Raw genomic sequence first — 100836 nt, 5'->3', positions numbered from 1 at the left:
TATCCCAGAGTTAAGGGCAGGTTACTCACGTGTTACTCACCCGTTCGCCACTAATCCAGGAGCAAGCTCCCCTCATCGTTCGACTTGCATGTGTTAAGCACGCCGCCAGCGTTCATCCTGAGCCAGGATCAAACTCTCCGTTGAAGTAAACAAAAACGAACACAACATGGCACCACGGGAAAACGCGGCCACCACACTGCAAAATTTGAAACCAGCTGTAAAAACCAGACCACCCACAGGGGCGGACAGCCCGGTCAATTCAACCAATCACTAAAACAATTGGTATCAACAAACTTGGCACACTATTGAGTTCTCAAACAACAGACACACCCGGCACCACCACAACCACTTCACAGGCCATGAATCGCTCCGGAGCAACTTCACAAACTTACCGGCTAGCTCATCACTTGTCAAACCGGCGTCCGCGACTCTCTTTAGCCAGGGGCTTGAGTGTCGGTTTTTCCGTCTGACTCCGTGGAGCAGCGCGGAAATAAACTCTACCACCACTTTTTCCAGAAGGCCAACCGGGCATCGAACCCTCCCCGGCACCGCGCCAACAGGGCGTGAAAAAGCCCGGAATCACGCGGATTCCGGGCCTTCCCACGAGCAAGGGCTAACTTGCGGCAGAAGCGCCGGGCTTGAAGTAGGCGGCGCCCAGCGGTGGCAACGTGACGCTGAGTGTTGCCGGCTGTCCGTCCTGCCCCTTGTCCGTAGCCTTCAGCTCACCGGAGTTGAGGACACCGGATCCGCCGTAGGTTGTTGCGTCTGTATTCAGCACTTCCGTCCAGGCCCCGGCTTCAGGTACACCAAGGGTGTAGCCAACGTGGGGTGCTCCCGAGAAGTTGATGGCGCAGACCAGCGGGTTGTTCTCCTTGTCCCAGCGGATGAAGGAGAGGACGTTCCGGTCGGCGTCTCCTCCGTTGATCCACTGGAAGCCGCCCGGCTCGTTATCGCGGGTATAGAGCGCAGGGGTGGATGCGTACAGCTCGTTGAGGTCCTTGGTCAGCAGCTGCAGTCCCTTGTGTGCCGGGATGTCGGCGAGCCACCAGTCCAGCCCGTGCTGTTCTGACCACTCCGCTTCCTGGCCGAATTCCGTGCCCATGAAGATGAGCTGCTTGCCCGGGTGCGCCCACTGGTATGCAAAGAATGCACGCAGGTTGGCAAGCTGCTGCCAACGGTCGCCCGGCATCTTGCGCAACATGGAGCCCTTGCCGTGAACTACCTCGTCGTGGCTGATCGGCAGCAGGAAGTTTTCCGTGAAGGCGTAAACCAACGAGAAGGTGACTGTTCCGTGGTGCCACTTGCGGTTGATCGGCTCCTCGGAGGCGTACTTGAGGGAGTCGTGCATCCAGCCCATGTTCCACTTCAGGCCGAACCCCAGCCCGCCGTGGCTGGTCGGCGCGGTAACACCGGGGAACGCCGTGGACTCCTCGGCGATCATGACAGCTCCGGGGTGGGTCTTGTACACCGTGGCGTTGACTTCCTGCAGGAAGGAGATTGCCTCCAGGTTTTCCCGGCCGCCGAAGCGGTTGGGCTGCCACTGCCCTTCTTCCCTGGAGTAGTCCAGGTACAGCATGGAAGCCACAGCGTCCACGCGCAGGCCGTCGATGTGGAACTCGTCCAGCCAGTACAGGGCGTTGGCTACCAGGAAGTTCCGGACTTCCGTGCGTCCGAAGTCGAAGATCAGTGTGCCCCAGTCCGGGTGCTCGCCCAGGTTGGGATCCGCGTGCTCGTACAGGGGCTCGCCGTCGAACTGGGCAAGCGCCCAGGCGTCCTTGGGGAAGTGGGCAGGAACCCAGTCCAGCAGCACGCCGATGCCCGCCTGGTGCAGGGTGTCCACCAGGTAGCGGAACTCATCGGGGTGGCCGAAGCGTGAAGTAGGCGCAAAGTAGGAGGTGACCTGGTAGCCCCACGACCCGCCGAACGGGTGCTCGGCCACGGGCATGAACTCCACATGGGTGAACCCGAGCCACTTGACGTACTCAACCAGTTCCTTGGCCAGTTCCCGGTACCCAAGGCCCAGGCGCCAGGAACCGAGGTGAACCTCGTAGACGCTCATTGCCGAATTGTGCGGGTCCCGCTGGGCGCGGGCCTCCATCCACTCCTGGTCCTTGAAGGCGTAGGAAGGCTCCACCACCCTCGACGCAGTCAACGGCGGCACTTCGGTTCCGAAGGCCAGGGGGTCGGCCTTTTCCACCCAGTGGCCGGCCTTGGTCCGGATTTCGAACTTGTAGCACGCCCCTGCTACAACACCAGGGACGAAGATTTCCCACACTCCCGAGGAGCCCAGCGAGCGAAGGGAGTTTTCCCGGCCGTCCCAGGCGTTGAAATCGCCCTTGACCCGGACAGCCTGCGCGTTGGGCGCCCAGACTGCGAAGGAGACACCGTCCACATCGCCCATCGCGGACTTGTAATGCTGGACGTGGGCGCCCAGGACTTCCCACAGTTTCTCGTGGCGGCCCTCACCGATGAGGTGCAGGTCCACTTCGCCCACGGTGGGCAGGTAGCGGTAGGGATCGTCCACGGTGACCGGATCCGCGCCCGGGTATGTGACGGAGAGCCTGTAGTCGGGAACGTGTCCCTGCTGCAGCGGCTCGAGGACGGCAACCCACACGCCGTGTGCCTCATGCTCCATCGGGACCTCGCCTGCCGGCGTGAGGACGGAGATTCCTTCCGCGAGGTGCTTCACCGTACGGATAGTGACGTGGCCGTAATCGTCAAGGTGCGCGCCCAACACCGAGTGGGGGGCGTGGTGTTCACCGTTGGCGATCCTGCCAAGGGTGCCTTCGTCGACCTTCAGCGGCACCCCCGGCCGGTCAGTTTGTGCTGAGCCTGTCATTTCGTTACCTTCCGATGCTGCCCCGGCGTTTCCGCCGGCGCCATTGCTGCCCAGGAGCCGCCTGGAGGCGTTCACGGGGATCGCCAGCCAGTCGGGCCTGTTACGCATTTCATAAACTACTTCGTACAGTGCCTTGTCCAGCCACAATGCCACAAAGAGCGGCGACTCCCTGTCCACCGTTCCGGGAGTGACCCCCGCGTACCCGGCCAGGAAGGCCTCCGCGCAGTCGTCAACCCAGCCTGCCGGCACCTGCGCGCCCTCCTGTTCGCGCTGGGCCGCGCCGGCCGCGTAGTCGAAGGACCGCAGCATGCCGACGACGTCCCGCAGGGGAACATCCGGGACGTTCCGCTCGGCGACGGGCCGCAGCGGTTCACCCTCGAAATCGAGGATGGCCCACCGAGCAGGGCTTCCCGCCTGCCCGGGAACCTGGAGTATCTGGCCCAGGTGGAGGTCCCCATGGATACGCTGCAGCGCGCCGGCGGGCGCATGGTCAAGGCGGTCCAGGAGCGCGTTCAACGCGTCGTCGTAAGGTCCGACGGCGGCACCGGCTTCTGCCCACGCCTGGCGGACCCGCTGGGCTACTGCGGGCGCAATGACCTGTCCGGGTTGCGGCTCGGCGGAATGCCCCAGAGCCTGGGCCAGACGCTGGTGCACAGTGGCCGTGGCTGCACCCAGGGCATGCGCTTCTGCCGTGAAGTCGGTGCCCGAGCGGGCGGCATCAACAGCAAGGCGCCATGCATCGCGGCCGCCGGCCAGGAACTCGTGCGCTACCGCCAGCTCGCCCTGGACATAACGGGGCGCCCTGGCCGTTGTGGACGCGGGCATTCCCTGGCCGAGCCACTCGCCGCGCACCCAGCCAAGGGTGGCTGGAACTTCGGAAGTGCCTGCAGCCGTGAGGGCGGCACCCACCTCAACCTCTGGATTCGTACCCTCCGAAAGCACGCGGAAGAATTTCACGATCGCCGCGGAGTCGCCGTCGTCCACAATGACTGAACTGTTGGACTGCTCACCGGACAGCACTTTCACAACTCCGCGGGCAGTAGGGAGCCGGAGCTCCCCGGGGGCGCGGAAGCCTGCCGCAGTGCCGTTGGGTGCCTTTCCCTCCTGCCGGATGAGTTCCAGCCAGCTGCCCACGAAGTCGGGGTCGTGGACGGCGTCGTAGACCCAGGTCCTGGACGGGTCCATCCCGGCGGCCTGGCCAACCAGCGCCCGCTCCATCCCGGCTGCCGGCGCGTGCCGGAAGCTCAAGGGAACCTGGACAACGGCGGTCCGGGTGCCGCCGTCGGGCGTTTGTGTGGTGACGCGAAGGAGGAACACTGCCAGCCCGGCGTGGCCGGACGGATCTTCCAGCCCGAGGCTGCCGGCCTGGGACATCTCGAAGTCGGGCGTCTTGACCGGGAACCAGCGCTGCCGTGGCAGCCATTCCTGGAGCAGGGCGGTAAGGGCGGGGGTAAGTATGGGCTGGTTCATATCAGTTCTCGATCGACAGAATCGGCATCGCCTGCGTGTACGGAGACGATGGGTTGGAAGCTGCTGAACGGATCCGCAGCCAGAAGAAGTCGTGGCTGCCGAGCGTCAGGGTGAGGGTTCCGTCCTCGCTGATGCCGGGGAACGGCTGGCCGCCGAAGACGTCGCGCAACCCGCGCCCGGCGAACTGCGGGACCCGCAACTGGGCCGCCACCGGATGCTGGGAGAGGTTGAACGCGCACAGGATGGCCTCCCCGTCGACGCCGGCCGAATTGTCCTTGGGCAGCTCGCGGAGATAGGCCAGCACGGCGTCATGGTCCGCCTCAACGTGTTTGAAGGCGCCCAGGCCGAACGCCGGGTGGTTCTTGCGGACACTAAGGATCTGCCTTGTCCAGCGCAGCTGTGACCCTGAATGGGCGGCCTCTGCTTCCACGTTGGCCATGGCGTAGTTGTACACCAGGGACTGGATGGGAGGCAGGTAGAGCTTGCCCGGATCCGCGTTGGAGAAGCCGGCGTTCCGGTCCGGGTTCCACTGCATGGGCGTGCGGACGGCGTCGCGGTCTTCAAGCCAGATGTTGTCCCCCATCCCGATCTCGTCCCCGTAATAGAGGAACGGACTGCCCGGCAGCGAAAGCAGGAGCGCGTTGATCAGTTCGATTTCGGCGCGGGAGTTGTCCAGAAGGGGCGCGAGCCTCCGCCGGATTCCGATGTTGGCCCGCATGCGCGGGTCCGGGGCGTACCAGCCCAGCATTGCGGCGCGTTCATCGGCCGTGACCATTTCCAGCGTGAGCTCGTCATGGTTCCGCAGGAAGGTGCCCCACTGTGCCCCGTCCGGGATTTCCGGGGTGTCGTGCATGGTTTCGATAATGGGGGCGGCCTTCTGGTCCCGCAGCGCGTAGTACAGGCGCGGCATGATCGGGAAGTGGAAGGCCATGTGGCATTCTGGCTCTTCCTCCGTCCCGAAGTACTCCACCACTTCGTTCGGCGGCTGGTTGGCCTCGGCAATGATGACCCGGCCGGGGTAGCTTTCGTCCACCATGGTGCGGAGCTTGCGGAGGAACTCGTGCGTGGCCGGAAGGTTCTCGCAGTTGGTCCCTTCCTCCTCAAACAGGTAGGGGATGGCGTCGGCACGGAATCCATCGATGCCCTGGTCGAGCCAGAACCGGACAACATCGAACAGCGCCTCGATGACCTTGGGGTTCTCGAAGTTCAGGTCCGGCTGGTGGCTGAAGAACCGGTGCCAGAAGAACTGGCGGCGGATGGGGTCGAAGGTCCAGTTGGATTCCTCGGTGTCCACGAAGATGATGCGCGCGTCCTGGTACTTCTCGTCGGTATCGCTCCAGACGTAGAAGTCGCCGTAGGGGCCGTCCGGGTCCTTCCGCGACTCCTGGAACCAGGGGTGCTGGTCCGAGGTGTGGTTGAGGGGCAGGTCGATGATCACCCGCACGCCCCTCGCATGGGCCTCCGCCACCAGGCGCTTGAAGTCGCTGATGGTGCCGAACTCGTCCAGGACCGAGTTGTAGTCCGAGATGTCGTAGCCGCCGTCGCGCAGAGGCGACTGGAAGAACGGCGGCAGCCACAGGCAGTCCACACCCAGCCACTGGAGGTAGTCAAGCCTGTCGATGAGTCCGGAGAAGTCGCCTGAACCGTCGCCGTTCGCATCCGCGAAGGCCCTCACAAGTACCTCGTAGAACACCGCCTTCCGGTACCACAGCGGATCATGCTGCAGGCCCGGCGCATTTAACTCAAACGTGCTCTTTGGGGTGAAATGCTGGCCGGAACCCTGCGGGTTGAAATTCACTGATGCATTCTCCTCACGCGAAGGATATGTGCGGGCTCGACATGCGAGTCAAGGCGGACGTAGTTGTACTCGCCCCATTCCCAGCTCTCCCCGGAAACGAGGTCATCCACGTGGAAGCCTCCATTGTGGGTCAGGTCCTGGAGGTCGAGTTCCAGCGCGGGCAGGTCAAGCGAGACGGTGCTTTCCCTTGTTCCATGCGGATCAACGTTCACCACGATGATGAGGGTGTCCTTGGACCCGTCCGGAAGGGTCTTGTGCTTGGAGTAGACCACCGTGGCGTCGTCAGTGCTGTGGTGGACCGTCAGGTTCTGCAGGTCCTGCAGCGCCGGGTGGGCATGCCTGATCTCATTCAGCCTGGTGATGTACGGGGCAAGGGTCCGGCCGGAGTGCGCCGCGGCGTCCCAGTCACGTGCCTTGTACTCGAACTTTTCGTTGTCGATGTACTCTTCCGCGCCGGGCCGGGCCACATGCTCGTACAGTTCGTAGCCAGCGTAGACGCCCCACAACGGGCTGGCCGTTGCCGCCAGCGCGGCCCTGATCTTGAACGCCGCAGGCCCGCCGAACTGCAGGTATTCCGTGAGGATGTCCGGGGTGTTGACGAAGAAGTTGGGGCGGAAGAACGCAGGCGACTCGTGGCTTACTTCCGTAAAGTACGCCTCAATTTCCTTCTTGGTGTTGCGCCAGGTGAAGTAGGTGTAGGACTGCTGGAACCCTGCGCGGCCAAGGGCGTGCATCATGGCCGGCCGCGTAAAGGCCTCGGCCAGGAAAACCACCCCGGGAACCTCTTTGTTGACCTGTGCAATTAGCCATTCCCAGAACCAGACGGGCTTGGTATGCGGGTTATCCACCCGGAAAATCTTTACGCCGTGGCTTACCCACAACAGCACAATCCGCAGAATTTCGTTTGAGAGGCCCTCAGGATCATTGTCGAAATTCAGCGGATAAATGTCCTGGTACTTCTTCGGGGGATTTTCCGCGTAGGCGATAGAGCCGTCCACTCGGGTGGTGAACCACTCGGGGTGGGACTGCACCCAGGGGTGGTCCGGGGCGGCCTGGAGCGCAAGGTCCAGGGCCACCTCCAGGCCCAGCCCGTTGGCCCGCGCCACGAAGGCATCAAAGTCTTCGAACGTGCCAAGGTCGGGGTGGATGGCGTCGTGGCCGCCCTCCGCTGCCCCGATGGCCCAAGGTGAGCCGGGATCGTTCGGGCCTGCGATCAGCGTGTTGTTGGGACCCTTGCGGTGCTGCACGCCGATCGGATGGATGGGCGGCATGTAGATGACATCGAAGCCCATGGCTGCCACAGCATCAAGACGCTCGGCAGCGGTGCGGAAATTGCCTGAAGTCCAGGCTCCCGTGGTGTGGTCCTTGACGGCACCCTCGGAGCGGGGAAAGAACTCGTACCAGGCACCGCGCCCGGCGAGGTCACGCTCAACCAGCAGGGGGAACCGCCGGGAGACGGTCACCAGTTCACGGACGGGCTGGTGCGCGACAACGCCGGTGACCGCGTGGCTGAATCCGGCACCGAGGCGCTCCTCCGTGCTGAGGGAAGGGTCCGCCAGCTTGTCGGCGGCCTCGCGGAGGACGCCCCTGTCCCACTCGCTGCGGGTGTCGTCCCCGGCAGCTTCATGGAGCAACGCGGCACCCTCGGCAAGCATGAGCTCCACATCGATCCCGGCGTCCACCTTCACCTCGGCATTGTGGTGCCAGGTACCGTAGCGGTCGTGCCAGGCTTCAATCGCGAAGGACCAGTCACCGGCGTCCGACGGCGTGAGCACGCCTTCCCAGCGGTCCGTCCCCATCCCGCGTTCCCCGCGCGGCGGTGCGAGCCTGACCCGCTGGCGTTCGTTGCCTTCGGGGTCAAAGAGCACTGCGCTGACGCCCAGCTGGTCGTGTCCCTCGCGGAAGGCGGTGGCTCCCACCACGATTCCTTCGCCCGGCAGGGCTTTGGCAGGGAACTTGCCATCCTCCACGACCGGCTGCACGGCGGTGATCGGAAATCGTCCGAACCGCAGCCCGTCAGTGATGGGGCCTTTCGACATTTCCATTGATGCGGCACTGGTTCCTGATGTAGTCGTCACAAGCTCGACGTTAGCGAGAAATGACCGGGAATGCTAAGCCTGCGCACTAAATTCGGCGCGTCAGCCGTCATTTCCTTGGTGCCAACTGTCATTTACCCAAAAGAAACCCGAAGCTGGTTCCAGCCGCGCAGGTTGTCGGTTAGTGTGACGCAGGTGAAGGCAATCCGCAGATTTACCGTCCGTACAGTCCTCCCCGAACCGATCCGCCCGCTGGCCCGACTGGCAAGCAACCTGCGCTGGTCCTGGCACCGCCCCACGCGGGAACTTTTCGAGGGATTGAACCCCCGCCTCTGGAAAGAAAGCGGCCAGGATCCGGTGGGCTTCCTGGGGATGGTAAGCCGCGAGGAGTTCCAGCAGCTCGCTGCGGACCGCTCTGTGGTGGAGCGGGTACGGGCAGCTGAGCAGGACCTGGACCGCTATCTTGAGGAGCCGCGCTGGTACCAGGGCCTGGGCCCTGATGCGCCTGCGTCGATCGCCTACTTCTCCCCGGAGTTTGGCATCACCGAGGTGCTGCCGCAGTACTCCGGCGGGCTGGGGATTTTGGCCGGCGACCACCTCAAGGCAGCCTCGGACCTGGGTGTGCCGCTGATCGGTGTGGGCCTGCTGTACCAGGCGGGCTACTTCAAGCAGTCACTGTCCCGGGACGCGTGGCAACAGGAGACCTACCCGGTCCTGGACCCGGACGGCCTGCCGCTCACACTGCTGCGCGAGCCTTCCGCGGACGGCATCGGCCGTCCCCTGCAGATCGCACTCCCCCTGCCCAACGGCAGGCGCCTGCTGGCACACATCTGGCGCGCCGACGTCGGACGCGTTCCCCTGCTGCTCCTGGACTCCAACGTGCCAGGCAACGACGACGCCGCCCGCAGCATCACCGACCGCCTTTACGGCGGCGGCGGAGACCACCGGCTGCAGCAGGAACTGTTGCTCGGCATGGGCGGGGTCAAGGCGCTGCGCGCCTTCCAGCAGCTCACCGGCACTGCCGCTCCGGAGGTGTTCCACACCAATGAGGGGCACGCCGGCTTCCTGGGCATCGAACGCATCCAGGAACTCATGGCCGGGGAGCAGTCGCTGACGTTTGACGAAGCCCTTGCCGCCGGGCGGGCTTCCACCGTGTTCACCACGCACACGCCGGTTCCCGCAGGCATTGACAGGTTCGAGATCGCCCAGATCCACCACTTCTTCCAGGCCGGCCTGGCACCGGACGTGCCGGTGGACCGCATCCTGGAACTGGGGCGTGAGAACTATGCTGACGGCAACCCCTCAGTCTTCAACATGGCCGTCATGGGCCTTCGCCTGGCCCAGCGCGCCAACGGCGTGGCCAAGCTGCACGGGGAGGTCTCCCGCGGCATGTTCTCCGCGCTGTGGCCGGGCTTCGACCACTCCGAGGTGCCCATCACGTCGGTGACGAACGGGGTGCACGTGCCCACCTGGGTGGACAGCCGCATCTCCAAGCTGGCCCGGGACCAGTTCGGCAGCGAGGCCGAAGCCAACGGCCGCTGGGACCTCGCCTACAACGTCAGCGATGCGGACGTATGGGCGCTCCGGCGTGAGATGCGGTCAGCGCTGGTTGACGATGTCCGCCTCCGCCTCCGCGCTGCCTGGAAGAAACGCGGCGCGGCAGATGCCGAGCTGGGCTGGACGGACAAGGTCCTGGACCCGGACATCCTGACCATCGGCTTTGCCCGGCGCGTGCCCACCTACAAACGCCTCACCCTGATGCTGCGCGAGCCGGAACGGCTCAAGGCGCTCCTGCTGCACAAGGAACATCCCATCCAGCTGGTCATCGCGGGCAAGTCCCACCCCGCCGACGACGCCGGAAAGAAGATGATCCAGGACCTGGTCCGTTTCACGGACGACCCTGCTGTCCGGCACAGGATCGCCTTCCTGCCCAACTACGACATCGCCATGGCCCGCACACTGTTCCCCGGCTGTGACGTCTGGCTGAACAACCCGCTGCGGCCCCTGGAAGCATGCGGCACCTCCGGCATGAAGGCGGCGCTCAACGGCTCGCTGAACCTGTCCGTCCTGGACGGCTGGTGGGACGAGATGTACGACGGCGAGAACGGCTGGGCGATTCCCACCGCCAACAACGGCGCGTCCCCGGAGGAACGGGACGACATCGAGGCCGCCGCGCTGTACGAGCTGTTGGAAACGCAGGTTGCCCCGCGCTTCTACGGGAGCACGGTGTCCGCGGGTGCTGGTGCTGCGGGGCCCTCGACATCGGAGGCAGAGAAGGTGCCGACGCACTGGGTGTCCATGATCAAGCACACCCTCTCGCACCTTGGACCGGCAGTTTCCGCGGAACGCATGCTGCGCGACTACGTGAACATCCTCTACCGCCCGGCCGCGGAGGCGGGGCGGAGCGCCTCCCACAACTCCTACTCGCAGGCCCGCACCCTGGCGGCCTGGACGGCGAAGGTACGTTTGGCCTGGCCGCTGGTGCACGTGGAGCACGTGGACTCTGTTGGTGTGTCCGAGGATCCCCAGATCGGGGACATCCTCCAGGTCAACGCCTATGTGGCCCTGCACAACCTCACCCCGGAGGACGTCTCCGTCGAAGTGGCCTACGGCCGGGCCGAAGAGAGCGACAGCCTGACGGACATCACGGTCATGGAGCTGAAGATGCAGGAAGACCTGGGCAGCGGGCGCCACCTGTTCAGCGGTTCCTTGGTGATCGACCGCTCGGGACCGTTCGGCTACACCGTCCGGGTCCTGCCGCGGCACGACGCCCTCGCCTCCAAAGCCGAACTGGGACTGATCGTCAACGCCTAGACAACAGCAAGCGCCTACGCCCAGTGCCTGACCACCCGGGGAGGACCTCATGACCGAACGCACGGTGGCCGACCTCATCGTGGAGCGCCTCAGCACGTGGGGAGTCAACCGGGTCTTCGGCTACAGCGGGGACGGGATCAACGGCTTCATGGGTGCCCTGCGAAGGGCCGAAGGACGCGTTGAGTTCGTGCAGGCGAGGCACGAGGAAACCGCTGCCTTCATGGCAGTGGGCCACGCCAAGTACACCGGCGGGGTGGGGGTGGTCACCTCCACCCAGGGGCCTGGTGCCGTGCACCTGCTGAACGGGCTCTACGACGCCAAGCTCGACGGCGTTCCGGTGGTGGCGATCGTCGGGCAGCAGAGCCGCACGGTGCTGGGCTCGGCCTACATGCAGGAAATCGATCTCATGTCCCTGTTCAAGGATGTGGCGGCCCAGTTTGTCCAGCAGGTCAACGTTCCGGAACAGCTGCCGATGGTCCTGGACCGGGCGTTCCGCACCGCCAAGGCGACCTCCTCGCCGTGCGTGGTCATTGTTCCGCATGACATCCAGTCCGCCCCGGCGCCGGAACTGGACCAGGAGCACGGCATTGTGGTCACCGCACCGTCGTGGAGCACGTCTGCCAAGACTCCCCGGGACAAGGACCTGGAGGCGGCGGCAGCACTGCTGAACTCCTCGCAGCGCGTTGCGCTGCTGGTGGGCCAGGGAGCCCGGCATGCTTCCAGGGAGGTGGTGGCAATCGCGGAAATGCTGGGCGCCGGAATTGCCACCAGCCTGCTGGGCAAGCCCTATGTGGACGAGACCCTTGCCTTCGCCGCGGGCACCATGGGACACCTGGGGACCACCGCCAGCGCGTACCTGCTCGGCAACTGCGATGCGCTGCTCATTGTTGGCTCCAACGATCCATGGACTGAGTTCTATCCGCCGCCCGGGGCAGCGCGCGCCGTCCAGGTCGACATTGACGAGCGGAAAATCGGCAACCGGTACCCGGTTGAGGTTGGCCTGGCGGGTGATGCGGCGCTGGCGCTCCAGGCCCTGATGCCGCGGCTGCGCCCGCGTCCTCGCGGGCAGTGGCAAACGGACGTGGAGCAGGAAGTTGCCCGCTGGCGGGCCTTGGCTGAGGAACGGGCGGCCGTGCCGGCCGTACCGGTGAATCCTGAACGGGTGGTCCGCGAGCTGACCGGACGGCTGCCCGGTGACGCCTTGTTGAGTATCGACGTCGGCAGTTGCGTTTACTGGTATGCCCGGCAGTTGGTGCTCCCGCCGGGTGTCCCGGCCCACCTGTCCGGGACGCTGGCCAGCATGGGGTGCTCCCTCCCCTACGGTATTGCGGCAAAACTCGCCCACCCGGACCGTCCGGTCGTGGCACTGGCCGGCGACGGCGCCATGCAGATGGCGGGCATCGCCGAACTTGTAACGGTGGCCCACCGGTGGCGGCAGTGGACGGATCCCCGGTTTGTGGTCTGTGTGTTCAACAACCGGGAGCTCACGGAGGTGACGTGGGAGCAGCGGGAGTCGGAGGGCGAACCACGGTTTGCCGCAAGCCAGGAACTTCCTGACTTCCCGTTCGCCGGCTACGCCGACCTGCTGGGCCTCACAGGCATCCGGGTAGAGGATCCGGAGTTGATCGGGGACGCCTGGGAACGTGCCTTCGCGTCGGACCGCCCCGTGGTGATTGAAGTACTCACGGACCCCGAGGTCCCCCTCCTGCCGCCGTTCCCTGCCGGCAGGGAGAAGGCGGCGAACATGCGCAAAGGCCTGGCAGCAGAGGACGACGGCGGCCGGGCAGCGGACCTGCTGGGCACCTACGTCTCGCATGAGGAGCGCGGCGAGTAGTGCCGGGCGGGCTGGCTAGAGCAGGACGGCGGTAACAGCCAGGTCTTTGCCGGCGTAGCGTTCAGCGTCCTGGAGGATTTCGCACATGATTCCGAAGGACCTGTCGCTGCGGAAGGGAGCGGCCACCAGCCACAGCACGGTAACGGGAGGATTGCCGTTGTCCGTGATGCTGTCCGCAAAGTCGTGCAGTGAATCGTTCAGGGCGTCGAGGTTCACCCCGTAGTGTTCCGGGAAGTCCAGGACCTCGCCGAATGCTTCCAGAACCGCTTTCCTGCTGTCCGCAGCGGGGACCACCAGGCTGCGGCGGCCGGCGTCGGACACCTGTTCCTGCAGTTCCTCCAGGGTCCAGGTGTCTCCGGAGTAGATCTTCATGGTTTTGCTCAGCTGCCTTCCGCGATGAACTTAAAGGACTCGTAGTGGTCGTCGGTGTAGTACTTGTCGCCCCCGGCCCCGGACACGATGCGGCGTGCGCCCCTGTCCGACTCTCCAGGCGTTGGCACGGTGTACTCGCGGTAGTAGCCCCTGTCCTGCCGCGGCAGGATGCGTTCGAAGTTGCCGAACGTCTGGTCGTCCTGGCTGTAGCGGTACGGTCCTCCGGCACGGATCAGGTTGAGAACCCTGCGGCCCTCGGCCGGAAGCGCAGATTCCCGAACCTCCGGCAGCCCGGAAGGATTCTCAGGCGCGGCCGTGGGCGGGGGCGGGGTTGGTGGCACCGCCTGTCCGGAAGCTGCACCCGGCGCAGGCACGGAGCTGGAGGTGGCCTCCGGCGTCGCGCCTTCCGTCAGCTGGCCCAGGAAACCGTTGCCGCCGAAAGCAAGGAGGGCCAGTACCACTAGGCCGGCCAGCAGCAAGGGCAGGATGGAGCGGTTGCGCATTCTTGTGGTCCCCGGGGCCTAGGTGCGGTAAATACTGATGGAATGGGCTTCGACGAGGTCCTTCTCCCCTGACGCCACCCGGCCGCCCTGGCGCAGCTCGTGGAGCGGCGAGGTGGTCAGGCGGAGCTCGAACATCTGCGGGTGGGTGCCTTTTGCGGTGACCCGGGGCAAGGTGATCTGGACGTCAGTGTTACTGCCGTTCACCACCATCAGGCCGGCGAGGGCGCCGTTGTCGGATCCGAGCAGGAGCTGCACCACGCGGTGATGGGGATCGTTCCAGCGTTCCATGGACATGGGATGGCCGTCCTGGTCGAACCAGTGGAGGTACGACTGCTCGTCCCGGACCGGGAAGTCGTGGGGCTGCGCAGCCAGGAACTCCTTGCGCAGGCGGATGTACCGCTTGGTGCTGCGGAGCATTTCGTGGGATTCCGGAGTGCGGGTCCAGTCCAGCCAGGCGATGGGGTTGTCCTGGCAGTACGCGTTGTTGTTACCCTGCTGGGTCCGCGCCAGCTCATCGCCGGCGGTGATCATGGGCACGCCCAGGGAGATGAGCAGCGATGCCATGAGGTTGCGGCGGGACTGGGCCCTCCTGGCCAGGATGACGCCGTCCTCCGTGGGGCCTTCGACACCATGGTTGTAGCTGCGGTTGTCTCCGTGCCCGTCCCTGTTCTCCTCGCCGTTGTCCTCATTGTGCTTGCGGTCGAACGAGACGAGGTCATTGAGCGTGAAGCCGTCGTGGGAAGTGATGAAGTTGACCGATGCCAGGCGGGAACGGCCGGAGGCCTGGAACAAGGCAGCGGAACCGGACAGTCCGTCCGCGAGCTTGGCCAGGGACCCGCCGTGGCCCCCGGTTTCCAGGGCAGCCCGGTCAGCCAGCCAGAATGACCGCAGCGCGTCACGGAAGTGGTCGTTCCAGTCAACCCAGCCGCCCGGGAACCGCCCGGTCTGCCACCCGCCGTAACCCACGTCCCAGGGCTCGGCAATCAGTTTGACGTCCGAAAGGACAGGGTCCGCGGCGATGGCAACGAGGAACGGGTGCCGGGGGTCGAAGTCGTTGGCAGCGTTCCGGCACAGCGTCACGGCGAGGTCGAAACGGAAGCCGTCGATGTGGAACTCGTCCACCCAGTAGCGAAGGGAGTCCAGCACCATCTGGACCACGCGTGGTTCACCAAAGTTCAGGCTGTTTCCGCAGCCTGTGGTGTCCACGTACTTTCCGTGTCCGTCCGTCCGGTAGTACGCCTGCTCCCCCAACCCGCGGAAACTGATCGTCTGGCCGTCGGGGCCACCCTCGGCGGTGTGGTTATAGACGACGTCGAGGATCACCTCCAGCCCGGCGGCGTGGAGGAGTTTGACCATTCCCTTGAACTCGTCCTGGACGGCCTGGGGGCCGGCCTCCTGGGCTGCACGGGTGGCGTAGCCGGGATGCAGGGCAAAGAAAGCCGCCGTGTTGTAGCCCCAGTAGTTGGTCAGTCCCAGGTCCTGCAGGTGGGGTTCATCCAGGTGGAAGTGCACGGGCAGCAGCTGCACCGACGTGATGCCCAGGCTGGTGAGGTGTTCGATGATGGCAGGGTGGGCCATGCCAGCGTAGGTGCCCCGGAGTTCCTCCGGAACATCGGGGTGGAGCATGCTCTGTCCGCGGACGTGCGCTTCGTAGATGATCGTGTTGCGCCACGGCAACCGGAGGCGTTCGTCAGTTCCCCAGTCAAAGTCCCCCGCCATGCGCACGCTGGTCAGGAAGCCATCGCGCTGGTCCACGGCCCTGCCGTACGGATCAAGCAGCAGCGGCTGGCCGCCGTCGTCATCAACGTCCGCGGTGGGCACGGCGAAGGGCAGGGACTGCTCGCTGGACGCCGTACGGAACCCATAGCGGGATCCGTACGGCAGGTCCTCAACGATCCCGTGGTGGACGCCATGGGTGACGTTGGGCAGCGACTGGAGCTTCCACTCCCCGCCAGGTGCGATGTATGCGATTTCCAGGCTGGAGACACCCGGCGCGTAGCAGGCCACGTTGGCACGCCCGCCTGCCCGGTGGCGTGAGCCTCCCGAATCGGCGCGCGGAACACTCACACCGAGCGGAACGGCCGTGGAGGCGTCCATGGTGGAAGCAGTGTCGAAGAGCGGCATGACCATCACCTAAATATTAGCCGCCAGCGGCACGTGTCCTGCCCGGACGACTTGGCTGCGCCGGGTACTGCTCAGGGAAGGGACTTTGCAGCGGGAAGTGCCCGCCCGCTCCTACTTGGCTGCCCGCTGCCGGGAGACTTCGTAGAGCGAGATGCCCACGGCCATGGAAGCGTTCAGTGATTCCATGGCGGAATCAATGGGAATGGACACGATCTGGTCGCAGTTCTCGCGGACCAGCCTGCTGAGGCCCTTGCCTTCCGAGCCCACCACGATGCACACGGGTTCGGTGGCAAGCGTCAGGTCAGGAAGGGAAACGTCGCCGTCGCCGTCCAGGCCCAGGACGAAAATCCCCATGTTCTTGAACTGCTTCAGGGCGTTGTTGAGGTTCGATGCCCGTGCCACGGGTACGCGGACGGCGGCGCCGGCACTGGTCTTCCACGCCGAGGCGGTCACACCCACGGAGCGGCGCTCGGGAACGATGACGCCATGGCCGCTAAAGGCGGAAACCGAGCGGATGATGGCGCCGAGGTTGCGGGGATCGGTAATGCCGTCCAGTGCCACGAAGAGCGGCGCATTGGAGATGTGCCCCTTCTTCCACTTGTCGACCGTGTCTTCAGCCAGTTCGTAGGCATCCTGGTAGTCATAAGGCGGAATCTGCAGCACCAGGCCCTGGTGCACGGCGTCATCGGTCATTCGGTCCAGTTCAGGCTTGCCTGTTTCCAGCAGCGGGATGCCGCGCTCGGCGGCCAGCTTCAGCGATTCCTTGACGCGGTCGTCCATTTCGATGCGGATGGCGACGTGCAGTGCCTTGGCCGGGATACCGGCGCGCAGGGCTTCCACTACCGAGTTGCGGCCGGTGACGACTTCCTCGGTGGCGCGGCCCTTGGGGCCGGACCGGGCTGCCCCGGCGCTGCGGGCGCCCGGGTTGCGCTTGGCTGCGGACCGCTCGGAGAGCTGCTTGGCCTTGTGCGCTTTGTGGTAAGGGCGGTCCTCCGCCTTGGGCGTGGGGCCCTTGCCTTCCAGGGCCTTGCGGCCGTGGCCACCGGTCCCGATGGTTGGGCCCTTCTTCGCTTTAACCGATCGGCGACCATTGTTGGCCATTGTGTTCCACCCTTGATTGTGTTGACTGAGTCTGCCTACCAGTCTACTGAACCAGGAAAAATCGCCCGCTCCGGGGCCAAGTGCCTGCGGGCGGTGACCCGGTCAGTCCCGCTTCAGGCTCCAGGTGGGACCGTCAGGTCCGTCTTCCACCACCACGCCGGCGGCGACCAGGGTGTCCCGGATGGCGTCCGAGGCGGTCCAGTCCTTGGTGGCCCGGGCATCGGCGCGGGCGGCGAGCTGGGCTTCCACCAACACTGACAACGCCGCTGATTCCCGGGTGTCCGCGACGGAACCGGAAGCGACGTCGTTCAGGCCCAGGACGCGCAGCATGTCGTGGACATAGTGCAGGGCCTGCCGCGCCTCCTCCAGCTTCCCTTCAGTCAAAGCAGTGTTGCCGGACCGGACCGTTTCGTGGAGCACGGCCAGGGCCTGCGGCACGTTAAGGTCATCGTCCATGGCACGTTCGAATGGTTCCGGCACGGTGCCGTAGGTGGCGAAGCTGTACTCGCCGCCAGAGGACAGGGCCCGCACCGCACGGCTGATGAACCCATCAATGCGTTCGACGGCGGCAGCGGCCTCCTGCAGGGAAGTGGGACGGTAGTCCAGGACGGAGCGGTAGTGCGCCTGCCCAAGGTAGTAGCGGACCACCCGCGGCGATGCGAGCTCGAGCATCTCGGCCGGGCTGATGGTGTTGCCGATGGACTTCGACATCTTTTCGCCCTGGTAGGTCACCATGCCGTTGTGCATCCAGAAGCTGGCGAACGGGTGGCCTGCGGCCTGGGACTGGGCCATCTCGTTCTCGTGGTGCGGGAAGCGAAGGTCAAGGCCGCCGCCGTGGATATCGAACTCGGTGCCAAGGTATTTCGTGACCATTGCCGAGCATTCCAGGTGCCAGCCCGGCCGGCCTGCGCCCCACGGGGAGGCCCAGCTCGCCGTCGTCGGTTCTCCCTCTTTGGAGCCCTTCCACAAGGCGAAGTCTCGGGGGTCCTTTTTCCTGTTGCTGAATTGGGCCTCAACGTCCGGGGCCGCCTGCATGTCATCGATGTTCTGCCGGGTCAGTGCGCCGTACTTGCTCCAGGAACGCACATCGAAGTACACGTCTCCGGAACCATCCAGTGCGGGATAGGCGTGGCCGCGGTCGATCAGCTGGCTGATGAGGGCGTGCATCTCGGGGATGTGGCCGGTGGCGCGCGGCTCGTAGGTGGGCCGGGAGACACCCAGGGTGTCGTAGGCCTTGAGGAATTCCTGTTCGTAACGGTAGGCCAGTGCCCACCACTCTTCCTCGCGGACCGCGTCCGGTCCGGAGTCGAAGCCGGCTTCGAAGGATTCTGCGGACTTGGCCAGGATCTTGTCGTCGATGTCCGTGACATTCCGGACCACCGTGACCCGGAAACCGCGGTAGGCCAGCCAGCGGGTGAGCTGGTCGAAGGCGATGGCTGAGCGGATATGGCCCACGTGGGGCATGCCCTGCACCGTGGCCCCGCAGTAGTAGAGGCTGGCCTTGCCCTCGACGAGGGGCACGAAGTTCCGGACTTCGGCGGAGGCAGTGTCATAGAAGCGCAGGGTCACTGCTCCAGATTAGCTGATGGGGAGGTGCGGCCTTGGATACACCAAAGCGGTGGCCACCGCGGAGATGCCTTCTCCCCGGCCGGTGAATCCAAGGTGGTCGCTGGTGGTGGCCGTGACACTCACCGGCGCGTCGGCGGCGTCGCTCAGGACCTGCTGCGATTCCTCCCGGCGCGGCCCGAACTTGGGCCGGTTGGCGACGAACTGGACGGCAATGTTGCCGATCTCGAACCCGGCAGCGCGGACAATCCGCGCAGCCTCGGCCAGCAGCGTGGTTCCCGCGGCGCCGGCGAACTCGGGCCGGTCCGTTCCGAAGTGCGTGCCCAGGTCCCCCAGCCCGGCGGCGGAGAACAGCGCATCCGCAGCCGCATGGGCCACTGGATCACCGTCGGAGTGCCCGGCGAGGCCGCGCTCCCCCGGCCACAGCAGTCCGCCAAGCCACAGCGGGCAGGGCTGGTCTTCGGGGGCATAGGCGTGTACGTCCAGGCCGATGCCGGTGCGGGGGATGATCATTTCCGCAGGTTCCATTTCTAGCCTTCCACCCAGCGCGCACCGAGCGGGCCCTCCAGGAGCCCTTCGGCGAGAATGAGGTCCAGCGGAGTGGTGATTTTCAGGGACTGGGTGGACCCCCTGACCACGTGTACGGGGATTCCGAGCATTTCCACGAGCATTGCGTCGTCGGTGACCGCTGCTGACTCGTTCTGGTCCAGGCCCCGCGCCGCCTCGTGGGCTTTCAGCAGCGTGTCGAGGTGGAACCCCTGGGGAGTCTGCACCGCACGGAGTTCCTCGCGGGGCGCTGTTCCGGTCACCACCTCCGGCGCCAGGTGGGCGTCCTTCCCCGTGGTGGCCGCGACCGTCTTGACGGTGTCCACCACCGCCACGGCAGGAATAACCGCAGCCGCCCCTGCGGCGAGTGCGTCAGTAACGCGGTGGAAGACCGACTCCGGCGTGAGGGCACGGGCGGCGTCGTGCACCAGCACTGCTTCTATGCCGTCCATCAGGGCCGCCAGGCCGGCACGGACGGACTCTGCCCGGGTGGCGCCGCCGTCCACGATGGAAAGGAGGGGACCGCCGTCGGCCAGTTCCTGCCGGAAGTCCTCGCACAGCCGGCGGAGCGTGTCCTCTCCGGGGGGCAGCGCGATGCACACCTGGCTGCCGGTTCCGGAGGCCACAATGCCGCGGAGGGCATGCATCAGGATAGGTTCGCCGCCCAGCGGCACCGCGGCTTTCGGGATGCCGTAGCCCAGCCTCTGCCCTGAACCTGCTGCCACCAGGATCACTGCGGTGACCGGGCGGGTGGGTGTTTCGCTCATGCGGACTAGCCTACGTCCCTGCAGGCCGCCGGCGCCTGAACACCTGGGGTTGAATCTTCAGGGGCAGGATTTTGGGCAAAAAGAAGCCCCGGTGCCACATAGGTGACACCGGGGTTCAATTCTTAGGAAGCCAGGACCTCGTCGAGAACGCTTGCAGCCTTCTCCTCGTCGGTCTTCTCAGCCAGCGCCAGTTCTGAAATCAGAATCTGCCGGGCCTTGGCCAGCATTCGCTTCTCGCCTGCGGAAAGGCCCCGGTCGTGATCGCGGCGCCACAGGTCGCGAACGACCTCTGCAACCTTGATGACGTCACCGGAAGCAAGCTTCTCCAGATTTGCCTTGTACCTACGTGACCAGTTGGTGGGTTCTTCCGTGAACTCGGCACGAAGCACATCGAATACGTGCTCCAGGCCTTCCTTGCCCACTACGTCCCGAACCCCAACAAGGTCAACGTTCTCTGCTGGAACTTCAATGGTCAGATCACCCTGGGCCACCTTGAGCTTGAGATACATTTTCTCTTCGCCCTTGATGGTGCGCATCTTGATTTCTTCAATCTTCGCAGCACCGTGGTGAGGGTAAACTACTGTCTCGCCGACCTCAAATACCATGTGGACATTTCCCCTTTCCCGCTGACCAGTTTATCACGATTCAGGCATATGACCGGCCGGGAAGAGAGCCGGGAACCGCAGAAATACGCGGAAAATAGGCCTAATCGGACCCCTCCACCCCCTTGACGAACACGGATAATAGTGCATGCAAGGGGCCTGAAGGAAGGGTGATGTGACACCGCCGAATCCGCGTTTGGCCTGCTTTGCGGATAGGCTATGCGTGATTAATGTTTCAAGACTCTTGAGGAGTACGCGACGTGCGTTTCACTGCGATGACCCGGGCCCAGCGCGGCAAACTGGCACTGACGGCAGCCGCCCTTGGCGTGGGCCTGCTGGCGTCGGGCTGCGGGTACACCAATTCCCAGCAGACCACCGCCCGGTACCAGGCGTCGGACGGCATCATCGCCGACCTCGGCCCGCTCCAGCTCCGGAACATCCTGATCGTCTCCGCGGGCGAGGACCAGCCGGGCCGCCTGATCGGCGCCGTGTACAACTCCTCTTCCCAGGACGTGACCCTCACGGTCAACGGTGCGGAAGGGTCGCAGACCGAAATTCCGGTCAAGGCCAACGACTACACCCTGCTTAATGAGAGTTCCGACGAAGCGATCCTCAGCACCACTGGCGGAATCCCGGGCTCGCTCGTCGACGTCGAGATCAGCGAAGACGGCACCAACGTCAGCAACACGGTGAAGGTTCCCGTGCTGGACACCACGCTGCCCGAGTACAAGGAATACCTGCCGGCCGGGAGCACTCCTGCACCCACCTCCGCCAGCCCGTCGCCGTCGGAATCCGAAGAAGCCGCCGGGGGCGACGACCACTAGGCAGCCGCGCTGGCCGCAAGCAGCCAAGCACACAAAAGGAGGGGCCTCGCGGCCCCTCCTTTTGTGTGCCTTTCGTAAATTGTCCCCTGTCCTGCGGCACGTCCGCCGGCTGCCAGGGCTGGCGCCTTACGGCTCGAACTTGTAGCCCAGCCCCCGCACGGTGACCAGGAACCGCGGGGCTGAAGGATCCGGCTCGATCTTGCCGCGCAACCGCTTCACGTGGACGTCCAGGGTCTTGGTGTCTCCCACGTAGTCGGAACCCCACACACGGTCGATCAGCTGGCCGCGGGTGAGCACCCGGCCTGAATTGCGCAGCAGCATTTCGAGGAGCTCGAACTCCTTCAGCGGCAGCAGCACCTGTTCTCCGCCCACGCTGACCACATGGCGTTCAATGTCCATCCGCACCGGCCCCGCCTGCACGGTGGAGGAGACGAGTTCCTCCGGTTCGCCCTGGCGCCGGAGTACTGCCCTGACCCGTGCCACGAGCTCGCGGGAGGAATAGGGCTTGGTGACATAGTCGTCGGCTCCAAGTTCCAGGCCCACCACTTTGTCGATTTCGGCGTCTTTGGCCGTCAGCATGATCACCGGAACGCTGGACCGCTGGCGGAGCTGGCGGCACACTTCCGTGCCGGAGAGTCCGGGAAGCTGCAGATCCAGCAGCACCAGGTCCGCGCCGTTCCGGTCGAATTCGGTGATGGCGTCCAGGCCGTTGTCCACGACCTCCACCTCAAAGCCTTCCTTGCCCAGCAAATAGGACAGGGGATCGCTGAACGACTCCTCATCCTCGACAATCAAGATCCTGCTCAAGCTGTTGCTCCTCGTTCTGTTGCACCGGCGGCGCCGGGTCCTTGGGTGACAGGTGGCTCTTCCGGGCTCTTCCGGGGGGTTGCGGCCGGGGCGGCGGGGGCGGCGGGGGCGGCAACGGGGCCGGGATCCTGTTGTTCCCCGCCGTCCTGGCCTTCCATTTCGGGAAGCCGGAGGGTGAATGTGGATCCCTGCCCTGGCTGGGACCACAGTGTCACCTCGCCGCCGTGGTTGGAGGCCACATGCTTGACGATGCTCAGGCCCAGGCCGGTGCCGCCGGTATGGCGTGACCGTGCCGAGTCCACCCGGTAGAACCGTTCAAAGACGCGTTCCTGGTCCTCGGGGCTGAGCCCCTCACCCTGGTCCGTCACAGAGATGGAGACCAGGCCTTCCCTGCTGCGGACGCCAATCCCCACCCGGGTGTTTTCCGGGGAGTAGCGGATGGCGTTGTCGATCAGGTTACGGAGCGCGGTGACCAGCAGGTCCTGGTCCCCGAAGACCTTCGCGTCGGTCCGCCCGCCCACCACGATCCGGATGTTCTTGCTCTCCGCCGGAAGCTGGGAGCGGTCCACCGCCTCGGCTATGACGGCATTGACGTCAACCGGCCTGCCCTGCTGCGCCACGCTGGCCCCCTGCAGCCTGGACAGCTCGATGATGTCCTGCACCAGTGCGGCCAGCCGGCCTGACTCCTTGTGCATGCGTTTAGCGAAGCGCCTGACGGCAAGTTCGTCATCCGCCGAGGACTCCAGGGCTTCGGCAAGCAGCGAAATGGCACCCACGGGGGTTTTCAGCTCATGGGAAACGTTGGCTACGAAATCGTTCCGGATCTCTTCGGTCCTGGTGATCTCCGTGCGGTCATCCGCGAGCAGCAGGATGTATTCCTCTCCGAGCATCGCGGCCCGGATCTGGACGATGATGGTTCCCTGGCCGAGCGGGCCGCGGGGAAGCTCCAGCTGCTTCTCCAGGATGACGCCGTCGCGCCGGACGCCCGCCGTCATGTCCAGCAGTTCCTTGTGGACCACGGTGTGGCCGCGGACAAGGCCGTAGGCGTAGGCTGCCGGGCTGGCTCGGACCACGCCGTCCACAGCGTCCACCACCACGAAGGCGCGGCCGACGACGGCCAGCACCTCGGCAGCGCCCGGCGGCAGGGCCGGTTCTTCAGTGTCCACGTCCAGCAGTTGCCGCTGCCGCTCGCTGACCCGGTACGCGAGCACGCCGAACGTGCCGAGCGCCAGGCCGACAAGGCCGGCCACCAAGCCGATGAGCATAGGATCCACAGCTCCACCTTATGCTCTGGAAGGCGCTGATCGGCGCGTCCGGGCCTCCTCCTGCGACGGTTCAACTAACGTTCACCTTCAAGGGCCTCGCCGTTCACCCGGCGCTGGCAGAGTAGCCAGTTGGAGTGCCGATTGGCGACGCGATTCCCGCTGCCCGGACCGGGGCCGGCGGGAGTTACAAGGAAAGGACGCCCACGTGCGTAAGGTTTTTCAGGAAGAGCTGACCCAGGTCGGCGACCAGCTCGTGGAGATCTCCCGGCTGGTCAGCGAAGCGATGGACAAGGCCACCACCTCCTTCGAAGTGGCGGATGTGGACCTGGCGCAGGACGTCATCGCTGCGGATGCCCGCATCGACTTCCTGCAGAACAGCCTCGACGAGCGCGCCATCGACATCCTGGCGTTGCAGGGGCCGGTGGCCAGCGACCTGCGGATGATTGTGGGCTCGCTGCGGATGAGCGCTTCCCTCGAGCGGATGGGCGACCTTGCCCGGCACATAGCCCAGCTGGCACGCCTGCGCTACCCGTCCACCGTCATTCCGGAATCCATGACCGGCACCTTCAAGCGCATGGCCGAGCTGGACCAGGAAATCGCCGACAAGCTGACCGTCCTCCTGGAAACCCGCGACCTTGAGGTGGCGAGGGACATCCTGAAGGCGAATACGGCCATCAACGACCTCCACCTCAGCGTCTTCAAGGCCATCGCGGCACCGGAGTGGAATGAATCGCCCGCCACCACGGTGGATGTTGCACTCGCCAGCCGCTACTTCGAACGCTTCGCGGACCATGGCGTTTCAGTGGCCCAGAAGGTCACCTACCTGGTGACCGGCGCCTGGCAGCCCACCGGGACAGAACACAGCTAAACCCCCTGGAGTTTTTGTCCAGATACGCCGACTTCCGAGGCCCGGAAGCCTGCATATCTGGACAAAAACTCTTATGGGAACAGACGACGGCGGGCTGGTCACCTGAGGTGACCAGCCCGCCGTCGTAATTTCCTGCTGATGCGTTATTTCCTGCCAGGGTTATTTCTTGCCAGGGTTATTTCTTGCCCTGGTTCGCTACCGCCAGGATGGCCTGCTCCGCGGCTTCCGGGTCAAGGTAGGTGCCGCCGGGCTTAATCGGCTGGAAGTTCTCATCGAGGTCGTACACCAGGGGGATGCCGGTGGGGATGTTCAGGCCGGCGATGGCTTCGTCGCTGATACCGTCCAGGTGCTTGACCAGGGCGCGCAGGGAGTTGCCGTGGGCCGTGACCAGGACGGTCTTGCCGGCTTTGAGGTCCTCCTTGATGTCCGACTCCCAGTACGGCAGCAGGCGGACCAGAACGTCCTTAAGGCATTCCGTGCGCGGGAGTGCGTCACCCAGGTCCGCGTAGCGGGGATCGTGCGCCTGGGAGAACTCGGAGTCGTCGTCCAGGGGCAGCGGAGGGGTGTCGTAGGAGCGGCGCCATTCCATGAACTGCTCCTCGCCGTACTCTGCAAGGGTCTGGGCCTTGTCCTTGCCCTGCAGGGCGCCGTAGTGGCGTTCGTTCAGGCGCCAGTCGCGCTTCACCGGGATCCAGCCGCGGTCAGCCTTGTCCAGGGAGATGTTCGCAGTGTTGATGGCCCGCTTCAGCAGGGAGGTGTAGAGGATGTCCGGGAGAACATTGTTCTCAACCAGGAGCTCGCCGCCGCGTGCTGCTTCCGTACGGCCCTGGTCGTTGAGGTCTACGTCCACCCAGCCGGTGAACAGGTTCTTGGCGTTCCATTCGCTGTGGCCGTGGCGCAGCAGAATCAGCTTGTAAGTCATGATTTTCATCCTAGCCGAGCGCTGCCGCCGCCTGCCCAGCGTTACAAGCCGGTCCCGGTGACGCGCCACCTCCGGCTGCAGGGATAAGGTGGGGCCGTGGTGCAAAAGGCTGAACGGGTGACTGCCCCGCAGATTTCCGGCAGGAACAGCACCGGCAGGCCGGGCAAGCCGGTGGGCAACGTGACCCGCGGAACCACCAATCCCAACCGGATGCGCCGGGTGGACCGCTGGCTGGCCGGCCCGCAGGCCTGGCGGCTCCGGAACGCCGCCGACCCCCTGGTGGTGGACCTGGGCTATGGCGCGACGCCCGCCACCGCCGTCGAACTCTTTGACCGGCTCGCTGCCGTCCGCCCGGATGTGCAGGTCTTTGGAATCGAGATTGAGCCGGAACGCGTCCGCGCCGCCCTCCCCCTGCAACGGCCCGGCTTGAGCTTCCGGGTGGGCGGCTTCGAACTGCCCGTGCCGGGACGGCCGGTCCTGGTGCGGGCGTTCAACGTCCTGCGGCAGTACGAGGAAGCTGATGTTCCCGGTATCTGGCGGCTGGTGCAGGACCGCCTGAGCCCTGGCGGCCTGTTCATCGACGGCACCTGCGATGAGATCGGGCGGCGCGTCACCTGGGTGGCGCTGGACGCCGAACGGCCCCTGTCCCTCAGCATCTCTGTCCGGTTCGGCAGCTTCGAACTGCCCTCGGACGTTGCCGAAAGACTGCCCAAGGCCCTCATCCACCACAACGTTCCCGGAGAACCGGTACACGCCCTGATGCAGGCCATGGACCGGGCCTGGCTGGAGTGCGCGCCGCTGGCGTCCTTCGGGAACAGGCAGCGGTGGCAGGGCATGTGCCGGACGTTGCGGGACGCGGGCTGGCCGGTGCAGGACGGGCCCGCCAGGTGGCGGCTGGGCGAGCTCACCGTGGATTGGGAAGCCGTTGCGCCCCTGGCGTAAGGGCCTATGCGGGACGGGCTTGCTGCGGGCAGGGAACCGGTGGGGTGTCCTAAGGCGTGGTCGAGCCAGTGACTGGCTTACCAGGGACCATAGGGGCCGGTGTTGCGGCTGCCGCCCCGGCCCGCGTCCTTGACCGCCGGGCGCACGTCCGCAAGGTAGACGGACGCGGCCACGACAGCGGCGAGGCCGAACAGGCCCAGCGTGCCGAAAAAGCCGCCTCCGCTGCTGAAGAAGGAGATGACACCGATCAGGGCCGCACCGCCGGTCAGTGCCAGCCAGAAAGCCTTGGTCCTTTTCCCCGTGGCCTCGAACGCGTTGGCACGGTGCCGGGCGCAGTCAACCACAGCCCACAGCTCAAGGCCCAGCGCCACCAGGGCAAGAATAAAGAACACTGCCTGCTCTACAGGCCGAATAATCAGTTCACCGTCCACAAGCCCAGCCTAGCCGCCCAACGAGTCCAGCGCCCGCTTCAAATCGGCCCAGAGGTCCTCCAGGTTTTCGATTCCCACACTGAGCCGCACCAAATTCTCCGGAACGCTCACCGGCTCTGCAGTGTGCCGCCGTCGTCGTTCAATGAGGGACTCAACGCCGCCCAGCGACGTCGCGGGAAGCCACAGCTGCAGCGCGCGGACGAGTTTGTCAGCAGTGTCAGCGCCGCTCAGCCCTGCGGCAGGGGCAACCTGCACGCAGATGATGGAGCCAAACCCCTTCATCTGCGTCTTTGCCCGTTCATGGCCGGGATCCGCGGGCAGGCCCGGGAAACGGATGGACTCGATGGCCGGGTGTGCGCCAAGGCGTTCGGCCAACACCATGGCAGAAGCCTGGGAGCGTTCTATCCGCAGCGCCAGGGTCCGCAGGCCGCGCAGCGCCAGCCAGGCCTCGAATGGTCCTGCTATCCCGCCGTGGATGGTCCGGTTGTGGAGCAGGGCCGAGCGAATGTCCGCGTTGGACGTCACCAGGGCGCCCAGGACGACGTCGGAATGGCCAGCCAGATACTTCGTCACCGAGTGCAGGACGACGTCGGACCCCAGGGCCAGGGGCTGCTGCACCAGGGGTGTGGAGAAGGTGTTGTCCGTGACGACGATGGCGCCGACGGTATGCGCCGCGGCCGTCACGGCCTGGACGTCGGCGATGCCGAGCATCGGATTGGTGGGGCTTTCCAGCCACAGCATGGAAGCAGCCCGGGCGTTGGGTCCCTTCGGTGCCAGGGCGGCCTTGACGGCGTCAGTGTCGGCAATGTCCACAGTGCGCAGTTCGACGAATTCCTTCTGCGCCAGTTCGGAAGCCATCACCAAGGTCCCGGAGTAGCTGTGCTCGGGCATCACCAGCACGCCCCCTGGGGGGATCAGGGAAAGGGCCGAGCTGACCGCCGCAAGCCCTGATGAGTAGAGCAGCCCCGGCAGCCTGGAACCTTCAAGCTGGCCGAGCGCCTCTTCGAAAGGATCCCAGGTGGGATTGGAATACCGGCCGTACCCGCGGTCGCCGTCCCCGAGGGCCCCGGTGCCAAAGTATGTGGAGGAAAGGACGACTGGGTGGTTGACCGGCTGGTCCCTTTCCCGGGGGGGACGCCCGGCCGCAACCACCACCGTTTCGGCTGAGAGCGCCGCGGCCTGCTGTTCGGAGAGACTCATGGTGAAAGCGTACTGTCCGTCAGCAGTCCCCCGGAAAGCTGTTACCCGCAGGTGCACCGGACTCCGTCCACAGGCCCGATCGGTTTTGTTAGCGGGGATCGGTAGGCTTGATGGGTGAGCAAACAAAGGGCCGGGCTTTTCATCGCGTTTGAGGGCGGCGACGGCGCCGGCAAATCAACGCAGGCTGCCCGGCTTGCAGAAGCCCTGGAATCCCGGGGCCTCACCGTCCTGCGTACCCGTGAACCAGGCGGAACTCCCATCGGCGAAAAACTGCGCTCACTGGTACTGGATCACGGCCACGGCCACATCGATGCCCGCACGGAAGCCCTCATCTTTGCCGCTTCCCGGGCCGCGCACGCCACCCAGGTCATCCGGCCTGCGCTGGAACGCGGCGAGATCGTCCTGACGGACCGTTACATCGACTCGTCGGTCGCCTACCAGGGGGCAGGACGCGGACTGGGCGAGGACGCTGTACGGTCCCTTAATGAGTGGGCCACTTCCGGCCTGCAGCCCCACCTCACCGTCCTGCTGGATGTCGACCCCGCCGTCGGCCGCCGCCGCCGGACAGCCGGCGATGCTGCCGAAGACCGGCTGGAATCTGAAGCTGATGACTTCCATACCCGGATCCGGGATGCCTTCCTGGAGCTGGCCCGCAGCCGTCCGGAGTCCTACCTTGTGCTGCCCGCCCATCACCCGGTCGGTGAACTGGCGGAACAGATTCTCGCGCGGGTGGAAAGCCTTCAGGCCGCGCACCACAGCGTCCCGGCAGATGTTTCCGTCCACGCTCCATCAGTGGGTGGCCACCCGTGACGGTGTGGGACGACCTGCAAGGGCAACCCGCCGTCGTCGAACAACTGCGGCAGGCCTCCAGCGGCGAGGGGCTGACGCACGCGTGGCTTTTTACCGGCCCGCCCGGCTCCGGGCGCTCGAACGCGGCAAAGGCCTTTGCCGCGGCACTGAACTGCGACCAGGACGACGTCAGCCAGCGCGGATGCGGCCACTGCTCCGCCTGCCTGACCATCCTGGGTGAGACCCATTCGGACGTCACGTTCGTCCGGACCGAGAAGGTCACCATCACCATTGACGAAGCCCGGGAACTGGTGGCCACCGCCGGCAACAGGCCCTCGACAGGTCGGTGGCGCATCATCGTGGTGGAGGATGCGGACCGTATGGCCGAACGCACCACCAACGTCCTCCTCAAAGCCATCGAGGAACCCACTCCCCGGACCGTGTGGATGCTGTGCGCCCCGTCCCCGGCGGACGTCCTGGTGACCATCCGTTCGCGCTGCCGCAGCGTGGCTTTGCGGCTGCCGCCTGCCGCTGACGTCGCTGCCCTGCTGGTGAAGCGCGACGGCGTGGATCCGGCGCTCGCTGAGCGTGCCGCCCGGGCGGCGCAGAGCCATGTTGGCATTGCCCGCCGGCTGGCGCGCGACCCCGCTGCCAGGGAGCGCCGGCTGGAAACTGTCCGGTTCCCGCTCGGCCTGCGGGGCGTCACCGCTGCAGTGATGATGGCAGACAAGCTGGTCAAGATCGCCACCGCAGAGGCCAACAGTTCCAATGAGGAACGGGACGCTGCGGAGAAGGCCGCGCTGCTGGCAACATTGGGCGCACCGGAATCCGGGACGCTTCCTCCGGCCATGCGCAGCCAGGTAAAGCAGCTGGAGGACGACCAGAAGAGGCGGGCCAAACGGTCCATCACGGACTCGCTGGACCGGACGCTGACGGATCTTCTGTCCTTCTATCGTGATGTGCTGATTATCCAGCTCGGGAATGCCGTGGAGCTCGTAAACGTTGAGCTCAGGGGTGAATTGGAGGAGTTCGCCCACCGCTCCACGCCGGAGTCAACGCTTTCCCGGATGGATGCCATCAACAAAGCCCGCGAACGCATCACCACCACCAACGTTGCACCGCTGTTGACCATTGAGTCCATGGCAGCCAGCCTGATCTAGTCCTTCAAGGAGACCCGATGACTGCCCGCCCCCTGCCCGTACGCCCGCGATTCGCGGCGGTTGGCGTCCGTGCCCTCGGGGCCATGGTCCTGGCCATGGTCCTGGCGTCCTGCAGCCTCCTGAATGGTGAAGACCGCAGCCAGGAAGCCGCCACTGCCAAGGCCGATCCGTCCATCGTTGCATCTGCACCGGAAGGTCTTGAGGAGTTCTACTCCCAGGAGGTCGTCTGGGAGCCATGCGAGAACGAGTTCCAGTGCGCCGGGGTGACGGTGCCCATGGACTACGGCAACCCCGACGGCGAGACAATCCAGATTGCCGCGCTGCGGGCTCCAAGCACGGGAAAGAAAACGGGCAGCCTCCTGGTCAACCCGGGCGGTCCGGGTGCGTCAGGCTATGACTTCGTCAAGGATGCGGCCGGGACACATTTTTCCCAGGCTGTACGGGATTCCTACGACCTTGTGGGCTTTGACCCCCGGGGCGTGAAACGCTCAGCCCCCGTCACGTGCATGACCGACGCCGAACGGGATGCCGCGAGGGCCAAGATCTACGACCTCGAAACCGATGCCGGACTTGCCGAGGTCCTGGCGGACAACAAGGCGACTGCGGCCCAGTGCGAGGAGCAGACGGGTCCGGTGCTGGGGAACATCGATACGGTCAGTTCCGCAAAGGACGTGGACGTTCTTCGGGCTGTGGTAAATGATCCGAAACTCAACTATCTTGGCTACTCCTACGGCACGTTCCTGGGCTCGACCTACGCTTCGCTGTTCCCCGACAATGTGGGACGAATGGTGCTGGACGGAGCGCTGGACCCCTCCATCAGCAACGAAGAGCTGACCAGCGGGCAGGCCCGTGCCTTCGAGAAGGCAATCCGCGCCTATGTTGCCAGCTGCCAGGGCCAGGACGGATGCCCCCTGAGCGGGAACGTGGATTCCGGTGTCCAGCAGATCCGCGACCTGATCGCCGCGGTCCAGCAGACGCCGCGGACGGCCAAGGACGGGCGGGTGGTGAACGCCACCATGTTCGTCAGCGGCCTGATCACGCCGCTGTACAACGACCAAAGCTGGCCCGCCCTGACCCAGGCCCTTGAAGCGGCAATGACGGGAGACGTCAGCCTCATGCTGCGGCTCGCAGATCTGGGGGCCGACCGCTCTTCCAACGGGACGTATACGTCCAATTCCACCTTCGCCTTCAATGCCATCAACTGCCTTGACTACCCCATGGAGTCCGATACAGCCGCCATGCGTGCGGAGCAGCAGCGCCTGATGCAGGACTCGCCCACCTTCGGGTACTTCTTTGCGTACGGAGGCACCAACTGCGTCGACTGGCCGTACCAGAGCGTGCGCACGCCGTCGCCCGTGGAATACGACGGCGGCTCCCCCATCGTTGTCATCGGCACCACCGGCGACCCCGCCACCCCGGTGGAATGGGCATCATCGCTGCGCAAGCAGCTGGGTAACGCTGCACTCCTCACGTGGGAAGGCGAAGGCCACACCGCCTACGGCCGGTCCAACAGCTGCATCGAGGACGCCGTGGACAGCTACCTGGTAAGCGGCCAGGTTCCCGCTGACAACACGGTGTGCTGAAGGCCTCACCCTGTCCCGGCCGCCCATTTTGACCCGGGCGCTGGGACTCTATTACAGTTGACTCTTGCATGAAGCGCCCGGTTTTGCCGGAGATTCGTGCGGTGCTTCCTTAGCTCAGTCGGTAGAGCGTTTCACTCGTAATGAAAAGGTCATCAGTTCGATTCTGATAGGAAGCTCGGGATAAACCCCGGACAACCCATAGTTTTAGGGGTTTCCGGGGTTTTTCGCTGGTTAAGCGGTTGCAGCGGGCCTACCACCATTTCCTCAGCGCCCAGCCGTTGTTCGCGCCGTCACCGTCCCCGCCATCCTTGCCGCAGCGCAGACAACGTTTATAGATGCCTCCGTCTTCGGTGTGTTCGACGTGCCATTGGTGGCGAATATTCAATTTGCACCGCAGGGCCTGGATCATAGCGGACTCCCATCATTGGTTGCAGCGCCCTATAGCTCCCATGATGGCCCTCCCGTCCCCGCGATAGTAGGGGCCATCGGTGGGACCGCGGGAGCCTGATGCCAGCGGCCTGCCAGACATCCAGGTGACCGCTGAAGACGGCGCTGCCCAGCCCGGCTCCGCATCTGCCTCGAAAGGGCAGGGCTAGACTGGCGGGGTAAGGACGGATTGGGGGATCCAAGGCGGCACAGTGCCGCCGTTCCGCTGGTCGGTCACCGCCAGTGAGACCAAGGATGACCGTGACCTCCTCCAAGGACTTTCCCATTCCGCCATCAGCCCCCAGGCCGCCCAGCGCCAGATTCGTGCCGCCCGCGTGGGCCGCTCCGCCGGCCAATGAACTTCCAGTGGCTGTCCACCTCGGCAAGTTCCTGCACCGCAGCCCTCATATGGTGGTGGCTGTAAGAAGCGCCGAGGTCTACTCCACGGGCTGCTCCTTCAGCCTGTCCTGGATGGGACCCCCAACGATTGCCTTCACCAGCAGTGGCGGCAGCGGAGCAGGCGACGAACTGGCGGGCACCGGCAGCGCCTGGCTCTGGCCCTTGACTCCCGCTGGGCACCTTCGGCTGCTCGCCCAGTGGATGGACTTTGGGCTGGCCGAGAGTTCCGTGGTGCTGGATGGCGGGACACTGCGCGACGCCGCAGCAGGAGTGCAGCAGTTCTGGGCGGAAGGTGGCCAGCCGTGACAGCTCCGGACGCCATCGTCCTGAACCTGGTGTTTGCCGCGATCTTCCTCTATGTCCTGTACGGCGTCATCCGTGCCGGCGTCCGTGACGGCATTGGCCAGGCGGAAGACAGGCGCCGGCAACGTTCGGAGAGCGCGGAATCGGACCCACCGGGGTGAGTACAGGTAGGCAGATCACCGGAGCCTAAGATGTCGAGCATGGAAGACGAGGTTCTGGCAGAGGTCGCCAACCAGCTCTACGCCAAACCGCTGGACGACTTTGTGGCGGCCAGGACCACGGCAGCGAAGGAAGCAGCCGCGTCGGACAAGGAGCTGGGGGCAGCGGTCCGGGCACTGCCCAAGCCCTCGGTTGCCGCCTGGGCGGTGAATATGCTGGCTGTTCATCAACCGGATGTCCTGGCCCAGCTCACGGAACTCGGCGGCAGGATGCGCGCGGCACAGGTGTCGCTGGACGCCGCGTCGCTGCGTGACCTGGGACGTGAGCGCCGCATTTCGCTCGCCGCCGCCGTCGACACCGCCCGTTCGGTGGCCCAGGAACACGGCCGGGCCATCAGCGATCCCATGGCGGGCGAGGTCGAGGAGACACTTCGCGCGCTGACAGCGGATGAGGGAGCAGCAGCGGCCGTGCGGAGCGGGCGCCTGCTCAAGACATTGCAGGCAGACGGCGTAAACGCCGTTGACCTGGCCGGCACCGTGGCGGTCCCTTCGGTCCTGCCGCCCGCCGCCGCGGCTCCCGCCTCTGCGCCAGCGGCCTCCGCTGGCAGGAAGATGCGTACGACGGCGGCAGCGCCGCAACAGCGCAAACCGGACAAGCCGCGGCTTGAGGCAGTCCGGCAGACTCCGCGGCCTGCGTCACCACCCGCGCTGGACAGGGCCCGGGCTGCCCTTGAAGAAGCACAGGCAGCAGAGTGCGGGGCAGCCCGGGTGGCACAGGAGCTGCAGGACCAGGCCGACGACATACGGACCGACATCGCGGAACTCCTCCGGGAGACAGTAGATCTTCGTGCCCGGCTGAGGACCGCTGAAGAGCAGCTGGAGCGCTCGAAGAAAAGGCTGGCGGCCACCGTTGCCGAAGCAAAACAGGCGGTGCGGGCCGCGGACAAAGCCGAGCGGACGGCAGTGCTTGCGCAGGAACGGGTCCTTCGGCTGGGCAACACGCGGGACTGATTCCCGTAATTGTCAGACCCCGGTTGCAGACTGGATTCATGGAAAAGCAACTGGTACAGGAATTTCACGTCACGTACTTCGACGCCGACTGCGGCCGGGCACGGGCTGAGGTCTTTGACACCCTGGCAGAGGCGGAGCGCTTCGCCAGCCGGCACTGCGCCGGGGAGGACAGCTGGGCCGTCGTCGACGCCGTGGCCATAGAGCAGATCCGCACAGCCGCCTAAAACCGTTCCCGCTTAAACGCAAAGCGCCCCGCCTGTACAGAACAGGCAGGGCGGCAGTGCGCGGCTAAAGCCCTGGCGCGGGCGCCGTCTGGCAGTTACGCGAAGTCGGAAACAGCCGGGTCTGCGCCGATGCGGCCTTCGCCCTGGGCCGAGCGGTCAAGGGCGTTGATCGCTTCGATGTCGTCTGCGTCCAGGTTCACCTCAAGCGCCGCGTAGTTTTCCCGGATCCGGGATTCCGTGACGGACTTGGGGATCACCACATTGCCAATGGCGAGGTGCCAGGCGATAACCACCTGGGCAGGTGTGGCGCCGTGCTTGGCGGCAATGGAGGCCACCGCTGCGTCCTCGAGCAGCTCGCCGCCCTGGCCCAGCGGCGACCAGGCCTGGGTCAGGATGCCCTTCGAAGCGCCAAACTCGCGCAGTTCACGCTGGCTGAAGTACGGGTGCAGTTCAATCTGGTGGATGGCCGGGACAACGCCCGTTTCATCGATGAGCCGCTGCAGGCCCTCGGCGGTGAAGTTGGATACGCCGATCGACTTGACCCTGCCGCGCTTCTGGAGCTCGATCAGCGCCTTCCAGGTGTCCAGGTACTTATCCTGCTTGGGCTGCATCCAGTGGATCAGGTACAGGTCCAGCGTCTCGAGCACCAGCCTGTCCATCGACGCCTCGAAGGCTGCCAGGGTGGACTCATAGCCCTGGTCAGCGTTCCAGAGCTTGGTGGTGATGAAGAGCTGCTCCGGGGAGAGGCCGGAGCTGGCGATCGCACGCCCCACGCCTGCCTCGTTGCCGTAGATCTTGGCGGTGTCGATGTGGCGGAAGCCCGCTTCAAACGCCTGCCGGACCACCTTCTCGGCGACGTCGTCCTCAACCTGCCAGACGCCATAGCCAAGCTGGGGAATCGTGTTTCCGTCATTGAACGTCAGTGTAGGTGAAAGAGTCATTCGACCATCCTGCCAAACCCCGGCGCCCGCCAGGAGGGTATTGGCCGGAAGTAAGCCAGGCGCTTAACCGGGAATATCCGCCTGCCGCGGTCCCGGGCCCTCGTCGCTGAGGTGGCGCTCGGCGTCGGCCACCTGCTGGAAAACTGACTCGGCGCGCCGCCGGACGGACGCCGCACCTACCGGGACCGGGCCCACGGCGAGCCGGAGCATGGCGGCCGCCTCCGCCGTGGTGGCCAGCGAGTTTCCGGCCTTGGACAGGGCACGGTGCACTCCGGCCAGGCCAACCGGAATGTCCAGCCCTTCATTCGGTGAACGCCGCTGCGCTTCCATGCACACGAGCCGTACCCTTTCGAGGAGGGCAGCCAGCTCGTTGGCTATCTCGAGCAGTTCACCGTAGAGCTGGTCGTCCTCAACGCCTTCAAGGACCTGGTGGAAGCGGTCCAGTCCCCGCTGGAAGCGGTCGTGGGCGCGGCGCCACAGCCCCTTCCCCAGTTCCGCATCATCCTTGCGCCCCTGCCTGGCGGCGCTGAAAAAGCCCAAGCGCACCCTTACAGGTATTGTCCGGGACCGTGGTCCGGGTCGTCCCGCTGGCCTGGCCGCGCGGAATTGCCGGAGCGCGAACCTGCGGCGGCCCTTTGCGGCTCACCGTTTTCCCCGATGACCACGCCGGGGGCAATCATGGTTCCTGGCGGCAGCTGGCGCAGCTGCATCTGCGCGGCCGCGTGCTCTCGGGCCGCGTGCTGGGCGGCAATGGCCGTCTGGATTCCGTGGAACAACCCCTCGAGCCACCCAACCAGCTGGGCCTGGGCGATGCGCAGTTCAGCGTCCGAGGGAGTGCCGTCGTCGGAGAAGGGAAGGCTGATCCTGTCCAGCTCCTCCACCAGCTCCGGAGCCAGTCCGTCTTCCAGCTCTTTGATGGAGCGCTCGTGGATCTCGGCCAGCCTGCCCCGTGCAGCCTCATCCAGGGGTGCCGACTTCACTTCCTCCAGGAGCTGCCTGATCATTGTTCCGATCCGCATCACTTTGGCCGGCTCATCCACCAGGTCCTGAAGGCTGCTCCCCTTGGGCCTCATGCCCTCAGGAGGGCCGGGGTGGGCGTGCACCGGCGGCTGCCGGTCGTCAATGGGAGTGCCTTCTACCGGGAGGTCCTCAGCTGGCTGAGTGTCTTGTGGATCGCTCATGCGTTCATACTCTCATGAGCGATCCACCCGCGACCCACCGGATGAACCCACCTGACGGTTTGTCCGCTGCAAGCTCAATCAGCAGCACCGGCCCTGCGGATTGCTGTCCTGGCGGTCGGTCCGATCGCGCCAAAACTCCCTCTCCGTGAGCGGCGCTTCCACGTGGCCGGCCGCCCTGTGGTGCTCCAGATACTTGGCGTACGCGTCCGCGCCCAGGACGCCGCCGAAATACCGGGCGACGCCGCGGACGCCCCGCGTCAGCACAGCCAGTCCCGCTGCCATCAGTGGTGGCCACCCCTTTCGAACCTGAGCTCGGCCGGCACCTTGTCCCACTCCGCCATCAGCTCCCGCTCGGCGGGTGTGGGGATAATTCCGGCCGGGGCGAAGACCCTCGATGGAAGGGCAGGGTCCTCGTTGTCCTGGACGGCGGTGCCGTCCGCGCGGTTGCGGAAGGCCCTGGCCGTGGCGAGCAACGCCGTCGCGATCACGATGATGCTGAGCACGACAAAGATCACGGAGAGCCAGCCCTGGATGGCCGTGTTCCGCACGACGGCCTCCATGGCCGCCACGGATTTCGCCGTCCCAAACTCCGTCTTCCCTTCTGCGAGGGCCTTGCTGAACGCCGCGTTGTTGGCGAAGTAGCCCACTGCGGGGGTGGACGAGAAGATTTTCTGGTAGCTCGCGGTGATGGTCACCACGGCAGCGAAGCTGAGCGGCAGGGCAACGATCCACAAGTACTTGAACGTGCCGCGCTTTGCCACGATGGCAAGGCACACGGAAAGCGCGATTGCGGCCAGCAGCTGGTTTGCGATGCCGAACAGCGGGAACAGCGTGTTGATGCCGCCCAGCGGGTCGGTGACGCCCATCAGCAGCACCGCGCCCCAGGCTCCCACCATGATGGCGGTGCAGAGCCAGGCGCCGGGCCGCCAGGAGTGCTCCTTGAACTTGGGGACAAAGTTTCCGATCGAGTCCTGCAGCATGAAGCGGGCAACACGGGTGCCGGCGTCCACAGCGGTCAGGATGAAGAGGGCTTCGAACATGATGGCGAAGTGGTACCAGAAGGCCATCATGGCGGTACCGCCAATGAACTGCTGCATGATGTGCGCGAGGCCCACGGCAAGGGTGGGAGCACCGCCGGTGCGGGAAACGATGCTTTCCTCACCCACATTGGCTGCTGTCTGGGACAGGAACTCCGGGGTGATGTTCACTCCGGCCAGGCCAAGGCTGTTGACCCAGGTGGCTGCTGTTTCCACCGTTCCGCCGGTCAGCGCGGCCGGCGAGTTCATGGCGAAGTAGAGTCCACGGTCGATGGAGATGGCGGCCACCAGGGCCATGATGGCCACGAATGACTCCATCAGCATGCCGCCGTAGCCAATGAACCGGGTCTGGCGTTCCTTCTCCACGAGCTTCGGGGTGGTGCCGGACGAGATCAGGGCGTGGAAGCCGGAGAGGGCACCGCAGGCGATGGTGACGAACAGGAACGGGAACAGGGCCCCCGGGAACACGGGTCCGTTGTCCCTGCTGGCGAATTCGCTGAAGGCGGGAACGGTAATTTCCGGGCGGACCACGATGATGGCCAGCGCGAGCATCACGATGACGCCGATCTTCATGAACGTTGAAAGGTAGTCCCGGGGTGCCAGGAGCAGCCACACGGGCAGGATGGCGGCAATGAAGCCGTAGACAATGAGCCCCCACGCGATGGTGACCTTGTCCAGGCTGAAGATGTCGGCGCCCCACGGGGTTTCGGCCACGATGCCGCCGCCGACGATGGCCGCCATCAGTAGGACGAACCCAATCAGAGACACTTCCATGACCTTGCCGGGCCGGAGGTAGCGGAGGTAGACGCCCATGAACAGGGCGATGGGGATGGTCAAACCCACGGAGAAGACACCCCACGGGCTTTCGCCCAGGGCATTGACGACGACGAGCGCGAGGATGGCGACGATGATCACCATGATCAGCAGGGTGGCTATGAGGGCCGCTGTGCCGCCGATGACGCCGAGCTCCTCGCGTGCCATCTGTCCCAGGGACCTGCCGCCGCGCCGCATGGAGAAGAACATCACCAGGTAGTCCTGGACAGCGCCGGCAAGGACGACGCCGATAATGATCCAGATCGTGCCGGGCAGGTAGCCCATCTGGGCTGCAATGACCGGACCCACCAGCGGTCCGGCGCCGGCGATGGCGGCGAAGTGGTGGCCGAACAGGACATTGCGGTCAGTCCGGACGTAGTCCTTGCCATCGGCCTTGTACTCGGCCGGGGTGGCACGGCGGTCGTCAGGCCGGGTGATGTAGCGCTCGATGACCTTGGAGTAGAAGCGGTAGCCGATGAGGTAGGTGCACACCGAGGCAAACACGAACCAGATGGCGTTGACGGTCTCACCGCGGATGATGGCCAGCATGAACCAGGCCAGGCCGCCCAGCAGGGCGATGCCGGCCCACAGCGCAATCTTCCCCGGCGTCCATTTTCGCTCTTCTGCCTCGCGGACCTCCTCATCAATGGCTGTCGGGGGCAGGGCCGGGTCGGTGGCCACCACGCCCCTTTCCCCGGATGCATTCCTCCGTTGATCAGGCGTTTCGGCCATGTCTCCTCCTTGAGATTGTTTCGCTTCTGCTGTGACGCACCCTACCAACCCGCAGCCCCATTTCCAGGGGCGTTCTGCCAGGTGGCGCAGAAACGTGCGGTGAGCGGAGGGGAAGCGGCGACGAACGACGGATCAGCTTTGCGTCCCGGCCGCACCAACGCAGCGAAGGCCTCCGTCCGAACAGCTCGGGCGGAGGCCTTGGCTCATGGGAAAAGCGTAAAGCTGCTCCTCAGGCGTGTGAGTAGGTAAGGCAGTCGGCGTTGTCCGCCCCGGGACCGACATGCACCTCGGCGGCCTTGCACATCAGGTGGTCGTTGTGGACGCATTCAGAGCGCTGGCAGGCTCCGACGTCGGCAAGGACTTTGGGCAGTCCGCCGTGCATGCCCGTGTCGATAAAGGTGGCGCAGTGCGCGTGGTTTTCGGCACCGCCCACAGTGATGGCGGCAGCATTGCAGTTGGTGTGATCGTTAAAGGAACAGTTCGTTACGCTGCAGTCGGCCACGTGGGTTGCCATGAGCTTCCTCCAAGTTCCACCGCCCGGCCGGGCGGCTCCTGCACCCCACGCTAAACCTGTCCACTGCATTCAAAAAGACCCAATTGTGTTGCCTATTTCCCCTGCGCCTGCTGGATCATCCTCGCCTCGCACAGGTCCAGCCAGCGGACCTCCGCCTCGGTCTGGAAAATCAGGGAATCCAGGACCAGAAGCCACGCCGTATCAACGCTCCGCTGGCTCGAAGCCGTGTCCCGGCGGGCCTTGGTGTAGTCCTGCAGCGCTTGGACGGAGGCCATCCGCTGGCCCTGGATGATGGCCTGGATGTCGACGCCGGGCACGGTGACAGCGAGCGCCAGCTTGATGGCCAGCTCATTGCGCGGCGGGTTGTTCCGCTCCACAGGCGCCGCGAACCACTCCCGGATCTCCGCCCTGCCGGCTGCCGTAATGCTGTACACCACGTGCCCGTTCCCGTCGTCGCCGTCCCTGGCCACCAAAGCGCCGCGTTCCAGCCGGTCCAGGGTGGTGTACACCTGCCCAATGTTCAGCGGCCAGGTGCTGCCGGTGCGGTTCTCGAACTCGGCCCGCAACTGGTAGCCGTAGCGCGGCTGGTCCTGCAGCAGTGCGAGGAGGCTATGGCGGATGGACATGCTGTTCCTTGTGCTCGGCGGGCAACGGTCTGCGGGGCGGAGCATTTACATAAGAAGCAGGATCTTGCCTACGTGGTCTCCCGTGTCGAAGTACCGGTGGGCCGCACGCACCTGGTCGAGCGGGAAGGTCTTTGCCACCAGCGGCCGCACCCGTCCGTCACTGACCATCGGCCACACGGCATCGCGGACGGCGTTCATGATGGCACCCTTTTCCTCCACGGGCCGCGGGCGCAGGGCCGTGGCCACCACGGCGGCCCGCTTTTGCAGCAGCTGCCCCAGGTCGAGCTCACCTTTGGTGCCGCCCTGCAGTCCGATGACGATCAGCCGTCCATAGTCGGCGAGCGCGTCCACGTTCTGTTTGAGGTACTTGGCTCCGACGACGTCGAGGATGACGTCCGCGCCTTTGCCTCCGTTCTGGCGGCGGAGGCTCTCGGGAAAATCCTCTTCGGCGTAGTTGATGGCAATGTCCGCACCCAGGAAGGCCTTTGCCGTGCTCACTTTCTCATCAGAGCCCGCGGTGGTGGCAACCCTGGCGCCGAGCGCCTTGGCCAGCTGGATGGCCATGGTGCCGATCCCGCCGGTGGCCCCGTGGATCAGGACAGTTTCACCCTCCTGAAGCTGGGCGGTCATGACCAGGTTGGAGTAGACAGTGGCGGCAACTTCGGGAAGGGCTGCTGCGGTCACGAGGTCCACGCCGTCGGGCACCCGCAGGACCTGTTCGGCCCGGACGGCCACCTGTTGGGCGTAGCCGCCCCCGGGCAGCAGCGCCACCACTTTGTCCCCAAGGGAAAACGCCTTCGTGACACCGGGACCGAACCCGGCGATCCGGCCGGATACCTCAAGGCCGGGAATGTCCGAGGCTCCCGGCGGGGGCGGGTAGAAACCCCTGCGCTGCTGCACGTCCGCCCGGTTGAGGCCGGCCGCGACGACGTCGATCAGCACCTCTCCGGTACCGGGTACCGGGGCCTCGACCTCGCGGACCTCCAGCACTTCCGGGCCGCCCGGCTCCGAAATGTAGACGGCTTTCATGGAACACTCCCGTTTCTGACTGAATACTGCGTGCAACCAGTGTGCACCGGACACCTTCCGGACTCTGTTTTGTTGCAGGCAAGTGCCTATGAAACACTACTTGTTGAGGAAGGTTGTCCGAGCGGCCGAAGGAGCTAGTCTTGAAAACTAGTGTGCGGTAACCCCGTACCAAGAGTTCGAATCTCTTACCTTCCGCGAAAAGGACCCCTGTCCGCCAGCATGCCTGGCAGGCAGGGGTCCTTCGTTTAACCTGCGGCAGGCGCCGCCGGTCCTGACGTGGGCCGCCATGACGGGGAACCGGTGCCAGCACGTAAATTGTCCTGGCAAATTTCGGCAGTCCCCTTCCAGCAAAGCTACCGGCCGGTATCCTTTGTGATAGTCGGCACACTGGGGTAGATGCCGGCCACCACATACCGCCAACAGCATCACCGGAACCGGGGCTACTGGGGCTCCCGGCCGGTAGGTGGCCCGTTCCGCTGGGGAGCGTCCCGCCGAATGCACGCGCTATCAACCCTGCGTTCATTCAGCGCTGTTGTGATGTGCCGGATACCACTTGACCAGGAGCAGGATCCGGGCCCCTGTCCGTCGGTACAACCCGGACATCTTCCATCGGGTCCCCACCGGGACACCCCTATGAAAGTAAGAGCGGATGCATCACACACCTTGGAAACTAGCGCTGGGGACAGCGTTGTCAGCGGGGCTGCTGGCTCCCCTGGCAGCATTTCCCGCAGTTGCGGACACTACAGCCGCGGAGGTCTCACCCGCGGCAGGTACATCCCCCGTTGTCATCAACGAGGCCTACCTCAGCGGCGGCAGCACGGGCGCCGCCTACAAGAACCGGTTCCTGGAGCTTTACAACTCCTCGGACGCCCCGGTGCGGCTGGACGGCTGGTCAGTCCAGTACCGTTCCGCAACCGGGCTCGCAGCCCCCACCACCGTGGCACCCCTCACCGGCACCATCGCGGCAAAGGGTCATTACCTGATCCAGGGTGCCAGCAACGGAACCAACGGCGCCGCCCTCCCCACCCCGGACCTCGTGGCGGGCGGCCTGAACTTCAGCGGCACATCCGGCACCATCGTGCTCGCCAAGCAGCCCACCGCCGTCGCGCTTTCCACCGGTTCCCAGGTGGAGCCCGCAGGCGTTGCGGACCTGCTGGGCTACGGCTCCTCCAACACCTTCGAGACCGCAGCAGCTGCAGGCCCTGCGGGTACGGGCGACGCCAGGAGCCTGAACCGCAGCGGCGGCGCGGACAGCAACAGCAACGCCGCCGACTTCAGCCTCAGCACCACAATCAGTCCAACCCCAAGCGGCTCCACTGCCCCCGGGCCCGATCCCAGTCCGGCCCCCACCCCGGATCCGGCCCCCGTGCCGTCCAGCACGTCGATTGCCGAGATCCAGGGCACGGGTGCGCAAAGCCCCCTCACCGGATCAACAGTGACCACCACCGGAAAGGTCACCGCAGTCTTCCCCACCGGCGGCCTTAACGGCTACTACCTGCAGACACCGGGAACCGGCGGCGACCTGACGGCAACCAACCATGCCGCGTCGGACGGAATCTTCGTCTACTCCCCCGCCACGGTGGCATCGGTCCAGGCCGGAGACCACGTGCAGGTGACCGGTGCCGTGGCGGAGTACTACGGGATGACCCAGCTGAACGTCACCGCAGCGGCCGGACTCACCAAGCTGGCCGAGGCCGCGCCGGAGGTCAAGGCCACACCGTTCACGCTGCCCGCCGGCGAAACCTTCCGCGAATCCCTCGAAGGCATGCTCCTGGCACCCCAGGGGCCGCTGACCGTCACGGACAACTACTCCCTGAACCAGTACGGCGAGATCGGCCTCGCCGGCGGAACAACGCCGCTGGTCCAGCCCACCGCCGTCGCTCCCTACGGCTCCGCCGGGTACACCGCGACGGTGGCGGACAACGCCGCCCGCGGGATCAAGCTCGACGACGGCTCCAGCACCAACTTCCTCAAGGACCCCACCACGAAGGCGCAGGTCCTCCCCTACCTGACCACGGCGGACCCGGTACGGGTGGGCGCCCCCGCCACCTTCACCACCAATGTGGTGCTGGGATACGGCAACAATGCCTGGAAACTCCAGCCGCTGACCCACCTCACGGATACGAACAAGGCCTCTGTCCAGCCCGCAACCTTTGGGGCCACCAGGACGGACGCTCCCGCAGCGGTGGGCGGCAACCTCAAGATCGCCTCCTTCAACGTGCTCAACTACTTCCCCACCACAGGGGACACCCTGACCGGCTGCACCTACTACGAGGACAGGGCCGGCAACCCGATCACGGTCCGCGGCGGGTGCGATGCGCGCGGGGCTGCCAACGCGGAGAACTTCAACCGGCAGCAGGACAAGATCGTTGCCGCCATCTCCAAGGCCGGCGCCGATGTTGTCACGCTGATGGAGATCGAAAACTCGGCACAGTTCGGCAAGAACCGGGACGACGCCCTGGCCAAGCTGGTGGACGCCCTGAACATCGAGACGCCGGGCATCTGGGATTACGTCCGCTCGCCTGCCAACGCGCCGCCGCTGAGCGACGAGGACATGATCCGCACCGCCTTCATCTACAAGAAGGCCGTTGCGGAGCCCGTGGGTGAATCCATCATCCACAACGACACCGTGGCGTTCTCCAACGCCCGCAAGCCGCTGGCCCAGGTGTTCAAGCCCGTGGGTGGCGGTGCGGGGACAGAGTTCATCGCCATCGCAAACCACTTCAAGTCCAAAGGCTCCGCTGCCACGCCCGAGGACACGGACCAGGGGCAGGGCGCATCAAACCTGGCGCGCACAGCCCAGGCGAAGTCCCTGCTGGAGTTCACCAAGTCCCTGCAGCAGTCCAAGGGCACGGACAAGGTGTTCCTGATCGGCGACTTCAACGCTTATGCCAAGGAAGACCCCATCAGCGTCTTCACCGCTGAGGGCTACGTCAACCAGGACGAGAAAGCCCGCAACGCCGGCGGCACCGCCAAGCACTCCTACCTCTTCGGCGGCATGGTGGGCTCGCTGGACCACATCCTGGCCTCCCCCGCCGCCAATGCGGTGGTCACCGGGGCTGACATCTGGAATATCAACTCGGTTGAGTCCGTGGCACTGGAATACAGCCGCTACAACAACAACGTCACCAACTACTACGCACCGGACCAGTTCCGCGCCAGCGACCACGATCCCGTGGTGGTGGGCCTGGACCTGCAGTCTGCTCCCGCCGCCGTTGACCTGAACTTCCTGGGCATCAACGACTTCCACGGCAGGATCGACACCAACACGGTCCTGTTCGCGGGCACCATCGAGAAACTCCGCGCAGCGGCCGCCCCCGGCGCCACCGCCTTCCTCTCAGCCGGCGACAACATCGGCGCGTCGCTGTTTGCCTCCGCGGTCGCCAAGGACCAGCCCACCATCGATGTGCTGAACGCCCTGGAGCTTCGGGCCTCGGCCGTGGGCAACCACGAGTTCGACGGCGGCTGGGCCGACCTGCAGGACCGCGTCATCGCCGGGGGCACCAACGCCAGGTTCCCCTACCTGGGTGCGAACGTGTACAAGAAGGGCACCACCGAGCCGGCCCTGCCGGAGTTCACCGTCCTGGACATGAACGGCATCAAGGTGGCCGTCGTCGGCACGGTCACGCAGGAAGTTCCTTCCCTGGTGACCCCCGCCGGGATTGCCGACCTTGAGTTTGGCGATCCCGTGGACGCCATCAACCGGGCGGCCGCACGGATCACCGCGGAGAACCTGGCCGACGTCATCATCGTGGAAAACCACGACGGCGCCGGTTCGGGAACGGTGGAAGGCTCCACCCTGGCGGAGGAAGTGGCGGCCGGCGGCCCGTTCGCGAAGCTGGTCACCGAAACATCCCCGGACGTTGACGCCATCTTCACCGGGCACACCCACAAGGAATACGCGTGGGACGCACCGGTTCCCGGCATGGAGGGCAAGACCCGGCCGATTGTCCAGACGGGCAACTACGGCGAGAACGTGGGGCAGATCCAGCTCACCGTGGACACCGCCACCAAGCAAGTGACCGCGTACAAGGCCGGAAACGTGAAGCGCACCACGGATCCTGCCGCAGACCTGGTCGCCGCCTACCCGCGCGTGGCCGCCGTCGACGCGATCGTGAAGAAGGCACTGGCGGATGCCGCCGTCGTCGGCAACCAGCCCGTTGGTGCTGTCACGGCGGACATCACCACAGCATTCACCACGGACGCCGCCGGCGTGGCAAAACGTGATGACCGCAGCAGCGAATCCACGCTGGGCAACCTGGTGGCGGACTCGCTGCTCAACTCGTTGCAGCCGGCCGAACTGGGCGGTGCTGAGATCGGTGTGGTCAATGCCGGCGGCTTGCGGAACGAGCTCTACTACGCCCCGGACGGCACCATTACCTACGCCGAAGCCAATGCGGTGCTCCCGTTCGTCAACAACCTGTGGACCACGTCCCTGACCGGTGCACAGTTCAAGACGCTGCTGGAGCAGCAATGGCAGACCAACCCGGACGGCACGGTTCCCAGCCGTGCCTACATCCAGCTGGGCCTGTCCGAGAACGTGAACTACACCTACGACGCCGCACGGCCCGCCGGTGACCGCATCACCTCCGTCCGCGTGAACGGGGCTGCGCTCGATCCGGCCAGGTCCTACCGGGTGGGCACCTTCAGCTTCCTGGCAACCGGGGGCGATAACTTCCGCGTTTTCACCGAAGGTGCCAACACCAAAGACTCGGGGCTGGTGGACCGTGACGCGTGGATCGGCTACCTGCAGGACAGCAGCCCGGTTTCGCCCGATTTCGCCCGGCGATCGGTGGCCGTCACGAACACCACCGCCAGTGAGGTCAAGCCCGGCGAAACGGTCAGCCTCACGGTCTCCAAGCTGGACCTGACCTCCCTGGGCAGCCCGGTCAACAAGACCCTCACGGCAGTGTTCACGGACACCGCCGGGGTTGTGACCGAGCTCGGGTCCGTGCCGGTCACAGCCGGTTCCGCAACAGTGAACCTGGCCGTCCCCTCAAGTGCCGCTGCCGGGCCGGGAACATTGGTCCTCACCGCGGCGGAATCGGGCACGAGGGTCACGGTAGGGGTCAAGGTGGCAGCAGCCGACCCCGCCGGACCGGTTTGCACGGCCCCGGTCAAGCCGGCACGGCCTGCGGACCTGGCCGGCCAGCTGAACTACGGCCAGGCCATGGCTGCCTACCGGGCCTGCCTGCGCGGCTGACGCCCCGCCTGAAGGTGTGAAAGGTCCGGAAATCCACGGACGCTCTCTCACTTAAGGCGCCATTTCCCCAGATGCTCTCTCACTCGTGAGAGAGCATCTGGGCTTTAATCGCATCAAGTGAGAGAGCGTCCCGGGGGTTTACAGCCCCAGGATGGCCCGGGCGATCTCGTCGGCGTCCCTTAGCGTCCGCTGGCCGCTCCGGTAGGCGGGCTGTCCGGGCTGCACGGCCTCCGCGGCGATGGCTGTTCCCCACTGCGAGGACGAGAGCTGCAGGCCCAGCACGTAAAGGTTCTCCGTCACGGACCCGTTCGCTGCCACCGGCCGGTAGGGGTGGGGCACAACATCCAGGCCCGTGGACTGCACGGGTGCGCCCTCCGCGGTCATCATCAGCCGCGGCCTGGCCAGCCCGTCCGCGAGCAGCTGCTCAAGCACCGGCGACTCGTTTGCGGACACCCTGTTGCCGGGCGCGAGCGCCTCCACCATGGTCCTTGCCGTCACGGGCGGTCCGTCCACCCAGGGGGACGAGGCGGTAAACACAGCGTTCCTGCGGTCCACGCCGAACTTGGGGTCGGGCCCCACGAAGCTGACAATCCCGGCCCTTGCCAGCGCAGCCAGCTGCTCCGAGCGGAGCGCCGGCGGCCCGCTCGCAAGCCCTTCCACGAAGGACTCGAACCAGCCCCGCAGCCCGGCGACCCATGACTCGTCGGTGATGCCGCCGTCGGCCACTGCCGTTTTTAGGACCGCCCGGCCGCGGTGCAGGGCGCCGATGGCCATCTTCACCGGGTCATCCTCGCCCAGGGCTGAGCGGCGGGCGTCGTCGAGCAGGTATTCGACGACGGCGGCGTCAAGCTGGGTGCGCGAAGCGAAGGAACGTCCGGCCAGCGGCGCTGCCAGTCCGGGCAGGTCGAGCCGGTGCCGCGGGCCCACGTGCACGGCCAGGACGCTCTCGACACTGTCCTCCCACTTGGCAGCACTATGGGCATGCGGGTGCAGCGCCTCTTCAAGCGCGGTCAGGAAAGCAGCGGTATCGGGAACCGCGCCTGGCTGCGAGCGCACCAGAGTTGAGTAGTACGCCCAGAGCGTGTCGCGGTGCAGCAGCGGCCAGAGGTCGTGGTCGAAACCCGGCCGGATTCCCGCGGTGCGGAAGCGTTCCAGGGCGGCGTCGGTAAGGTACCGCAGGGTAACCGAAGCAGGATAGTAGCCGGCGAGCGCCGCTTTGGCCCGGTACGGCGTCCCCCGGCGTGAGGCGGCGATGATCAGCGGCTCCTGGCCGGACGGTTCGTAGTCCAGCTTCCCGCCGTTGCTGACGAACTTTCCGCCGCGGCCCTCGGTGAGCTGGCCCATGGCGTCAAAGAAGTTCAGGCCCATGCCGCGGACCAGGACGGGCTGGCCGGGGGGGATGGCCGCCCAGTCGACGTCGGCCGGCACCGCGGGCGGCAGGTACCGCAGGCCCAGCTGCTCCGCCGCGCCCTGCAGGTCACGCTGTTCCGGGTTCAGCCGGGACGGGACGTGCCCCAGGGCAAGCACCACGGCGTTGGTGCGGAACGTGGCTCCCCCCGCCAGGCCGACGTCGAACGTTCCGTCCGCGGCCCGGCGCACCGATTCGGCAGACGTTTCGTGGAATTCAATGGTGACGCCGTCGGGTGCCTTCTCCGTCAGCTCGTCCAGGGTGCAGCGGAGGTAGCGGCCGTACAGGGCCCGGCTGGGGAAGTCGCTGGATTCGAGGACGGCCAGTTCAGCCCGCTCATCAGCGGTGAGGGACGGCGACGGGTGTGCCTGCTGCCGCACCCGCCACTGGTCAAAGGTGGTCCCGGCGACGGGAGCGGCCAGGGCAGGGTCCTGAGGAACCAAGGTGGGATAGAAGGACTGCGTGTTCATCAGGTACAGCCGTGACTGCTGCGGCTGCCACACGTGCCCGGGCCCTGCCGGGTAGGGGTCGATGACGTCGATGTGGAGCTGCACCGGCTCGGTGCCGGTTGCGGCGTGCGCGGCCGTGTGGGCGAGCAGGCGTTCCAGAACGCTGGTGCCCCGGGGACCTGCACCGATGATGGAGGTCCGGATGCTCTGCGTTTTTTCCACGGCATCCAGCGTACGGGCTGAACGCGTGACTTGCCCGCCGGCAGCTAAGTTGTTTGGATGGCCCAATGACCACCACTGCAGCTGATTCAGCGCCCGAGCCCGTCGACGAGAATGTCTGGCTGGAGGAGATCTACGGCGAAGAGCAGCTTGCCTGGGTCAAGGAGCAGAACTCGCGCACCGAAGACCTCCTGGAGGATGCGGACTACGCCGGCCTGGAAGGAAGCATCCTGGAGGTGCTGGACTCCACGGACCGGATCGCCATGGTGGGCAAGCGCGGGGACTGGTACTACAACTTCTGGAAGGACCGCCACAACCCCAAGGGCCTGTGGCGGCGCACGGCGTGGGAGAGCTACTGCACGGATTCCCCCGAGTGGGATGTGCTGCTCGACGTCGATGAGCTGGCTGCAGCCGAGGGCCTGGAGTGGGTGTTCCACGGCGCAACCTTCCTCCGTCCCAATGCCGGCGAGCCTTACCGGCTGGCCCTGCTGGCGCTCTCCCCCGACGGCGGCGATGCGAGCAGGTACCGTGAGTTCGACGTGGAGAGCCGGTCCTTCGTGGATCCGGCGCAGGGCGGTTTTGACCTGCCGACGGCGAAGGGCAACGTTTCGTGGCTGGACGCGGACACGCTGCTGGTCGCCTCCACCGCGGAGGGGCTGCCGAAGACCGCTTCTTCCTACGCCCGGACAGCGGTCACGCTGAAGCGCGGTGCGGAGCTGGCCGGCGCGCCCCTGCTGTTCGAGGTTGCCGAGCAGCACATGATGGCCGTGGTGGCGCACGACTCCACTCCCGGATACGAGCGGACGTTCGCCGTAGACTACATCGACTTCTTCAACCGGAAGAACCTGGTGCTGCGGGACGGAGAGTGGGTGCAGATCGACGTGCCCACCGACGTAAACGTCAGCGCGCACCGGGAATGGCTCCTGTTCCGCCCGCAGCAGGACTGGGTGATCGACGGAACCACGTACCCGGCCGGTTCACTGCTTGCCTGCGGGTTCGAGGACTATCTCGCCGGCGCACGGGAGCTGGCGGTGCTGTTCACCCCCGACGCCCGCACGTCGCTGCAGTCCTGGAGCTGGACCCGGAACTTCCTGCTGCTCAACCTCCTCAAGGATGTTTCGTCCGAAATCCGGGTCCTTGATCCTTCCCGCCCGGTTGACGGTCCGGGTGGCGCCTGGGCCGCCACGCTCCTCGACGCCTGCCCGCCCCTGCACGATGTCAACGCCTACGCCGTGGACGATGAGGACGCGGAAGTGTCCGACGGCGGCGCGGGTGACGACTTCTGGCTCGTCGCCACCGGGTTCACCACTCCCACCACGCTGATGCGCGGCACGCTGGAAAGGACCACAGACGGGACGCCCGGCGTGGTGGGCCGGCACGCCGTGGTGAAGGCGTCGCCGTCGTTCTTTGCTGACGGCGACTATGAAGTGCAGCAGCATTTCGCCGTGTCCGAGGACGGCACCCGTGTTCCCTACTTCCAGGTGGCCCCGCGGGACCTGGCGCTGGACGGGCAGAATCCCACTCAGCTTTCCGGCTACGGCGGGTTTGAGGTGTCCCGCACGCCGGCCTACAGCGGCACGGTGGGCAGGGCCTGGCTGGAGCGCCGCACCTCTCTGTCCGCCGGCGCTGACGGAGATGCTCCCCACTCCCGCGGCGGCGTCTACGTGGTGGCGAACATCCGCGGCGGCGGCGAGTACGGGCCGGCATGGCACCGCGCAGCCCTCCAGGAGAACCGGCACAAGGCCTACCAGGACTTCGCCGCCGTCGCCCGGGACCTCATGTCCCGCGGGGTCACCTCGCGCGAACGGCTGGGCTGCGTGGGCGGATCCAACGGCGGCCTGCTGGTGGGCAACATGCTCACCAAGTACCCGGAACTGTTCGGCGCCGTGTCCTGCGGGGTGCCGCTGCTGGACATGCGCCGCTACACCAGGCTGTCCGCAGGCCACTCCTGGATTGCCGAGTACGGCGACCCGGACGTCGCCGAGCAGTGGGAATACATCAGGACCTTCTCCCCCTACCACCTGCTCAAGGACGGGGTGGAATACCCGGAAACGTTCATCTGGACCGCAACCTCCGATGACCGGGTTGGTCCCGTCCAGGCGCGCAAGATGGCCGCGCGGATGCTGGCCATGGGCATTCCGAATGTCTGGTTCCATGAAGCTTTGGAGGGCGGCCACGCCGGCGCGTCCGACAACCGGCAGGCGGCGGCACTGCAGGCACGGAGCCAGCACTTCCTGTGGAAGGCCCTGGCAGGCGGCCTGGCGTAGAGGTGGGTCTGGACCTGCGGCGGGCGGAACCTGCCGACGTTGAACGGCTGGCGGAGGTCCACGTCCGCTGCTGGCAGGAGACCTACCGCGGGATGCTCTCCTACGGGTTTCTCGCCTCCCGGGTCCCGGCTGACCGGCTGCCCCTCTGGCGGCACCTGCTGGAGTCAGCCGAACCGGGGGTCGTGTGGGTGGCGTCCGACGGCGGCACCTTGGTTGGATTTGCGGGCGTCCACCACGTGCCCCCCGGGGATACGACGCATGCTGCCGCGCCGCCGTCGTCCGGAGACCTGGAACTTTGGGGACTGTACCTGCTGGCGTCACACCAGGGGCTGGGCCTGGGACGCCGCCTCCTCGAGGCCGCCCTGGGCACCAGCGCCGCGACCCTGTGGGTGGCCGCGGACAACGGGCGCGCCATCGGCTTCTACCGGCACTTCGGCTTCGAACCGGACGGGGCCGCGGACACAATTCCGGACTGGGAACACCTCCGCGAAATCAGGATGGTCCGGGCGGAACAGCCCGTGGCGTGACGCCGGCCGAGGACAACTCCGGTGCGGTGTGAGGAATGCTGTGAGCGGGCCGGTGATCCGTTTTGCACTGCATGGCCCGTTCTGCGTATCCTTGGTGGGCTAGGAATAGCAATTGGAGACGTGCCAGAGCGGCCGAATGGGCTTCACTGCTAATGAAGTGTGGGGCACAACTCCACCGGGGGTTCAAATCCCCCCGTCTCCGCGTTTTGGCCCCGGTCCTGGACCGGGGCCTTTTTGCGTTCCCGGGCTCTTTGGCTTTTGGGATCCAGGCCTTTGGGCACCAGGGCCTTTCTGTCCGGTTCCTGCGTCCGGGGTAAGGACACCGGGGGCCCCGCATGTTCTGCCGGTGGCAGGATGAACGGATGGCAGCAAGCAACACCGTGGATGGAACACCCGGGACCGCCCAGGCATGGAGTCCCCGCCTGGCCCTCCTGGTGGCCGCCACCTTCTTTATGGAATTCCTCGACGGCACCGTCCTCACAACGGCCATCCCCAATATCGCTGCCGACTTCCGGGTGCCGGCCCCGGACGTCAACATCACCATGACTGCCTACCTGCTCACCGTTGCCATGGGCATTCCGCTCAGTGGCTGGCTTGCAGAACGGTTCGGCGCCCGCCGGGTCTTTTGCCTCGCCATCGCCATCTTCACCATCGCGTCACTCGCGTGTTCGCTCAGCCAGGACCTCACCGCGCTCACCCTCAGCAGGATCGCCCAGGGATTTGGCGGTGCCATGATGGTGCCGGTGGGAACCCTCGTGGTCCTTCGCGGGACGCCCAAAGCCGACCTCCTGCGCGCCACCGCGTTCCTGGTATGGCCCGGGCTGCTTGCACCCGTCCTGGCTCCGCTGGTTGGCGGTGCGCTGACTACGTACCTGTCCTGGCACTGGATTTTCCTGATCAACCTGCCCCTGGGTGCAGCCGCATTCCTGGCGGCTCTCCGGCTGGTGCCTGCAGGAGCGGGCGACGGCGGGCGGCGGCTGGACTGGCTGGGGCTGGCCCTCACCACGCTCGGGGTGGCGGCGCTGGTGGTGGGCCTCGAACTGGCGAGCACGCACCCGGATGCTCCGTGGGCTGCCCTGAGTGCCGCATCAGGAGCGGTTGCCCTGGCGTGCGCCGTGCTCTGGATGCGCCGGGCCCGCAATCCACTCTTTGACCTGGGTGTTTTCAGCACCCGCACATTCAGGGCGATGGCAACCGGCGGGTTCGCCTACCGGCTGACCATCAGCTCCGTCCCCTTCCTGCTGCCGCTGATGTTCCAGGCCGGGTTCGGCTGGGCCCCCCTGCAAGCCGGTGCCATGGTGGCTGCGGTCTTTATCGGCAACATCGGCATCAAGCCGGCCACAACTCCCCTGATCCGGCGCTTTGGCTTCAAGGCAATGCTCGTGTTTGCCTCCTTGGCTTCCGCAGCGACCTTCGCCCTCTGTGCCCTGCTGACCGCGGACACCCCCGAGCCGTTGACCTTTGCACTGCTGGTCTGCAGCGGGGCCTTCCGCTCCATGGGTTTCTCCGCCTACGCCTCGGTCCAGTACGCGGACATCGCCCCTGCGCAGCTCACCTCGGCGAACGTGGTCTCAGCAACACTGGTCCAGCTCGCTGCCGCCGCCGGCATCGCCGTTGGAGCCCTGCTCATCCGGCTGTTCGACGGACTCAGTGCTTTCCCTTCCGACGCCGCCGGCCCCTTCCGCGGAGCATTCCTCGCGATGGCGGTGCTGATGCTCGCGAGCACCGCGGACAGCCTGTTCCTGCCGCGGCACGCCGGCGCGGAAGTCAGCCAGCGCAGGGCCCAACGGGTCTGAACACAGCGGGCTTGGCTCAGCGGGATTTGCGCCAGCTGGCCCGGCGTCAGCCCGCTGGTCTTGGCATCTCCGGCGTCAGCCGGCCTGCGCCAGCACCAGGGGAAGGACAGCTCCCGCACCTGCCTGGCGAAGCGCCCGGCCGGCAACTGTGAGCGTCCACCTGCTGTCCACGATGTCGTCTATCAGCATTACGCTGCCGCCCTGCAGGGAGCCCAGCGCCGCCTCAAGTTCCGGCCCCACCACCAGGCGGTCCCACACCCCAGCCAGGCGGTAGGCACTGTTGCCGCCGCGGCTTCCGGTGGGACCCCCGTGGGCCAGCTGCAGCTCTCCCAGGTACGGGATGCGCCCGGTTTCGGAAATGCCCCTGGCAAGGGAGCCCACCAACTCAGGCTTGCCTCGCGAGGGGACGCTGACAATGGCTGCAGGCCGTCCCACCCCGCTCCAGCCGGGATTGCGTGAGTCTCCGGCGCCCCACTCGCGCAGAACCTGGACGCAGGCTTGCAGCATGTCCGGATCCACCGGCCGGTCTGCGGCGCCGGCCGCGAACAGCTCGCGCAGTGCACCGCCCCAGCCAAGATCGGTAAGCCTTGCCAGGACGCGCCCCTCCGCGAGCCCTTCTCCGGGTTTGAGCTTTCCCTTCACCGGAACTCCGAGGCGGTCCATTCCGCTGGGCCACTGCAGCCGCGCCTCCAGCACACCGCCCGCCCTGTTGAGGGTCTGGCTGGCCGCGGCCGTGGCCTGTTCCGCGATGTCTGCCCGGAACCACTGACCGGCGCAGTTGTCGCACCGGCCACAGGCGTGCGCGGTCTCGTCGTCCAGGACTGAGGTGATGTACTCCATCCGGCAACCGGCCGTGTCCTGGTAAATCACCATGGAGTCCTGCTCGTCCACGCGGGCTTCAGAAATGCGCTGGTACCGCTCGGCGTCGTATATCCAGGGCTGGCCGGTGGACCGCCATCCGCCGCCCACCCGTTCCACTGCCCCGTCCACCGAGAGGACCTTCAGCAGCAGTTCAAGCGGGGTTCGGCGAAGGTCTACCCGCGCTTCCAGGGCAACGGTGGAAAGTGCGGTGCCTGCTTCTGCCAGGGCGGTAAGGACGGCCGCTGCCTTCTCTTCAGAGGGCATGGAGGCGGTGGCGAAGTACTGCCAGATGTCGCGGTCCTCGGCACCGGGAAGCAGCAGGACGTCGGCGTTGGCCGCCCCACGGCCCGCACGCCCCACCTGCTGGTAGTACGCAACGGGTGAAGAGGGCGCGCCGAGGTGGACCACGAAGCCCAGGTCTGGTTTGTCGAAGCCCATCCCCAGGGCTGAGGTGGCCACAAGGGCCTTGACCTGGTTGTCCTTCAGGAGCTGTTCTGCCCGCTCCCTGTCGGCGGGGTCGGTGCGGCCCGTATAGGCGAGCACTTCGTGGCCGGCCTCGGCCAGCAGCCGGGCCGTGTCCTCTGCGGCGGACACCGTCAGGGTGTAGATAATTCCGCTGCCCGGCAGGTCCGCCAGATGCGTCAGCAGCCAGCCAAGGCGCTGTTTGGCGTCTGGGAGGGACAGGACGCCCAGCCGCAGGGAGTCCCGGCCAAGCGCACCGCGGATTGTCAGGACGCCAGCCCCGAGCTGCTCCTCTATGTCGTGCACAACCCGCGAGTTGGCCGTGGCGGTGGTGGCGAGCACCGGGACCGTGTCCGGCAACTGGGTAATCAGGTCCGCGATCCGGCGGTAGTCGGGGCGGAAATCGTGGCCCCAGTCGGAAATGCAGTGGGCCTCGTCAATCACCAGCAGGCCGGTCCGCCGGATCAGTTCCGGCAGCTGGTTTTCGCGGAAGGAGGGGTTGGTCAGCCTTTCCGGCGACACCAGCAGGACGTCCACCTGGTCAGCGGCGAGCTGTTCGCGGACGGTGTCCCATTCCAGCTGGTTGGCTGAGTTGATGGCCACTGCCCGCACCCCGGCGCGGGCGGCGGCAGCCACCTGGTCCCGCATCAGGGCCAGGAGGGGCGAAACGATGAGGGTGGGCCCGGCGCCCCTGCGCCGTAGCAGCAGCGAAGCCACGAAGTAGACTGCCGATTTTCCCCAGCCGGTGCGCTGGACAACCAGGGCCCTCCGGCCGCCGTCGACCAACGCCTCGATTGCTTCGAACTGGCCCTCGTGGAAGCCTGCCGTCGGGTTGCCGACCAGCTCGCGGAGAACCTCGAGGGCCTGTGCATGCGTTGCTGTCGAGGGAGGGCCGTCCGTGGTTGCAGATTCAGAAAGCCTGGTTTCGGAAAATGCTGGTTCGGAGAGTGCGGTTTCGGTTAAAGCTGGTTCAGGAAATCTGGCGTGCTGGTTATCGACCATTGATTCAGTATCCCAGCCACGTCCGACACCCAAGAGCACGGCCACTGCTATGTGGATTTCGGACACCAAGGGGGCCGAAGGCGATTACTCCAGATGTGCTTATCCACAAACATAGCCCTCCCTCAATTGCCGAGATCCGGCTGCACCGTAAGATAAAGCCCGTGACTAGCGAACAGACAACGGCTTTTGACCTTTCGGCATCCTTCAAGGCGTACGACGTCCGGGGCATCGTAGGCGAGTCCATCACCGCCGAAATCGTCGAAGCCGTGGGGGCCGCTTTCGTGGACGTCCTCAAACTCGAAGGCCAGACCATCCTGGTGGGCGGCGACATGCGCCCGTCCTCCCCGGACTTCAGCAAGGCTTTCGCCAACGGCGCAGCCACCCGTGGCGCCAACGTTGAGCTGCTGGACCTGATCTCCACTGATGAGCTCTACTTTGCCTGCGGTTACCTGAACCGTGCCGGCGCCACCTTCACCGCCAGCCACAACCCTGCCGGCTACAACGGCATCAAGATGTCCAAGGCCGGCGCAGTGCCCATCTCCTCCGAGTCCGGGCTCAAGGACATCCAGGCGCTGGCCGAGCAGTACCTCAATGCAGGTTCCATGCCCGTGGCCGAAAAACGCGGGCAGATCGGCGTCAGGGACGTACTCAAGGACTACTCCGAGTACCTCCGCAAGCTGGTGGACCTTTCCGGCTCCCGGCCGCTCAAGGTAGTGGTGGACGCGGGCAACGGCATGGCCGGCCTCACCACCCCCGCTGTGCTGGGCGACACCCTGCTCCCCAAGCTTCCCCTTGACATCGTTCCCCTGTACTTCGAGCTGGACGGATCCTTCCCCAACCACCCGGCCAACCCGCTGGAGCCGGAAAACCTCCGCGACCTGCAGGCGGCAGTGGTAAAGCACGGCGCAGACATCGGCCTTGCCTTCGACGGCGACGCCGACCGCTGCTTCGTGGTGGATGAAAAGGGCAACCCTGTGTCGCCGTCGGCCATCACCGGCATGGTAGCGCGCCGCGAGATCGCCCGCGCGAAGGCACAGGGTGAAGCAACACCCACGATCATCCACAACCTGCTCACCTCACGCGCCGTATCAGAGCTCGTAGAGCACGACGGCGGCCGCGCCGTCCGCACCCGCGTGGGCCATTCCTTCATCAAGGCCGTCATGGCAGAGGAAGGCGCGGTCTTCGGCGGCGAACACTCGGCCCACTTCTACTTCCGCGACTTCTGGAACGCTGACACGGGCATGCTGGCGGCCATGCACGTCCTGGCAGCCCTGGGCGAACAGGACGGCCCCCTGTCCGAACTGGGCCGGGAATACGAGCCCTACGTCAGCTCCGGTGAAATCAACTCCGAAGTGGAGGACAAGCCCGCTGCCGTAGAGCGCGTCCGCGCAGATTTCGCCGGCGAAGACGTCACCATCGATAACCTGGACGGCAGCACGTTCACGGCCAACGACGGCAGCTACTGGTTCAACCTGCGGCCGTCCAACACCGAGCCCTTCCTCCGGCTCAACGCGGAAGCCACGGACCAGGCCACCATGGAACGCATCCGGGACCGGGTCCTGGCGATTGTCCGGGCGTAGGACAGCATGACGGAAAGCACGGGGCCCGCAACCCAGGAACAGGGTTCCGGCCACCAGGACTCCTGGCGGGACTCAGTACCCGAGGGCACGGCAACGGACCTGGAGAACCTCCTGGGGACGGGCGTCAGCGCTGCCCAGGAACAACTCCAGCGCAACGGCGTCTTCCTCCCCTTCGCGCTGACCGTACAGAACGACGGCGAGGTGCGGCTGGTGGCGGTCTCTCCGGCAGATGCCGGCGAAGGTTCGGACGGGGACTTCGACGCCGAGGCCATGATCAACGACCTCACCGCCCTGCTGCAGCAGAACCGGGAGGACTTCCGGGCTGCCGCCATCGTGTGCGACATCCTGCTGGTTGAGGAGGACTCCGACGCCATCCACGTGGCAGCCGAGCACCGCGACGGATCTGTCTTCGCAGCCGTGCTGCCCTACGCGGCCAACGCCGGGACGCAGACGTGGGAATTCGGCGAACTGGCCGCCGACGCCAGCGAGCCTGCCATCTGGGTGGACTAGACCGGCGAGGCCCCCATGAAGATTAACGCCTTCGCCGACGTGAGCCTCCGGGCTTTGATGGTGCTTGCGGCGGCTCCAGGTGGCGCGTTGCTGACAACACAAAACATTGCCGACTCGGTGGGAACCCCCTACAACCATGTGAGCAAAGCGATGACGAAGCTCCGCAGCCTGGGACTGATCGAGGTGGTCCGCGGCCGGGCAGGCGGTTCCCGGCTCAGCCACGCCGGCCGCGTTGCCACCGTTGGGCAGGTCCTGCGCCAGCTCGACACCCGGACAGACGCAGCGGATTGCGCGGCCCCCGGGGGCAACTGCCCGCTGATCAACGAGTGCAGGCTCCGCGCAGCGCTGGCCCGGGCCCGGGAAGCTTTTTACCGGGAACTCGATTCCGTGGTGATAGCGGACCTCCCGGGTTCCCGGCAGATGGCCCCCGTCTTCGACATGATCGGACTGCGCCCGGGGCTCTGAACCCGTGTCTGTTCGAACTGCCCTCCGGCACCCCTTCGGAAGACTCTGTTACCGGCCGATTTGCGTCAGATTTCTACAAGCTGTAGAACTTGGGTATGAAAACTTGCATTCTGAATGCAGGTATTCGCGAAGGCCGGACGAAGGCCCCGGTCACTACCCTCAGGAGTTCCCATGCTCTCGGAAAAATCCCGCCCCGTCATTGAAGCAACCCTGCCGCTTGTGGGTTCTCGGATTGGTGCCATCACGCCCAAGTTCTACGCCCGCCTCTTCGCCGCCCACCCAGAACTCCTGGACGGCCTGTTCAGCCGTTCAAACCAGCGCTCCGGCAACCAGCAGCAGGCGCTGGCGGGCAGCATCGCCGCCTTCGCCACCCACCTTGTGAACAACCCGGGCACCCTTCCCGAGACCGTCCTGTCCCGCATCGCCCACCGGCACGCCTCCCTGGGAATCACTGAGCCGCAGTACCAGGTGGTCTACGAGCACCTGTTCGCTGCTATCGCCGATGACCTGGCCGAGGTCATCACACCGGAGATCGCCGAGGCCTGGACCGAGGTGTACTGGCTGATGGCCGACGCCCTGATCAAGCTCGAGAAGGGGCTCTACGCCGCGCAGTCCAACGACAGGATGTGGATGCCGTGGCGGGTAGCAGCCAAGACCCCTGCCGGTGCGGGCTCCATGACCTTCACCCTTGAGCCGGCGGATGACACCCCCGTCACCGACGCGTTGCCCGGCCAGTACATCAGCGTCAAGGTAACCCTGCCGGAAGGCCTCCGGCAGGTCCGCCAGTACTCCCTGTCCGGCGAGGCCGGTACCAGCCGCAGCTTCACCACCAAGCTCGACGACGGCGGCGAGGTCTCCCCCGTACTCCACAACAGCGTGCAGGTGGGCGACGTCCTGGACATCTCCAACCCCTACGGTGAGATCACCCTCAAGGACGGCGACGGCCCGGTAGTCCTGGCGTCCGCCGGTATTGGCTGTACTCCCACCGCGTCCATTCTTCGTTCACTGGCGGAAGCCGGATCCGAACGGCAAGTGCTGGTGCTCCACGCGGAAAGCACCTTGGACAGTTGGGCGCTGCGCAGCCAGATGACGGACGACGTCGAACGCCTCGATGGCGCCGAACTACAACTGTGGCTCGAACAGCCGGTAGCCGGAGCCAAGGAAGGCTTCATGACCCTGCGCGAGGTGGACCTTCCCGCCGACGCATCGCTGTACCTGTGCGGCCCGCTGCCGTTCATGAAGAACATCCGCAACGAGGCAATCAACGCCGGCATCCCTGCGACGCGGATCCACTACGAGGTCTTCGGCCCGGACATCTGGCTGGCCAGCTAGGCCCCACTCCCCCGGAGTTTTTGTCCAGATCCGCAGGCTTAGCCGGCCTCTAGCCCTGCATATCTGGACAAAAACTCATTGGCATACGACGGCGGCGCCGCACCTTTTTCTCGAAAGGTGCGGCGCCGCCGTCGTACTGTTTATCCCCGGAGGGTCAGCTGTGGTCAGTCATCCGCTCCTTGAGGGCGTCAAGTTCGGAGCGCAGGGCCTCCGGGAGTGAGTCGCCGAACTTTGCGTACCATTCCTCGATGGAGGCCAGTTCAGCGTCCCATTCCTCGCGGTCGACGCGGACAGCGTCCTCCACGTGGGCGTGGGTGAGATCCAGGCCGGTGAGGTCCAGCGAGTCGCCTGTGGGCACGAAGCCGATGGGGGTCTCGACGGCGTCCGCCTTGCCCTCGAGACGCTCGATGGCCCACTTGAGCACACGCGCGTTGTCGCCGAAGCCGGGCCACGCGAAGCCGCCGTCGGCGGTGCGGCGGAACCAGTTCACCAGGAAGATGTGCGGCAGCCGCTCCGGGTTGGCCTTGCCGGAGACGCTGATCCAGTGCTTCAGGTAATCGCCGGCGTCGTAGCCGATGAAGGGAAGCATGGCCATGGGGTCGCGGCGCAGCACGCCGACCTGGCCTGCAGCGGCGGCCGTGGTCTCGGAGGAGAGCGTGGAGCCCATGAAGATGCCGTTGGTCCAGCTGCGGGCCTGGGTTACCAGGGGAACCGTGGTCTTGCGGCGGCCGCCGAAGAGGATGGCGGAGAGCTCAACACCCTCGGGGCTGTAGTATTCCTCGGCCAGCATGTCGATCTGCGAAATCGGGGTGCAGAACCGGGAGTTCGGGTGGGCTGCCGGCTTGTCGGAGTCGGGCGTCCAGGAGTTGCCCTGCCAGTCGGTCAGGTGCGCGGGCACCTCGTCCGTCATGCCCTCCCACCACACGCCGCCGTCGTCGGTCAGTGCCACGTTGGTGAAGATGCTGTGGCCCTTGGCGATGGCACGCATTGCGTTCGGGTTGGTGCCCCAGCCGGTACCGGGGGCCACGCCGAACAGGCCGGCCTCCGGGTTGGTGGCGCGCAGTTCGCCTTCCTTGCCGATCCGCATCCAGGTGATGTCGTCTCCGAGGGTCTCCACCTCCCAGCCCTTTATGGTGGGATCCAGCAGGGCCAGGTTGGTCTTGCCGCAGGCTGACGGGAAGGCAGCGGAGATGTAGTACTTCTTCTTCTCCGGCGAGGTCAACTTGAGGATGAGCATGTGCTCGGCCAGCCAGCCTTCGTCGCGGGCCATGACCGAGGCGATGCGCAGGGCGTAGCACTTCTTGCCGAGCAGGGCGTTGCCGCCATAGCCCGAGCCGAAGGACCAGATGGAGCGCTCCTCGGGGAAATGGACAATCCACTTGTCCGGGTTGCACGGCCACGGAACATCCGCCTGGCCGGCTTCGAGAGGCGCACCCAGGGAGTGCAGCGCGGGGACGAAGAACGCGTTGGTCTCGGTCATCTTGTCCAGCACGGCGGTGCCGATGTTGGCCATGATCCGCATGGAGGCCACAACGTAGGCGCTGTCCGTGATCTCGACGCCGTACTTGGGATCCTCTGCGTCAAGGTGGCCCATGACGAACGGGATGACGTACATGGTGCGGCCGCGCATGGACCCGGAGAACAGGCCGCGCAGCTTTTCCTTCATTTCGGAGGGCGCCATCCAGTTGTTGGTGAACCCGGCGTCGCGCTTGTTCTCTGAGCAAATGAAGGTCTGCTCTTCAACGCGTGCCACATCGGCGGGATCGGAGAAGGCCGCAAAGGAGTTGGGGAACAGTTCCGGGTTCAGCCGGGTCAGTGTCCCTGCCGCCACGAGCTCGTCAGTCAACCGGGTGTTTTCCTCTTCGGACCCGTCCACCCAATAGATGCGGTCCGGCTGCGTTAGCTCTGCAACCTCCTCGACCCACGCCAGCAGGCCGGCATGTGTGGTGGGTGCTTTCTCAAGCAACGGCTTCTGCGCCAGATCGCCCATTTCGGTTCCCTTTCTTGGGGTACATCGGTGTGAGCTAAATGCTATGGTCCGGACCACTGCCGTTTTTGGGACGTAGGCTGATCTTTTGCGGCCACAAAAATGGAATTCCGCGGGAAATCAAGGAATTTCGCAGCCAAAATTCGGAATTAAGTGACGAAGGTCACCTAGACCGGTCTAGTTGCGGAAATTACATGCCTCCCGATTTGTCATGGCAGCCACCCCTCGCGTAAAGTAATTCGAGGTTCAGGGAGAGAGGTTCTTCTCCAGGAACACGAGATGCGCCCATAGCTCAGCTGGATAGAGCGTCTGTCTACGGAACAGAAGGTCAGGGGTTCGAATCCCTTTGGGCGCACCAATCAGGTCCGCTCCGGTTCGCCGGGGCGGACTTTTTGCATTAAGCAGCGCAACGTACGTTAAGCAGCGCAGCTTGCGTTAAGCAGCACGACCTACGTTGGGCAGTGCTTACGGACGGGCAGTGCTTACGGACGGGCAGTCCGGATATCCGGCGTTCCTTACACGGCGGACACGGAACACCCCGCCGCCCCCCGGGCGTAGGCTTTCCCCATGATGCCCGAGCCTGTTGAGCAGGAATTTGACGTTGTTGTTATCGGCGCCGGCGCCGTCGGAGAAAACGTTGCGGACCGTGTGGCGCAAGGCGGCCTCTCTGTGGTGCTGGTGGAAGCCGAACTGGTGGGCGGAGAGTGCTCCTACTGGGCATGCATGCCGTCCAAGGCGCTGCTTCGGCCCGGGACTGCACTTCACGCGGCCCAGACAACCCCGGGCGCCAAGGAAGCTGTTACGCGGACACTTGACGCGGCAGCGGTCCTCAAGCGCAGGGACCACTTCACGTCCAACTGGCAGGATGACAGCCAGGTCGCCTGGGTCAAGGATTCCGGGATCGACCTCATCAGGGGCCACGCCTGGCTCACCGCCCCTCAGATCGTCCAGGTCGCGGGCCTGGACGGAACCTCGCACCGGCTGCGCGCCCGCCACGCAGTGGTGCTGGCCACCGGCTCCATGCCCAACACTCCTCCCATTGAGGGGCTCGAGGACGTGCAGGTCTGGGGAACGCGGGAGGCCACGTCCGCAAGCGAGGTACCCGAGCGGCTGGCGGTCCTGGGCGGCGGCGTTGCCGGGACCGAGCTTGCCCAGGCATTCGCCCGCCTCGGGTCTGCGGTGACTCTCGTTACGCGCAGCAGGCTGCTGGGCAAGTACCCGGAGGAGGCCGCCAGCCTTGTTGCAGCGGGCCTCCGCGCGGATGGTGTGGAACTCCGCCTTCACACCGAGACTCAAAGCATCAGCACCAACGACGACGGCACGTTCAGCCTGCGGCTGGGCGACGGGACCACCGTCACGGCGGACAAGGTACTCGTATCCACCGGCCGGCACCCCGCACTGGAAGGCCTGGGCCTGGAGAGTATCGGCGTCGAACCGGATGACAGCGGCCGGCTGGCCATCAGCACGGACAATTCCGGCCTGGTGCAGGGCGTACCCGGCGAAGGGCCCTGGCTGTATGCGGTCGGTGACGCCGCCGGCAAGAACCTTCTGACGCACCAGGGAAAGTACGAGGCACGGGCCACGGGCGACGCCATCGCAGCCCGGGCCAGGGGTGAACTGAACGGTGCACCGGAGGACTGGAGCCGGTACTCCCAGACAGCCAACCAGCACGCAGTACCGAATGTAGTGTTCACCGATCCTGAACTGGCCACCGTGGGCCGCACGCTGGAGACCGCCCGCCAGGACGGCTTCAACGCCTCTTCAGTGGAGCTTCCCATCCAGGTGGCAGGGTCCTCGCTGCATTCGGAGAACTACGAGGGCTGGGCCCAACTGGTTGTTGACGAGGACCGACAGGTGCTCCTGGGGGCCACGTTCGCCGGGCCGGATGTGTCCGAGCTCCTACATGCCGCAACCATCGCTGTGGTGGGCGAGGTGCCGTTGAACCGACTATGGCATGCGGTGCCCTCCTACCCGACAATCAGTGAGGTTTGGCTGCGCCTTCTTGAGAAGTACGGCCTCTGAAGATCGGTCCGCTGGGCTTCTATTTGAACTGACTGGTCAGTTTAGTTAGGCTGGGAGCAGATGCATTCCGCGAAAGGCCAATCTTGCTCTCAGCACAACGGCTCTCTGCCCATGGCCGCAGGGATCCCCTCCTGCCGGCAACTTCACTCCACGTCCGGCGGGGCGAACTCCTGCTGGTGACCGGCGGACGTCAGGACTACCGGACGGCCCTCGCCCTGCTCCTCAGCGGGCGAATGAAGCCCACCGGAGGGTTCGTCAGCTGGGACGGCGGCGAACGGCTCAAAGCGCGGCGGCTCGCGAGCGCCCTGGTGGACTCCCCCGGCGTCAACGAGCCCGAGCAGCACCTCAGTGTGCGCGACCTGGTTACCGAGGACCTGGCCTTGATCCCGCGCCGTTACCGCGGCGCCCTGGTGAGCGGCCCCTGGCTGAAGGTGAACAGTTTCGAGGACATCGCGGACCTTTGGACGGAACAACTGGACCCTGCACGGCGGCTCGAACTCCTGACTGCGCTGGCCTTGGCGAACCCGCACACGGACCTGCTGGTGGTCGATTCCCCTGACCGGCATACCGCCGACGCCGCTGACTGGCTGCCGAGGCTGCAGCGTCTGGCATCCGACGCCGGACGGCCGCTCGCCGTCGTCGCCACTGTTGGCGCCCTCCCGCCGTCGTGGGACGGACCCGCCGCAGCGATTGGCAATGCCGTCCCCCTTGAAACCCCTATGCGTGGGGATGGCGGGGAACCTGATGCCGCAAACACTCCTGAACTCGAAACCGAGGTTGCCACGTGACGGTACTGCGGCTGGCCCGCTCCGAACTTAAGCGCATGACCGCCGGGCTGATGCCCAAACTCACAATCCTTGCGCTGACCATGGTCCCGCTGCTCTATGGGGCGGTGTACCTGTACGCAAACTGGGACCCCTACGGCAACCTGGACAACCTCGATGCGGCCCTGGTGGTGGAGGACGCAGGTGCCACAACCAGCGACGGCACACGCCTTGAAGCCGGGGCAAAGGTGGCCGAGAGCCTGGCGGACGGCAATGTTTTCCACTGGATCCCGGTGGCCACCGCGCAGGAGGCGGACCAGGGGGTCAGCAGCGGGGACTACGCCTTCGCCCTGAAAATCCCCCAGGACTTTTCGGCGAACCTGGTATCCCCTGGCAGCTTTGATTCCGCCAGCCAGGCCATGCTCAACGTCACCACCAACGATGCTAACAACTACCTGCTGAGCACCATCGTGGATAAGCTCACCACCGCAGTGCACAGCACGGTGGCCACCGAGGTGGGCGAGGAAACCGCAAACCAGCTGCTGACGGGTTTCGGGACCATCCACTCGCAGATGGTCAAGGCAGCGGACGGCACCAGCCAACTGGCCGACGGCGTTGCTGAGCTACGCGACGGGGCTGCCACCCTCCACGACGGCACCTCAGCCCTGAGCAGCGGAGCCGGCGAGCTGTACGCGGGCCAGGTGAAACTCCGGGATGGAGCCAGCCAGCTGACCGACGGCGCGGGCCAGCTCAGCAGCGGCCTATCCACGCTGAAGGACAAGACGGCCACGCTGCCCACGGACTCCCAGACGCTCGCTGCGGGGGCAGCCCAGGTGGCTGCCGGAAACGCGCAGCTGAACGCCAAAGTGCAGGATGTCGCAGCCCAGCTGGATGCCGCTGACCAGGGGCTCCGGGAACGGGTGGTGGGATCGAACAGCAGGCTCGTCGCAGAAGGCGTCCTGACCCAGGAGCAGGCGGACAGGATCGTGGCGGATCTTGACGCCGCGGCCGGTTCGAGCCCGGTGGCAGCCGCCAGGACGAAGATCCAGGCGGATGCAGCGCAGATCCAGCAGTTGGCCTCCGGAGCCGAAGCTGTGAGCACCGGCGCTGCCCAGCTCGCCGCAGGCACGCCCGCCCTGAGGGACGCCGTTTCCCAGGCTTCCTCCGGCGCCGACCAGCTCCACACCGGGGCGGCCGCGCTGGCCACCGGCCAGCAGGCGGCCCTCGACGGCGCAGGCCGGCTGGCGGAGGGAGCCCGGAAGGTGGACGGCGGGGCGGCCCAACTGGCGGAAGGCACCGTGACGGCGGCGGCCGGTTCGCGGACCCTGGCGGATGAGATCGGCAAGGGTGCCGGGCAGGTGCCCAACCCGGATGATGCCCAGAAGAGCAACCTGTCCCGTGTCATGGCCGACCCCGTTGCGGTCAGCAACGTCTCGCAGGCCAAGGCGGAGTCCTACGGTGCCGGGCTGGCGCCGTTCTTCCTCACCCTCGCCTTGTGGATCGGCATCTTCATGCTGGTCCAGGCCATGCGTCCCATTACCCAGCGGGCGCTGGCCTCCAATGCCCCGTCCTGGAAGATCGCCGTTGGGGGCTGGCTGCCGTTCCTGGCGGTTTCGGTGGTGCAGGCAAGCCTCCTCACCCTGGTGGTAAACCTCGCCCTGGGACTCGATCCCGCGCATCCTGTGCTGATGTGGCTGTTCATGCTTGCGGCGGCCATGGCGTTCAGTGCGATCATCCAGGGCGTTGTTGCGCTGCTGGGGTCGCCAGGCAAACTCGTGGTGCTCATTCTGCTGGTCCTGCAACTGGTGTCCTCGGGCGGCACGTTCCCCTGGCAGACCACGCCGCAGCCGCTCCACGCAGCGCATGAAATCCTCCCCATGGGTTACGTGGTGACCGGCATGAGACACCTCATCTATGGCGCTGACCTGTCCATGATCGCCCCCACCGTCCTGGGCCTGGCGGGCTACACCACCCTGGGTGTGGCCATGTCCACCCTGGCCGTGCGCAGGAACAAGTACTGGACACTGAAGACGCTGAAGCCCGAGATCGCGGTATGACCGCCGAACCGCTGGGACCAGTGAAGACCCTTCGACCCGCCAGGACCACCGCCACCAGGCAAAAACTCTTCGACGCCTCCATGGAACTCATCGGCGAGCGGGGAGCAGCGGGGGTCACTGTTGACGAGATCGCAGCCGCAGCGGGCGTCTCCAAAGGGACCGTCTACTACAACTTCGGCAGCAAATCGGAGCTCATTGCGCAGCTGCTCCGCCACGGGGTGGACATCCTGAAGGCACGCCTGCAGGAGGCACCGGGCCAAAAGGCGCCAAACCAGGATGCACCAGGCCAGGGGGCAGCGGGGCTGGAGGACGCGGCCCAAGGGGCAGCCACCGCGTACGGAGACCCCCTGCTCGCGATGGAGGCCATGATCGGGCAGGCCCTGGACTTCATGTCTGAATACCCGTCCTTCGCCCGGCTCTGGGTCAGCGAGAACTGGCGTACGCCCAGTGAGTGGCAGGGCACGTTCGCTGTCCTGCGGGGCGAGCTGCTGGCAGTGATCGGGCAGGCAGTGGAAAGGGTGGCTCAGGCCTACCCCGTGGACAACACCGTTTCGCGGGGCAGCCTCGAGACCGCAATCTTCGGTGCCTGCTTTGTTGTGGGGCTCGACCGCCAGACGTACCACCCTGAGCGCACCCGTGACCAAAGCGTTGCGGCGATCATGGCCATCATGCGCGGCTACGTGCTGCAGCAGCCCGGTCCTCGGGGATGATGGAGCGTATGGGGAAAAGCGGAAAGTTCGCGGTCATTGCGGGCATTGTTGCGGCCGGCCTGCTGGTGCTGACCGGAATGACGCTCGCCGAGCCGGTGTTCGTGGCATTCCTCGGTGTCCTGGCGCTGGCGTGCCTGGCGTGCATTATCGAAATCCTGAACCGGGGACGCCGCTTTGCCCTGCTGGCTGCGGGCGCGGGAACCAGCTTCACTGTGGCGTTCTCCCTCGCATTTGTCAGCACGTGGGAGCTGGCCTTTGCCGGCGAGCCCTCGGTCTTCGGCACACCGCTCCCCACCGGCGACCCGGACAACTACTTCTTCGGCGCTGCCGCTGCAGCCCTGGCAACACTCTGTGTCCTGTTCCTCGGTGCGGCCTGGCCGGGGAGGCGGCGGCTGCGCACCGCGGCCAGCACAAGCAGGCAAGGGCAGGGCAGGCCCGGAAGGGGCGCAGCAGGGAACAGACGTACGACGGCGGCCCGCCCGGCTGCCAAGGGTTCGGCCCAGCGCAGGCCAGCAGCGCGCGCAGACGGCGGAGGCACAGGCATCCAGGGCGCAGGCGGCCTCCGCGCACCCGCGCGGGTACCTTCCGTCCCTGCCAGGCGGCCGTCGTCGTCGGCCTCTCCAACCAGGAAACCGTCGTCGGCAACGGGCGCGAAGCCTGCGCCCCGGCGCTGACCCCAGGCGGCAGGGTCGCCGCTGGAGCTTTAGTTGGTAGGCGAGTTAATGCGCGCGGGGGACCTTGAACCTGGTGATGCGCGCGTCCTGCCCGTCCAGCTCCGCCCATGACTTTTCGGTCTCAAGGACTGCGAGGGCGTTGGTGGGGTACCTGGTGGCGGCGTCCATGTAGGCGTCGTGGTCTGAGTCGCGCGAGGCCAGGTGCATGGCAAGGTCCTGCACCCCGGGCAGGTGCGAGATCAGCATGAGGGTGGTGACTGTATCCGGAACATGGTTGATGACCGTCAGCATCCGGAGCGCCGAAGCAGCGTACAGCCCGTCCTCAAGCTTGGGCGTGGGCGCCTTGTCCCCCAGCTCCGAGCACACCCACGTGCAGGTCTGCCTGGTCCGCAGGGCACTGGAGCAGAGGATGAAGTCCGGCACGATGTTGTGCTTGAGCAGCCACCGGCCGGCAAGCGGAGCCTCGCGGTGGCCCCGTTCCTCCAGCGGACGCTCGTGGTCAGCCACCCCGCCCGGCCAGTCGGCCTTGGCATGCCGCATGATCACAAGCCGTCGAAGATGGTGCTCACTCATGGCCCCAGCCTAGCGAACATGCCAAGAGCCGCGGAGGCACATGCCCCCGGGAGGCGGCTGAGGTAAATGCTAGATCGAGTATTCCGGAGCGGCCCAGACAACAACTTCGGGGTGCTCGTAGAACCGGTACCCCTGGCCGCGGACTGTGCGCACGGTGTTGGCAAGGCGGCCCAGCTTGGAGCGGAGCCGGCGGATGTGGACGTCGATGGTGCGCTCGTTGGGCACCTCTTCGGCGTTGCGCCACAGCCCCTCAAGGAGTTCGTCGCGCCCTACGGTGCGGGTGCCGTTCTCCACGAGGTAGTTCAGGAGCTCGAACTCCTTGAACGTCAGGTTGAGCGACTCGCCATCCAGGTGGACTTCGCGGCGTGCCAGGTCGATCAGGACGCCGGACGGACGCGGCTCCTGTGCCTGCGACGGACGCGGGGCCTCGGTGCGCTGGCGGGCGTTGACGGTGGGGTCACCGAAGGTGGAACGGACGACGTCGAGCGCGGAACCGGGTGTGCCGGCCGGGGCAACGGCAACTGCTGCGTAGCTTTCGGCGCCGGACACGAGGGACTGGGCGTAGGCGCGGATCTCCTGGGCCAGCTTGGCGATGGAAGTTCCGGCCGCTGCCGCCGTTTCCTCGTCAATGCCCATGTAGAGGACAAAGCCGCGGGCAACGTTGTCGTTGGCTACGGGCCGGACAGTGTTTGGACCGGCCACCACGGGAGTGGGGACGGTCATGGGTGCCGCCTCTGCGGGCTGGACCGCACGGAGCTGCCCGTAGGAGCTGGGGTTGAAGCCCTGCGGCGAGTAGCCCTGGGAGGGGAAGCTGCTTCCAGATGATGATGGAGCCAGGGCGGGGCGCGGTCCAAACCCGGGGCGCAGGCCCGAGGGCTGGCCGGCCTTGGCGGCGTTACGGACAGAAATGTGGACGTATCCGGATGCAACTGACATGGAATGCTTACCTCAATGTGAATGGCCGTCATCGCGGCCCGAATGCTGGGAATCCCCGCAATGCGAACTGGGAGGGCGCCCGACGCTGGGCTGGGGGCGAATGCCTAAGAACTTCGGAGGGTGGGAAGGTCAGGCGTGCATTCGACAACAGCGCATGTCGGCAGCAGCGGATGTGCTGGGCCAATATTCTGCGGCTGCAGGTGCTGTTGAGTTCTTGTTCACATTGGAAGTGTGCAGCGTAACAATGGCAACTTGCAAGTAACAATGGACGTGATCGTCCGCATTATGAGACAAATTCCGCGATAGTGTTCCAAATCACAATTCTGGACGTTGTAAAAAATAACGATTGTTATCCGGCATTCGGCCTTTTTGGTGGTGCTGCACAGAATATTATTCGATTAAAGAATGCCCAGAGGTTGTTTCGTTCACTAGAGAGTCTAATAGTGGAATCCCGCTCTTCGCCCTGATGGCGTGTCCAGCCGCCCCTGCTTTTGGACAGAAAAAAGTGTGCGGCGAGCGGCTGGATCGCCTTCGGGGATCTCGGTATGCCGCCGTTTGAACGTCTGTGGCCGGCGGCCGCGTGCGTACAGACTGCACGCCTGGAGCCTCCACGGACCCCGCTCGCTAGGCTGGGACTCACAGCTTGCGCACAGGAACGCCATAGCCGGGCTTAAACCAATGAATGGAGAGTTGTTCCATGGCCACCCCGCACTCCATGACAAACAACCTCCCCAAGCTCACGCATCCGGACGGCTCCCCCATCAGGGCGCTGGTGGTGGATGACGAGCCGAGCCTTTCCGAGCTCATAAGCATGGGCCTGCGCATGGCCGGCTGGTCCGTGGCGATCGCCGCCGACGGCCCGGAAGCCGTGAAAGTAGCCAAGGATTTCCGCCCTGACGTGCTGGTCCTCGATGTCATGATTCCCGGCTTCGACGGCGTCGAGGTCCTGAGCAGGATCCGCGCCTTCGCGCCCGAGGTTCCCGCCCTGTTCCTCACCGCCAAGGACGCGGTCCAGGACAGGATAGTCGGCCTCGCGGCCGGCGGGGACGACTACGTCACCAAGCCTTTCAGCATGGAAGAAGTCCTGCTCCGCCTGCACCGCCTGGTCCAGCGGTCCGGTGTGGCCGCGATGGACACCGCCGAACTGGTGGTGGGAGACCTGGTCCTCAACGTTGACACCCGTGAGGTAACCCGTGCGGGTGAGGAGCTCCAGCTGACCGCCACCCAGTTCGAGCTGCTCCGCTACCTTATGGAAAACCCCAGGCGCGTCATCAGCAAAGCGCAGATCCTGGACCGGGTCTGGAACTACGACTTCGGCGGCCAGGCCAACATCGTGGAGCTCTACATTTCCTACCTGCGCAAAAAGGTGGACGCCGTCCATCCGCCCATGATCCACACCGTGCGGGGCGCCGGATACGTCATCAAGCCGGCGGAGTAGGAAAGCGATGGCGTCCGCGCACAGTACGGAGCCGCAGCCCCGGAGCTGGCTGAAGCCCGGCACGTGGCACCTGCGGACACGACTGATCCTCCTGGCCATGACGCTGTTGATTGCCATTTGCGGGGCGGTTGGCGTGGCGAGCTATGCCTCGATGGACGCGTTCCTCACCCGGCAACTCGATGAGCAGCTGAGTCAGGCCGCGGACCGTTCCAACGATCCAGGACGCCCTCCCTCGGGCGGCTTCAATGGCAGGGATCCCCTGGATGCCCGCGGCCAGAGCGTTGGAACCCTCAACGCCCGGATCCTCAACGGCCAGGTCAACAGCGGCGGTTTCCTCACCTCGAATACCACGCGCTCCGCTTTGTCCACGGAGGACAAACAGGTCCTGCTGGCCCTGCCCACCAACGTACAGCCGGTGGACAGGACGCTTTCCAATGGCGACTACCGGCTGGTGGCCATCCAGACCAACTTTGGTGACGTCCTGGTGACAGGACTCCCCCTCGCCGCCAAGGAGAGCACGCTCGCGTCCCTGGTGTGGACGTTCGTTTTCGTCTCGCTGGGCGGCCTTCTCCTGGTCGGGCTGGTGGGAACCGTCCTGATCCGCCGCACCATGAAGCCCCTTGAGCAGCTCTCGGAGGTTGCCACCCGCGTTTCAAAGCTGCCGCTGGATGCCGGCGAGGTGGCGCTTGCGGTGCGCGTGCCGCCGTCGAACTCCAATCCCGGTACGGAGGTTGGCAGCGTGGGCCACGCGCTGAACCTCATGCTGGACAACGTGGCCAACGCGCTGCAGGCGCGGCAGAAGAGTGAAACCAAGGTCCGGCAGTTTGTAGCCGACGCTTCCCATGAGCTCCGCACGCCGCTGACCGCCATCCGCGGGTACACCGAACTGATGCGGATGACGGAAAACTTCACTCCGGACGGGGAGAAGTCGCTGGCCAGGGTGCAAAGCCAGTCCCAGCGGATGACCGCACTGGTGGAGGACCTGCTGCTGCTGGCGCGCCTTGATGAGGGCCAGCCCCTGAAACTCAGCGAGGTGGACCTGAACCAGTTGGTGGTTGAAGGCGTCAGCGACGAAAAGGTCATGGCGCCCGGCCATACCTGGCGGCTGGAGCTTCCCGACGAACCCGTGGTGGTGAACGGCGACCCGTCCCAGCTGCGGCAGGTGCTGATGAACCTGCTGTCCAACGCCCGCAAGCACACCCCGCCGGGAACCACCGTGGTCACCGGAGTTGGGAAGACGGCGGAGGGCGCCGCGGTGGTGACGGTAACGGACGACGGCGGGGGCATTCCACCCGAGTTCGTGGACCAGGTTTTCGCGCGGTTCGCCCGCGCAGACGCGGCCCGGACAGGCAGGGCCGGCGGACCCGGCGCATCCGGAGCTGAAGGAACCAGCGGCCTGGGGCTGTCCATCGTGGAGTCCATTGTTGAGGCCCACGGGGGCAAGGTCACGGTGACATCACAGCCAGGCCGCACGCAGTTCGCCCTCCAGCTCCCCTTGCCGCGCGGGCGGACGCAAGGAGGCGCGCCGTCAGAGTGATCCCTGTTACCAAAATGTGACTTAAGCGCTGCACTCCTGTACCGTCGGTTGGGTGCGGTTCCCGTTCGGGCCGCATATCCGGATGACGCCAAGCTCTGCCGCTTCCCGGATTCCGCTTGAGCATAGGCAGAGGCGGGGGACCCAACAGTCCCGGGCACTCAACTGCCCTTGGGGTTAAGCCAGCACGTGATCTTTCCGTGTGGCCGGATGCCCTCATCCGAACCCGACAGCTAACTCCGCAGGTGTGAGAGGCGATCCATCATGTCTAAGTTCCTTGCTAAAGCACGCCCGAAACCAGGCTCTGAAGCCCGTGCCCCGCGCACATCAGGCAAAATTCCGTCCTTCGGCCAGCGCGCTGCCATCCTCGCAGCGTCCGGCGCCCTCCTTGTAGGCGTTGGAGCCGCGGGCCAGGCTACCGACACCGCAGTGCAGGTGGCAGCCACGGAGACTCAGGCGGCTGAGGCACAGTCGAAGCTGAGCATCGAAAAGAGCGAAATCCAGGCGAACCCGGCCCCCGCTCCTGCGGCCGGGCCGATCAACGTGGTCCCGCAGGCAGCCGAACCGGCCCCTGCTCCCGCTCCCGAGCCTGCACCCGCGCCGGCCCCGGAGCCTGAACCCGCACCTGCGGCTGCCCCCGCTCCGGAGCCGGCGCCCGTCGTCGCGGTCAATGACCCTGCGGGGGCACAGGCTTACGCCGCCGGCCAGCTGGCCTCCTACGGCTGGGCCGCGGACCAGATGCAGTGCCTTCAGACCCTGTGGACCAAGGAATCGGACTGGACCACCACGGCCACCAACCCGAGCAGCGGCGCCTACGGCATTGTGCAGTCCCTGCCTGCCGAGAAGATGGCCAGCGCGGGCGCCGACTACCGCACGAATTACCGTACGCAGATCAATTGGGGCCTGAACTACATCCAGGAGCGCTACCAGTCGCCGTGTGGAGCACTGAACTTCCACTACGCCAACAACTGGTACTAAACCGAGGCAGCTTTCCCCTCGCGGTCCAGTGCATCCCGGCCCGGGATGTACTGGACCGCCCACCGGTTCCCGTCAGGATCGGCGAAGTACACAAAATGGCCCCAGTCCTGCACGTCCACATCGCTGACGTCTACCCCGTTGGCTTTCAGCTGCGCATGGGCGGCCTGGATGTCGTTGACCACAAGCTGCAGGTTTGAGCCTGTGCCGGGAGGCGCGTCCGTGAGCCCTTCCCCAATGCAGATGGAGCAGGCAGACCCTGGCGGGGTCAGCTGCACGAACCTGATGGAGCCGCTGGGCCGCTCGTCGAAATCGGCGTTGAAGCCCACCTTGTTGACGTAGAAGTTTTTGGCCCGGTCCACATCGGACACGGGGACAAAAACGAGTTCCAGTTTCCAGTCCATGCGCACAGGCTAAGCCTTGCGGCGGGACGCGGGAAAGGCTTGAGTCCTAGCCCGCGATGCCGTACAGGCGGTCGCCTGCGTCTCCCAGGCCCGGAACGATGTAGGACTTCTCGTTGAGTTTCTCGTCGATGGATGCCAGGACGATGGTGACGTTTGCGCCGGAGAGTTCTTCCTCCAGCTTGGCCAGGCCTTCCGGCGCGGCGAGCAGGCAGATGCACGTGACATCCGAGGCGCCGCGCTTGAACAGGAACTTGATGGCTTCGCGCAGTGTTCCGCCGGTGGCAAGCATCGGATCCAGCACGAAGATCTGCCGGTCGGTGAGATCCTCGGGGAGGCGCTCGGCGTAGGTAATGATGTCCAGCGTTTCCTCGTCGCGGGCCATACCCAGGAAGCCCACTTCAGCCGTGGGGACCAGCTTGGTCATGCCCTCCAGCATTCCCAGGCCTGCACGAAGGATGGGTACCACCAGCGGAGTGGGCTTGGTGAACGCCGTACCCACAGTCGTGCTGACAGGGGTTTCGATGGTGACGGGCTCGGTGCGCACTTCCCGCGTGGCCTCGTAGGCAAGGAGTGTCACCAGTTCCTCCGTCAACTGCCGGAAGACCGGGGACGGAGTGTTCTTGTCCCTCAGGACGGTGAGCTTATGGGCGACCAGCGGGTGGTCAACAACGAGAGTGCGCATGGGTCAAAACTATCACCCGGCTGCCGGGCCGCTCCCCTGACGACCGCCGCCCGTACCGGACTGCGAAGCGTCGTCGTTGACCCTTGGCGGGGCACCGCCGTCGTTCTCCTTCGGGGCGGTACCGGTGGTGCCTTCCGCGTCCCCGGAGTGGTCCTCGCGCAGGACCGGATGTTCAAATGTGGGCGCCGGGCCTGCGTGTTCGCGCCGCCGCATCACATGGAACAGCCTGTGGGCCAGGATCACGATGCCCACCCACGCCAGCCCCAGGAACCAGCCCGCCATCACGTCGGTCATCCAGTGGTGTCCCAGGAAGACCCGGCTCAGGCCCATGGCGACGATGAAGAGTGTGCCCACCGTGATGGCTGCAATCCGGGCCCAGAGCACTTGGAACTGCAGGCACATGAGGTAGATCAGGACCCCTATCACCACAGTGGTATTCAGGGTGTGGCCACTGGGAAAGGACGGCGAGGTTTCGAACGGCGGGACGGCTTCGGAGTGGTCCGGACGGGTCCTGCCAACCAGCCGCTTGCCCCAGGTGGTGGCCAGCGTGGAGACGAGGGCTGCGCCGCCCACTAATACAATGGGCCGCCACGTCCTGCTCAGGAAGGTCAGCCAGGCGGTGAGGATGCTTGCCAGGATGGGCATGCCGATCCCGCCGCCTACGTTGGTGAAACCTGTGGCGAAGGCGTCAACCTCCGGGTTCCGCAACGACTGCGAGTATTCCAGTGCAGGAATATCAAGGCCCGCCAAGCCTTCCTCGTCCACGACGTCCGAGTAGACCTCAGCGCCCAGGAGTGCCAGCGCGATCACCAGCGTTCCGCCGATGATCATGGTCAGCCACAAGGCGGCGTACGGCTTGATCCACTTGTCCACGCGGTCTCGGACTGTGCTCACTGTGCCTCCCGGCGGATGTGCGTCACGGGCTCTGGGTACCTTCGAAACTATCATTGAGCCATGGTCTCCGCAGATAAGAAACACCATGCGTGGATGGGCCTTGCCCTCGCCGAGGCCAGGCGCGCCCTCGACACCGAGGACGTGCCCATCGGCGCGGTGGTCATTGGGCCCGACGGCGCAGTGCTGGGTTCCGGACGCAACCAGCGGGAAGAGCTGGGCGACCCCACCGCGCATGCCGAGGTGGTTGCCATCCGCGAGGCGGCGGAACGGCTGCGCCAGGTTTCCCTGCTCGACGGCGGCAGCGGAGACGGCTGGCGGCTGGCCGACTGCACGCTGGTGGTCACCCTGGAACCGTGCGCGATGTGCGCCGGTGCGATTGTGCTGGCGAGAATCCCCCGGGTGGTCTTCGGCGCCTGGGACGAGAAGGCAGGAGCTGCGGGGTCGGTTTTCGATGTGCTCCGTGAGAGGCGCCTGAACCACTGGGTTGAGGTGTATCCGGGCGTGCGCGAGGCCGAGTGCGCCGCCTTGCTGCGTGAGTTCTTCGCCGGGCACCGCTCGCGGCTCTGATTCACGCCCAGGCTGTCAGCGTCATCCCCTGATTGCGGCCAGCACGTGGGCCGCCGGCTGTTCCCAGCCCGGCAGGGCTCCTCTTGTTTCCAGCGCCCGTGCCCGCCAGGCATCCCGGGTCCCGGCATCTTCCAGCCAGTGCCGAAGTGCCTGGGCCAGCAGGGCAGGATTTGCAGGATCATCATCCGCCGGGAAGGCTACCTTCGCGCCCGGAAGCGCGCCGCCGTCGTCGTCCTTCCCCGCCGTTCCGAGGCGCAAGGCCTCGACGGCGCCTGTGCCATCGCGCACCACTACGGGGATGCCGCGGGCGAGTGATTCGGTGACCACCATGCCGAACGCCTCGGCACGGGACACCAGGAGGCTGAGGTCCGCCCCACGCCATTCGTTTTCCAGTGCTTCACCGGCCAGCTCACCGGTGAACTGGATCCGCCCCTCCATTCCGTGCATTTCTACTGCGGCTTGAACCTTTTGTGCGTAATCCCCGTCCGCCTGGTTTGACCCAACAAACGACGCTGTCCACTCAAGGTCCTGAAGCAGTGCCAGCGCGGAGACCGTGAGCAGCTGGTCCTTATTGGGCAGGAGCGCAGCCACTATGACCATGTGGGGCGGCGCGGACCCCTCGGCCAACGGCGCAGGGTCGGTGCCAGGGAGTGCGACCTTGAGCCCATGGAGTCCGTGGCGTTCTTCCAGGACTTTGCTGGCCCAGGTGCTGGTGCACACCACGCCCGTGGCAGCCCGGAGGGACCGTGCTTCAAGCTCGTGATGTGCCGGGGCGGGCATATGTACCAATACCCATGTCTTTCGTCCGGCCTTGGCCGCGAATTCGAGCTCATCCGGTGCGCCCATGGCAATGAGCCCGTCGACAAGGGATACGGTGTTTTCTGATTCCGTTTCACTCACCTGTTCCCACGCCCCCAAGAGGGTGCCCAGCCTGCGCCGGGCGTGGGCGCTGGCGTAGGGCCAGGAGCCTTCAACGGGGAGCACCTCCACGTCCACTCCCAGGACCTTCAGCCCCTGCACCAGCCGCGCGTTGTAGATGTTTCCACCGGAATGATGGTGGATGTTGCCGGGAACCAGCAGCCGGATGCGGTCCATGGGATCAGGCAGCTGGAAGGTCCAGCGTGTACGTGGCCCAGGCGTCCGGGTTTTCGCGCAGGGTGACGTCGATCCCGGTGAGCTGGCCGCCGTCGGGATCGTCCTTCAGCTTTGCGGCAACGGACTGCGCGATGTATTCCGCGAGCGCCTCCGTGGTGCTGAGCTTGCCGGCGAAATCGGGATGCTCGTCCAGGTTGCGGTAGTTCAGGCCTGCCAGCACCTTCTCGATCATGGTGCCGGCGGCGCCGATGTCCAGGACGATCGCGTCCTCGTTGAGCTTCCGACGCCGGAAGGACACCTCGGCGACGAACGTTGCCCCATGCAGGGACTGGGCCGGCCCGAAGGCCTCGCGCGGGAGGCTGTGGGCGATCATAAAGTGGCGTCGGACGGTCAGGCTGAACATGGACTACCTCTGGTCTTCTCGGTTGGGGTGCAGGGAATCTTCGTTGCCCGGGTACTCAATGACGTGGCATAAAGCTTCGCGGTTGCCGTGGGCCAGGTCCTGCACAACGCCGGGCAGCTCAGCGAACGGCGAAGTACCTGTCAGGAAGGCGTCGAATACCGGATCCCTGAGCAGCGATACTGCGAGGTTCAGGCGGTCGGCGTTGGTCCTGCGGTGCCGGCGGGCCCGTGCCACCACTCCCACCTGGCTTGCCCTGATGGACAGGCGCCGGGCGTGGAAGTCCTCCCCCAGCGGCAGTGTTACCTGGCGGTTGGCGTACCAGGACATTTCGATGACGTCCCCTTCATCCCCGGCCAGCTGCAGGCTGCGCTCCAAGCCTTCCTGGGAGGCGGAACAGTGGAACACGATGTCAGAGTCGGCGAGGGCGTCATCCGGGTGGGCGAAGCCTATTCCCAGGCTGTCCGCCAGTTGCTTCCGGCCCGGGTCCAGGTCCACAAGCTGCAGGCGTTCCAGCGGAAAGGTCCTCAGCAGGGTGGCCACCATGCCGCCCACAAGGCCTGCGCCCACTACCGCAACCCGGTCACCGAGCCTCGGGCCGGCCTCCCACAGCGCATTGACCGCGGTTTCCACGGTTCCGGTCAGCACTGCCCGCCGGGACGGGACGTCATCGGGAATCCTGGTGAGTGAACTGACGGGCACCACGTAGCGGTCCTGGTGGGGGTTGAGGCAGAAGACGCGCTGCCCCGGCCAACCTTCCGGCCCTTCCTCGACAACACCCACGGACAGGTATCCGAATTTCACCGGCCCCGGGAACTCACCCTCCTGGCGGGGTGCCCGCATCGCTTCAGCCACCCGGGGTGGGACTGCGCCGGCGTGGACCACCATCTCGGTGCCTTTGCTGATGCCGGAATAGAGGGTGCGCACCAGGGCTTCGCCTGGGCCAGGGGTGGGAAGGTCCTCGGTGCGGAGTTCGCCCTGTTCCTTGGCCGTTGTCCAGTAAGCGGTTGCTTGCGGGGGACTGGTTTGATTAGTCATCTTGCTGATGAATCTAGCCCTCCTGGCGTGGACCGCAAAAGTTGGCCTTTGCCTGGTTCGGATTCCTGGGGCTCTGGGCTGTGCTTGGACCCCCTCCCCAACCCGGTTTATGCCTGGGCCGTCTCCCCCGACCCCGGCCTGAGGTTAAACCGACTCCCTGACCCGCGGCTGTTGACCCCGTGCGCCCGGCTGCCCGTGCCTGTGGGGCATTTGATGCCGGCTAAGTCAGTGCCGGGTCCCGGTCTCTTATCGGGTCCCACTCACTTGTCGGGTACCAGCCACTTGTCGGGTCCCAGCCAGTCAGGGGGTATTGGGGCAGGACGGGCGGCAGGGCGTAGAAGTCATCCCAGATGGGGTCGTCCACGGGTATGTCGTCCAGGTCTACGAGGTTGTCATCTTCAGGTTCCTCCTGTGGAGGTTCCAGGTGCAGGACGTCTCCGGCAGGGCAGGCACACGCGCCGGGCATGGGCCGGTAGGGCAGCATGCCGCGGATTTGCCCGTTGTGATGCTCCCCCGGTTCCAACGCCGCCGGCAGGGCGGACAGGACAGATTCCGGCCAGTGGGGTGGCTCCCAGTCCTGATGTTCGCTTTTGTAGTGCCGCCCGGACGGTGAGATCCAGCCGGGTGGTTCATCCTTGGTGGCCGGTGTCGGTTTCCACCCGCTGCTGTGCCGAAGTTTGTGGTGCTTCGGGCAGGGCTGTCCGAGATTGCTGATCCCGGTGGTCCCGCCGTGCTGCCAGGCCAGGAGGTGGTCTGCCTCGTTATCCAACGATGGGTTGTTGCAGCCGGGGAACGGGCATGTGCCGTCCCGCATCCGCAGCCAGTTCCGCATCGCTTTGGTAACCCGGTAGCTGGTCCGCCCGATCTCCAACGGTGCCCCGTCCCGCGGATCAACAAGGACCCGGTGGAACGAATCGGCACCGTTCGCGACCAGGTCCCGTGCCATGGACGGCGGGATGGGCCCGAAGCCGTCCAGCACGGCCGGCTCATCCGTCAGGCCCATCAGCGCGACTACCGGGACCATGACGAGCACCTGCGCCCGCACCGCAGACGACAGCCCGACGGGATCCATCCCGGCACCCGCCCCGTCGTTGGTACCCAACCCGTCGCCGTTGCCTGTACTCACCCATTCGCTGTCGCCTGCACGAAGGCTGGAACTGTCGCCACTACCGCGGCTGGTGCCGCTGGTGAGGATGGCTTCGGCGAAGTCGTCGGCCCGGATCTGGGTGAGGGTGCGGGACTCGTCGGGTCCCTGCGCGGCCCGGGCGAGGGCGGTGAGCCGGTTCCAGCCCGCCATTGCCTGATGGGCGGGGAGGCAGGCCGAGAGCCAGGCCATGCCGTCCTGGTCCGGCCGGTACTCGACCCGCCGGTCCGCCACACCCTTGGCGTGGCGCTTCTCGATCGATTCGGGGTGGTGGCGTTCGCGCCAGGTACGGGCCTTGGCCTTGAACCGGTAGGCGGGCATCTCCCCGATCATGGCCGCGGCGGCAGGCCGAACCGTGTCCGGGTCCAGGAAGTGCGCCTCCAGGGCCGCGGCGCCGGCGGCGTCGAGGGTGGCTGCCTCCTCCGCCATCCCCCGGGCATGCGCCCAAGAAATCGAACCGCCCTGCAACGCTGCGAGCGTCCGGGGCAGGGACGTGGTCAGGGCATGGGACTCGGCCAACAGGGCACCGGCGGCACGATCACCGATCACCAGAGCACACCCCACCTCCGCCACCAGGCTCCGCTCCTGCGCCGTCGCCTCATACGGCGAGGACGGCGGACCGTTCAGCACACTCGTGGCGGCAGCGAGCACCTGCACCGCCTGAGCCTTCAACGCCGCCAGCTTCGCCTCCGACCGGGCCACCCCGGCAAGAACATCCAACGCCCCATCAGCAACCCGCTGCAACGGATCATCATCAATGCTGCCTACGCACCCGCCAGCACCGGCATCAGCACCAGGCTCAGCGACACCAAGACCAGAAACAGCCCTACCCGAAGCGGCCGTACCGCCGCCCGCGAGCACCGCCGCAAAAGCAGCCACAGAAGCGTCAACCACCGCCTCCGCCTCCACCACCGCCGAATTGCCTTCCATGAATCCATCCTCATGGGAGGGTCTGACATTTAAGGGGGCCAGCGCACCCCGGCTGAAACAATTTTTGAAAATGTTTTCCGGCCTCTTTGTCGAGGCATCGGAAGCCCCTCCCGACAATCCCGTTTTGGGGATGCACGCCTTGCTCCGGTACCCTATTGAGGTTGGTGACGTGTCCGAGCGGCCGAAGGTGCAACACTCGAAATGTTGTTTGGTGTAAAAGCCAACGTGGGTTCAAATCCCACCGTCACCGCCAATAAGAAAGGCCCTGCTTCCCTGATAACCAAAGGGAAGCAGGGCCTTTTGCTTTGCGCTGAACGTGGTGCACGGGCCACGGGCGCTGCAGTCCACGTGCCCACCAGCGCGCGTGAACTGCGCAGCGGGGGTAGGTATGTTTTACCGCATGGACTTCACAGGCGGATGCGGATGAGTACCAACACCACCGCAAGGAACTATTGGCTGGCTTTGGCCGCCACGTACGGGCTGACCCTGAGCGTTGTGGCAATGGCAGATTGGCCCTGGCCCCTCTTCATGGGCGGAGCCTTCATCCTCTTCGTCGTCCTCCTCAGTCTCCGGTACCGCCAGGCCGGCCGGAAGATCCAAGGGAGGCTTGGCACTGCGGGTCCCGGTGTTGGTTTTGCAGGAAGCATTCTCGGAGCCGGGGCGCTACTTGTCCGCGGCACGCCGGTTGCCGCCTGGGCTGGGCCGCTGCTGGGTGTCATCGCATTCCTTGGAGTGTTCCTTTACCTCCAGCGGTTCGGCCGCTCCCATGGCCAAACGAGCGAATCGGCCACCTGACCAGACCGCCCACCGGCGGTTCGACGACGCGGGTTCGACGACGGAAAGAAGACAGCGTCAACGAAGTCAGGCCCCGGACACTGTCCAAGGCCTGACTTCTGGCTCTTTGCCCGCTACGCAGGCAGCCTTTTCTGCCCCAGCGCACGGCGGGCGCCTAGGGGATCAAGGTCCACAGCGGGCAACCAACTGGAGGACTGCGCTGCCCATGCTATGCCGCTGCCGTCTCGGCAACCCGCTTGGGCGTAAGGGAGGGGACGCCGTCGCCGTCCTGCCCGTACAGCCAGTCGTTGTACTGGAAGTTGTTGTCCTTCCGGCTCTTGAACAGCAGGTTGCGCAGTGTGCGGGCCAGGCCGGACACGTGCCAGGACTCGCCCCAGACACGGGCGGTGCGCTGGACGCGGGCCGTGCGCCCGGCGCGAACATCATTGAATTCACGAAGGGCCACGTCCCAGGCCTTGGGGTTAATACCCTCTGAAGTGAAGACGGTACCGACGGAAGCATCCTGCAGTGCGGCAGCGTCCTCGAGGGCCTGGCAGGCGCCCTGGGCCAGGTACTGGAGCATGGGGTGCGCAGCGTCGCCCATCAGCACCATGCGGCCGGCAACCCAGTTCTCGATGGGGTCGCGGTCGTACATGGGCCAGCGGATACCGGTAGCCAGGTTCTTCAGCGCTTCCTGTACCGCCGGCACGCAGTCCTTGTAGGCGGCCTCAAGCTCGTCCACTCCCCCGTACTGCTCTTCGCCGCGTTCGAAGGACGGCGACTTGAAGACGGCCACGGTGTTGAGCAGCTCGCCCTTGCGCAGGGGGTACTGCACAAGGTGGCAGTCCGGTCCGAGGTAGACAATGACATCCTCAAGGTCCGTCCTGGGCGTCTCGTCGGTGATGGGCACGGTGCCGCGGTACGCGACGTAAGCCGAAGAAACCGGCTCATCGTCGGCAACGAGCGGGCGCAGGGTGGAACGGAGGCCATCAGCGCCGATCACTACGTCGGCCTCGAAGTCCACGCCGGCCAGGGTGTGGGCCACGCCCCGGTTACCGACCGTCTCGACGCTCTCCACCGTGACATCGTTTACGAGCTTGACGCCGGCCGCCTCACAGCCTTCCAGCAGGACCCGGTGCAGGTCGCTGCGGTGGATGACCACGTAGGGCGCGCCGTAGCGCTCCTCGAACTCGCCGTTCAGCGTCTGGCGGGTGAGTTCCTCGCCGGTCACGGCGTCGCGGAACACCAGGTGCTTGGGCTGGACGCCGATTTCCAGCGCCTTCTCCAGCAGGCCCCAGCGGCGGAGGACGCGGGAGGCGTTGGGTGCCATCTGCAGCCCGGCGCCCACCTCGCCAAATTCGGGGGCGCGCTCCACCAGGGTCACGTTGGCACCGTTCTCGCGCAGTGCGAGGGCGCCGGCCAGGCCGGCCATCCCTCCTCCGATCACCAGGACATCGGTGGACGTGGCGTGCTCAGACATTGCTAACTCCTGTTGTTGGGTTTGAAGGGGAAGTTGAGAGTTTGGACTTGAGGTTGATGCCGACGGCGGCCAGCAGGACCGCTGCGATGGCTGCGGCTCCGGCGAAGGCAAGGAAGTTGGAATTGACTCCCAGCCCGGCGGCCAGCAGGAGGCCACCCACCTGGGGTGCTGCGACGGCGCCAATCCGGCCCGTACCGAGGGCCCAGCCAAGTGCCGTTCCCCGCAGATGGGCGGGATAGTGGCTGGCCACCGCGGCGATGATGAGGCACTGGGTGCCGTGGGTTCCGACTCCGGCGAGGACCAGCATGAGGTAGACAATGGAGACGGAGGGCCCGCTCACCAGTACCACCAGCGCGACGGCGGCGACGGCGGCTGCCGCGATCGCCGTCGGAATGGGTCCAAAGCGCGTTCCCGCCCAGGCGGTGATGACGGATCCGGCAACGGCACCAAGGTTCAGGGCCAGGGCGAACGTCAGTGCGGACCCCAGGTTGTAGCCCGCCAGCTGCATGAGGTTCGGCAGCCACGTGCCCAGCCCGTACCAGGCGAAGAGGGTGGCGATGGTGGCAACAGCAAAGAGCATGCTGATGCCCAGGTAGGGCGCGCGGAGGAGCAAGGAGAAGCCGGACGGTTCCTTGGCCACGGCGGTCGCAGCTGCCGTTTTGGAGGCAGCCTTGCCGGCGGGTGCCAGGGTCTCCGGCAGGTACTTGAGGCCCAGCGGCACCACGATCACCAGCGCCAGCACGGCCACCAGGAACATCGACTGCCAGCCGAAGGCCGGAATGAGCTGGATGCCAACAAGGGCGGCGATGGAGCCGCCGATCGGGACACCGGACATCATCAGGGTGGCCACGATGGAGCGCCACTTGGCGGGAACCAGCTCCGCAACCAGGGCATTAGCGGACGGCACCAGGCCGCCGAGTCCAATACCGGCGAGGAGTCGCAGGGCTCCAAAAACAGCGGCGTTGGGGGCGAAGGCACACAGGACGGTGAAAATGGAGAAGACGATGGCGCAGCCGAGGATGGTCCTCCGGCGGCCCCACGAGTCGGCCATGCGGCCGGCGAAGATCGCCCCGATCATCATGCCCAGGAAGGCCATGGAACCTACGGTCCCGGCGGTGGCCTTGGTCAGGCCCCACCCGGTTTCGGTGATCAGGGAGGACTGGACAGTGCCGTACACGATGAGGTCGTAACCATCGAAGACCACCAGCAGCCAGCACACGAGGACTGCGGCTGCCGAGGCCTTGGAGAACCGGCCGTGCCCGTCATTGGACGTGGGGGTGGAGTCCCCCGGCGAGGACCGTTGCGTCGCTACAGCGGGAAGTGTGTGATTCATCCCACTACTGTCATGGCCATGGAAGATGAACCACAATACAATTCTGATGTGCAGAAAAACCCGCTTCCGCAAGCAGCTACCAAGACGGCGGCGCGGAAGCCTGCGCAGAAAAAGCCCGTGCAGAAGCGGCCCACCTATTCCATCGAGGCGGTGGACAATGCGCTGCAGCTCCTCCAGCTCCTGCGCGACGGCGGAACGCTGCGCCTGAAGGATGCGGCCGAGGAGCTGGGGGTGGCCCCCTCCACCGCCCACCGGCTCTTGGCCATGCTGGTGTACCGGGGCTTTGCCGTGCAGGACGAGACCCGCCGCTATGTTCCCGGGCCGGCCATGGGAGTCGGCCCGGCCGGGTTGAGCTGGACCAGGCTGCTCCGTTCGCTGGCCCAGCCCCATATGGAGCTCCTCTCGGCCCAGCTCAACGAGACGGTGAACCTCATGGTGCGCGTGGGCACCAAGGTCCGCTTCCTGGCAACAGTGGAGGGCAACAATGTGCTGCGGGTCGGCGACCGGCAGGGCACCGTGATGCCGGCGAACAAGACCTCCGGCGGCAAGGCAATGCTTGCGGAACTCGAACAGCACATGCTGGAACAGCTGTTCCGCAGCAACAACGCCGAGATTGGCGGAGACACCATCCCCGACGACGAGTATCCGAAGTTCCTGCGCGAACTGGAGTCCATCCGCGGCAACGGCTTCGCAGCCAACTTCGAAGGGACGGAGGACGGTGTGAGTGCCTTAGGGATGGCGCTGCACAACCGGCACGGGCACGTGGTGGGCGCCCTCAGCGTCGCCACCCCCGCTACCCGCTTCCGCGCAGTATTCGACGCCGGGCTGGTTCCCGCCCTGAAAGAATGCTGCCGGCAGCTTGAGATCGATATCGCGGCGAACCCGGCAGAGCCGGATTAAACGCAGCCGGATTAGACGCAGCCGGACTGAACGCAGCCGCACCAAGCACACGCGGACCTATGCCGCTGCACCGCCAGCGCTTCCACGTCACCCTCCAATAATTCTGAACAGCAGAATATGTTGGAGCTCACACCCCGTCCTTCCGTAGAGTCAGGCCACGCCAAAGAACTGTTCTGACCTACAAAGGAGGCCCACGTGTCCATCAGCGCCGAGAACACGACCCATGAATCAGTGGCCGCCGGGCTTACCGTCCCGGAGCCGACGCCGGAGGAGGCTGCGCAGCTTGAGCAGCTCTACAAGGACTTCGACAAGGAAAACCTGATCCCGCTGTGGACCGAGATCGGTGACCTGATGCCCATGGTCCCCACCCCGAAGGCTGTGCCGCATGTGTGGCGGTGGAGCGACCTTTACCCGCTGGCCGCGCGTGCCGGTGACCTGGTACCCGTGGGCCGGGGCGGGGAGCGCCGGGCTATTGCCCTGGCCAACCCGGGACTTGGCGGTACTGCCTATGCGACCCCCACGCTGTGGGCAGCAATCCAGTACCTCGGCGGCCGCGAAACCGCCCCGGAGCACCGCCACTCCCAGAACGCGTTCCGCTTTGTCGTCGAGGGCGAAGGCGTATGGACCGTAGTTAACGGCGACCCCGTACGGATGTCCCGCGGCGACTTCCTGCTCACCCCGGGCTGGAACTTCCACGGCCACCACAACGACACCGATGAGCCCATGGCCTGGATCGACGGCCTGGACATCCCGTTCGTGCACTACGCCGACGCCGGGTTCTTCGAGTTCGGCACCGAACGGGTCACTGACGAGGCCACCCCGGACATCTCCCGCTCCGAGCGGCTCTGGGCCCACCCCGGCCTGCGCCCGCTCTCCGGCCTGGACGACACCACCAGCTCCCCCATCGCCGCGTACCGGTGGAAGTACACTGACGCCGCCCTGCGCGAGCAGCTGCTCCTGGAAGACGAAGGCCACCCGGCCACCGTCTCCCAGGGCCACGCCGCCATCCGCTACACCAACCCCACCACCGGCGGGGACGTGATGCCCACCATCCGGGCCGAGTTCCACCGCCTCCGCGCCGGCGCCACCACCGAGGCCGTCCGCGAGGTGGGCTCCAGCGTCTGGCAGGTCTTCGAGGGCACCGGCTCCGTGGTCCTGGACGGCGAAACGAAGCAGCTGGCCAAGGGCGACCTGTTCGTCGTCCCGTCCTGGGCTGCCTGGTCGCTGCAGGCCGATTCTGAGTTTGATCTGTTCCGCTTCAGCGACGCCCCCATCTTTGAGCGCCTGAACTTCAACCGCACCTACATCGAAGGACGCACCAAGTAATGAAACTCCTCACCCTCCGCACCTCCGTTGGGGACAAAACAGTAACGACGGCGGTCCGCCAGGACGGCGATACCCTCACCGAGATCCCCGGTTTCGCGGACGTCGGCGCCCTGCTGCAGGACCCCGCCTGGGAAGCCACGGCGAAGGCGGCCAACGGCGCAACGCACCCCCTCGACGGCGCGGACCTTGCCGCCGTCGTGCCTTCCCCGGGCAAGATCATCTGCGTGGGCCACAACTACCGCAACCACATCAAGGAGATGGGCCGGGAAGTCCCCGAGTACCCCACCCTGTTCGCCAAGTACGCCGAGTCCCTGATCGGGCCCAACGACGATCTTGCCCTGCCGCAGGAATCGGACACCGTGGACTGGGAAGCCGAACTCGCCGTGGTCATCGGCAAGCAGGGCCGCCGGATCAGCGAGAAAGATGCCGCTGGCCACATCGCCGGCTACGCGGTCCTGAACGACATCAGCATGCGCGACTACCAGTTCCGCACTATCCAGTGGCTCCAGGGCAAGACCTGGGAGAAGTCCACCCCGTTCGGCCCGGCCCTGGTCACCAAGGACGAATTCACCCCCGGCCCCCTCATGACCTCCGCGGTGGACGGCGACGTCCAGCAGAGCACCCCGACGTCGGACCTGGTGTTCACCCCCGAATTCCTGGTCTCCTACATCTCCACGATCATCACGCTGAACCCGGGCGACGTGATTGCCACCGGCACCCCCGGCGGCGTGGGCCACGCACAGGACCCCAAGCGCTACCTGCAGGAAGGCCAGGTCCTGGTCACCACCATCGGAGGCCTCGGCCAGCTGAAGAACCGCGTGGTCAAGGAAGCCTGATGGTTGCCCGCCACGACCAGACGCAGGACCCGGCGCTCCTGGACGCATTGCTCCAGGCGCGCCGGGGCACCGCGTTCTTCGCCCGCAAGCTGAACGAGCTCTCCGACGCAGAGCTCGACGGCGGCACGCTCCTCCCGGGGTGGACGCGCCGCCACGTCGTGGCACATGTGGGCTACAACGCCCGTGCCATCGCACGGCTGATCGAATGGGCAGCCACCGGCGTGGAAACCCCGATGTACGCCTCCCCTGAGGCCCGCAACTACGAAATCGACTTCGGGTCCACCCTGTCCCCCATCGCGCTGCGGCACCTCTTCGACCACTCGGCCGTGCACCTGAACGTCGAATGGCGCGACCTGCCCGCGGACGCCTGGCACCACAAGGTCAAAACCGCCCAGGGACGCATCGTCCCGGCGGAGGAAACCGTGTGGATGCGCACCCGGGAGGTCTGGATGCACGCCGTGGACCTGGACAACGGCGCCACTTTCAGTGACATCCCGGCCCCCGTCCTGGAACGCCTGCTCAAGGACATCACCGGTGCCTGGCACACCCGCGGCACCGACACCGGGCTCCTCATCAAGGTCACGGGCACTTCCCTGGCGTTGGGAGACTCGGGCGCGGCTGACCCGACGACCGTCACCGGGCCGCTGCCCGCCGTCGTCGAATGGGCTGCCGGCCGCGGTTCCCGCGGCGTCACGGCCACCGGACCGGGCACTACCGAAGGCACCCCCGCCGCACCGAAGTGGATCTAGGCACCTCCACGCGGCAGCAAAAAAGAGAAAGCCCCTGATGGAGGGGCTTTCTCTTTTTGCGTTCCCAGCCTGTTGCCGGCGACTTCTTCCCGGCCCTGCCAGTGGTGAAGGGCAGAACGAGCCGGGATTGGTGGGCGGCGTCGCGGTAGATCTTGTGAGTGACGGGCCGGCCAACCGGGAGGTACCACCTGCTCTGCGACGACGGTAAAGGGCAGTAGCCGAAAGACAGCTGCTGCCCTTTGCCGGGGCCCTTCCTAGAGCCTTGTGTCGAAGGAACCGCAGAACACGTTGTCGTTGAACGTGCCCTGGAACGTGGACTTGCCCTGGATCTTTTCGATGGTGGCCCGGATTGCCTCGCGGGACCCGGCGTGGGCGTGGATCGCCGTCTTCACCATGGGCACGTCAATCAGGTGGTTCGGCTGGTTCAGCGAAACGAACACGGTAGGAACCTCGGTGACATACCACGGGATCTCCGCGGCCATGGGAGTGGACCACTTGATCCGGATGGCCGCCTCCTGGGCGAACCCCTTCACATTGGCGAACACAAAAGCGGCGTCGTACTTGTCCGCATAGTCCCCGGTGGCTTCCTCCGAGATGATTGACATGAAATTCACGCCAGTCTCCCCTGCGGCCTCCCGCTGGTCGGCCGTCTTGAACAGGTGCACCTCGAAGCCGGCGGCCTCCAGTTCCTCCTTGACGGTGTCCAGGTAGGCGAGCGGATCGGCGCGCGTGAAGTCCGCCCCGCCGGAGATGCCGTACAGCCGGATCCGCGGATGCGTCTGCGGCGTGATGGGCAGGTTGTGGGCCGTGTCCTTGACCAGCGTGACCGTCTTGTCCGCGATCTCCGCGGCAATGGCGCGGTGGGCCTCGCTGCCAATCCTGTCCAGCGCTTCCACGGGCGGCACGAGTTCCGCGCGCGGCCGCACGTGCAAACCAAGGGACGCTTTCAGCCCCAGGATCCGGCGCAGCGCATCATGCAGCCGCTGCTCGGTGATGACGCCGGACTTGTAGCCGTCCATCATGTAGCCGAAGTCTTCCGCGGGGTTGCGGAAGAAGAGGAACATGTCGCAGCCTGCAGCAATGGTGGCCGGCACCAGGTCCTTGCGTTTCATGGCCTGGGTGAGGCCGATCATCTGCGAGGCGTCCGTGAGGACCAGCCCGTTGAAGCCGAGCTCCCCGCGCAGCAGGTCCTGGAGCAGCTCCGGAGACAGCGTGGCCGGAAGGATGTCCGCGTCGGCCAGGCCGGGGCGGAAGTGCCGGGACAGTTCCGGTGCCCCGATGTGCCCGATCATGATGGACTGCACGCCGTGGCCGATCATTTCCCGGTACACGTGCCCGTAGGTCCGGTTCCAGTCCTCGTAGCTAAGGGTGTTGTAGGACGTGACCACGTGCTGGTCGCGTTCGTCGATGCCGTCGCCGGGGAAGTGCTTCATGGCACAGACGGTGGGTGACTTGCTGATGCCGTCGAAGTACTCCTTGGCCCGCTCCACCACGATCTCCGGGGTGTTGCCGAAGGACCGGGTGGAGATGACCGTGTTCCGCCAGTTGTAGTGGATGTCCACGATCGGCGCGAACGCCCAGTTGCAGCCCAGCGCCGCGGTTTCGACGCCGGCAACCTGGCCCATCTGCCCCGCGATGGCCTTGTCCGGGTGGGAGCCGGCCTGCAGGTGCGTGGACACGAACGTGCCGTCGTCGCAGCTGCCGGCTCCTCCCATTTCCGGGTTGGAGGCCACCAGCAGCGGGATCCGGGTCCTGGACTGGGCGTACCGGATGTGTTCCTGCACTGCGGCGGAGGGGCCTGGCCGGTAGCGCATGCCGCCCACATGATAGTTCCCCAGCACGCCGTCGAGGTACTCCGGGGAGTAGTCGTTGTTGTGGTTGATGAACAGCTGCCCGATCTTTTCCTCGAGGCTCATGCCGGCGATGGTGGAACCCACCCACGCAACGGCGTCGTCGTCGAGATTGAACGGCGCGGCCTGGAGGTCGACGTCAAACTGGCGGGGCTGGGTGCCCGCGGCACCTCCTGCACTGCGTTCCGGGGAAGGGCCGACGGCGGCAAGTCCGTCGAGTGCCTCCCGCACCACCTGCTGCACGGGCGCCGCGATGTCCACCACGATGCCGGTTTCGCCGGCCTCGAGCGGTTCAAGTGTGGCCAGCTGTGAGTCCAAGAGGGCCGGCGGCATGAAGTGCCCGGAGCGCCCTTCTGTCCGTGCCCTCAGGACGTCCTTGCTGCCGTGCAGGTGCAGGAAGACGGTGTCCGGCGCCTGTTCCCGGATGGCGTCGCGGTAGCTGCGGCGCAGTGCGGAGCAGGCCAGGACCAGTCCGCCGTCGCCCGCGTTTGCCAGTTCGGTGCCCACGGTGGCGAGCCACGGCCAGCGGTCCTCGTCGGTCAGGGGCGTGCCGGCAGCCATCTTGGCGACGTTCTCCACGGGGTGGAGGGAATCGCCGTCGAGGAAGGGGACACCGAGTCCCCTTGCGACGAGGTCGCCGATGGTGGTCTTGCCGCAGCCGGAGACGCCCATGACGATCACGCGGAGCTTGGCCTGGGCGGTTTCCTGGGGCTTGGGAGTGTTCACCAGTCGTGGACCGTTCCGTCGATGAGGCGGTTGTATGGCAGGTAGGCCTGCTGGTACGGGAACGCAGCGGCGGCTTCCTCGTTGAATTCGACGCCGATGCCGGGTTTGTCGCCCGGGTGCAGGTAGCCGTCCTTGAAGGTCATGGACTGCTGGAAGACCTCGTTGGTCTTGTCAGAGTGCTGCATGTATTCCTGGATGCCGTAGTTGTGGATGGCCAGGCCCACGTGCAGCTGGGCTGCGAAACCCACCGGGGAGATATCGGTGGGGCCGTGGAAGCCGGACTTGATCTGGTACTGCGCGGCGAAGTCCATGACCTTCTTCAGCGGCGAGATCCCGCCGAAGTGCGTGGACGCGGCGCGGACGTAGTCGATCAGCTGTTCCTTGATGAGGGTCTGGTAGTCGTAGACGGTGTTGAAGATTTCACCGATGGCCAGCGGTGTGGTGGTGTGCTGGCGGACCAGGCGCAGGCCTTCCTGGTTCTCGGCCGGGGTGCAGTCCTCCAGCCAGAACAGGTCGTACGGCTCCAGCGCCTTGCCCAGCTTCGCGGCCTCGATCGGCGTCATCCGGTGGTGGCCGTCATGCAGCAGCGGGATCTCGGGGCCGAATTCGTTCCGGACCGCCTCGAAGACGGTGGGCAGGTGGCGGAGGTAGGCGCGGGTGTCCCAGTCCTCCTCGACGGGGAAAGCGCCGCGGCCGGCAGGCTCGTAGTCATAGCGTTCACCCGAGGCCTGGGCCTGCGCGGCCACACCGTAGACGGCCTTGATGCCCGGGACGGCGGTCTGGATGCGGATGGACTTGTACCCCAGCTCCAGGTGCTCGCGGACCGAATCGAACAGGGAGGGGAGGTCAGCTCCCGAGGCGTGGCCGTAGGCGCGCAGCCCGTTGCGGGATGCCCCGCCGAGGAGCTGGTAGACCGGCATTCCGGCCATTTTGCCCTTGATGTCCCACAGTGCCATGTCCACGGCGGCGATCGCGGCCATGGTCACGGGCCCGCGGCGCCAGTACGAGGAGCGGTACAGGAACTGCCAGGTGTCCTCGATCCGGTGCGGGTCCTTGCCGATCAGCAGCTGGGCAACGTGTTCTTTGAGGTAGGCGGCAACGGCCAGCTCGCGGCCGTTCAGGGTGGCATCTCCGAGGCCCGTCACACCGTCCTCGGTGGTGATCCGGAGGGTCACGAAGTTGCGGGAGGGACTGGTCACGAAGACGTCAGCGGCAATGATTTTCACTGCAGGTCCTTTCGAAGGGGGTCGGGTGCCTCTGTAGAAGTGGAGGCGGGCTTGTCGAAGCTTCCCAGCAAGCTTTCGATCAGTCGCACTACGGAGTCGTCACCGGCCACTATGGGGTCCACCAAGGCCACGAGGCCACGGATCCGTTCCGTACCGGTAAGCAGGTTGGCCGCGTCCACGGCGTCAGCCAGGGGGTCTTGGAAGGATGCACTTGCGGCCGTGAAGTCCATCCATGCCGCAATCATGGCCGCAGCAGCCGCCCCGGACCTGCCGGCTGCGCGTTCGGCCTGCAGGACCGGAACAGCGCGCATCCGCAACTTGGTGCTGCCGTCCAGCGCAATCTGGGCGAGGTTGTGCGCAATCCTGGCGTTGCCGAAACGGGCCAGCAGGGCGGCACGGTACGCAGGGATCTGCAGGTCCGCCGTCGCTTCCGTCCCTGACAGGTTGGCCTCAGCCTCGTCCCAGAATGCTTCCACGGCCTGGAGGCACACAGGGTCTGCCAAGGCCTCCGCCACGGTGCTGTGCCCCCGCAGCTGCCCGGCGTAGGCCAGCAGCGAATGGGCGCCGTTGAGCAGCCAGAGCTTGCGGTTTTCATAGGGTTCGATGTCCTCAACGAACAACGCTCCCGCGTCTTCCCAGCGCGGGCGGCCGGCGGGGAAGTCCCCGCTCAGCACCCAGCTCGAAAAGGGTTCAGCAATGACCGGCGAGGAGTCCCCGTAGCCGGAGGCGGCCTGGACACCGGCGATGTCCTCCCCGGTGGTACGCGGGGTGATGCGGTCAACTGAGGTGCTGACAAAGCTGACCTCCTTGGCGATCCAGGCGGCCAGGCCGGCGTCCAACGCACCGGCGAAGCCCGCCACGGCCTCCCGCGCCACGGCGCCGTTGTTGGAGAGGTTGTCGCAGCAGACCACGGCCAGCGGACCGGACCCTGCATCGCGGCGTGCTCCCAGTGCCAGCACCAGCCGGCCAAGGGGGGTGGCCGGGGCGTCTCCGGAGGCCAGCCGGACAAGGTCAGCGGCGACGCCGGGTGCTGTGGTGTCGAGCTTGCCGTCGGCGCCCAGGCCGTAGGCCGCCTCGGTGATGGTCAAGGTGACCACTGCCGTGGCCGGCGCTGCCACCAGCCGGGCCAGCCGGGCCACATCCGCGCCATCCAGGGCCTCCACAATGCTGCCCACCACGGTGAAGGAGTCGCCGTTGTCCGCGCGCTCCACCAGCGTGTACAGCCCGTCCTGTTCCGCGAGGGCAACCGCGGCATCGGGGCGGCGGCCGGTGAAGGCGGCGATGCCCCAGTCCGCGGCGTCAGGGGCCTGCTGGGTATACCAGGCCTGGTGCGAGCGGTGGAAGGCGCCAAGGCCCAGGTGGACAATCCGCACTGGGGCCTTGGGCAATGGGCGAACCGTGCGGTTCAGCTGTGGAATGGTCGCAGCCGGAGCCGGCGTGGCAGCGTGGTTCAGCTCGGTGCTCACAGCTTGAACACCCGCCGGGGCGACCCGTCCACGATGTCCACGATGAGTTCGTGGGCGCGCTCTTCGCTGACGCGGTGTTCGGCCACCAGCCGGGCCAGGAACGAAGCTTCGATCCGGCGTGAGGCGTCGTGCCGGGCCGGGATGGAGCAGAAGGCCCGGGTGTCGTCGATGAAGCCGGAGGAACGCGAGAATCCGGCGGTCTCCGTGACGGCGGACCGGAACCGCAGCATCGCATCCGGTGCGTCCAGGAACCACCACGGCGCGCCCAGGTATACGGACGGGTAGAAGCCGGCCAGCGGGGCCAGTTCGCGGGAGAACACGGTCTCATCCAGGGTGAACAGCACCAGGTGAAAATCCTTGGCGGTACCGAAGTCCTGCAGGACCGGCCGGATGGCCTCGGTGTAGTTGATGGCGAACGGAATGTCATGACCGGTGTCGGCACCAAAGGTGGTGAAGGTTGGTTCGTGGTGGTTGCGGTACGAGCCGGGGTGGATGGTCATCACCAGGCCGTCCTCCACCGACATCCTGGCCATCTGGTACATCATGTGGGCTTCGAAGTCGTCGCGGTCCCGGGCCGTCGCCGTGCCCGATCGGGCGCGGTCGAACAGCTTCGCGGCGTCCGCGGCGTCAAGCTTGAGGGTGGCGGGGGTGCGGACGCCGTGGTCCGCCGAGACCGCGCCGTGGTCCACGAAATAACGACGCCGGTTTTCCAGGGCGGTGAGGTAGGCGCCATAGCCCGTGCCGCCGTCGCCCGCTGCCGCGATGAGCCGGTCCACGTTCTCCCCCCACGCGGGGTGGGCGATGTTGAGGTAGGCGTCCGGGCGGAAGGTGGGCAGGACGCGCCCGTGGAACGTGGGGTCCTGGGCAATGGCCCTGTGACTGTCCAGCGTGTCCAGCGGCTCATCGGTGGTGGCCAGGACCTCGATGTTGAAGTCCTTGAACAGCTCGCGGGGCCGGAAGCCGGGTTCCTGGAGCTTCGCGGAAATGGCGTCATAGCTGGCGTCGGCAGTGTCCGCGCCCACCTCCCCTTCGAGGCCAAAGACGCTGGAGAACTGGGTGCGGAGCCAGTATCCGGACGCGGTGCCCTCGAACAGCGGCCATGCCCTGCAGAACTCGCGCCAGACGGAACGGCTGTCCGGCTGCGATCCGGTGGATTCCCGGAGCCGGTCCAGCGGGACGCCGCTGGCATGGATCAGCCGGGTGACGTAATGGTCCGGGCTGACCAGCAACGCTGCCGGGTCCGGGAAAGGTGTGTTCTGCTCGATGACGGAGGCATCAACGTGCCCGTGCGGGGAAAAGATGGGGAGGTCCCGGACGCGCTGCAGGAGGTCCCGCGCGATGCTGCGCGTTCCTGGATCCGCGGGCAGGAGCCTGTCTGGGTTGGCGGCAATCGACAGTGACATACGTCCATGGTCCGGCCGGGCAGCCGCTCTTGTCAACCGGTTGCCAAAATTGCCATTCTTGTTTCCGTTTAGCGCTGGCCTGCCGCGAGGAGCCGTCCACTGGAGCCGCGGAGCACCAGTTCGGTCTCCATCTGCAGTGTCCCTTCTGGTTCCGCGTTTCCCTTTCCCTGGAGCAGGTCGAGCAACCGGGCGGCCGCGCCAGCGCCGCACTCCCCCAGCGGCGAGCGCACCGTGGTCAGCGGCGGGGTGGTGAAATCCGCACCGAAGATGTCGTCGAAGCCCACGATGCTGATCTGGTCCGGCACTGCCATGCCCCCGGCCTGCAGTTCCTGCATCAGGCCGATGGCCAGGAGGTCGTTGTACGCCAGCACTGCGGTGGCGCCGGTGGACAGCACGTCGCGCGCCACCTGCCGGCCGCCGTCGACCGTTGGTTTGGTGGATTCCACCCGCACAGCCTCAAGCCGGGACCACTCACAGGCGGACTCGAAACCTTCCCAGCGCCGTGCGGACATCCACGACTGCGCGGGGCCGGCCACGAAGGCGATCCTTTTGTGTCCGTTGGCCGCGAGGCTGCGGACTGCCTCGCCGATACCTTTCCGCACGTCGGGGATGACGGAGGGCACACCCTCCACCTCGCGGTTGATGACCACCACGGGCTTGTCGCGGGCCAGGGCGCGGATGTCGTCGTCGTCCATGCGCGGACTCGCCAGGATCAGGCCGTCCGCCGTGGCCATCATGCGCCGCGCCGCGGTCAGTTCGGTGGCGGCGGATTCGGCGGATTCGGCCAGGACCAGGGTGTAGTCGCGCAGGGTGCCCGTTGTCTGGGCGCCGCGGATGATGTCGAAGAAGGTGGGGTTGGTGATGTCGGCAACGATCAGCCCGAAGGTGTTGGTCCGGCCGGTGGGCAGGGCGCGGGCGAAAGGATTGACCTGGTAGTTCAGCTCGGCGGCCGCGTCCTGGATGAGTTTCTGCGTCTTGGCACTGACCCTGCCGGGCTTGCTCAGTGCCCTGGACACTGTTGAAGGGTTTACGCCGGCTACCTTGGCGATGTCGTAGATGGTGGCATTGCCCTTGCCGTCCCGGGGCTGCTTCTTCGCAGCCTCCGGGGTTGCGGGGCTGTGAATCTTGGGTTCGGTCACCGCCCCATCCTAACGAGGACACTCTTCGAGCCCGGCCGCAGGCAGGTCAACGCATATTCTTGGCCAGCAAACCGAAAACCCGCCACGACGTTTGGATCAGGTCACATATTTCCAGGGTTTGCTGCTGGATACCATGAGTTGACCGGACAGAGCCGTCCGATGGGATCGATGCAGAAGGACACTCATGACTGCGGTGACGGTGGACGATATCCTCGCGGATCTCCCCCTGGGTTTCGCCACCCTGGTCCTGCGGCCGGCGTCGGCCAGCCCTGCCATCGAGCGGTTCCTGATCGTGGACGCCGACGATGAAGCGCCCGACGCCGCAGCCGCCTTCGTCCTGCTGATCGGGGTCCGCGGCCGGTCCGCGTTGCCGGCACTGCGCCGGCTCCTGAAGAAGAGCCCTCCACCGGTGGTGGCCGTGAAGGGAAGCCGCGGGGAACTGTCCGAGGCCGAGGAACTCCTGCGCGATGCCGGCACCGGACTGCTGCTGGTGGATCCCGGCGCGGACTGGGACCGGCTGCTGTCCATTGCCAAGGACAGGATCCAGCCGCCGAGCTACCAGAGTGAAGTGCTCACGCTGCTGGAGGAGGACCTTTTCGCCATCGCCCAGACCACCGCACGGCTCACCTCCAGCCATGTGGTCATCGAGGACGCGGCCAACAAAGTGCTGGCGTACTCCACCGTCTCCAACGACATCGACGAACTCCGCAAGGCATCGATCCTGGCGCGCCGCGGACCCCGCAAATACGAGCTGCTGCTCAAGGACCTGGGCGCCTACCGCGAACTGCACGGAACCCGGCTGCCCGTGCGCGTCCCGGCCCGGCCGCAGGACGGGCTGCGCGAACGCGTGGCCATCACGCTCTTTGCCGGCGACCGCATCATGGGCTACATCTGGCTCCAGGAGACGGGAGCCGGTTTCGGGCCCGACGTCGACCATGTGCTGAAGGGTTCCGCTGCGCGGACCTCCGCCGAACTGATCCGGTACCGCAACCAGCAGTCCGTGCACATGCGTGAAGACCGCGTGGCACGGATCCTGTCCGGCCCGGCGGAAGCCGCGGCCAGCGCCCACAGTGAAAAGCTCCCGGCGGAGCGCCCGGCTGCCCTGATCCTGATTGGCATGTCGGAGGCCGAAGCGCAGGCCGACGATGCCGCACTCAAGCACGGCGAACTCGCCAACCTGGCGTCCATCCACGCCGCTGCCTACAAGGCGTCCGCCGTGGTGGGGCAGTTCAAGGGGGACACGGCCATCATCGTTCCAGGCCTGCAGTCTGCCGCGGCCGAACCCGGGCTGCGGAGCCTCGCAGAGTCCATCATCAAGGACGCACGGAAGCACCTGGGCATCAGCCCCTTTGCCGCCGTCGGCCCGGTGGTTCCGGACCTGCTGTCCATCCACTCGGTGACCCGCATGACCGAGGCCCTCCTGGACTGCGTGGGCAGGTCCGGGGATATGTCCGTGGGAACGGTGGACGATTTCGAGGGCGAGATCCTGTTCCGGGAGGCAGTCCGGAACTTCTCGGCCTCCACGTTCCGCCACCGCAGCCTTTCACGGCTGCTGCGGGAGGACGGCGAACTGGCCGAAACCCTGCGGGCGTACTTTGACGCCGCGCTTGACGTCGCCGCCTGCGCGCGCCGGATGCAGCTGCACAAGAACACCGTTTACTACCGGATCAGCAAGGCGTCGCGGGTCACCGGCCTGGACTTCAGCAACCCCCGCGACGCGCTGGTGGCCCTGCTCCACGTCCAGGAGTGGGCCGGGACCCCTTCCAACGAAACCTCAGGCAGGAAATGACAACAACACTCCAGGCACCGCCGCTGGGACCGCTCCTCGACGACATCGTCCTCCGCCACCGGCCGGAAAGGGAGTCAGGCAGCATCCCGGGAAACATTCCCCTCCTGGCGGACGTCCCCTTCAACAGATTCGGCATCGCCGTCGCCACCACGTCCGGAGAAGTGTTCAGCGCCGGCGATGCAACCACGCCCTTCTCCATCCAAAGCATCTCCAAGGTGTTCACCCTGGCCATGGCGCTTCGCGGAGACAGCACAGGATCGCTGTGGTCCCGTGTCCTGCGCGAACCCTCCGGCACGCCCTTCAACTCCCTGGTCCAGCTCGAGGTGGAGCACGGCATCCCCCGGAACCCCTTCATCAACGCCGGCGCCCTGGTGGTCACGGACCACCTGATGGACAAGGCGCCCGACGCCGCCGCCCGGCTCCTGCGGTTCCTCACCGCGCAGGCAGCCAGCAGCGGGCCCGCTATCGATGAGGCAGCGGCAGCCGGCGAACTGGCCAACAGCAGCCGGAACCTGGCGCTGGCCCACTTCCTGAAAAACTTCGGCAACCTGCACCACTCGGCCGAAGCGGTGGTGGAGAACTACGTCCGGCAGTGTTCCATCATGATGACCTGCGCAGACCTGGCCAAGGCCGGGCTGTTCCTGGCCCGGGCCGGGCAGGGATCGCTGGGTCCCGTGCTGTCCCCCAGCGATGCAAAACGCGTCGGTTCCATCATGCTGACGTGCGGCATGTACGACGCCGCGGGCGAGTTCGCCTACCGTGTAGGCCTTCCGGGAAAGAGCGGGGTGGGCGGGGGAATCCTGGTCATCGTTCCGGGCGAGTGCGCCATCTGTGTCTGGAGTCCGCGGCTGGACGCCAAAGGCAACTCGCTGGCCGGTACTGCCGCTCTCGCCGATCTTTCCGACCTCACCGGCTGGTCCGTTTTCTGACCCACGCGCCCCTGATCCGGGCGCGCCGCACCACCCCACCTCTTTCCTTCCCAGCAGGATCTTCTCCGTATCGAAAGGATCACCCATGCCCATCAACCCCAAAGACAAGGTTGTACAGGACCACAAGGTCGCACCGGACCACGTGATCGACGGTGGTCATGCCCATGCTTCTGAGTCGGCGTTGCATGCCGAGGACCAGGGCTACCACAAGAACTTGAAGCCCCGGCAGATCCAGATGATCGCGATCGGCGGCGCGATCGGTACCGGCCTGTTCCTGGGCGCCGGCGGCCGGCTCAACGCCGCGGGCCCATCCCTGGTCATCGCCTACGCCGTCTGCGGGTTCTTCGCGTTCCTCATCCTCCGCGCCCTGGGCGAACTGGTCCTGCACCGGCCCTCCTCAGGCTCCTTCGTCTCCTACGCCCGCGAATTCTTCGGCGAAAAAGCCGCGTTCGTCTCCGGCTGGTTCTACTGGATCAACTGGGCCACCACCACCATCGTGGACATCACCGCCGCCGCCCTCTACATGAACTTCTTCGGCAACTACATCCCCTGGATGGCAGCCGTCCCCCAATGGACCTGGGCCCTCACCGCCCTCATCGTCGTCCTCGCCCTGAACCTCGTCTCGGTCAAGGTCTTCGGCGAAATGGAATTCTGGTTCGCCCTGATCAAAGTCGCAGCCCTGGTCATCTTCCTCATCGTCGGCACCTACTTCGTCATCTTCGGCACCCCCGTGGACGGCCAACAAGTCGGCATCAGCCTCCTGACCGACAACGGCGGGATCTTCCCCAACGGCCTGCTCCCCATGATCATCCTCATGCAGGGCGTCCTCTTCGCCTACGCCTCCATCGAACTCGTCGGCACCGCCGCCGGCGAAACCGAAAACCCCGAAAAAATCATGCCCAAAGCCATCAACTCCGTCGTCTTCCGCATCGCCGTGTTCTACGTCGGCTCCGTCATCCTCCTGGCCCTGCTGCTGCCCTACACCTCCTACGAAAAAGGCGTCAGCCCCTTCGTGACCTTCTTCGGCTCCATCGGCATCCAGGGCGTGGACGTCATCATGAACCTCGTCGTCCTCACCGCCGCCCTCTCCTCCCTCAACGCCGGCCTCTACTCCACCGGCCGCATCCTGCGCTCCATGTCCGTCAACGGCTCCGCCCCCAAATTCGCGGGCCGCATGAACAAAGCCGGCGTCCCCTACGGCGGCATCGCCATCACCGCCGGTGTCTCCCTCCTCGGCGTCCCCCTGAACTACCTCGTCCCCGCCCAAGCCTTCGAAATCGTCCTCAACGTCGCCTCCGTCGGCATCATCATGACCTGGGCCACCATCGTCCTGTGCCAGATCCAGCTCCACCGCTGGGCCAACAAAGGCTGGCTGACCCGCCCCTCCTTCCGCATGATCGGCGCCCCCTACACCGGCTACCTCTCCCTCCTCTTCCTCACAGGCGTCCTCATCATGGCCTTCATCGAATCCCCCCTCACCATGCTCGTCACCGCCATCGCCTCCGCCCTCATGGTCATCGGCTGGTACGCCTGCCGCACCCGCATCCGCGACATCGCCCAAACCCGCGAAGGCCACACCGGACTCTCCCCCGTCATCGCCAACCCACCCGCCAACACCTTCAGATAAAACCCACCCTGACCAAAGCCGTCCGAACAGCCAAAGAAAGCCCATGACAACGGAAACCGAAGCAACCCCCGCCGAATCCCCCACCCAGCCTGCCGCCGTCGCAAACCCTGCTGACGCCAGCCCGCAGCCGGGCCAGCCGCCCGCACCCCAGGCCAGCCCGCCGGCGCTGAAATCAGCCGGGCACGTCATCGTCGATTCGCTGGTGGCACATGGGTGGACCGCACCTACGTGGTGCCGGGCGAAAGCTTCCTGGACGTGCTGGACGGCCTGCACGGCTCCAGCATCGACACCATCGTCTGCCGGCACGAGGGCGGCGCCGCCTACATGGCCGAGGCGGACGGAAAGATGAACCAGCGCCCGGGCATCGCCATGGTGACCCGGGGGCCTGGCGCCGCAAACGCCCATGTTGGGCTGCATACCGCCTGGCAGGACTCCACCCCCATGCTGCTGTTCGTGGGTCTGATACCGTTCGCGCACCGGGACCGGGAGGCATTCCAGGAGTTCGACATCAAGGCCTGGTTCGATACCGGCGCGAAGCGCGTGATGGTCCTTGACCATGCGGAGCGAGCGTCCGAGATCGTGGCCGAGGCGATGTTCGCTGCCATGAGCGGCCGGCCGGGTCCGGTGGTGGTGGGCCTGCCCGAGGACATCATCCGGCAGCAGATTGACCCGGCACTGCACCCTGCCATCCCGGTAGCGGCCGGCGGCATGAGCCGCACCGACGCCGCAGCCCTGGAAGCCGCCCTGGCGGAATCCAGCAAGCCGCTCTTCGTCACCGGCGGCAATGACTGGACGCAGGAGGCGGCAGACCAGCTGACCGGCTGGCTGGAACGGCACCACATCCCGGCCGCGGCTGAATGGCGGACCCAGGGCACCGTGTCCTTCGATTCACCCTCCTACGTCGGCCCCATCGGCTACGGCCGTCCCCGCCCCACGTACGACCTCCTGGAGGAAACCGACCTCCTGGTGTTTGTGGGAACCGTGCCCGGGGACGTCATCACGGACGGATTCGTCTGCCGGCAGGACTGGACCAAGGAGAACTTCCTGGTGACCATCGATCCCTCCCTGCGCGGCCGGTCCGGACCGGTGTCCCGGCAGATCCTGGCCAAGCCGGAAGCCTTCGTCCGCGACCTCGCGGGGATCAGCCTGCCGGTCAAGGAGGAGTGGAAGGCATGGACGGGGAGAATGCGGACCGAGCAGCAACGGTTCGCCGCCCTGCCCCCGGCCTCCCCTGCACTGGGCCGGGCGCGGATGGACACCCTGATGGCGAACCTGGTGCCGCGGCTTCCGGAGGATTCAATGGTGACTTTCGGCGCGGGCGAGCACACCAACTGGGCCCACCGGTACTTCCCCACCCGCCGCTACGCCTCCATGATCAGCGCCCGCAACGGCTCCATGGGCTACTCCGTCCCGTCCGCCATCGCGGCATCCCTGGCTGAACCACGACGACGGGTGGTCACCATTGCCGGGGACGGCGAGTTCCTGATGAACGGGCAGGAGCTGGCCACCGCCGCCCAGTACGGGGCCACCCCGCTGGTGGTGGTGATGGACAACCAGGAATACGGCACCATCCGCACCCACCAGGAGCGCCAGTACCCGGAACGGGTCTCCGGGACCCAACTGAGGAATCCCGATTTTGGCCTGATGGCCAGGGCTTTCGGCGGTTTCGGCATCACCGTTACCGAGGACAGGGACGTACCTGCGGCGCTGGACGCCGCCCTTGCGGCAATTGACCGGGACGGCGTCTTTGCGCTGGTCCACCTCGTGGTGGAGCAACGCGTCAAGGCTTACTGAGCCCTAACGCAAGGAGGAGCGGACGAC

At 66.0% G+C, this 100836-nt stretch carries 81 protein-coding genes, 5 tRNA genes, 1 rRNA gene, 1 pseudogene and 1 riboswitch; of the genes and pseudogenes, 44 read left to right on the top strand and 44 right to left on the bottom strand.

All coding sequences use genetic code 11. The annotated features are described in order from the left end of the window. The 4 genes from IEX43_RS13155 to IEX43_RS13140 form a co-directional block, all read right to left on the bottom strand. Positions 1-144: ribosomal RNA gene (locus IEX43_RS13155) — 16S ribosomal RNA — on the bottom strand; the annotation flags it as partial. A 469-nt stretch (positions 145-613) separates the two neighbouring features. Continuing rightward, positions 614-4309 (bottom strand): 1,4-alpha-glucan branching enzyme, encoded by a 3696-nt coding sequence (locus IEX43_RS13150; RefSeq protein ID WP_188811655.1) that lies wholly within the window; start codon positions 4307-4309, stop codon positions 614-616. A gap of 1 nt (position 4310) precedes the next feature. Beyond that, positions 4311-6107 (bottom strand): maltose alpha-D-glucosyltransferase, encoded by a 1797-nt coding sequence (gene treS / locus IEX43_RS13145; protein ID WP_188811653.1) that lies wholly within the window; start codon positions 6105-6107, stop codon positions 4311-4313. After that, a complete protein-coding gene (locus IEX43_RS13140) occupies positions 6104-8146 on the bottom strand; it encodes an alpha-1,4-glucan--maltose-1-phosphate maltosyltransferase (RefSeq protein WP_188811691.1) in 2043 nt (680 codons plus the stop codon). Before IEX43_RS13140 ends, treS begins: the two co-directional genes overlap by 4 nt. 192 nt (positions 8147-8338) lie before the next feature. Between IEX43_RS13140 and glgP the strand changes: the two genes are divergently transcribed. Both glgP and IEX43_RS13130 read left to right on the top strand, forming a co-directional pair. Then, positions 8339-10957, top strand: a complete 2619-nt coding sequence (glgP, locus tag IEX43_RS13135; RefSeq protein ID WP_188811651.1) for an alpha-glucan family phosphorylase — start codon at positions 8339-8341, stop codon at positions 10955-10957. A 49-nt stretch (positions 10958-11006) separates the two neighbouring features. After that, positions 11007-12791, top strand: coding sequence for a thiamine pyrophosphate-requiring protein (locus tag IEX43_RS13130; RefSeq protein WP_188811649.1), 1785 nt, complete (start codon positions 11007-11009; stop codon positions 12789-12791). Between the two features lie 15 nt (positions 12792-12806). Here the strand turns inward: IEX43_RS13130 and IEX43_RS13125 are convergent, their stop codons facing one another. The 8 genes from IEX43_RS13125 to IEX43_RS13090 form a co-directional block, all read right to left on the bottom strand. Then, entirely contained in the window at positions 12807-13163 is a 357-nt protein-coding gene (locus IEX43_RS13125) for a barstar family protein (RefSeq protein ID WP_188811647.1), read from the bottom strand. An 8-nt stretch (positions 13164-13171) separates the two neighbouring features. Beyond that, positions 13172-13666: a guanyl-specific ribonuclease gene (locus IEX43_RS13120; RefSeq protein ID WP_188811645.1), complete on the bottom strand. Its 495-nt coding sequence runs from the start codon at positions 13664-13666 to the stop codon at positions 13172-13174. Between the two features lie 18 nt (positions 13667-13684). Continuing rightward, complete coding sequence (glgX, locus tag IEX43_RS13115; protein WP_188811643.1) at positions 13685-15796, bottom strand: glycogen debranching protein GlgX; 2112 nt, start codon at positions 15794-15796, stop codon at positions 13685-13687. A 105-nt stretch (positions 15797-15901) separates the two neighbouring features. Further along, positions 15902-16891: a 23S rRNA (guanosine(2251)-2'-O)-methyltransferase RlmB gene (gene rlmB / locus IEX43_RS13110; RefSeq protein ID WP_066273821.1), complete on the bottom strand. Its 990-nt coding sequence runs from the start codon at positions 16889-16891 to the stop codon at positions 15902-15904. A 102-nt stretch (positions 16892-16993) separates the two neighbouring features. Next, positions 16994-18460, bottom strand: a complete 1467-nt coding sequence (cysS, locus tag IEX43_RS13105; RefSeq protein ID WP_188811642.1) for a cysteine--tRNA ligase — start codon at positions 18458-18460, stop codon at positions 16994-16996. A 9-nt stretch (positions 18461-18469) separates the two neighbouring features. Then, the gene (ispF, locus tag IEX43_RS13100; protein WP_174178758.1) at positions 18470-18970 is read right to left on the bottom strand and encodes a 2-C-methyl-D-erythritol 2,4-cyclodiphosphate synthase; all 501 of its coding nucleotides are present in this window, start codon (positions 18968-18970) and stop codon (positions 18470-18472) included. A 17-nt stretch (positions 18971-18987) separates the two neighbouring features. Further along, positions 18988-19770, bottom strand: coding sequence for a 2-C-methyl-D-erythritol 4-phosphate cytidylyltransferase (ispD, locus tag IEX43_RS13095; RefSeq protein WP_174178636.1), 783 nt, complete (start codon positions 19768-19770; stop codon positions 18988-18990). A gap of 122 nt (positions 19771-19892) precedes the next feature. Continuing rightward, positions 19893-20375, bottom strand: coding sequence for a CarD family transcriptional regulator (locus tag IEX43_RS13090; protein WP_011690592.1), 483 nt, complete (start codon positions 20373-20375; stop codon positions 19893-19895). Between the two features lie 257 nt (positions 20376-20632). Between IEX43_RS13090 and IEX43_RS13085 the strand changes: the two genes are divergently transcribed. Further along, positions 20633-21196, top strand: a complete 564-nt coding sequence (locus IEX43_RS13085; RefSeq protein WP_188811641.1) for a hypothetical protein — start codon at positions 20633-20635, stop codon at positions 21194-21196. A 126-nt stretch (positions 21197-21322) separates the two neighbouring features. Here the strand turns inward: IEX43_RS13085 and IEX43_RS13080 are convergent, their stop codons facing one another. Next, complete coding sequence (locus tag IEX43_RS13080) at positions 21323-22003, bottom strand: response regulator transcription factor (protein WP_066273817.1); 681 nt, start codon at positions 22001-22003, stop codon at positions 21323-21325. Beyond that, positions 22000-23268: a sensor histidine kinase gene (locus IEX43_RS13075; protein ID WP_188811689.1), complete on the bottom strand. Its 1269-nt coding sequence runs from the start codon at positions 23266-23268 to the stop codon at positions 22000-22002. The genes IEX43_RS13080 and IEX43_RS13075 overlap by 4 nt, the downstream gene beginning before the upstream one ends. A 205-nt stretch (positions 23269-23473) precedes the next feature. Here IEX43_RS13075 and phoU point away from each other — a divergent pair, with 205 nt between their 5' ends. Continuing rightward, positions 23474-24136 (top strand): phosphate signaling complex protein PhoU, encoded by a 663-nt coding sequence (gene phoU, locus IEX43_RS13070; RefSeq protein ID WP_188732365.1) that lies wholly within the window; start codon positions 23474-23476, stop codon positions 24134-24136. Between the two features lie 175 nt (positions 24137-24311). Here the strand turns inward: phoU and IEX43_RS13065 are convergent, their stop codons facing one another. After that, positions 24312-25058: a phosphoglyceromutase gene (locus IEX43_RS13065; protein ID WP_188811640.1), complete on the bottom strand. Its 747-nt coding sequence runs from the start codon at positions 25056-25058 to the stop codon at positions 24312-24314. A 96-nt stretch (positions 25059-25154) separates the two neighbouring features. Here IEX43_RS13065 and IEX43_RS13060 point away from each other — a divergent pair, with 96 nt between their 5' ends. Further along, a complete protein-coding gene (locus IEX43_RS13060; protein ID WP_188811639.1) occupies positions 25155-26000 on the top strand; it encodes an O-methyltransferase in 846 nt (281 codons plus the stop codon). A gap of 77 nt (positions 26001-26077) precedes the next feature. On the opposite strand, the gene IEX43_RS13055 is transcribed toward IEX43_RS13060, so the two are convergent. Further along, positions 26078-26431, bottom strand: a complete 354-nt coding sequence (locus IEX43_RS13055; protein ID WP_188811638.1) for a DUF2516 family protein — start codon at positions 26429-26431, stop codon at positions 26078-26080. Between the two features lie 9 nt (positions 26432-26440). Beyond that, a complete protein-coding gene (locus IEX43_RS13050) occupies positions 26441-27631 on the bottom strand; it encodes a trans-sulfuration enzyme family protein (RefSeq protein ID WP_188811637.1) in 1191 nt (396 codons plus the stop codon). 114 nt (positions 27632-27745) lie between these two features. Between IEX43_RS13050 and tmk the strand changes: the two genes are divergently transcribed. From tmk to IEX43_RS13005, 9 genes are all read left to right on the top strand, one after another. Beyond that, positions 27746-28441 (top strand): dTMP kinase, encoded by a 696-nt coding sequence (tmk, locus tag IEX43_RS13045; RefSeq protein WP_188811635.1) that lies wholly within the window; start codon positions 27746-27748, stop codon positions 28439-28441. Continuing rightward, positions 28438-29580: a DNA polymerase III subunit delta' gene (locus IEX43_RS13040; protein WP_188811632.1), complete on the top strand. Its 1143-nt coding sequence runs from the start codon at positions 28438-28440 to the stop codon at positions 29578-29580. The genes tmk and IEX43_RS13040 overlap by 4 nt, the downstream gene beginning before the upstream one ends. A gap of 17 nt (positions 29581-29597) precedes the next feature. Then, entirely contained in the window at positions 29598-31163 is a 1566-nt protein-coding gene (locus IEX43_RS13035) for an alpha/beta hydrolase (RefSeq protein WP_188811630.1), read from the top strand. Positions 31164-31266: 103 nt separating this feature from the next. After that, a tRNA-Thr gene (locus IEX43_RS13030) sits at positions 31267-31339 on the top strand. Positions 31340-31801: 462 nt separating this feature from the next. Then, positions 31802-31948, top strand: a complete 147-nt coding sequence (locus IEX43_RS13025) for a hypothetical protein (RefSeq protein ID WP_188811628.1) — start codon at positions 31802-31804, stop codon at positions 31946-31948. 7 nt (positions 31949-31955) lie between these two features. Then, positions 31956-32294: a hypothetical protein gene (locus tag IEX43_RS13020; protein WP_229666451.1), complete on the top strand. Its 339-nt coding sequence runs from the start codon at positions 31956-31958 to the stop codon at positions 32292-32294. Beyond that, positions 32291-32452: a hypothetical protein gene (locus IEX43_RS13015; protein WP_188811626.1), complete on the top strand. Its 162-nt coding sequence runs from the start codon at positions 32291-32293 to the stop codon at positions 32450-32452. Before IEX43_RS13020 ends, IEX43_RS13015 begins: the two co-directional genes overlap by 4 nt. Before the next feature lie 39 nt (positions 32453-32491). Next, entirely contained in the window at positions 32492-33460 is a 969-nt protein-coding gene (locus IEX43_RS13010) for a hypothetical protein (RefSeq protein ID WP_188811624.1), read from the top strand. Positions 33461-33498: 38 nt separating this feature from the next. Next, entirely contained in the window at positions 33499-33684 is a 186-nt protein-coding gene (locus IEX43_RS13005; protein WP_188811622.1) for a hypothetical protein, read from the top strand. Between the two features lie 95 nt (positions 33685-33779). Here the strand turns inward: IEX43_RS13005 and IEX43_RS13000 are convergent, their stop codons facing one another. The 8 genes from IEX43_RS13000 to IEX43_RS12965 all read right to left on the bottom strand — a co-directional run bounded on the left by IEX43_RS13000 (position 33780) and on the right by IEX43_RS12965 (position 40557). Then, complete coding sequence (locus tag IEX43_RS13000; protein WP_188811620.1) at positions 33780-34625, bottom strand: aldo/keto reductase; 846 nt, start codon at positions 34623-34625, stop codon at positions 33780-33782. Between the two features lie 63 nt (positions 34626-34688). After that, a complete protein-coding gene (locus IEX43_RS12995) occupies positions 34689-35165 on the bottom strand; it encodes a hypothetical protein (RefSeq protein WP_188811618.1) in 477 nt (158 codons plus the stop codon). Between the two features lie 8 nt (positions 35166-35173). Beyond that, positions 35174-35806 carry a bacterial proteasome activator family protein gene (locus tag IEX43_RS12990; protein WP_188811616.1) on the bottom strand — a complete coding sequence of 211 codons (633 nt, stop codon included), beginning with the start codon at positions 35804-35806 and terminating at the stop codon, positions 35174-35176. 78 nt (positions 35807-35884) lie between these two features. After that, complete coding sequence (locus IEX43_RS12985; RefSeq protein WP_188811614.1) at positions 35885-36088, bottom strand: YbdD/YjiX family protein; 204 nt, start codon at positions 36086-36088, stop codon at positions 35885-35887. Further along, on the bottom strand, positions 36088-38388 hold the full coding sequence (locus tag IEX43_RS12980; RefSeq protein ID WP_188811612.1) for a carbon starvation CstA family protein: 2301 nt from the start codon (positions 38386-38388) through the stop codon (positions 36088-36090). The genes IEX43_RS12985 and IEX43_RS12980 overlap by 1 nt, the downstream gene beginning before the upstream one ends. Positions 38389-38617: 229 nt before the next feature. Next, entirely contained in the window at positions 38618-38902 is a 285-nt protein-coding gene (locus IEX43_RS12975; RefSeq protein WP_104189059.1) for a DUF1540 domain-containing protein, read from the bottom strand. A gap of 92 nt (positions 38903-38994) precedes the next feature. Continuing rightward, on the bottom strand, positions 38995-39528 hold the full coding sequence (locus IEX43_RS12970) for a PadR family transcriptional regulator (RefSeq protein WP_188811610.1): 534 nt from the start codon (positions 39526-39528) through the stop codon (positions 38995-38997). A gap of 45 nt (positions 39529-39573) precedes the next feature. Next, entirely contained in the window at positions 39574-40557 is a 984-nt protein-coding gene (locus tag IEX43_RS12965) for an NAD(P)H-quinone oxidoreductase (RefSeq protein ID WP_188811608.1), read from the bottom strand. Between the two features lie 107 nt (positions 40558-40664). On the opposite strand from IEX43_RS12965, the gene IEX43_RS12960 reads away from it, so the two are divergent. Next, positions 40665-40752 (top strand) — tRNA-Ser (locus IEX43_RS12960). A gap of 454 nt (positions 40753-41206) precedes the next feature. Beyond that, a complete protein-coding gene (locus IEX43_RS12955) occupies positions 41207-45760 on the top strand; it encodes an ExeM/NucH family extracellular endonuclease (RefSeq protein WP_188811606.1) in 4554 nt (1517 codons plus the stop codon). A 138-nt stretch (positions 45761-45898) separates the two neighbouring features. Here the strand turns inward: IEX43_RS12955 and IEX43_RS12950 are convergent, their stop codons facing one another. Further along, positions 45899-47839 (bottom strand): FAD/NAD(P)-binding protein, encoded by a 1941-nt coding sequence (locus IEX43_RS12950; RefSeq protein ID WP_188811604.1) that lies wholly within the window; start codon positions 47837-47839, stop codon positions 45899-45901. A 65-nt stretch (positions 47840-47904) separates the two neighbouring features. On the opposite strand from IEX43_RS12950, the gene IEX43_RS12945 reads away from it, so the two are divergent. The 4 genes from IEX43_RS12945 (at position 47905) to IEX43_RS12930 (ending at position 52426) form a co-directional block, all read left to right on the top strand. Continuing rightward, positions 47905-50103: a prolyl oligopeptidase family serine peptidase gene (locus IEX43_RS12945; RefSeq protein WP_188811602.1), complete on the top strand. Its 2199-nt coding sequence runs from the start codon at positions 47905-47907 to the stop codon at positions 50101-50103. A gap of 2 nt (positions 50104-50105) precedes the next feature. Next, positions 50106-50630, top strand: coding sequence for a GNAT family N-acetyltransferase (locus IEX43_RS12940; RefSeq protein WP_229666450.1), 525 nt, complete (start codon positions 50106-50108; stop codon positions 50628-50630). Positions 50631-50744: 114 nt separating this feature from the next. After that, positions 50745-50832, top strand: a tRNA-Ser gene (locus IEX43_RS12935). Positions 50833-50992: 160 nt separating this feature from the next. Beyond that, on the top strand, positions 50993-52426 hold the full coding sequence (locus IEX43_RS12930) for an MFS transporter (RefSeq protein WP_188811599.1): 1434 nt from the start codon (positions 50993-50995) through the stop codon (positions 52424-52426). Between the two features lie 75 nt (positions 52427-52501). Here the strand turns inward: IEX43_RS12930 and IEX43_RS12925 are convergent, their stop codons facing one another. Further along, complete coding sequence (locus IEX43_RS12925) at positions 52502-54751, bottom strand: RecQ family ATP-dependent DNA helicase (RefSeq protein WP_188811597.1); 2250 nt, start codon at positions 54749-54751, stop codon at positions 52502-52504. 161 nt (positions 54752-54912) lie between these two features. Between IEX43_RS12925 and IEX43_RS12920 the strand changes: the two genes are divergently transcribed. The 4 genes from IEX43_RS12920 to IEX43_RS12905 all read left to right on the top strand — a co-directional run bounded on the left by IEX43_RS12920 (position 54913) and on the right by IEX43_RS12905 (position 58638). Further along, on the top strand, positions 54913-56331 hold the full coding sequence (locus IEX43_RS12920) for a phosphomannomutase/phosphoglucomutase (protein WP_188811595.1): 1419 nt from the start codon (positions 54913-54915) through the stop codon (positions 56329-56331). A gap of 6 nt (positions 56332-56337) precedes the next feature. Beyond that, positions 56338-56841: a hypothetical protein gene (locus tag IEX43_RS12915; protein WP_188811593.1), complete on the top strand. Its 504-nt coding sequence runs from the start codon at positions 56338-56340 to the stop codon at positions 56839-56841. 15 nt (positions 56842-56856) lie between these two features. Next, on the top strand, positions 56857-57306 hold the full coding sequence (locus tag IEX43_RS12910) for an RrF2 family transcriptional regulator (RefSeq protein ID WP_188811591.1): 450 nt from the start codon (positions 56857-56859) through the stop codon (positions 57304-57306). 171 nt (positions 57307-57477) lie between these two features. Next, positions 57478-58638 carry a globin domain-containing protein gene (locus IEX43_RS12905; protein ID WP_188811589.1) on the top strand — a complete coding sequence of 387 codons (1161 nt, stop codon included), beginning with the start codon at positions 57478-57480 and terminating at the stop codon, positions 58636-58638. 154 nt (positions 58639-58792) lie between these two features. Here IEX43_RS12905 and IEX43_RS12900 read toward each other — a convergent pair whose 3' ends face one another. After that, entirely contained in the window at positions 58793-60628 is a 1836-nt protein-coding gene (locus tag IEX43_RS12900; protein ID WP_188811587.1) for a phosphoenolpyruvate carboxykinase (GTP), read from the bottom strand. Positions 60629-60906: 278 nt separating this feature from the next. Between IEX43_RS12900 and IEX43_RS12895 the strand changes: the two genes are divergently transcribed. The 6 genes from IEX43_RS12895 to IEX43_RS12870 all read left to right on the top strand — a co-directional run bounded on the left by IEX43_RS12895 (position 60907) and on the right by IEX43_RS12870 (position 66852). Then, positions 60907-60983: transfer RNA gene (locus IEX43_RS12895), tRNA-Arg, on the top strand. A 209-nt stretch (positions 60984-61192) separates the two neighbouring features. Next, positions 61193-62647, top strand: a complete 1455-nt coding sequence (locus tag IEX43_RS12890; protein ID WP_188811585.1) for a dihydrolipoyl dehydrogenase family protein — start codon at positions 61193-61195, stop codon at positions 62645-62647. An 83-nt stretch (positions 62648-62730) separates the two neighbouring features. After that, the gene (locus tag IEX43_RS12885) at positions 62731-63435 is read left to right on the top strand and encodes an ABC transporter ATP-binding protein (protein WP_188811583.1); all 705 of its coding nucleotides are present in this window, start codon (positions 62731-62733) and stop codon (positions 63433-63435) included. Beyond that, on the top strand, positions 63432-65468 hold the full coding sequence (locus IEX43_RS12880) for a YhgE/Pip family protein (protein ID WP_188811581.1): 2037 nt from the start codon (positions 63432-63434) through the stop codon (positions 65466-65468). The genes IEX43_RS12885 and IEX43_RS12880 overlap by 4 nt, the downstream gene beginning before the upstream one ends. Then, positions 65465-66178 (top strand): TetR/AcrR family transcriptional regulator, encoded by a 714-nt coding sequence (locus tag IEX43_RS12875; protein ID WP_188811579.1) that lies wholly within the window; start codon positions 65465-65467, stop codon positions 66176-66178. Before IEX43_RS12880 ends, IEX43_RS12875 begins: the two co-directional genes overlap by 4 nt. Positions 66179-66186: 8 nt before the next feature. Next, positions 66187-66852, top strand: a complete 666-nt coding sequence (locus IEX43_RS12870) for a hypothetical protein (protein ID WP_188811577.1) — start codon at positions 66187-66189, stop codon at positions 66850-66852. 45 nt (positions 66853-66897) lie between these two features. On the opposite strand, the gene IEX43_RS12865 is transcribed toward IEX43_RS12870, so the two are convergent. Together IEX43_RS12865 and IEX43_RS12860 are read right to left on the bottom strand one after the other, a co-directional pair. Further along, entirely contained in the window at positions 66898-67425 is a 528-nt protein-coding gene (locus tag IEX43_RS12865) for a SixA phosphatase family protein (RefSeq protein WP_188811575.1), read from the bottom strand. Positions 67426-67494: 69 nt separating this feature from the next. Continuing rightward, entirely contained in the window at positions 67495-68361 is an 867-nt protein-coding gene (locus IEX43_RS12860; RefSeq protein ID WP_188811573.1) for a winged helix-turn-helix domain-containing protein, read from the bottom strand. Between the two features lie 697 nt (positions 68362-69058). Here IEX43_RS12860 and IEX43_RS12855 point away from each other — a divergent pair. From IEX43_RS12855 to IEX43_RS12845, 3 genes are all read left to right on the top strand, one after another. Continuing rightward, a complete protein-coding gene (locus tag IEX43_RS12855; protein WP_188811571.1) occupies positions 69059-69799 on the top strand; it encodes a response regulator transcription factor in 741 nt (246 codons plus the stop codon). 7 nt (positions 69800-69806) lie between these two features. After that, positions 69807-71336, top strand: coding sequence for a HAMP domain-containing sensor histidine kinase (locus IEX43_RS12850; RefSeq protein WP_188811569.1), 1530 nt, complete (start codon positions 69807-69809; stop codon positions 71334-71336). Between the two features lie 93 nt (positions 71337-71429). Further along, positions 71430-71592, top strand: a riboswitch (cyclic di-AMP (ydaO/yuaA leader). A gap of 5 nt (positions 71593-71597) precedes the next feature. Continuing rightward, the gene (locus IEX43_RS12845) at positions 71598-72311 is read left to right on the top strand and encodes an aggregation-promoting factor C-terminal-like domain-containing protein (RefSeq protein ID WP_188811567.1); all 714 of its coding nucleotides are present in this window, start codon (positions 71598-71600) and stop codon (positions 72309-72311) included. Here the strand turns inward: IEX43_RS12845 and IEX43_RS12840 are convergent. The 3 genes from IEX43_RS12840 to IEX43_RS12830 are packed head-to-tail and all read right to left on the bottom strand — an operon-like array spanning position 72308 to position 74267. After that, a complete protein-coding gene (locus IEX43_RS12840; RefSeq protein ID WP_188811565.1) occupies positions 72308-72712 on the bottom strand; it encodes a VOC family protein in 405 nt (134 codons plus the stop codon). The genes IEX43_RS12845 and IEX43_RS12840 overlap by 4 nt on opposite strands. A gap of 46 nt (positions 72713-72758) precedes the next feature. Next, positions 72759-73394: a uracil phosphoribosyltransferase gene (gene upp / locus IEX43_RS12835; protein WP_013599856.1), complete on the bottom strand. Its 636-nt coding sequence runs from the start codon at positions 73392-73394 to the stop codon at positions 72759-72761. Between the two features lie 12 nt (positions 73395-73406). Beyond that, on the bottom strand, positions 73407-74267 hold the full coding sequence (locus IEX43_RS12830; RefSeq protein WP_377102804.1) for a phosphatase PAP2 family protein: 861 nt from the start codon (positions 74265-74267) through the stop codon (positions 73407-73409). An 81-nt stretch (positions 74268-74348) separates the two neighbouring features. On the opposite strand from IEX43_RS12830, the gene tadA reads away from it, so the two are divergent. Continuing rightward, positions 74349-74855, top strand: coding sequence for a tRNA adenosine(34) deaminase TadA (tadA, locus tag IEX43_RS12825; protein ID WP_188811561.1), 507 nt, complete (start codon positions 74349-74351; stop codon positions 74853-74855). Between the two features lie 21 nt (positions 74856-74876). Here tadA and IEX43_RS12820 read toward each other — a convergent pair whose 3' ends face one another. The 4 genes from IEX43_RS12820 to IEX43_RS12805 form a co-directional block, all read right to left on the bottom strand. Further along, a complete protein-coding gene (locus IEX43_RS12820) occupies positions 74877-75950 on the bottom strand; it encodes a glycosyltransferase family 4 protein (protein WP_188811559.1) in 1074 nt (357 codons plus the stop codon). A 4-nt stretch (positions 75951-75954) separates the two neighbouring features. Next, a complete protein-coding gene (locus IEX43_RS12815; protein ID WP_188811557.1) occupies positions 75955-76353 on the bottom strand; it encodes a 6-pyruvoyl trahydropterin synthase family protein in 399 nt (132 codons plus the stop codon). A gap of 3 nt (positions 76354-76356) precedes the next feature. After that, positions 76357-77388: a zinc-dependent alcohol dehydrogenase gene (locus tag IEX43_RS12810; RefSeq protein WP_188811555.1), complete on the bottom strand. Its 1032-nt coding sequence runs from the start codon at positions 77386-77388 to the stop codon at positions 76357-76359. 220 nt (positions 77389-77608) lie between these two features. Then, entirely contained in the window at positions 77609-79462 is a 1854-nt protein-coding gene (locus tag IEX43_RS12805; protein ID WP_188811553.1) for an HNH endonuclease signature motif containing protein, read from the bottom strand. Positions 79463-79625: 163 nt separating this feature from the next. Between IEX43_RS12805 and IEX43_RS12800 the strand changes: the two genes are divergently transcribed. Further along, positions 79626-79715: transfer RNA gene (locus IEX43_RS12800), tRNA-Ser, on the top strand. Between the two features lie 170 nt (positions 79716-79885). Next, positions 79886-80257, top strand: a complete 372-nt coding sequence (locus IEX43_RS12795) for a hypothetical protein (protein WP_188811550.1) — start codon at positions 79886-79888, stop codon at positions 80255-80257. 208 nt (positions 80258-80465) lie between these two features. On the opposite strand, the gene IEX43_RS12790 is transcribed toward IEX43_RS12795, so the two are convergent. Beyond that, the gene (locus IEX43_RS12790; RefSeq protein WP_188811548.1) at positions 80466-81716 is read right to left on the bottom strand and encodes an FAD-dependent oxidoreductase; all 1251 of its coding nucleotides are present in this window, start codon (positions 81714-81716) and stop codon (positions 80466-80468) included. Continuing rightward, on the bottom strand, positions 81709-83049 hold the full coding sequence (locus IEX43_RS12785) for an MFS transporter (RefSeq protein ID WP_188811546.1): 1341 nt from the start codon (positions 83047-83049) through the stop codon (positions 81709-81711). The genes IEX43_RS12790 and IEX43_RS12785 overlap by 8 nt, the downstream gene beginning before the upstream one ends. Positions 83050-83097: 48 nt before the next feature. Between IEX43_RS12785 and IEX43_RS12780 the strand changes: the two genes are divergently transcribed. From IEX43_RS12780 to IEX43_RS12765, 4 genes are all read left to right on the top strand, one after another. Beyond that, complete coding sequence (locus IEX43_RS12780; protein WP_229666448.1) at positions 83098-83949, top strand: IclR family transcriptional regulator; 852 nt, start codon at positions 83098-83100, stop codon at positions 83947-83949. A gap of 195 nt (positions 83950-84144) precedes the next feature. Next, a complete protein-coding gene (locus IEX43_RS12775; protein WP_188811544.1) occupies positions 84145-85275 on the top strand; it encodes a cupin domain-containing protein in 1131 nt (376 codons plus the stop codon). Further along, positions 85275-86111: a fumarylacetoacetate hydrolase family protein gene (locus IEX43_RS12770; RefSeq protein WP_188811542.1), complete on the top strand. Its 837-nt coding sequence runs from the start codon at positions 85275-85277 to the stop codon at positions 86109-86111. The genes IEX43_RS12775 and IEX43_RS12770 overlap by 1 nt, the downstream gene beginning before the upstream one ends. Next, positions 86111-86860 carry a maleylpyruvate isomerase family mycothiol-dependent enzyme gene (locus tag IEX43_RS12765; RefSeq protein ID WP_188811540.1) on the top strand — a complete coding sequence of 250 codons (750 nt, stop codon included), beginning with the start codon at positions 86111-86113 and terminating at the stop codon, positions 86858-86860. Before IEX43_RS12770 ends, IEX43_RS12765 begins: the two co-directional genes overlap by 1 nt. A gap of 254 nt (positions 86861-87114) precedes the next feature. Here IEX43_RS12765 and IEX43_RS12760 read toward each other — a convergent pair whose 3' ends face one another. The 5 genes from IEX43_RS12760 to IEX43_RS12740 all read right to left on the bottom strand — a co-directional run bounded on the left by IEX43_RS12760 (position 87115) and on the right by IEX43_RS12740 (position 94670). Continuing rightward, positions 87115-89382 carry a gluconokinase, GntK/IdnK-type gene (locus IEX43_RS12760; RefSeq protein ID WP_188811680.1) on the bottom strand — a complete coding sequence of 756 codons (2268 nt, stop codon included), beginning with the start codon at positions 89380-89382 and terminating at the stop codon, positions 87115-87117. 50 nt (positions 89383-89432) lie between these two features. After that, positions 89433-90662 carry a D-mannonate dehydratase ManD gene (manD, locus tag IEX43_RS12755; RefSeq protein WP_188811538.1) on the bottom strand — a complete coding sequence of 410 codons (1230 nt, stop codon included), beginning with the start codon at positions 90660-90662 and terminating at the stop codon, positions 89433-89435. Beyond that, entirely contained in the window at positions 90659-92050 is a 1392-nt protein-coding gene (locus IEX43_RS12750; protein ID WP_229666447.1) for a mannitol dehydrogenase family protein, read from the bottom strand. Before IEX43_RS12750 ends, manD begins: the two co-directional genes overlap by 4 nt. A 74-nt stretch (positions 92051-92124) precedes the next feature. Continuing rightward, entirely contained in the window at positions 92125-93531 is a 1407-nt protein-coding gene (uxaC, locus tag IEX43_RS12745; protein WP_188811534.1) for a glucuronate isomerase, read from the bottom strand. Positions 93532-93599: 68 nt separating this feature from the next. Continuing rightward, positions 93600-94670 carry a LacI family DNA-binding transcriptional regulator gene (locus IEX43_RS12740; RefSeq protein WP_188811532.1) on the bottom strand — a complete coding sequence of 357 codons (1071 nt, stop codon included), beginning with the start codon at positions 94668-94670 and terminating at the stop codon, positions 93600-93602. Between the two features lie 184 nt (positions 94671-94854). Between IEX43_RS12740 and IEX43_RS12735 the strand changes: the two genes are divergently transcribed. The 4 genes and pseudogenes from IEX43_RS12735 to IEX43_RS12720 all read left to right on the top strand — a co-directional run bounded on the left by IEX43_RS12735 (position 94855) and on the right by IEX43_RS12720 (position 100809). Next, entirely contained in the window at positions 94855-96459 is a 1605-nt protein-coding gene (locus tag IEX43_RS12735) for a PucR family transcriptional regulator (RefSeq protein ID WP_188811530.1), read from the top strand. Beyond that, entirely contained in the window at positions 96456-97388 is a 933-nt protein-coding gene (locus IEX43_RS12730) for a glutaminase (RefSeq protein WP_188811528.1), read from the top strand. Before IEX43_RS12735 ends, IEX43_RS12730 begins: the two co-directional genes overlap by 4 nt. Positions 97389-97473: 85 nt before the next feature. Continuing rightward, entirely contained in the window at positions 97474-99015 is a 1542-nt protein-coding gene (locus IEX43_RS12725) for an amino acid permease (protein ID WP_229666446.1), read from the top strand. Between the two features lie 43 nt (positions 99016-99058). Continuing rightward, positions 99059-100809 (top strand): annotated as a pseudogene (locus IEX43_RS12720) (thiamine pyrophosphate-dependent enzyme). Positions 100810-100836: the final 27 nt, after the last annotated feature.

Origin of the sequence: Pseudarthrobacter polychromogenes, assembly GCF_014644495.1 — a bacterium.
In the GTDB taxonomy this organism is placed as follows: domain Bacteria; phylum Actinomycetota; class Actinomycetes; order Actinomycetales; family Micrococcaceae; genus Arthrobacter; species Arthrobacter polychromogenes.
This window is presented reverse-complemented; position numbering and strand designations above follow the sequence as displayed.

Excerpts from the sequence above, each read along its gene's own strand:
- IEX43_RS13150 (WP_188811655.1), bottom strand. The coding sequence starts at position 4,309 with ATGAACCAGCCCATACTTACCCCCGCCCTTACCGCCCTGCTCCAGGAA.
- IEX43_RS13140 (WP_188811691.1), bottom strand. The coding sequence starts at position 8,146 with ATGTCGAAAGGCCCCATCACTGACGGGCTGCGGTTCGGACGATTTCCG.
- IEX43_RS13130 (WP_188811649.1), top strand. The coding sequence starts at position 11,007 with ATGACCGAACGCACGGTGGCCGACCTCATCGTGGAGCGCCTCAGCACG.
- IEX43_RS13125 (WP_188811647.1), bottom strand. The coding sequence starts at position 13,163 with ATGAAGATCTACTCCGGAGACACCTGGACCCTGGAGGAACTGCAGGAA.
- IEX43_RS13120 (WP_188811645.1), bottom strand. The coding sequence starts at position 13,666 with ATGCGCAACCGCTCCATCCTGCCCTTGCTGCTGGCCGGCCTAGTGGTA.
- glgX (WP_188811643.1), bottom strand. The coding sequence starts at position 15,796 with ATGGTCATGCCGCTCTTCGACACTGCTTCCACCATGGACGCCTCCACG.
- rlmB (WP_066273821.1), bottom strand. The coding sequence starts at position 16,891 with ATGGCCAACAATGGTCGCCGATCGGTTAAAGCGAAGAAGGGCCCAACC.
- ispF (WP_174178758.1), bottom strand. The coding sequence starts at position 18,970 with ATGATCATCCCCCGCACCGGCATCGGCCTGGACGTACACGCCTATGCC.
- ispD (WP_174178636.1), bottom strand. The coding sequence starts at position 19,770 with ATGAGCGAAACACCCACCCGCCCGGTCACCGCAGTGATCCTGGTGGCA.
- IEX43_RS13090 (WP_011690592.1), bottom strand. The coding sequence starts at position 20,375 with ATGGTATTTGAGGTCGGCGAGACAGTAGTTTACCCTCACCACGGTGCT.
- IEX43_RS13075 (WP_188811689.1), bottom strand. The coding sequence starts at position 23,268 with ATGCTCATCGGCTTGGTGGCCGGCCTTGTCGGCCTGGCGCTCGGCACG.
- IEX43_RS13065 (WP_188811640.1), bottom strand. The coding sequence starts at position 25,058 with ATGACTTACAAGCTGATTCTGCTGCGCCACGGCCACAGCGAATGGAAC.
- IEX43_RS13050 (WP_188811637.1), bottom strand. The coding sequence starts at position 27,631 with ATGAGTCTCTCCGAACAGCAGGCCGCGGCGCTCTCAGCCGAAACGGTG.
- IEX43_RS13035 (WP_188811630.1), top strand. The coding sequence starts at position 29,598 with ATGACTGCCCGCCCCCTGCCCGTACGCCCGCGATTCGCGGCGGTTGGC.
- IEX43_RS13010 (WP_188811624.1), top strand. The coding sequence starts at position 32,492 with ATGGAAGACGAGGTTCTGGCAGAGGTCGCCAACCAGCTCTACGCCAAA.
- IEX43_RS13005 (WP_188811622.1), top strand. The coding sequence starts at position 33,499 with ATGGAAAAGCAACTGGTACAGGAATTTCACGTCACGTACTTCGACGCC.
- IEX43_RS13000 (WP_188811620.1), bottom strand. The coding sequence starts at position 34,625 with ATGACTCTTTCACCTACACTGACGTTCAATGACGGAAACACGATTCCC.
- IEX43_RS12990 (WP_188811616.1), bottom strand. The coding sequence starts at position 35,806 with ATGAGCGATCCACAAGACACTCAGCCAGCTGAGGACCTCCCGGTAGAA.
- IEX43_RS12985 (WP_188811614.1), bottom strand. The coding sequence starts at position 36,088 with ATGGCAGCGGGACTGGCTGTGCTGACGCGGGGCGTCCGCGGCGTCGCC.
- IEX43_RS12980 (WP_188811612.1), bottom strand. The coding sequence starts at position 38,388 with ATGGCCGAAACGCCTGATCAACGGAGGAATGCATCCGGGGAAAGGGGC.
- IEX43_RS12975 (WP_104189059.1), bottom strand. The coding sequence starts at position 38,902 with ATGGCAACCCACGTGGCCGACTGCAGCGTAACGAACTGTTCCTTTAAC.
- IEX43_RS12970 (WP_188811610.1), bottom strand. The coding sequence starts at position 39,528 with ATGTCCATCCGCCATAGCCTCCTCGCACTGCTGCAGGACCAGCCGCGC.
- IEX43_RS12965 (WP_188811608.1), bottom strand. The coding sequence starts at position 40,557 with ATGAAAGCCGTCTACATTTCGGAGCCGGGCGGCCCGGAAGTGCTGGAG.
- IEX43_RS12955 (WP_188811606.1), top strand. The coding sequence starts at position 41,207 with ATGCATCACACACCTTGGAAACTAGCGCTGGGGACAGCGTTGTCAGCG.
- IEX43_RS12945 (WP_188811602.1), top strand. The coding sequence starts at position 47,905 with ATGACCACCACTGCAGCTGATTCAGCGCCCGAGCCCGTCGACGAGAAT.
- IEX43_RS12930 (WP_188811599.1), top strand. The coding sequence starts at position 50,993 with ATGGCAGCAAGCAACACCGTGGATGGAACACCCGGGACCGCCCAGGCA.
- IEX43_RS12925 (WP_188811597.1), bottom strand. The coding sequence starts at position 54,751 with ATGGTCGATAACCAGCACGCCAGATTTCCTGAACCAGCTTTAACCGAA.
- IEX43_RS12915 (WP_188811593.1), top strand. The coding sequence starts at position 56,338 with ATGACGGAAAGCACGGGGCCCGCAACCCAGGAACAGGGTTCCGGCCAC.
- IEX43_RS12910 (WP_188811591.1), top strand. The coding sequence starts at position 56,857 with ATGAAGATTAACGCCTTCGCCGACGTGAGCCTCCGGGCTTTGATGGTG.
- IEX43_RS12905 (WP_188811589.1), top strand. The coding sequence starts at position 57,478 with ATGCTCTCGGAAAAATCCCGCCCCGTCATTGAAGCAACCCTGCCGCTT.
- IEX43_RS12900 (WP_188811587.1), bottom strand. The coding sequence starts at position 60,628 with ATGGGCGATCTGGCGCAGAAGCCGTTGCTTGAGAAAGCACCCACCACA.
- IEX43_RS12890 (WP_188811585.1), top strand. The coding sequence starts at position 61,193 with ATGATGCCCGAGCCTGTTGAGCAGGAATTTGACGTTGTTGTTATCGGC.
- IEX43_RS12875 (WP_188811579.1), top strand. The coding sequence starts at position 65,465 with ATGACCGCCGAACCGCTGGGACCAGTGAAGACCCTTCGACCCGCCAGG.
- IEX43_RS12870 (WP_188811577.1), top strand. The coding sequence starts at position 66,187 with ATGGGGAAAAGCGGAAAGTTCGCGGTCATTGCGGGCATTGTTGCGGCC.
- IEX43_RS12865 (WP_188811575.1), bottom strand. The coding sequence starts at position 67,425 with ATGAGTGAGCACCATCTTCGACGGCTTGTGATCATGCGGCATGCCAAG.
- IEX43_RS12860 (WP_188811573.1), bottom strand. The coding sequence starts at position 68,361 with ATGTCAGTTGCATCCGGATACGTCCACATTTCTGTCCGTAACGCCGCC.
- IEX43_RS12855 (WP_188811571.1), top strand. The coding sequence starts at position 69,059 with ATGGCCACCCCGCACTCCATGACAAACAACCTCCCCAAGCTCACGCAT.
- IEX43_RS12850 (WP_188811569.1), top strand. The coding sequence starts at position 69,807 with ATGGCGTCCGCGCACAGTACGGAGCCGCAGCCCCGGAGCTGGCTGAAG.
- IEX43_RS12845 (WP_188811567.1), top strand. The coding sequence starts at position 71,598 with ATGTCTAAGTTCCTTGCTAAAGCACGCCCGAAACCAGGCTCTGAAGCC.
- IEX43_RS12840 (WP_188811565.1), bottom strand. The coding sequence starts at position 72,712 with ATGGACTGGAAACTGGAACTCGTTTTTGTCCCCGTGTCCGATGTGGAC.
- upp (WP_013599856.1), bottom strand. The coding sequence starts at position 73,394 with ATGCGCACTCTCGTTGTTGACCACCCGCTGGTCGCCCATAAGCTCACC.
- tadA (WP_188811561.1), top strand. The coding sequence starts at position 74,349 with ATGGTCTCCGCAGATAAGAAACACCATGCGTGGATGGGCCTTGCCCTC.
- IEX43_RS12820 (WP_188811559.1), bottom strand. The coding sequence starts at position 75,950 with ATGGACCGCATCCGGCTGCTGGTTCCCGGCAACATCCACCATCATTCC.
- IEX43_RS12815 (WP_188811557.1), bottom strand. The coding sequence starts at position 76,353 with ATGTTCAGCCTGACCGTCCGACGCCACTTTATGATCGCCCACAGCCTC.
- IEX43_RS12810 (WP_188811555.1), bottom strand. The coding sequence starts at position 77,388 with ATGACTAATCAAACCAGTCCCCCGCAAGCAACCGCTTACTGGACAACG.
- IEX43_RS12805 (WP_188811553.1), bottom strand. The coding sequence starts at position 79,462 with ATGGAAGGCAATTCGGCGGTGGTGGAGGCGGAGGCGGTGGTTGACGCT.
- IEX43_RS12795 (WP_188811550.1), top strand. The coding sequence starts at position 79,886 with ATGAGTACCAACACCACCGCAAGGAACTATTGGCTGGCTTTGGCCGCC.
- IEX43_RS12790 (WP_188811548.1), bottom strand. The coding sequence starts at position 81,716 with ATGTCTGAGCACGCCACGTCCACCGATGTCCTGGTGATCGGAGGAGGG.
- IEX43_RS12785 (WP_188811546.1), bottom strand. The coding sequence starts at position 83,049 with ATGAATCACACACTTCCCGCTGTAGCGACGCAACGGTCCTCGCCGGGG.
- IEX43_RS12770 (WP_188811542.1), top strand. The coding sequence starts at position 85,275 with ATGAAACTCCTCACCCTCCGCACCTCCGTTGGGGACAAAACAGTAACG.
- IEX43_RS12765 (WP_188811540.1), top strand. The coding sequence starts at position 86,111 with ATGGTTGCCCGCCACGACCAGACGCAGGACCCGGCGCTCCTGGACGCA.
- IEX43_RS12760 (WP_188811680.1), bottom strand. The coding sequence starts at position 89,382 with ATGGGCGTCTCCGGCTGCGGCAAGACCACCATCGGCGACCTCGTCGCA.
- uxaC (WP_188811534.1), bottom strand. The coding sequence starts at position 93,531 with ATGTCACTGTCGATTGCCGCCAACCCAGACAGGCTCCTGCCCGCGGAT.
- IEX43_RS12735 (WP_188811530.1), top strand. The coding sequence starts at position 94,855 with ATGACTGCGGTGACGGTGGACGATATCCTCGCGGATCTCCCCCTGGGT.
- IEX43_RS12730 (WP_188811528.1), top strand. The coding sequence starts at position 96,456 with ATGACAACAACACTCCAGGCACCGCCGCTGGGACCGCTCCTCGACGAC.
- IEX43_RS12725 (WP_229666446.1), top strand. The coding sequence starts at position 97,474 with ATGCCCATCAACCCCAAAGACAAGGTTGTACAGGACCACAAGGTCGCA.